Below are 92,107 nucleotides of genomic sequence, written 5' to 3' on the forward strand. Positions count from 1 at the left end.
CGAACATTAATGGAATCATTGGGAGAAATAACAGGGGAGAGCTATGGAAAGGAAGTTTGAGGAAGAGAAATTTGACAACTTAAAACAAGGATAAAATGAAAGCAATAAAATTTGAAGATGTGAACGTTGAGTTTGCAAAAGACCAAGAAGAATACACTTCGCTACCGGCATTACGGATAGGGGATGACCACGATACAATAGTCACCTGCTGGAAATTGACCTTATGGGAAAGGATAAAGTTGTTGTTCCAAGGTCATTTCTGGATGTCCGAAATGAATTTCAACAGGGCCTTGACCCCAAGATATTTCAGTGTGAACAGAAAAGATGTGTATACAAAACCAAGCGATAAAGATTAAGTTATGCAATCAGTAGACCACAATGGAATTTTAGGCCCGATAAGGGAGTTTGAAGCGGGAGAGCTTGAAAAGATGCTCAAGGACCCCAACATCGACCATGTAGATGTATTTGAGGGAACCCCGGAGAACCTTGAAAAGCGCAAAAAGATGATAGGTAAAAAGTATTCGATAAAACCAGCCTACAGGAAGGCACCCAAAATGAAAAAGAAAAAATGAGCCCAGAACTTAAACTAAAAACAGCGGCGGAGGAAATCAAGGATATTCTCAGAAAACATGACATAGCGGCATCGATTGTGCTTCATACACCAGGCCATGGTGAATACTTGAACCATATCCTCACAAGTTATTCATGCGCCTATCAATATCAGGATGATTCCATCCATTTCTACTCGAAAAAGAAGGATTTTAAATCTGTTGAGGAACAGGCCAAACAACAGGGTGAAACTGCAAATATGCTCCACATATTATCGAAGCTGACGGGAGAAAATTTCATGATGTTACATTCTATGTCTGAGAAATTTGACAGCATCACCAACGCGGAACATTTCAACCCCTAAAAACACCACTGGTATGGAAGAGACTATAATAATTCAAGCTGTTTTTATTAGAGAAACTCAAAACTCTTGGTTATTGGATTGTGAGGGAGATGAGGTTTGGTTTCCTAAATCCCAATGCACTTTTGTTAATGACAGAGAGGAATTGTCCGCTCCTAAGTGGTTGTTAATTGAAAAATTCCCTGGAGAACACTTTTAACTATGGCATTATTACTAACACTACTCCCTCAATTTGATAATGCTGGTAATTATAGTAATGATGTTCTTCAGATGGAACATGATGAGGTGTTCTTTGAGCAACTGATCGAATTGGAGCAAAAGGAAGGAAACGAGGTTACAATCCCATTTCAAAGCTTCATGGGTAATGGTGGGGCTACAATGAAATATATGCACGGAGAAACGTTGAAATCGGACTATGGGGATAACCTAAAATATGTTTCAGCTATAAAATTAAAATTATTGATGAGCAATTATCAACCTTTTAGCTGGCATAATAGAGCGGTAAGGGCTTTTGTATTGCAATTGCCAGATGATTTAAAAATATGGCTGTATTGGCATTGAGAAAACTTAAAACACTATACATGATAAAAGATTTCAAATTTCCATTTTTCTATAAAGAATGGCTGGTAAGCACCCAAGGGATGCCAGCTGATGTTCGAGGGTGGTACATAAACCTTTTATGTCACCAAGCGGATAAGGGTGATTTACCAAACGATATGGAAGAATTGGCTGAATTGGCCGGAGTGAAAATAAGCGAGTACCAACGGTTTATTGATGGGTTCAACCAATGGTTGAACCAACGGTTTATTGAAACTGATAACCAACGGTTGGTGAACTTAAAGATGAAATCTGTTTTGGAAGAGCGTTCGGACTATATAAACGGGCAAAGCCAACGCTCGTATTTAGCTGTATTTATTAGAGGGAAGCGAAAAATACATGAATTTACCGATGATGAATGGAAACATGTATCCAGTGAACTTTCAAATATTGATACAGCTTATAAAACCAAAAAAGAAACTTACAAAAAGTATGACGAGTGGTTTAACCAGTGGTTGAACCGTACGGTTCAACCCTTCAATATTGACAGTGACAGTGACAGTGAAGATATATATAATATAAAAGGGGGTATGGGGGAAAAAATAACCAATGGTCCTGATGATATTGTTGATTTAGGTTTAGTCAAGGAAGAAATAAAAAATGCCGTTAGTTGGAAAGAGGGAATTGTGCGAACTGCTAAATCCAAATACAACAAAAGTTTTTCTTTAACGGAGTTGGAAAAGTTAATCCAAGAGTTTGATGAACTAATCTGGAATGATGGGGAAACCGAAAAAAGCTTGAAGGATTATAAAAAGCACTTCAATAGATGGCTTGAACTCCGACTGCAAAGGAATCATATTTCAGATAAGAAAATTGAATCTAAGACTATCAAAAGACTTGAAAAATATGCAGAGTAATCACATATCCAGTTTAATGCCCAACGTTTTGGAATCGGTAAAAACAGAAATCATGGACTTTCCATTATCGAAAGAAGAGTACAAACGGTTTTTCGTTTGGCACGCCTACAAGGCAATGCAAAAAAGACCAATTCCAACTGAATATAAAATCAATTCTGTTATCAAAACCATATTGTTGTACTTCTTCAATGACCCGGACTTCAATAAATATGGCAAGGTTAAAAACAATGCAAGTTTAGCCAAGGGTATTTTGATAATTGGGGATAATGGGATTGGGAAATCTATGTTGTTTGAAATATTGGGAGAAATGGGAAGGGAGCTTATTAAGTGCTCAAACTATGGAAAGATGTCGTTTAAAGAGGTTTCTGCCATCAAATTTGTGTTGGATTTCATGGATAGTGCTAAGTCCCATAGGGAGGCAATAAAGAAGTTTGAATTAAGCGACTATTACGAATATCCATTGATGATTGATGATTTAGGACGTGAGGACAAAGCATTTAGTAGACATGAATTAATGGGAAACTTGCTTTTTGAAAGGCACCGTAGGCAATCCAAAACCTATGCTACCACCAATAAATCATTGGATGAGCTAACAATGAGATATGACGATCATATTGGGGACCGGATACCAGAGATGTTTAACATTATCTATTGGAGAGGAAAAAGCTTTAGAGACTAATTAATTTACCATGAAACATAGAGGCCAAGTGTTCAAATTAGACTTAAAACGAGCCATTATTTTAGAAGATGCTCGACGAATACAAGTCAGAGAGAAACCCATCAACAATCTGTTGCAGCTGTCACAGTTGATGTGTGACACATATGTAGATGATTATGAGGTAGATAGGCTGTATAAGTTGTTGTGGCGCGCACAGGGCAAGGGATACTCTACACATGGTCTCTCAACTGATTTTAAACCAATAATTGAGCATTTATGTGAGTTGTTGAGTATTGAAGAAGAGGATTTAATAATCGATGTAATAGATTAATAATCATGCAATTAAGGTACTGTAAAACTAAATCAAGCCCAGCGCAATACGTTGCGCACGGCGTTTTTCACGTACTTGACACATTTTTAAGAAGTGCAACACGGAGTGCAACAGAGGTTTTTGTTGCATGTTGCAAATTAGCCGTAAACCCAATAAAATAAGGTGCAACACGATGCTTTTAAGCCCTCAGGATTTTGCTATAGCCATAGGTGTTAAGTATGCCACTTTAAGGTCCCACATATCAAGAAAAAAAGTTTACAAGAGTGGCGAGTATATTGATACAGATTTTGAATTGAATAGGCTTTATATTCAGAATCAAACTAAGGGAAAGGGTCTAAACTTTGAAAATATTGGAAAAGAAACCCCCCAGGAAGAAACATCTACCCCAGACAACAAAGAAGAAGTAATAACAACAAAGAAGGTTCCCCCTCCAAAGGTTGAAGCTCCAAAATCTGATAAAGTTGACACCTCTCTTTCCAGGGAAGAATTGATACGAAGCAATTTTGATTTAAGAAAAAGACAGGCAGATGCCGAAAAAGCTGAAAGGGATAGCCAGTTAAAACAAATAGAGGTTGCAAAAAAGATGGGACAATTAATGCCCATTGATATGGTTGAAAAGATTCTAACAGTTTTTGTTAGAAGTATTATCAGAGAATCTGAAAGTGAATGGCAAAATATTGCATCAATCTATTGTGAGATATTAGGTGGGGATAGGTCCCATCTAAGCCAAATGGTTGAACAAATGAATAAAATAATGGATAAGATGATCAAAGAGGTGAAAATGAAATCCAGAGAGGAAATAAAACAAGTGATCAAGGACTATGCTGAAGTCAGAAGTCGTGGACAAAGGAAATAAAATAGAATTCATAGTTTGTCCAAAATGTTGTATCAAAGCCGGGAAACGAATAGGTAAGGATTTACCCAATACAACAAAAGGAGGGAACCCTTTGGAACTGTACTACTGTTGCAATTGCCGCCATCAATGGTTTAAATAAGATATACTATGTCAACCTTAGCTGAAATTATTCAAAACTCATTCGATGAAGTGCATGAGCGTATTTTTGACTTTGGAATGGAAAAATCCCTTCCATCTACCTGGACCGAAGAAAATGTATCTCTAGGGTCGGATGTGTCAAGGTATGTAGGTAAATTTAGTTATGACCGCTCCCCATATACACGCGAGATAATTGATTGTTTAAGTCCAAATAATCCAGTTCAAACAGTTGCAGTTATGAAGTGTGCCCAAAGCGGGTTGACTCAAGGGGTAATCATTCCTGGGATATGTTGGATTATTGCAGAAAACCCAGGACCCATATTGTTCATGGCCGGTGATAAGGAACTGGGAAAAAACTCAATTGAAACTCGACTGGATCCTATTATTGAATCAGCTGGGATTTCCCATTTAATTCGACCAAACGTTATCAGAAAAAGAAATCAACGAACCGGTGATACTTCAACAGGAAAAGAATTCGCTGGAGGACAGCTAATAATGCAAGGAACCAAAAATGCGGATAAGATGAGGCAGTTTTCCGTAAAATATATATTTGCGGATGATTGGGAGGCGGCCCCACGAGACGATAAAAAAGAGGGAAGTACAAGGGAATTGGTAGAAGGTAGGGCTACCTCCTACGGAGATGTTTCCAAACTTTTTTATATATCGACCCCCGCAGTAAAACAAACTTCCAATATTGAACCTATTTATGAAGAGGGAGATCAGCGGAAGTGGCATTGGAAGTGCCCCCACTGTGGACAATGGATAAGTCCAGAATGGAGAATAAGAAGAGAGGATGACACATATGGTGGGATAAAATATGAATTGAATAAATCCGGAGATCTCATAAGGGGAAGTGTGCATTATGAATGTGAACATTGTAGAGGTAGGATTGAATATAAAAACAAATACGAACTAAACTTGGGAGGTAAATGGATTCCAACTGCCAAGCCTTCTAGACCTGAGATAAGAAGTTATTATCTAAATGCACTGATAATTCCACCGGGATTCACAAGCTGGGAAGATTTGGTATACAAATGGCTTAAAGCAAAGCCACCAGGAGGGCAAACGGATGTTGGAAAACTCAAAACCTTTAAGAATATTCGATTGGGCCAGACTTGGATGGAAATGGGGAAAACCCCAAGGGTTAGTGAATTGATGAAAAATACAAGAAACTATCTACCTGGAACTGTTCCAGACCTAACAAGCATTGAGCAAGAAAATGGTGAAATTATAATGCTAACCCTTGCCTGTGATTTAGGTGGTGTAATGGAGTATAGGAATGAGGATGTCAGATTGGATTGGGAATTGGTGGCACATTCAAAATCAGGGGCAACATATAGTGTAGACCATGGGAGTATTGGAACCTTTAAAAGGCAAAGAGATAAAACCGAGGCCGAAAAAAAGCGTGATGGAGATCGAATAAAATGGACATACAATATGGGTTATCAAAATAGTGTCTGGCCTGTTTTTGAAGAACTGATTAGAAATCAATGGCCATGTGAAAGTGAGGGTAGAACAATGCCAGTAGCCATAACCATTGTTGATACAGGATTTTTCACCAACAAAGCATTCAATTTTATTAATAGCATAGACGATGCTTTTATTTATGGAATCAAGGGCGAAGGTGACATAAACTACAGAAAATTGATGAAGGATACCCAACCAGTAAAACTCTCAAGGGAAAAACCACGTCTGTACCTACTTGAAGTGAACCAATTAAAAGATGAGCTTAGTGGTAACATGGACCTTAAAGAAGGAACCGATGGATATCAACCTCCAGGGTTTATGAACTTTCCTGAATCTAGGGATGGTAAATATCAGATGAATTCATTCTTTGAACACTTTGAGGGAGAACGGAGGGTAGAGGAAATAAAGGATGGCAATGTGATTGGTTTTAAATGGGAAAAAAAGAACAACCAAGTACAGAACCACTTTTGGGACGTAAGGATATACAATTTAGCTGCTAAATATATATATCTAGATCAATTTGCTAAATCTGAAAAGCTTAGAAGTATTACATGGGCAGAATTTGCCGAACTATTTTAATTGAATTACGGATTTCCGCAATGAATTTAGTTTTTTACCTAATACTTTTGAACACATGAGTTACATGAAGGTTAATATCAGGTTTTACAAATGGCATTTTCAAGTTACACATAAAAATAAAATATGTTTATCCACCAACCCATATTATAAATTTAGGTTGGATCCATTATTCAAGGTTTTTGATTTTTATTAAATTTTTGATTGCACAGTGAGTTGTATTATCCCTTGGTTAGCTCCCAAGGGATTTTCTTTTTATGCATCCTATCATTTAATTCTAGGAATTTTTTTCAACTTTTTTACGGGTAGTTTTGGTCAATCGCAATAAGATGCGGTGTCCAAAATATGAATACAGCACTTGCCAGGGAAATTTACGGTGGTCAACCATGGTGCATGGATCAATTTAGCTATCGTGCTTATAATTCATTGCTCAATGACCTACGAAAAGGGGTTGTTCTTGAAATTCCAGAGATAAAATCCAATTCCCCATTTGTTTTGGTCCAAGGCAAGGATAAAAGAGTAATCAAGGATACTTATCAACTCCGGAATGACGATGATTTCAATGGTGTAGGATTGATACAATTGGATGGACCAATCACCAAAAAAGGAGGGATGTCCACCTATGGAATGGTTCAATTGACATCAATCATGAATAGAATGGCCAAGGATGACAGAATCAACTCCTTTATCATTTATGCTGATTCTGGAGGTGGATCGTCAGCTGCTGTTGATATATTATCGGATACCATTCTAGAAATCAACGAATCTAAACCAGTATATGGCCTGATTGAGAAGGGAGGTATGGCCGCATCCGCTGCATACGGTATACTTTCTGCTTGTCGTTCGATACATGCTATAAGCAAACTTAGTTTAGTGGGGAGTGTCGGCACTATGGTCCAATTTGAGGGTCGGGCAGCAAATTCTGAAGACCCTTACGGTAATAAGCATATACGTCTTTATGCGACAAAATCCATTAAGAAAAATGAGGATTTTGAAGAAGCACTGAATAAGGATAACTATGAAATTATTGTAAGTGAGCTCCTTGACCCAATCAACGAAGACTTCATTAAAAAGACATTAAAGAACCGCCCTCAATTGAAGGGAAGTGGGTTTGATAATGGCCACCATCTTTTCGCAAAAGATGCCGTTGGAACATTTATCGACGGTTTCAAAACATTTGATCAAATGGTTGAGGTGGGTTTCAAACAAAACAAATCGACCTCCGGGTCAAAATCTAATATTAATCCAAATTCTAATAAGATGACTGCAGAAGAATTAAAGCAGAAGCATCCGGAGACGTACAATAGTATTTTTAAAGCCGGAGTGTCTGCTGAATCTGACCGTGTTGGCGCTTGGTTAGCACATCATGGTACAAATCAAGAAACGGTACTTAATGGCATTAATTCAGGAAAAGCCATTACACAGACCGAAACTCAACAATTACTGGTTGAGGCAGCTTCCAAAAACCAATTACAACAATTGGAAAATGAAAGTGCAAAGCCGGTTAATACAAAAGAGACTCCCTTATCCAAAGATAAGGATGCTCCTGAAAATGCCGAAGAGGTCAAAAATTTCTACGATCAAGTTGATAACAAACTTAAAGTTGATTAGCCATGAACGAATTCACTCAAAGAGACAATAACCGTAACCAGAGCACTGCGGATATTTCACATAAGCATATTTTCCTTTTTGATAATAAATATTCGGAAGGGGTTTTTAATAATAACACTGGAGGTGATTATGATTTAGTGCCCGGGACAGTGGTTATTCGAGATACTGGAGACCCAACAAGAGTAATTCCTGCAATAGCCGGGGCAACACTTGTCAATATTGTGGGCGTGATAAGTACCAACGAAACCATTAGTGGGATAGCTACAGGAACAGATGTCAATGTTTCTTATTGCCATGGTGGTATGGTAGACCAAGATCTTTTAATCCTCCCAGGAGGCGTCACTTTGGATACAATTCCAACCAGTTCTTCAAAAACGGTCGGGGATATTCTAAGAGCTCTGGGCTTTGACCTTAAATCTTCAACAGAACACACAAAATTTGATAATTAAGCCATGATTACATTAAATCAACATAAATCGAATGTTTATTCAAGGATAATGAGAACCTTTAGTGATGATAGTGCACCGGTAAGTGCCTTTTCATCTTGGTTCCCCTCATTTACAACCCTTGATAGACTTGTTAGCATCCAAGTAAGACGTAACCGTCAATTAATTGCGGTGGATGTACGGAAGAACACAGGCGGTAATATCAACAAATTCAGTAACTACACTGAAAAAATGTATGAACCACCTGCTTATATTGAAAAGTTTGACTTTTCCACTGTACAATATCACGATGTGACGTTTGGAAATAATAACAATCCAAATGTAAGTCAAGCACATCGTATGATTGCTGAGGCAACAGACAACCTATTAACCTTGAAACATAAGGTTCAAAGAGCTATTGAAAAGCAGCGTTCGCAAGTCCTTCAAACTGGTGTTGTTACCTTAAAAAACGGTGATAATATTGACTTTAAAAGAAAAGCTGCATCCTTAGTAGCCAAAACAGGAACAGAAGTATGGTCGAACGCAGCCGGAAAACCATTGGATGATATTGCCACCGGAATCAAGTTTATCCGCCAAGAGGGCAAATCTGCCAGCCGAAGTTATGATTTGATCATGGGTGAAGCTGCATTTGCCAGTTTTATGGCAAATGTCCAAGTGAAAGAAGCTGCCGAATTTAGAAGAATTAATATTCTTGAAATTGGTACTACCAAATTCGATAATACAACTGGATTGAATTATCATGGTAGGATCAGTACGAAAAACGGCAATGTTGATTTATGGACTTATGATGACTTTTATGAAGATCCAGCCGATACCTACAATGAATATGTTGATCCAAAAAATGTGATTCTATTGCCTCGTGATTTTGTTGGGAATACTAGTTATGCTGGTATGCCTCAAATCATGAGAGATAAATCAAATGCGGAATTTCCCCAATATATACAACAACAAGAAGCTGAGTTCTTCATGAACAACTGGATAGATGCAAATGTCAAAGCGCATTGGTTTGAAATAGCTAGTAGCCCTTTAGCAGTTCCGACTTCGATTGACAGAGTTTGGACCGCTCAGGTTGAGGAATAATTTTTTCCATTTTCATATAGTGAAAAAGCCCCGTTTGATTATGGGCGGGGCTTTTTAAAAAGGCGGGGTAGAGCAGTTGGTAGCTCGCTGGGCTCATAACACAGAGGTCAATGGTTCGAATCCATTCTCCGTAACTAAGTTAAAATCAAGGAAAATGTATAAAATAGCATGTTTGGCACACGCCATAAAAGGAAACCGAGTTGCCCGTTATGGAGATATCGTTTCCGAAAAGGATTTAAACGGAAACAGTAAAGATTTGGTAGATCAGGGCTTCATCAAAAAGGCTACTCAAAAAGAAGTTGCAGAATTTAAAAAAGCAAAATCTAACTCTGCTGCTGAAGCCAAAGCCAAAGAAGAAGCAGAGGCCAAGGCTAAAAAAGAAGCGGAAGAAAAGGCAGCTGCTGAAGCCAAAGCCAAAGAAGAAGCAGAGGCCAAGGCTAAAAAAGAAGCGGAAGAAAAGGCAGCTGCTGAAGCCAAAGCCAAAGAAGAAGCAGAGGCCAAGGCTAAAAAAGAAGCGGAAGAAAAGGCAGCTGCTGAAGCCAAAGCCAAAGAAGAAGCAGAGGCCAAGGCTAAAAAAAATTAGGAAATGTCCGGTAATATCCTACAGGCCGCTAGAGCTGATGCAAAAAAAATATTGTCATCAAGTGGGTTTGAAGAAGATATTACCCTCACAACTCCTGATGGCCAGACGACAATCACAACTAAGGGACTGACAACCAAACACCATTTGGATTTTGATACGGAAGGTCCTGTAAATAGTAAGAAAGTTCATATATGTATTGATGAATCCGACCTTGAGGCAAAAGCCTATCCAGTCCGGAACAGTGTAAATGAAGTTGATTTGAGAGAGCATATAATCACTGTTTCTGATAGCACGGGGAATGCACGGGAATATTTGGTAAGCCAACTTTTTCCCAATGAGACCTTAGGTTTGATTGTTTGTGTCCTGGAAGATTATTCAAATTGAAAGTATGCCTATAATTACAGAGGAAATACCGAAACAAGGGTTCGAGATAGTTGGGGAACAGATAGGTGCAATCCTGACAATGGAATTGGCCTATCAAAGAACCCTAAAGTCATTATCCGATAATTTCGAATCATTCTACGAGCGCAAAACACCATATGATAAATCTGAAGGTGTTATGGTTAGTGTTTTATACGATAATACCAACTATGACAATCGAACCCAAAGTAATTCAAACGGACCTTCAACCTTCCATATCGATGTATACGGAAGTAGCCCATCAAAACCCAATGAAAGAGGTGATGGTTTGGCAGCTGCATTGGTAAAACAATATTTAGGGATGATCAGGTACATCCTTTCATCCACTAAATACAAGAGTCTTCTTTTACCCCCCAACACAATAGGGGGCACTTATGTTGACAGCATACAGATGTACGATACCGAAAATAACCAGGATGCAAAAAATATAAGGATGGGGAGAATTGCTTTTGTTGTCAAATTATATGAAACACAAGCGTTGTGGGAAGCCACGGTCCTTACGGGCAATGTTACCGGTGTGAAATTGGAAGATGCGGATTCAGGATATAAATACGAATTGACAAATTAAGACTAATAACAAAATTTAAATACAATGTCAACTATCTCAACTGCAGTGGGTCTAGAAAGAAGATCTAGAACATCAGGATACAAGATCAACAAGGGCTTTTTTAATAATGAGCCCCAGAACCTACCTCAGATCATTGCGGTTCTTGGGGAGGCTAACACCGCCAATCAAACAGGGTTGGATGTAACTCCTAAGGAAATCACCACCGCCAAGGAGGCTGCTGAAATTTATGGGGATGGAAGCCCGTTGCACCAAATGTTCAGGATTCTAAGACCAAATACAGGTGATGGTGTTGGAGGTATCCCAACAGTTGCATTCCCACAGGTCAGTGATGCCGGTGCATCGGCTACAGACCATGAATGGACTGTTACAGGTACCGCTACGGCCAATGCCACGCATACAATTAGGATTGCAGGTAGGAGTTCATTGGACTTCCAAGAGTATAAATTCAGTGTAGTCATTGGCGATACGGCCACAGCTGTTGCTACTAAGATTAAAGATGCCATTAACAGCGTTTTAGGGTCACCTGTGACAGCTAATAGTGCCCTTGGGGTTGTAACAATTACAACTAAATGGGAAGGACTTACTTCAGCAAGTCTTCAAACTGGGATTGAATTCTCAAATGCCGCAGGAATTTCTTACTCTAAATCAGGTGAAACTTTAGGTGCCGGCGCAGTTGATTTGGCGGCATCTTTAGACCTTTTCAATGATACATGGTACACATTGCTGATAAATCCATATGGAACAGCTACTTTGGATGCTCTTGAGGCATTTAATGGGGTGCCTGACCCAGATAACCCTACTGGTAGATATGATGGTCAGATTTTTAAACCATTCATGGCATTTTTTGGTAGTGTTTTGGATGATAAAGATGATATAGTTGCCATAACCGATGCCGCAGCTAGAAAGGACCAGGTAACCAATGTATTATGTCCTGCTCCAAAATCCGCCGGTTTTCCATGGGAGGCAGCTGCCAATGTAGTTGCATTGTTCGCAAGGATTGCCCAGGATACCCCCCATTTGGATATCAATAACAAATCATACCCTGATATGCCCGTCCCCACAGATGGGCAGATAGGGGATATGGCAAATTATGAGAACCGCGACTTTTTGGTAAAGAAGGGTTCATCTACAGTTACATTGAACAATGGCAAATATACAGTACAGGATTTGGTAACCACTTACCATCCGGATGGTGAAAGTCCATTGCAGTATGCCTACGCGAGGAATTTGAACCTTGATTTCAATGTAAGCGATAATTACCGAACTCTTGAGAACTTATTTGTTAAGGACCATGTTTTGGTTCAAGACGATCAGGTAACGGATGTTGCCAAGGCAATCAAACCAAAAGAATGGAAAGCGAGGGTACAGGAGCTTTTCATTGATTTGGCCGAAAAAGCATTGATCAATGATCCTGAATTTTCTAAGAACAGTTTGGTTGTACAGATTAGTACAATTAACCCGAACAGGTTTGAGACCTTCTTTAGGTACAAACGGACAGGAATTGCACGAATTGAATCTACCGATGTAGAGGCAGGCTTTTAATAATAATCTTTAAATCATAATATCATGCCAGTATATTCAGGAGGCGACGTTGAAGAAATAGTATGTAAGCATTCACTTGGTACTTTTCGTTTCCAAGCCAAATCAAATGAGGATTTCACTTTAAACCCTGGAGGTTTCAGGGCCAACGATGATGAGGATGCCATAACGGGTGGAGGTCAAATGATAGATCAGATAAATCGTAAAAGATGGTCATTGGAAGGACCAATTGGAGTTGATATGGATTCTGAAAATGAAAGTAAGAACCTTCCGTTGTTGGCCAAATCATCAGAGCTTGGGGTATGGACCATTAGTATGGCCAATGGTACCGTTTACAAAGGGAAAGGAAAGCCTGTTGGTGATTTGAACTTTGGCACTAATGAAGTGCAGATGACCTTGAAGGTATCCGGAAGCGGAATCTTGGAAAAAATTTAATATAAACCCACTTATTGAAAATTATATAGGCGGGGAATTCCCGCCTTTTAAATAAACACTAAAATGAAAGAAAATAAAGCCGCTATCAGTGAAGAAGTTGCATTAAATGAGTTCAAAGAGTTTCTGAAAAAATTCAAAAAGAGAGAATTCAGACGTGGAAAGATAACTGATGAAAAAATACTGGATGATTATCCAAATATTATTGATGCACTTATGGACGGACTTTTGGTTTTGGAGAACAAAGAAACCGGCAAGCCTGTATTTACATTGAGGTTTCCAATTGAAACCGAAGGTAAGAACGAGGCTTTAGCTGTTAAAACTGTGACTTTCAAAACAAGGACCAAACCTTCTGACATGGTAAGGTTGCTGGATGGAATCAACCCCCAGACCCAACAAGCCAAATATGTTATGCGGTATTTACAGCATGTTACCAATTTAGCTCAAGGCGAGATAGATAATTTGGATAAAGATGATTATGACACTATTAGTCAGCTTGCAACGGTTTTTCAGTAGGGTGGAGCCGTGAAGATGTAATGAGGATGATCATTACAGTGGTAAGGTATTACAAATGGCCACCACCCGTAATTGATGATATGTATGTTGATGATATTGATTATAAAGGGCTAGTTTTTTGGTACAATGATGCGGAGGCCCAAGATAAAAAGCATAAAGAACTGATGAAAAATAAAAATGGGCTTCGCTCTTAAAATACCTGCTCAATTTACCGCAATAGATAAGTTTTCCCATGTGCTTGGGAAAATGGGCAAAGCCACCAAAAACTTTTCAAAAATAGGTGTGGCCAGTGTGCAACGCTTTGATAAAAAAGTTACTGCAGTCTTCAATAAAATGGGCAGACTTACAAGATTGGTCCTTGGAATTGGGATAGGAACACTATTCCTAAATGCCACAGGAGACATAAAGACTTTTGAAACGAATCTTGTAGGTGTAGGTAAAACGACAGGCTTACAGGGAAAAGTCCTAAAACAACTAGGTCAGGATACCATTGCTGCATCCAACGCAATGAGAGGTATAAAAACCAATAAGTTGCTTGAACTTGGAGGTGTGGCGGGTCAATTGGGTATTTCAGGAAGTGAAGACATTTTGAGGTTTTCCTCGACAATGGCAAAATTGGAAAAGGCTTCTGATATCCAGGGGGAAGAAGGGGCTGCCTCAATTGCTAGATTATTGAACATTACCGGGGAAGGTCCAAAAGTTGTAGATAGGTTTTCAGCCTCTTTAGTTGGATTGGGCAACACTTCGGCAGCTACAGAAAGTGAAATATTGAGTGTAGCGAATGAAGTAGCTAGATCCACTGCCGCGTATAAGCTTAATTTGAAGGAAATATTGGGTATGTCAGCGGCATTGGCCAATATGGGTGTTTCCCCAGAAGCGGCAGGTAGTGCAATTGGAAAAACTTTTATAGGGATAGAAAAGGCTACTTTAAAAGGGGGTGAAAAACTAAGGAATTATGCAAAGGTAATGGGTATAACCTCAAAAGAGGTCAAAACGTTGTTTGCGAGTGACAAACAAGCAGCATTCAATAAACTTCTGGAGGGATTAAATAAAATTGGGAAAGAAGGGGGAAGCATTACCAAGGCTATGAATGATCTTGGAATAGCTGATACGAGGGTTCTCAAGGGAATTATCCCTCTGGCTACCAACTATAATACATTACAGGCTAAAATGAAATTGGCCAACAACGAATTCGAGAAAAACACCGCGCTCAACAATGAATTCAATACTGCATCAAAAACCGTCCAAACAGCCTTAGATGATATAGCAAAACGTTTCACCAATGTTCTTTTAAAAACTTCAACCACTGGAACTGGATTGGAAAGGGTCCAAAACATTCTATTTTTTGTGGCCGATAATATGGAAACCATTGTGGTTGTTGGGGCTTCATTGGTGGGAATGTTCGGGTTGATGAAAGCAATTGTTTGGGGTTCTCAAATTGCAATGGTTGCCTATAATGTAGCACTGGGAATCCATGGAGCCCTACAGGGAGCAGCATCTATCAATATTGGAAAAAGTGCTGTGGCCCTTGGGGCATATAAAGTAGCTATGGGGATTAGCACCGCAGTTACATGGTTGGCCACCACCGCCACCACCGCTTTTGGTGTGGCCTTGAACGTAGGACTTTGGCCAATACTGGCAATTATTGCCGCCATAGCCGCTTTAATAGCAGTCTTTTACTATTGGGACGATATAACCGCATGGTTTGGAAAGCAATGGAAAAGGTTCACAAATTGGATTGGAAATGCTTGGGACAGTGTTGTGAGCTGGTTCAAAGAATTCGATTTCAAAGCATTCTTTATGCAAATAGGCCAGAGTATTTTAAAGTTCCTATTGACCCCTATGCGGATGATGTTGAGGTTAGCGAGTAAAATTCCTGGAAAGATTGGTGATATGGCTAAAGGCGCCTTGGATAAACTGGGAAATTTGACCGGTGAAGGGGAAATCAAGGTAAAAGATGCCCGTGAACCATTGGATTCACCTGAACTCAACAACTCCAAGATAACCCATGAGACTATTCAAAAAAGTAGAGTTGATCTCACAGTGAGAGATGATGGCAACAATATTGAGAACATTGAAGCCTCTGGACCCAATGCACCGAATATAATAATCCCTCATACTCAAGGAGCATCATAAATGACAAAGGACCTTCAATTAACTGAATATGGAAGCGGCGGGGATATTACCCTAATGGCCGATGACCTGCTGTTGAATGAAGAGCTATTGCAAATGGCTTACTTGGCAATGTTCGGAGGGAACAAAGAAGCAAGCACCAAAGGAAACGAACTTGAAGATGAGGAAAGAGTGGATTGGTGGGGAAACACCCTTTTGTTCGGTGAGAAGACAAACAAACAAATGAACAGTACTACTGAGCGGATTTTGGATGATGTGGTTTTGAACAGTTCAGGAAGGTTGGAGATTAAAAGGGCGGTAGAAAAAGACCTTGAATTTTTAGCTCCAATTGCGGAAGTTACTGTTGCTGTATCAATTGAAACTAGCAATAGAGTAGAGATATTTATAAAACTTGAAAGATTGTCCAACCAACAGGAAAAAATATTACAACTCATTTTTGACAATGCTACAAAGGCGATTATAATTGATCAGGAAATATGATACAGGTACCTACTACAAAGAATATTGTTGAATCCGTTGAAAAGGACATCAAATCCAAATTGGACCTTCCAGAGGATGATCTTAGGAAAGTGCTATCTGTTGTTTCAGCTGTCATTGGGGGACAATTGAAGTTGGTCTATCTACGTTTGCTAGATGTCCAAAGAAACCTATATCCGGATACAGCGGATACAGCAGAGAATGGTGGGGAACTGGAGCGTTTGGGACAGATTTATCTTAACAGAAATCCCAATCCTGCCACATCTGGGGTTTATGCGGCCAGCGTCACCGGTGAACCAAACACCATAATCAGGGCCAACCTAACCTTCAAATCGAATGAGGACAGCAAAAGCCCAGGCAATCTATATGTTACCGATTCTGAAACAATACTAACCGGAAGTGGTGATACCATCGAAATAAGATCATTTGAAGGAGGAAAGGATTTTGAACTTCAGGTTGGCGACCAATTGACAATTACCGAGCCTGTAATAGGTGCAGAACAAGTTATAACGATTACGGCAATAACCACTGAACCAAAAGAGGCTGAAAGTGATGATGCCTATCGACAGGCTATATTGGATGCTATTCAATTGGAGCCACAAGGCGGCTCCCGTACCGATTATAGATTATGGGCATCGGATGCTCAAGGGGTAAGAAAGGTATATCCATATGTGAAGACGGGTGAAGCAGGTACCGTCCAGGTCTATGTTGAAGCTACCACCAATGATAGTACCGATGGTGAAGGAACCCCCTCACAGGCAATTTTGGATGATGTAGAAGCGGTAATCCTTCAAGACCCAGATGATACCAAACCCATCAATGAACGGGGCAGGATACCAATACAGACGATACTTGAGGTTTTACCGATTACGTTGATTCCGGTAGACGTTACGATTTCTGGGCTTTCTGTGGATACATCATCTATACGAACTGCCATAGAGGTTAACCTTAAAGCATATTTATTGGATGTCAGGCCATATATACCAGGAGCCGATCTTAGTCGTAACCAAAATGATAGATTGTATTCAGCAAGATTGCAAAGTGTGGTCACGGACGTTCTTGAAAGTGCCAATTTCTTCACTGATTTCCAAATGGAGGTAGATGGTGTGGTGTCCACATCAACTGAATTTTCCGGTGCGAACATTCCTTATTTGAGAAATGTAAACTATAGCTGATGTACGAGGTAACAGATAAGAGCACGGTATTTGGATTCAAGACCCCGCACGGGCATAAAACCCCGCACAAATATCCGTCCGATGGGGAAGATAGCCAGACAACCTCTTTCTTGGGGATGACAAAAAGCCTTTACCCTACGGGCAGGGCATTCAATCTTCCAGAAAAAGGAACGTTGGAAAATCTTCACAAGGGAATTAACATAGGTATCATAAGAGTTGTTGAGGATAGTAAGAATATTATTGAAACAGCGATACCTGATAATGAAAAGTTTACTGAAGAAGAAGCTTCATTTTTGGAATTTAAATTTGGATTGTTTGTCAATCCACTAACCACCTTGGAAAATAGAAAGAAGGCACTGTTGAGAAAGATGTCACATCCTTCCAATGTTCCAGCAAGACAGAACCCAACTTTTTTAGAGGACCAATTAAGATCGGCAGGATTTGATGTAAGGATTTATGAAAACAAATTCTTTGAAAATGGCCAGTGGGTTTATAAGACCCCGGAAGATATAACAGCAATGTCCCTTGTGGCAACACAACATGCAAACAACCTCCAACATGGAGGCGGCGTGCAGCACGGAAGCAGCGGTTTTTTGGTAATAGCGAATTCCGATAAGGGAGATGAATCATATAATGTCGGAGGGAACCTTTGGGCCACGTTCTTTATTTCTGGACCTGATATTTCAACATTGGCCAATATACCTGAGGAAAGGGAAAAAGAATTCAGGGAATTGGTGTTGAAGCTTAAACCGGCCCATACTGTGGCTTATTTACTTGTAAAATATATTTAGGATGGCACGCGATAAGAAAAACCAGCAAAATATTGACAACTCCAATCTTTCAGATTACCCAAATGGCAGGATAAGAGACAATTCTGGTGCAGGAAACGGGACCCCTGTTAATGAACAAGTATACGGTGATATCCATGAGGCTTTTGCCAAGTTAATGCGTTTAGCCGGCGTTGTTTATAACGATCTACCCGATAATGAGTCAAATGGACATCAACTTGTTGAAGCACTAGCTGCACTGCCCTCCAAAAATGATTTTGTTTTGGATATTGGGAGCGCAAACGGAAAGCTTACCATTACCACCAAGTTGGGCACACTAAAAGACAATGAGACCTTTTTGTGTAAGGCTACCATTGATTCAGGATCTGAAACGCAGATCAGAGGATCTGACAATACCGATAAGACCATAACCAAAGTTGGCAATTTTAAAAATGGGGAGTACGTGAACCTTATCAACACCGCTTCTTCCATCGTACTTGTTAGACAAGGGAATGCTGTAAGCCTTGATGCAATGGTCGGGGAGCTGTTATATCTCAAGGCCGCATCCAATGCACAAGAGTTGGCAGGATTACTGGACACGGTGGCCACAACCCCCTTGGGCAACGCCCTTGCATTTACCGAATGGGTAATTGGGACCCAAAGTGCTGCCAGTCTTGCGAATGCCCTACGGAACGGGCTTTATCCAAAAGAACACTTTGAAATAGTACAAAATATAGGATCCAGTCCTACGAGAAACATAGGGTTTATCTCAGGAATTGACGTTGGAGGAGGAGGTAGTATTGGAACCACATTTCCAGTTGGTGGAAATATTACCAATTGTAGTTTGGTATACAAAAATGGAGGAGCTGGAGGCTGGAGGCTGACCATGGACAACGCAATGGACAATACAAATTACTTTGTGAGGATGCATCCCCAGACTCAAGGTAGTGTTGATAATGATACCGAGGTACAGTCTTGGAATTTCAAACCAATATCGACCACCCAATTTGAAGTTTATGCTGAAGAAAACCTATCCGCAACCCAGAGTATAAAATTACACGTAGAAGTCGTTCAATTATAAGCTTATGAAAACCTTAAAAGGACTACCAGTTGAAATACCAAGGGATACGGATGAATCCAATTTTCCTTTCCACAATATACAGAACGAAACCGATACACTTCCCGGCACTCCAATTATTAGGGAAGTTTGGGGCGACATATTGATCAATCTCTATAAATTACTTATTGAGACCGGCATAACGCCTACAGAAACCGAAGACGGAGAGAACAGTCAATATCAGATTTTAGAGGCATTGAAAAAGTTGCCCAATGAACTTAATGACGTTGAGCAAGTCCTGACGTTGACAAATACAACTTGGTCAGTAAACATGGCCATTGATTTACTTCCTGATAAATATATCTTCATTGCACGGGCAACGGAAGATTACAATGATGCGGTAAACTACACTATCACTGGAACGGATACCAACAGCTATAACGTAAATTCACCCAACGGTTTTTCAGCAAGTGATGTAGTGTTGGTGGTTTTGGACCAATCAGGAGCTAGGATAATTGGTCTGACGAAATCCAATATTACAGTAGATGTATTTACTGTTTTTGGAACCCCAGTTGTGTTCAATGACAGTAACAAAATGTATTATGAAGAAGCAGGGGCCTTATTGACAGATACACCAAGTATTGACTACTTGGAATCTACAATACGTGTAGCCGAGGGAGATGGTACGTTGGTAGTGTACAATATGTTTGTGATGCAGGGGCACATACTTTGTTTCTGTTACCTACCATCTGCGCAAACCTATAAATTCTATCAATTCAATTTAACTGATCTGTCCACTGCAGTGTCAGTTGCTATCACCGGAATAACAATCCCGATAGGATCTAATAATGAACCCTACGTATTTACCAATGGCAACACAGTCTTTGTCACCAATCAGGCAGGGACAACCGTTAACGATTACGAATTGGCAGAATTGACATATGATGCTTCAAACCAATCATTGACATTATCTGTGAGTAGGGTTTTGGCCAACACGTTCCAAAAGACCACAAATGTGGTTATCCAGAACAATGATCTTGTAACATTCATTGCGGGATCATTGAAGAAATATGATTTGACTTCAGGTATTGAGACCCAATTGGACGATTACAATTCATATGTAGGGACCATATTCAGGTTCAATGGGGAGACTTATTACAGCAATGGTGAAGTTGCCAAAAAATGGACCGTATAAACGATGGGTGCATTCAACGTAAATATGGATGCTGCAATCGCCCTAACAGCGAAATTGGAACGGATAAACCGGTCCGCATTCCCCGTGGCTGTCAGACAGACTTTGAATGACGCCGCTTTCACCACAAAAAAGATGGTCCCTAAAGTAGCAGCCCAAAAATTCACTACCCGTCAAAAAAATTTCTTTAAAGCATTTACTATAGTCAATAAGGCTGAGGGTTATAATGTAAACAGAATGGTTGCCGAAACTGGCATTAATTCCAATAAGCCAAGAGGAACAAAGGTAGCCGTAGGGTTAGAGCAACAAGAAAAAGGGGGTACTGTAATGGGGAGAAAATTTGTACCTCATAATAAAGCCAGGGTTTCCGGAAGTTTTCATAAAAAAGTAAGCAAGCTAAATCTTCTAACAAGTTTAAAATACGGCACACCAAAAAGTCGAATTAAGGGTTCAAACATCATATTGATAAAAAAAGGATCTAAAGGAACTTTATTTAGGGTCCGGAACTTAAAGACGAAAACAAAACTTACACCATTGTACACTTATAGAAGAACCAAAAAAAGTAGGGTAGACAGTAGACCATTTGTATCACCATCAGCTACGTTCGCAAGATCAAAGATGTTGGAGTATTACAAAAAAAATGCAGAGTTTCAATTTAAAAGAGCTTTGAAATGAGTTGGGAAGATAGGCTGGAGAACATAAAGTTTACCATTGTTACTGGAGATGGTAAAAAATTTACACCACTCTGGATCAGTGGTGATACTTCTTTGGAGTTCAACGCTAAGAAATACAATTTTATCAATGTGGAGAAGTCCTATATTGATAGGAAAAAACCACGGAGTACCAAAATCCCTTTGATATTTTATTTTCAGGGAGAGGACAATATTGACCAATCCAGCGATTTTCTGAAAAGTGCGAAGGATTCACGCGTTTGGGAAGTTACCCACCCCTTTTATGGAACGATAATTGGACAACCAACCTCAATTTCAAGAGTTGATGGCTCGTATAATTCGACCCGTTTCGCAGTTGACTTTTGGGAAACGTTAACTGAGGATTACCCAAACTCACAGATTTCAACAAAGGATGTCATTCAAAAGAAAGTCGATGAGGTAAATATTTTTGGAATAGCCAACTATACAAAAGGAGCGCAGCCTACAAGTGCGGATATTTCCACAATAAAACAAAACAGTAACGATGTGGCCTCAAAGTTTGATAGGCTACATACTCCAGATACATTTACAGAATATAAAAACAAATTGTCCCAGGCGACAAAATCGGTTGATAACATAATTTCCAGACCAAGTGAGGTGATTGAAAACAACCAATCATTGCTATTGCTGCCAGGAACCTACCAGCTTCCAGTTTCCAAGCGAATCAACGCAATTTATTTAGCATATCTCCAAGTTAGGAGCATAGTCACGGGAAAAAATGACAAATACTATTTTGAGAGCTTGGCAGCTACTGCTATTGCCGCAATTTCAAATGCAGCGGTTAACCCGTTGGATGAAGATTATATCACAAGGGACCATGTAAATGCCAGCACATCACTTTTGTTGAACACTTACAACGACTATATTGAAACAATAGATAAAGCCCAAGTTTCAAGATATGATGTCGAAAACGAGTGGGCTCCCAATCCCCAATTACAGCAATCATTGAACAATCTTGTTATTGATACAGTTGCCAATCTTTATCAATTGGCATTCGGTGCAAAACAGGAAAGAATAGTTGAAGTTGAAGCTGATACCAACTTAATTGTTCTCACACACAGATATATGGGGTTGGATGAGGGAGATAAGAACATGGAAACTTTCCGGACCATCAACAACATCAAAAATGATGAGGTGTTCAGAATCAAGAAAGGAAGGAAAATAAAATATTTTGTTGGATGAAAATTAAGGTAAATGGGTCTGAGTTTAAATTCTTCAATGATATAACGATTTCATTGCAATTGGATACTGTTGCATCAGCATTTTCTTTCACCGCCCGTTTCAATCCACAAAATGAAAGCCACAGGGAATTGTTCAAACCCTTGTCTTATCAAGATGTCGAAATATTCAAAGACGATGGTACTCTTCTTTTAACAGGTACTGTTTTGAACCAATCACACAAAAGCGACAAGGATCCTAATTTGGTTTCTCTCTCTGGATATTCCAAGGGTGGTATTTTAGAGGATTGTACAATTCCCTTGGATTCATATCCTTTGGAAAGTTTGAATAGGTCTTTAAAGGAAATTACAGAAAAGCTTTTGAAAATATTTTGTTTAAACCTTAAAATTAGCTCAAATGTTTTAAACCAGGCCAATGCTGTATATTCCAAAACATCTGCTGAACCTTCTGATAGTGTTGCTGGTTACTTGAGTAAGTTGACAGCACAACGAAATATTGTACTTAGCCATAACGAAAAAGGGGATATTGTTTTTTTTAGACCTAATACTTCCGCTGCCCCAAAGTTGTTCATTACAAAAGAAAACAGTGTAAATATGGGGTGGAGTGTCAATGGACAATCCTTTCATAGCTCAGTTGAGGTCATCCGCCAACCTTCGGATGACAATGGTGGAGTATCATTGGCTGATAAGGCAATAAATCCTTTAGTTGGAAAATACCGCCCTACGGTTTCTGTATTGAGTTCAGGAAAGGAAACAGACACCAAATTGGCAGCTGACAATAAGATGGCCAGTGAATTGTCCAATTTAAAATTATCAGTAGGTTTTGAAAAATTCATTGAGGTAAGCCCTGGGGATATTGTAGAGGTGCAAAATGATGAGGTGTACCTTTACAATCGCACCCGTTTTATGGCTTCAACTGTTTCCATTTCCGAAAATGAAACAGGTTATAAGACTTCTTTGACCCTGGTTTTGCCAGAAACCTTTACAGGAGAACCACCAAAACCAATTTTCCAATGATAACCCTTTCAAAAATAAAATCATACGTACTTTCAAATGGAAGCAGAATTTTAAAGGTGCTGCAATATGGCCCAAGGACAGCTGTTGAGGTATCCCCTTTTGGAGTAGATTCAAATCCGTTAAAGGACATGACCGCAGTATATTCAAAGACTGCTGAAATGGGTGAACCGGTCATATTGGGCTACATCAATAAAAACCAAATTTCAAAACAGGGCGAAACCCGAATATATTCATTGGGTTCAGATGGTAATCTAGCCTTTTCGGTACACTTAAAAACAGACGGCACAATAGAGATAGGTGGGAATTCTGATTTCATGGTAAAATTCAATCCTCTTGATGCCGGGTTGAAAAATCAGGATACACAGATCAATACTGAATTGGGCAAGATTGCAACAGCAATCACTTCCTTGGGGGGATCCTATGTCCCAACACCGATTACTACCAACATCGACCAATCCAAATTAAGTAATGTTAAGACTTCATAGGCAATTCTAGGAATTTTTTTCAACTTTTTTACGGGTAGTTTTGGTCATTGCTTTGATGCTATGACGTACAGTACTATTTCCGCATATGTGGGCTCCAAATCCAGGGCCCGTGAACGAATTGAAGCAATTGAGCTATTGATTGATTCAATGATGTTACGGATTACTGAAGTAGCTGAGGGAACGGCTTCTACCGTGGATGAATATGAGCTCAATGATGGTCAGGTTAAAATCCGGACCAAGTATAGAAGCATTGAAGATGTTGAGAAGGGAATCAAATCCCTGTTAACACTTAAGCATTATTACATCAACAAATATAATGGCCGTCAAACCGTACTTCGGGACGTTAGGGGGCTACATTGATATTATGGGATTTAAACAACTCCTTTATGATGCTGGACAGTGGTTTACCAAGCCACCTATAAAAAAAGAAGACCCACAATCCAATTATGTGGATTCCCATGAATCATATAGAGGGAAATGGGTCCCAATTCGCTCAGGGAACTTCAATGGAGAAAAAACTCCCGGAGAACTGGGCAACGTCTACAATCTTACACCCAGTTACCGTCTACTAAGGCTTAGGGCATATGAAGCTGAACTTACCAATGATGTTATTTCTACCATATCAGGTAAATTTTTCAAATGGGTTGTTGGTTTTGGGCTTAAGATTCAAAGTGAGCCAAATGAAAAAGCCCTTAAGACTGAAAAGATAACTGACATCCCAGATGATTTTAGGGAGAACGTTGAATCAAGGTTTGAAATATTCGCAAATAGTACAAAATGTGATTACAAGGGAGAAGAAAACCTGCATGAATTGGCCTTACAAGCCTTTAAAGGTGCTTTCAATGGAGACGTACTTATAATATTGAGAGTAAAGGAAGGATGGCCAACCATACAATTGGTTGATGGTGACCACGTGAAAACACCTTTTTTGGATGATAAGAATGAATGGAACAAAAAAGCAAAAGAAGCTGGGAATATCATTAGAAATGGTATCGAAATGGATAAGTCCGGAACCCATGTTGCCTATTATGTGGCCACGCTTCGGGAAGGTGAAATTCTAGAGACCTACGAACGTATTCCAGCTAAAGGAAACAAGACAAACAGAAAGATGGCCTGGTTGTTCGGTCTGAAAAAGCATAGGATGGACAATGATAGGTACATCCCCATGACAACAGCGATCCTTGAGAAGCTGGCCAAGTTGGACAGATACACTGAGGCAACTGTTGGGACAGCTGAAGAAAGGGCCAAAATTCCATTTACTGTAGAGCATAGTTCGGACAGTACTGGAGAAAATCCTTTCAGAGCAACTATTGCTGCAGGCATGGGAAAAAATGCCGCCCCGGAGACTCAAGGATATGAGCTGGGTGAGAAAACCGCCTCAAATATTTCAGCCACAACCGGGAAGCAGGTATTCAATATGCCTAGGGGTGCCCAGTTAAAGGCTCTATATAGTCAGAATGAGATTCAATACGAAGCATTTTGGAAGGCCATTTTTAAGTCCCTTTGTGCAGCTGTTGAAATTCCTCCAGAAGTTGCTCTCCAAGAATACAACAGTAATTATAGTGCGTCCAGGGCAGCAATTGGAGGCTGGGAGTTTATAGCAAACTTTTATCGCGAAAAGTTTATACCAAAACTTTACCACCCATTCTATCAATTATGGTTACATACCGAAATTCTCAAGGGTAATATACAAGCCCCTGGATACCTGCAGAACTCAACCAATTTTATGGTTGTTGAGGCTTATTCCAAAGCCCGCTTCATTGGTCCAAAAATGCCACATATAGATCCCGTCAAAGAGGTCAAGGCCATTGTCCAAATGGTCAATGAAGGATTGATGAGTAATGAAATGGCAGCAGAGCGATTGAATTCTGGGGATTGGTTTGAAACACAGGGCAAACTGAAAAAAGAATCGAAGGTCAAAACCAATAACCAAAAGGAGGAAGAACCAAAAAAGGAGAAAGAACTGAAAGTCGTAGGCAATGAGAATTAAAACAAAAATTGAGAACAAGACTGCCACTTGGACTGCTCACTCAAGGCCCAGAGTTGGATCTGCCACAATCCATAATGGTTTTTACTGGACCAATGTCACGGGGATTAATTCTGAACCTGGAATAGGCTCCGATTGGATTAATACAGGTATAGTTATGAACGCCCCATTACAACCTGGCAGCCATGTAATCAATCTAATGGTAACAGATGTCAATGATGATTCACACATTATCGTTTCCGGAACCTATGTTTCTGGTGACCCCAAAAAGCTTGAAAGCTATTCAAACAACTCAATGACTAGAGCATTATGACAACAATTACCGGAACCATCATATTGGCAATCGTCCAAGCCCTTGTAATTATCTACTTGATATTGGAAAGAAAGAATAATGCGAGGTCAATTTCAACTAAACGGATAATCATGGGCAGGTTCCAAATCACAATAACTAATGGTCAAATCTCAATAGAACCCATAAAATGAAAAAGAGGATTTTACTAATTGTAACACTGCTTGTCACAAGCATGTCCATTGCACAAATAAGGGTAACCCCTGAAGGATACCCTTTAATGCCAAACAAACCATCAGAAGTCACTTTAATTAACACTGACACCATTTTGGTGCAAAAAGTCGATGGAATAGTTAGGGGCATCGAATTTGGCGATTTTAAAGCCTTGTTGCCCACTGCATCAGGGACCGATGACCAAACCGGGGATGAGGTGCCCTTAAATACTACAAACTTCAATGGAAATCTTTCGGCTTTAGATGATACGGTACAGAAAGCTTTTGAAACTTTAGATGAAATCTCATCTGGAGCGGGTACTGATGATCAAAATTTAACAGGGGCCTCCATCAATTTATCAAATGTACTACAAATTGATATTGAAAATGGAACTTCAGCAACAGTTGATTTGTCACAGCTAGCCAATTCAGGTACAGATAATCAACAAGTGAATGAATTTCAAATTGTTAATGATGAGTTGAGGTTGAGTATTGAAAATGACGGGAACCCAGCCTATACTGTAGATTTGTCGCCTTATGTTGGAGGTCCCACCGGAGGAATTTCCACTTCAGATATAGACACTTTCGCTGAACTCAACACCATTGTAGCCGACGAAACACTTTCGAAAGCCAGTGACATAGGAGTAACGATACAGCCCTATCACGCGAACACTGATACAGATTCAACGGATGATGTAGTGGTTACCGGACCGCAGAGTATTGGAGGGGTTAAGACATTTACCGAATCACATACCATTATTGACAATACCGTAGATGGACTAGCAACTGATGATTCCTATCTCATGATAAAAAACTCCACTTTGACGGGGCTGGGGGTCAGTGCAGGGTTTGGCGCATTGTATTTTTTGGATGACAAGATCAGGTTCTCTGTATCAGATGCGGTTTCGGGAAGTTCCAACAACTTCGGAATCGACCCTTCAGCATTGACCGCCTCGCAGGATCTGATAGTGACCGATACCGACATGACTTGGAACGGTATTAGTCTCTTGAGTGGAGTAAGTGCGGACAACCTAGGTAACCACATCGCAACCCAAGGTTTGAACATGAACGGGAATTGGATATCCAATGTAGATTATCTCCAGCCTAACCATTTACGTTTTATAGTTACCGATACTGAACCAACATCTACAGAAGGAACGATGTACTCGGACCTATCCGAAAGCAGATTGAAATATTACGACGGCACTTTATGGAGGGCTTTGGCCTATCAAGATGAAATCGTGGGTGGTTCTTCCCTACCTACAGACGACACCACACCTTTGGTACAGGACCCTGTTGATAATACAAAGCAAGGAGGAATAGATGTAGGGAATGTTCCAACGGGAACAAAAGCAACCCTGTCGTTATCAGCGGACAATACATTTTTTGGGAACCTGACTTCAACAGCTACAGTGCGGGGTCAGGATGTTCTTATAAATGGTGATAATTCTGGGGATTGGTGGCAGTTGAGTCCGGCAGTTGGTGACAATCCAAATTTAATTTTTACCGCCGTGGATAACAATGTTGCCACTGGAAGCGAATTTACATTCAATAGCACAACGGGCAACCTGACCGCCTCTGGAGGCTTTGTAAAACAAGGTGGTACAAATGATCAGATATTATTGGCCGATGGAACTACATCCTTGTTGTCGGAAAAGATAGGTTCAGATGCAACCGGTTATGGTGCTGGGGTTACAACAACGGACAATATTGTAGTCTGGGACTATGATGTCAACAATACAGAACCCACCGCTGGTCCCGGTGATACCGTAATCGGTGTCAATGTTCCGTTGGCAGGCACTTTTTCAGGAACTACCATTCCATTGGACAATTATGTTCAGAAAGACGACAGCACGACTGATACGGCAACATGGACTATAGACGCCACGCCAAAGAACGGTGCTGTGGCAGAAATTAAATTGAACTTAGCAGCTGAGCCAGCCCCTTTCTCAACAGATACAGGGGTCAGTCAATTGCCTGGAACAACCGATTTTTCAGCAAGCACAGACCAGCTTTTGACGGTAAAGGTCATTTTAGGGACTGTTTATTACTATTACACAAACCTATGATACGGATATTCTTTTTATTGATTCCTTTTTTGGGTTTCTCACAAGTGCCGGATTTATTGTTGGCAAGCCAACAACAGGCCAATTCCGGGCCATCAGATTCGCGGGATTTACCGGGACTCGTCTACTCGGTGGACGACCCGCCGACCGACCTTAACTTTTTAGGGGACAGACAGATCGATATCGGAAGTACAAATATCGATTTTACACCCGGAACAGATGAGTTCAGTATAGTTGTAAAGATGGGCGGCACCCATCCGACATCGTTTTCCAGCATCATCGCTAAGGGAACAAGTTCCTCTGTACAATATATGCTGGGCATACAGGATGGGAACAACCTTAACACCGCACTTGGGGGCGGCAATATAGTCCAGTCATCAAATACGTTCTACAGCGGTACGGACCTTTACATATGGACGGTCTCCACCACTACCCAGATTTTGAGGGACGATGGGACCGAAAGGCTCAATGCCGCATTTTCAGGAACGGCCACCAATGCAAGCAATGTTACCATAGGGGGCCGCTCGGACAGCACCTCACAGATGACGGGGAGCATTGCATGGATAAGGATTTATAACAGGGTATTGAGCGCAAGTGAGATATCAGCTATTGAAGCTGAATTCATGTACCTATGGTGGATAATATTGGTCGTTCCCTTCAACAATAGAAAAAGATTTGAAAAAACAAATGAAAAATGCGCGGCCTAACAACTTTAATATTGGTTTTCTTTTGGTTTGGACAAGGTGTCTCGCAGTCCACATTGACAGCTGTTGATAATCCATTATTGGCCTTTAAAGGTGCATATGGTGCGGGAGCCTTTACAAAGGATTGGGTCGGAAGACCGCTGTACTTTGTCGATAACTGTAATCCTTCCGGTGCAGGTAGTCTTTCCGCTGCGATTTCAGGTGTAAATTCCACTGGGGGTGTTGTAATCTTCAATGTTGCTTGCGAGAATGGGATTGAGAACACCTATAACGGCATGACCATTGACCAGGACGGTAATCCAAACGGCGGTTTTTACATTGCGGGCCAGACCGCCCCCGGCAAGATTGTGGTCACTGGCGGAAGATGGAGGGCAGAGGAGACCGACAATATCGTTATCAGGTATATTTCCCATCGCCCGAACTATAGCGGTGATGATGCATTTGAACTTATTTCTGTCGAGAATGTAATAATTGACCATGTATCGGCAGCTTGGGGGGGTGACGAGGGTTATAGCACTAGGGCGTATGGCGGCAATCCAAATCAGAACATCACCTTTCAGAACATGTTCATTTCTTCGTCAAAGACTGGGACTTTGTTAGGTGATTCCACGGACCCTTCGTTGGCGGGAAATCTTTCCGCGCACAGGAACCTTTATTTCAACATATCACATAGGGTCCCCAATATTAATTCCGATGGTAGGGCCGATGTGATAAACAATTTGACGTGGGATTGGCAGAGCAGGCTGACCTTTATCAACGGTGACACCCAATTGAACCACATTAACAACTATTATGAACCCGGAATAAGGACAACTATCGGTGACGCAAGGAACAAGGCCCAGCAAACGGATCTGCCCGTAATATTTACGGAAGGCAACGTTGTCGGTAAAGGCTTGTTTTTGGAGACGGACAATGACCGTGACCTTTGGGACGAATTTCGTTCTGGAGTTGGAGGTGTTGACCTTGGCCCTTCTTTTTTTGCATCGACACAATATACCCCATTGTTGGGCAATCCAGTTCCGGTCATTTCTGCTGATTCAACTTTTGTACATGTAACTCAGGAAGCGGGGAACAATAGACACATAGCCAATGATTTGAGCGTTGTAAAGGATTGGGATATGGTCGATGACCATTATCTATCGATAATATCGGGGGGCGAGGGTTCTCATCTGGTCTATGAGAACGATCCAGAGACATTTACTTCAGAACAGATATATATCGATTTCCACAACCTGTCCCATGGAACTATATCGGCTTCAAGACCTGTGGGATGGGATACTGACGCGGACGGTATGCCGGATGTTTGGGAATTGACTGAGTATGGAGATTTGACACAAGGTTCTTGGGGCGATTTTGATTCAGACGGTTGGACAAATTTGGAGGAGTATTTGGCCCTTGTGGATGTGACCGCGCAGAGTTCCCCTACACAGGGAAAGGTGATAAACTTTGGAAGGGCAAAAATAGGGGGAAGATTAGCTAAAGTAATAACGAATTGATATGACAAAGATCAAGGAAAAATGGGGTGACTACTCCCTTCGAGAAAAGATTGCGATTGTAATTGGTAGTGTACTGCTTACCATACAGGTTGTGAGGTATGCGACAAATACCTTATCGGAAAATCTCAATATTGAGAAATGGGTCTTTGTTGGGGCAGTACTTCTATTGTTTGCTCCAATTGTACTTGTGGAAATCATCAAAAAGAGAAAAGGAGGAAACAATGCCTGAAAAATTAAAGACATCCGTTGAAGTGGTTTTCGCTATTATGACATTGGTGAGCACAATGACTATACCATGGGGATTGTTGTTCCTTAAGGTTGTGGTAGGTTTTCTGACCTATTTTTTATCACGTATGGTCTATCGGTATTATAAAAAGGATATCGATGCATTTGTGGACAGTCTAAAAAGGAAGAAATGAAAAGATTGGTAAGATGGTTGACCACGAAGCGCCGATACAGTTTTAAGGCACCTAATTTCTTGATGGCCTTGTTCGTATGGTTTTTGGCTTGGATGTTCTTTAAATGTTTGTTTTAGATGTTTCCAGTAGGTGACATAGCGAGCTACGATATTACCGGAAAAGGTTTTGACAAAAAAATAGAGCAAAAGGTCCGGGTGTGCCACATGAACTACCTGGTCCATATAGACCGGCTGATGTTCAAGAAGCACGGAATCCATGTCTATGTAAGTCTTAAAAGCTCATGGAGGCCCAAGTGGTGGGAACTGATCAAAAAAAGAAGCGGACTTAGCCAGCATGTCTATTCTTATCTTGGTGCCACGGACATAACTTGTGATGACTTTGCGGAAAACTGGGAAATCCTGTTGGAGTATTTGATCAACCACACCTCGTATACCAGGTTGGCGGTCTACCATACGATTGACCCCAAAACCGGCAAGAAAAGTGGATTCATCCACGGGGACTACAAAAATGAATGTAATGATGCCTACGTGTACAAAATTGTTGGCGGGGCATGGAAACGAGACTATCCGATAGAGAGAAACAATTAGAATTAAATCATGAGATTGATCACCTATCTTTTATTGTTAATGCCCATTATGGTTTTTGGGCAACTTGAGAAGTCACAAAGCAACGCTATATCTTCTTTTAGTCTTTGGTCACCACTTTTTGAAAATATCGAGTCGATTGACAAGGTGGAACTAGAGGATGGGAAGTTGTTTGTGTATAGGACCATATATCCAAACTCAAACGATAGTTGTGCCGTCTATCACCCTGACGGGAAGTGTTCTTGGAGCGAGCCTAGAAAGGTCAGGGATGTTTATGAAGATAAAAATGGAAATATAGTTTTTGTTGGCACCGAATCCCCTAAATATAAGACTATTTTAAAGGAGGTTGAAACATTGGTTGAGACTTGGGAATGAAAAAATACTGGACCTACATATTGATTTTCTTACTCTTGGGCTGCAAGACAAAAAAGCAAGTCCTTAGAACTGAAATAAGGACTTCCGATACGTTGATCGTAAAATCAGAGATGATAAAGGCCCCGGTCCTGAACCAGGCATTGACCATTGAGCAGATATGTGATACTGTTACTGGTGAGGTTGTCAGGTTCAAAAAGGTTTTTGTGGTCGATGGAGATTCAATTGAAATTCTCACCAATGATAATAACCAGCTACAGGTTAAGATTTCCCAATTGGAAAAGTTGGTGAAACAAAAGGACAGCATTGCAAGTGTCAAGGAATCAGAGAACACAATGGTTTCAGAGAATACTATTTACAAAAAAGATTGGAGGTGGATTTTTAGTGCGTTGGCCATTGGTTTTTCCATAGGGATTATCAAACCTTGGAGATTTTTCATTTAGTCAATCCCTCATAACGCCCAACTTCTTCCCATACTTCAGACCATATTCCCTTCCCATCTTCACATAATCAGTGAGCATTATCTGTGCTTGGAGATAGTTCTCTGCATGGGAGCTTATATAGACCCTGTCCTCGATCTTCTGTCGCACATTGAACATCATGTTCTGTAGTTCCTTATGGGCCTTATAATTTGAATCCACAAAATGGGGGTCCCTCATGTTTTTTCTGAACAGCCTGTACTCCAGGCGAAGTACCTCCTGGCACACCCTTTCGAGTTCTATAAGATCCACTTTTTTTATTTCAGAACCCATTTTAATAACGTCCGGTTCTTTCGGGTTTTGGCCCTCTGTTGTCCAGGTTTCTTCTCAGGCCGAAAAGTTCCCATCCATCCTTTGGGATGTAGTATGCATTGATTTTCATCATCAAAGTGGGTTCCTGGGAGTCCTCTCCTTTAAAATAGAGAAAGAAGTTGCGCCTCATATCATATTCCATATAGAAGCCGTTCATGCTGCTGGGGAACAGCATGAATTCTTTACGGAAAGCTTCCCTTAACCTATATTCTCCAATCTCGACCAGGACTATGCGGAGGCTCTTCCGTGAATGGTTACGGAACACATATTCGGACATAATCCAAAAATATGGAACATTTCCAATTGTAAAAAGTTAAAGTTTTTGGTAATTTGGTAGCTCAACCTCAAAATGATGTGCTATTCAACCTCAAACAGGGAAAAGTCCCAGTCACAAATGGAGCGGGAACTGGAGGCCCAGTTGCGCCACTCCAACCAATATAGGTTCTACTTCTGGATGAACGGGTTTTCACATGGAGAGTTCAACGCCGTTACCCAAGAGGACCCAAAGCATATCGAAGTGATGAAATGGGGCATTGTGGAACCCAATACCCAGAATGTAGAGGAAAGATGGAAGATACTTAGAGGTAAATCCCTCAACACCCAAAGTGAACATGTTTTTGAGAATGCCAGAACAGAGGATGCCATCTTGGACCGGAGGTGCATAGTCCCGGTGACAGGTTATTTTGAACCTTATTATGTGAAGAAGGATTCTTACCCACATTTGGTCAAGCCTATACACGAGACATATTTAGGGCTGTTGGGAGTGTACAATGTTATCGATGGTGTCAGATATACCTCGATACTGACCACAGATGCCAATGGGTTCATGCTGCATGTACACAACCAGAAGAAGAGACAGCCCATAATGTTGGACCCGTATTACTGGGGTGATTGGTTGGATTCCTCCATAAACGAGGGACAGATCAGACAGTTGATGTTCCAATGTGATACGGAACAGGAAATGGAGGCATTTACAGTTTTAAGAACAGCTACGACAGGGAACAAGCCAAACAATGTTCCTGAGGTATTGGAACCCCTACACTTCCCGGAAGTGGTCGCACAACAAAAGTTCGACATCAAACAGATGGAGACCTATAACGATAACCTGGACAATCTTAATGCTGGGTTTGGAACCTCAACACTTTTTGGGTAATGGACATTGAAACCTTCAATAATCTCTCAAAAGAAGAGCGTCAGGAATACTTCTGGGATTTCGCCAATAGTCCAATCGATTCCCTGAAGACGCTGAATTTTGATTATTATCTATTCAGACAGGAAAATACTGGACTCCATTTTGAACTTAGGGTAGGAAAGATACCTAACCAAACAGATGTGAAATGCATTAGTGAGAACGTGGTCATTGAGCGTTACGGCAAAAAGCATCAAAATGTGGATGGCAACCCGTGGGATTAAAGTATTCTGTTGTTTGGCAGATTGCAACTATTTTTGCAAATTTTTTGCAAATTTTTTCTAGTTAACTATATAACACATTGATAAACAAATAATAGATATTAGCCTTCTAAGCAGACGGTCATAGGTTCGAATCCTATCGCGATCACACCCTCAAAGCCCCAGCTATGCTGGGGCTTTGTTGTTTATTGTTCACTAAAACTACATGTATCAAGAGTTAGTGCGCTTTAATCATGCTGAGGTGATGCACTTCATGACCAAAAATCGACTCTAATTACTGTGTTAAAGTAACTTCCAATTCTTGCATCAATCAACAGTAAAATTTTCTCTTGGGATATATTTTTAAATTGAAAAGCTGCTCAATTTTCTATCACATTTAATAATTACGATATTTATGGTCTTACAATCTATGTTGGAGTATGATGAGCTTTTTACAGGGAATAGCAGCGTTTAATTTTTTACTTTTTGCGGGGTTGATTTGGTACCATAGGAAAAAGTTGGACAATTCTATCCATATTTTTTCATTCTTCTTGCTAGGGAAAGGGTTAACCATACTGAGTAATTTACTGATGGACAACTTTAGGTTTGCTGATAATAGTTTGCTCTTGAGTAGTGGGATAATATTGAACTCTTTTCTATTTTTTTATGCTCCATTCCTCTACTTGTTTGTAATTAATATAACCAAAGGAGATGCTCCGTTCAAAAAGCATTTCCTACATTTTGTTCCATTCTTCATTTTCTTTCTGTTGAATGTCATCTTGGTTTCATCCCTCTATGCTGGAATCAGGAACGAATGGTTCAACTCGGTTCTTTACATAAGAAACACCTACCTCAATCTTTATTTTGTACAAATAATAAGCTACACTTTAATTTCTTTTTGGATGGTCTATACCGCGGAAAAAAGAAATACTGTACCCAAGAAGATTGTAAAATGGATCAAACAAGTACTCGCGGTTTTCCTAGCCATTTGGATACTGTTTTTGGTAAGTTCATTTCCCACAATTTCAATGATGCTTTCCACCGCATTGACCATTTCTGGAATGATACTGCTCATTGTGCTCTCCAATGTTTTATTGTTTTTAATGTTGAATAGCCCAGAGTTCTTCTATAACAATTTATCCGTTAAGTTGAAGAAGGAACCCAACAGCGACGTAATAAATAAGGAAAGCTACGGCCGATTGTGTGATTTAATGGTAAATGAAAAGCTGTACAAAAAAGCAGATTTAAAAATTGGGGACCTTTCCCAGGCCTTGGGCCAATCGGCACGTAATATTTCTATTCTGATCAATACCTTCTATAAAGGTAACTTCTATGATTTTGTTAATTTTTACCGTATTGAAGAGGCTAAAGCTCTACTAAAAAGCGGAGATGAAAATATGACCATATTGGCCATTCTGTACGAATCAGGATTTAACAACAAATCTGTTTTTAATGTTGTCTTCAAGAAAATGGTTGGAGAAACACCGTCTTCATTTAGAAAAAATCACATCGCTACCCTTTACGGATAAACAATTCTTCATTTTAAGTGGTAAGCGTTCCCATATCCCCGGTTCGCTGTTAAATGAGTCTTAAAAATAGGTTCTGATTTATGCATTTGCGTGTATTCAGACGACCCGAGACCGGCAATCAGGTATGTTTGCCACGGTTCTATGGACTTCTTTTTAGCTCCATTAAAACCTCTTTAACCACTCGCAAATTCAAAAACAATTCATGAGACATTTACTGCTGATAAGATTACTGGTTATTATTTCTATTGTTGGATGTACCAAAAGCTCCAAGGCGCAAGAACTCAAACGAAAAGCATCGTTGGGAATTATGATGCAGCCTTTGACAGATAGTTTGGCGACCGAGCTCAAACTGGAACCGGGTGCCGGACTATATATTTCGGAGGTGGTGACAGGCAGTACCGCGAACAATTTGGGCATGAAGAGCGGAGCGGTGCTTCAAAAAATCAATGGTAAACAAATGAGCTCTAATCGAGATGTCTTTGAAATACTTGCTGATTTTAGAGCGGAAGATGATATTACCCTAGAGTATATTTTGGATGGAACACGTGTTTCAAAAACTGGTAAAGGCATTGCCAGACCCAAAGAAAGCTATGAAAACGCGGAGGTAACCTACGGTACGGTTTCGTATGAGGGCAACATGCTGCGCTCTATATTATATACCCCAAGGAATCGGAGCAATACCCCGGTGGTATATTTTTTACAGGGCTATACTTGTGGCTCCATCGACCTATCATTTGCACCAGACCATCCTTATATGAAATTGATTCGTTCCTGGGTGGACGCTGGTTTCTCCGTATACCGCTTGGAAAAACCAGGAGTAGGTGAAAGTGAAAGTCAAAAAAACTGCTTCGAAATTAATTTTAACGAAGAACTGCAGGCTTTCCAAGAAGGTTACAAAGACTTAATGGCAATGGAAGAAATAGATACCGACAATATCTTTTTGTTCGGACACTCCATGGGTGGGGTAATTGCCCCTTTGTTGGGAGAAATAAAACAGCCCAAGGGAATCATGGCCTATGGAACCGTAGGCAAAAAATGGTACGATTATATGGTGGATTTATACACCATACAACCAAAACACTTTGGGATTTCCGAAGCTGAAATAAAAGAGAACAACAAAATCAATTTAAAGTTCAACGATGACATGTTGGTTCATAAATTATCTGGTGCAGAATTGGCAAAAAAGGAAAGTTATGGACAACTATTTGATCTCAATGAACTCAAAACAGAACAATATATAGGAAGACATATCACTTTTTGGCAAGGTTTGGCCGATATAGATATTCCTGAAGTATGGACAAGAACCAGAACCAATGTTTTTATTATGCATGGAGAGTTTGATATCCAGGCAATAAATGAAGAAGGCCCCAAAAGGATTGTGGACTTGGTAAACAAGAATGGAAGCAATGCAAAATTCAAAGTGATAGAAAATGCGGACCATGGATTTATAAATTTCACGTCCATGCAACAGAATTCAGAGACCTTGGGCAATGGTAGCTATAGCAGTCATGCAAGAGATAACTTTAACTTGGAGATTGGCAGGGAGAGTATAAAGTGGATGCAGGGTTTGCTTAATGGATAGTTTGACGAAAATGAGAATTTTATTGCTTTGTACGGTACTTGCTTTTGCATGTCATATAACAGCTCAAGAGGTCAACCTGGAGATTACATCAGATTTAAGTTCCCATGCCCAGATAGACTCTGTTTTGGTCAGTGATGTAAAATTTAAGAACCCAAAATTTGATAATCCACATGCCGGAAGCGGCTTCTTATTGGAACATAAAGGCAAGCTATATGCCTGCACGGCCAAACACGTGCTGTTTTTTGCAAAAACGGATAGCATGAAGACCATAAGTTTTGATGACGAACTCAAGTCTTGGGAGTTTGTTTCAAAAAAGAACAAAAAGAACAAGGTTTTGGCTGGCAAACTAATCAATGAGGACAAACAGGAAGCCATAGTAATGCCTCCAAAAGGAGATTGGTTGGTTTTTGAAGTCGAAGGAGAGATTCGGCAAGGCATTCAGATTTATTCCCTTAGGGAAGAACCTTTGAGTGAAGGAGAAAAGGTCAGGTTTTTAGGCTACCCCTACAATACAACAAGGCCTGTAAATGTAACAGGTTCATTTATCGGATACACCAAAGAAGGCAATTTAAGCTTGGATGTTCCTAAAGGAAACTACGGTGGATGCAGTGGCGGCCCTGTTTTGGACACGCAAGGCAGGGTGGTAGGATTAGTATCCATGGGGTACTTCAACCAGAAGGAAAACAAAATGGTTTTTGAACCTGCTTCGATCAAATATTTTCAAACAATCATCAATAACTAAATATTAAAACCCATAAATAAGATGAGAACATCAATAATTGTTTTACTGACAGTTTTTTTGACGCAGAACCTGGCTGCACAATTTCATACCTTGAATATGCCTCAAGGAAGCCCCAGGGTACAAGAGACCCAAAGATTGGGGATTACTGAGATTACATTGGATTATGGAAGTCCCGCAGTACGAAACCGAGATGTTTGGAACGATGTAATTCCACAGGGAGGAGACCCTATAGCATGGCGTGCAGGGGCCAATATGGCCACCACTATAGAGTTTTCCACTGATGTAAAAATAGAGGGAAAACCGTTACAGGCTGGAAAATATGGTCTACACATCATTCCACAAAATGATACCTACACTTTGCTTTTTGCCCATAATTATAATCAATGGGGAAGCTACTATTTAGATAGAGATAATGATATTACAATGGAGGTAACTGTTCAACCTGAAACCTGTACCACATCAGAACAGTTGGATTACGAGTTTTTGAACAGGACAGAAAACTCTTTGGTCATTGGTTTGGAATGGGGTGAGAAAAGAATTCCTTTCAAAATAGAAGTTGACCTGAATAAAACAGTGGTGGAAAGCTTGCGTAGCGAACTTAGGGGTATCAATACCTATCATTGGCAAGCCTGGAATGATGCCGCAAGATGGTGCCTGGATCATGATACCAATTTGGAAGAAGCCTACGAGTGGGTAAATCGCTCCATAAATGGAGGATACAATGGTTTTGCCGCCCATAGGGACATCCGGAATCTGGTGACCAAGGTCAATCTGATCGCCAAGTTGGGAAAAACTGAGGAGTTGCAACCAACCTTAGATCAAGCACAAGATTTGGTAACACAGGATTGGGAGGCCAACTATCTGACTCAAACATTGCTACGAGATGGTTTTTACGAGCAGGGCCTGAAATTGACCGACCAGAATCTTAAAACCTTTCCGAAAGCATGGTTTTTGCACTTGAACAAAAGCTTGGCGCATTATTTCCTTGGAGATAAGAAAAAAGCTTTGAACGGAGCCAATAAAGCCTTAGACCTGGCCCCAGAACCTAGAAAAGCCAGAATCAGGGAGATCATTTCCGAAATCAATGCAGGAAACTATCAATTTCCATCGTAGGTAGATTTTAATTTCTGAGCTAATTCAAGCACAAATGAAAAAACTGAACAAGAAATCATTTCTAGTGCTCTCTGCTGTGTTGATAATGGCATTGGGATCAAATATCCGAGCACAGGAAGACAGGAGTGTCAATGCTGACAAGAATTCGTTGAAAGCCTTTTTGTCTGATACAGGATATACAGAACTGGAAATGCAAAAACTGCCATCAGGTCACCTGCACTTAACAGGTGTTTTAAACGGAGTACAGGCCAAGTTCATTTTGGATACTGGGGCAAGCGGCACTTTGATGGACAGAAAGAACAAGGATAAATTTAAAATGGAATCGAAGGAGTCCGAGTTGCAAGCCGCTGGGGCAGGAACAAGCAATATGCAAATGCAAGCTTCCAGTAATAATCAATTGACTTTGGGTGACTTGAAGATCGACGACATGAATTTGATGTTGATTGATATGGACCACGTGAACAAGGCCTTTGAAAGATTTGGATTGGAACCGGTAGATGGAGTTATTGGTGCCGACCTCTTAACAAATTATAAGGCGATAATCGATTATGTTAACCTTTCACTATATGTGAAAAATTAGTGGATTAGTTGGGGATAAATCAATGTTTGCAATGAAATGAGCAAGCTTTTTAGGTTTTTTGAAGGACAATAGGTTGCACAAATACTGCTGAGATGTTTTCAGCAGTATGCAACCTCCCCAACGACCATAGAATAGGTTAGAAATTGCCATAAAAACCAGAAAACAAATGAAAAAAAGAGTATTCTATCTTTTGATGGCCGTTGCCTTTTTGTCCAGTTGCAAAAAGCAGCAGGATGTATTTCAACCCTATAGTAATACTACCGTTCCTGTTAAGTTGGGAGAGGGAACCTTATCTACGGATTCCATTCAGTGGAACAATGTTTATGTTGCTCAAACCCATGAACTTTTTTATACCAAGATGGGTAAATCGGCATCCGTTATAAACAAATTAGATTATTCGGATGGCACCTTTAAAGGTCTGGAGACCATACAATTTCCCGAAGGAATACCTCATACAGATATTTATCTGGATGAGAAAGGTGAATTCATGTTGTTTTCCTCATTGATGCCCGAATTTGAAGGTGACACCATTTCAGATTGGAATATCTGGAAATCGATAAGAAAAGGAGGAAAATGGCAGGACCCTGATCTTTTTTATGGAGGTGAGGTAGAGGAAAATCTGTTTTACCCTTGGCTAACGGCAAGCGGAAATCTCTATTTTTCCCTTACCCCACATGAATCCAGAAATAGTGATTTGTATGTTTCCAAGCTTATCAACGGAGAATACCAAAAACCTGAAGCTTTACCCAAATATATCAATTCACAAAAACTGGAAGGGGATGCATTTATAGCTCCCGATGAGTCCTACCTCATTTTTGCTGGTTTTGAAAGAGGACAAAATATAGGAAAGTCGGATTTGTACATCAGCTATAATATGGATGGAACTTGGTCGGCACCTGTGTGGTTGGGTGACAAAATCAATTCAGATGGCTATGATGGTAGCCCATTTGTAACCCAAGATGGTAAATATTTAATATTTACTAGCAGCAGGGACAGCACAGATGATGATACATTTTTCAACCATTATATTGTACCGTTTGATTCCGGAAAGTTTAAGGATACCTCGCTTAGACTTGAGAACTATCTTGTGAATGTTGGAGTAACGCCTATCAGGTTGGAGGTAGATAATCTAACCACTTCTGGGGTGGAGTACGGTGGAAGTCTATCTATGAAAAATGGTGAAATATTTTATACCAGGGCAACAGAGGATTTCTCAGAACGTCAAATTACCCGGAGCCGATTTGTAAATGGGATATTTTCGGAGCCGGAACGGGTAAAAATAGGAGGGGAGTACTACACGGACGCCAGCGATGTCCAGATTACGGAAAATGGAGACTATCTATACTTTAAAATGCGGGGCAATGTTCCGGATGATGTTTCTCGTCGAGACGGAAATATATGGAGAAGCAAATCAGAAAATGGAGTATGGTCCAAGGCTGAACTTCTACCAAGTGAAATTAATTCCGAATTAAGCGAGTACTACCCGATGATCACCAATAGCGGGAATCTCTATTTCAGTCGAGAGTATGAAGATACCAGCTATGACATCTATGTATCAAGATTTGAAGACGGAAAGTATCAGGAAGCCGAGAGGCTGCCAAACCATATCAATACTAATTTATTAGAGTCCGATGCTTACGTTTCACCTGACGAAACTTATATGGTTTTTGTCCGCATGTATGCGGAAGAAGGCCTCGGGGTATCAGATTTATACATATCTTTTCAAGAAGACAATGCATGGAGTCACCCTAAAAATATGCGCTCCTTAAACAGTAATGGCGTGGACGGGAGTCCATTTGTAACGGCCGATGGAAAATATTTGATTTTTACCTCGACCCGGGACTCGGAAAACCCCGAGGTATTTGATGGGCATTTGGACATCTACGCAGTACGATTTGATAAAAACAATTGGAAATAGATGAAAAGTCTACTACGAAAAGGGCTTGTGCCCATGATGTTTTGTTTTCAGTTCTTGTTTGCGCAAGACCCAAATTTTGAAAATCTACGTGCCGATTTCCTTAAGGGATATGCAAAGTTGGACATAACGTATATCAACATCAGCTATGTGCAAAATATGCAAGCTATCCAGGGAGCTGAAAGTATAAGGGAGCAAGAACTTTTTTTTAGGGATTTACAAAATAGACTAAAACACGTGGACCTTAAAAAAATGGATGAATACCAAAAATTGGATTATGACATTTTAATCTATGAAACGGCGCTTAATTTGGAGCGCCTAGCCTTGGAAAAAAAATGGAAAGGTTCAGATGAACTAGATGATTCCAAGAGTGTTTATCATATTGAAAATGGAAAAGAGTGGTATGCCTATCTGCTAAAAAAATGGGTGGATATCTCGATATCACCCAAAGAAATGTTCCAGTTTGGCCTGTTGGAAATTGAAAAGGTCAAAGCACAAATGAAAAGGCTTCAACAGGCATCTGGACTTTCTGAAACAGATTTTTATAGCGGATTGGACGATGAAAAGTTCTTTATTGAACGTGCAAGTGGGGTACAAGCGGAGTTTGAAAAAATCAAAAGTAATATTGGCGACATAGCCGTCAATCTCTTTCCATACATCAATGACATCCCTGAAGTCCATATTGCCAGGGGGACCAATCCTTCATTGGCGCATGCCCCCGCTTATTATGCCAATAATACCTTTTACTTCAACTTTTTTGATGAACCATTTAACCGAAGACAGCTTGGTTGGTTTTTTGCCCATGAGGCAATACCTGGGCACCATTATCAGTCATCTGTAAACCGTGTTGTAAAGAGAACAGAGATACAGGATTTGTTCTGGTATGCAGGCTTTGTGGAAGGATGGGGAGCTTATGTGGAACATTTGGGAGATGTTCTAGGGGTATATGAAACCATTTATGATGAATATGGAAAGTGGGAGTGGGATTTAATTCGTTCTGTTAGGGTTTCGCTAGATGTAGGTTTAAACTATTACGGTTGGTCGGATGAGGAAGCTATGACTTTTTGGAAAAAACACATCACAGACAAAGATGATATAGGAGTTCGTGAGATCAATAGAATGAAGCGTTGGCCAGCTCAGGTGATTTCATATAAATATGGAGCAAAGGTATTCTTAGGGCTTCTTGAAAATGCTAAAAAAGACCCCGACTTTGATTACAAAACGTTCCATGAAAAACTTTTGAAGCACGGCGATATTCCAATCAGTGTTTTAGAAAAAAGATTGGACAAAGGGGCAAATTAAAAGATTCATTTGCTCCTTTGCCTGTCCTGATTAATGCCTAGGATTCCAAACAGCCTGATCTTTACTGCCATTTGCTTTATAATAATCTACCGATTTGAGCTCGGTATCATTCAAATAGGTATATACCATGCGTGCTATTCCCCATGTGGAGTGGTCTGCCATTTTCCCCTGGATATCTAAAAACTGTCGCTCAATTAATCGTCCTTGGGAGTCATAGATCCATTTTTCAGTTGCATATCCAAGACTGGAATCATTCACCATACTGTCCGATAGATTATAAAAAGATCTACTGACCGGTTTATTATTGGTGTTGAAATCCGTTCGCACCTCATGAATTTCGGTTCCATTTATGTGGGTTGGAACATTGTTCATAGTAAAATATGCCCTATTGACTTGGTGCATGCCATCCGCGGTATATGTTGTTTTGATTAAACCTACTCCGTTATTGGCGTTTACTGGCTTTCCATCTATCCCATAAAAGCTTCGCGATGTTGCATTGCCATAATTATCGAAGGTATATTTAACAATATGGGCGCCCCAGTTGGTGGTCTGGGGTTTTCCATCGGCATCTACAAAAGTGGCCGATTCATGTTCGTAGAGTGGGGCAGGGGTATATTTGATCTCTGCAATATTGCTCATGCCCCTTTTCGGCTTACCGTTTTTGTCCAGATTGAGCCATTGCACAAAAAAGGCATTGTTGTCATAGCCAATTTTGGTGTGAGCTATTCCAGCGTCATCAGGCGTTATTTCCTTTCCTTCTTTACCCAAATTTGTCATTAAACGTAAAAGTCCGCGGTGGTCATAGGTAAACTTTGTAATGTAGTAACCAAAACCAGGCCTATTTCGTTGGATGTTTCCATCGATGTCAAATCGTTTTTCAACCACGGTGCCATCTAAGTTGGTTTTCCATTCGTAAGAAGCTATCCTAAAATCATTTTCAATAGGATTGCCATCAACTCCATAAAATTTCAACGAAGTTCTGTCACCGTTATCATCCGTGGTAAAAATGGATTTGTACACATCCCCAGATACCACGCAGCGTTGACCATGCTCATTATAAAATGTTCGGATTTCTTGATTGCCTTGGTATGTTATCTCTATATGGGACCCTCTTACAAAACGATCGGAGAATGGTTTGATTTTTCCATTTAATAGATGGCGCACACGGACCAATTTCCCTTCTTTGTCGTAATCAAACTGAAAATGATTGACCTTCTCCGCTTTTTCTTTTGGCAATGGTCGTGTACCCAAAATGTTGGCATATGGAGTTTCCCTAAAAGCTATTCCGGCATAGTATGCACTGCGAAACGTATTTTGATTATCAGGAAGCTTTATTTTTTGAATAAAGCCGGTCTTTGCAAAAGCCTCCGTGAAATACAATTCGTTGGATTCCTCATTGAAAAAGAGTCCATTTGGATTGGCCAACTTAGTTGACAGTGCGTTGCCAACACCTTGACCTTGCTCTCCAGTACCTGCCAATGTTTCCACCTTGCCAGCTAAGCTGACCCTGTAAATCCGATGATCCATGAGCGCGGTAATATAGATGGTATCGTCAATGATCTTAAGGTGCCCTGTGCGCCATTGTTTGTCTCCTGGTACTGTGGCTAATATGCTGGATTTTCCGGAAGGGTTTATTTTGACAATATTCGCATTGTTAAAATTGGATACGTAGAGATTTCCATTTGAATCAAAATCAATTCCTCCTGGGTTGATAAGTTTGTCGTCTTCTGAGAAAATTTCTACTTGCCCATCCAGAGTAATTTTGGAGATATTGCCCTTTCCATCATTGACATTGTGCGTGACATAAAGGTTGCCCAATGCGTCCTGAGTCATGGGACCAGGACCTGGCTTAACGGTGGCAAAATGATTTACGTTCCCCTTTGGGTCAATTTTGGATAGTTGGGCACCCTTCCATTCCGATACATAAAAGAAACCGTCTTTGCCCTTGGCAATATCTATAGGGCCCTTGAGACCAGAAGCGAATACTTTTATTTTTCCATTGGGATTGACCTCATAGATTTTATCCCCGTCCCAACCTTCGGTTGCGTAGATGGTGCCGTCTTTTTCAACGAATATCCCGTCTGTAAAAATAATTTGGTCGAGCTGAAGTTTGGTAATTTCTTGAGCACATAGGTTAATGCTAAAAAGAATTAGAAGAAATTGGGTCAACAGTTTCATTTTGTGTGTTTTATGATTGTTAAAAATTTGTGTGGAGTATTACTCGATTTAGGGGTAACCTAGGTTTTAGTACAGTTTGATATGATTTTTTCCAAGATTGTTGCCAATTGGTCAATTTCTGCCTCAGAAACTCCCTCCAGTGCGTGCGCCCTATTAAACTGGACAATTGATTTTAAACCTTTTTTGGTTTGAAGACCTTTTGGTGTGAGTGTAATCCTAAATTTTCTTCGATCTTCTTTATGAATATCCCGTTGCAGAAACCCATTCTTGATCATAAGGTCGATCATTCGTGTAACCGATGCATTATCCTTGAAGATTAAATTACCAATTTCTGATTGTGACAAGTTGGGATTATCCGCTATGAAGAATAGTATGAGGGCATGATCTACCGTGATGTCATGACTTAATTCATTAATGTTTTTCTGGGCAAATCTGCGATATTCCTTAATGGAGCGCTCAATAAGGTAGAATATGGTACGAGAGGGTAATCCTAGCATTAATTAAATATTTGATACAAATATAATTGATATATCAAATAAATAAAACCATATTAACTGTTAAAAGATTATTGATAAGGGAGCAAAACAAAAACGCCCTATTATAATAGGGCGTTTTTTTCACCAGAAACTTGTGGTGCTTTAAAAGATTTGTACAATCTACATTTTCAACCGCATAAAGAGTTCGTGGGTATTGTTATCCAATCCATCAATGGAATTTTGAATGGCCGTCTCATAGGCATATCCAAGGTTAAACCCATTGCTTATGCTGAATAAGAACAGTCCGCTTATACTTTCATCATGTCTGTAGGAAGCACCAAACTCAAATCGTTCCCCAAAATCCACAATACCTGTCAGTTCTAAAGAAACTGGAGAAGCATCCACGTATCTTAACATGGCCATTGTCTTAAGATCGGTTGTTTTTCCCAATATAAAACTGTACCCTCCGCTGAGGTAGGCATGCAACCTGTCTGCGCCTAAAAAAGCGTTACCGTCACGTTCTTGCAAACGATCTGGAGTGAGCAACTTTGGAACTGACAGGGATGCAAAATAACGGTCATGTTTTAGATAGGCCCCAGCCCCCACATTGGGGGTGAACCTACTTTCATAATCCATTAGGGTACCATCTTGTCCTATACCATAGGTGACCAATCCGTCTGTATTGGCGTCGTAGGAATTTGCGCTTCCCTTGATACCAAAGTACAGTTTGTGATCTTCATCCAATTGGATGAAATAGGAGATGTCAATAGCCATCCATGTCTGTTGCTCTATGAAGGTACGGTCATTGAGGATGGAAACCCCAAGTCCGACATTTTTACCCACTGGCATGCCAAAAATGGCACTTTGACTTTCTGGAGCTCCTTCAATCCCGGCCCATTGACTTCTTATGCCCAAGGTAAATTCCGCTCCTTCGGAACTACCTGCAAAAGCCGGGTTATAGATGTTCATATTATAACGATAGAAAGAATAGTTGGGGTCTTGTTGACCTATTGCTATGAAGGACAGCAAGAATATCGCTAGAAAAATATATAATTTACTTACTAGGTTCATGTTTTTGGTTTTGTCTTGTTTTTAATAGTTGATAAAAATCCATCCTTGTAGCGGAGCACTTCCGTCACCTAGGTCAATTACGTATAGATAGGAACCTGGAGGTAGCTTTTCGCTTCTACTTTTGTAGAATCCTTCCCAATCGTTCTGATAGGATCGTGTTGCAAAAACTTCATGCCCCCATCGGTTGAAGACCTTCACAACATTATTGGGATAGTTATCGATACCAGGAATAATCCATGCATCGTTGTTACCATCACCATTAGGGGTGAATGCCTGTGCCGGAACCAAAGAAGGTTCATCATTGTTCGGGAAGGCATCGGTTCCATCCGCTATTCCGTCATTATCATCATCGTCATCTATACTATCTGGAATACCATCTCCATCATTGTCATCAGGTACATCATTGGCATCTAGAGGATCTGTTCCTTCCGAGTCTTCAATTTCATCGGAATACCCATCTCCATCATCATCTGTATCGGAGTTGTCACCAATACCGTCATTATCAGTATCCAAACTTTCATTAGGGTCAGTTGGGAAGTCATCTTCAGAATCTGGGATACCATCATTGTCATCGTCTGTATCCATATTATCCCCAAGACCATCCCCATCGCTGTCCTGATCGGGCGTACCATCGTTGTCATCATCGTTGTCAGAATTGTCTCCAATTCCATCACCATCCGCATCCGAATCTTCATTTGGGTCAGTAGGGAATGCATCTTCATCATCTGGAGTGCCATCATTATCGGCATCATCATCGGCATTGTCCCCAGTTCCGTCGCCATCGGTATCGGTATCCTCATTTGGATCTAGCGGGAAGTGGTCCTCCGTGTCAGGGGTTCCATCCCCATCATCATCGGTATCCGCATTGTCCCCGGTTCCGTCCCCATCGGTGTCTGTATCCTCATTTGGATCTAGCGGGAAGTCGTCACCGGAATCAGGAGTACCATCCCCATCGTCATCGGTATCGGTGTTGTCCCCGGTTCCGTCTCCATCGGTATCTGTATCCTCATTTGGATCTAACGGGAAGTCATCCCCAGAGTCAGGAGTACCGTCATTGTCATCATCGGTATCGGCATTGTCCCCGGTTCCATCTCCATCGGTATCGGTATCCTCTGCTGGATCTAGAGGGAAATTATCCTCTGAGTCAGGGGTTCCATCCCCATCATCATCAGTATCTGCATTGTCCCCGGTTCCGTCCCCATCGGTATCGGTATCCTCCGTTGGATCTAACGGGAAGTCATCGCTGGTGTCCGGAGTACCATCACCATCATCATCGGTATCGGCATTGTCACCAGTACCATCACCGTCGGTATCTGTATCTTCAGTTGGATCTAATGGGAAGTCATCGCTGGTGTCCGGAGTACCATCACCATCATCATCGGTATCGGCATTGTCCCCAGTACCATCACCATCGGTATCGGTATCCTCCGTTGGATCTAACGGGAAGTCATCGCTGGTGTCCGGAGTACCATCACCATCATCATCGGTATCGGCATTGTCACCAGTACCATCACCGTCGGTATCTGTATCTTCAGTTGGATCTAATGGGAAGTCATCGCTGGTGTCCGGAGTACCATCACCATCATCATCGGTATCGGCATTGTCACCAGTACCATCACCGTCCGTATCTGTATCCTCCGTTGGATCTAACGGGAAGTCATCGCTGGTGTCCGGAGTACCATCACCATCGTCATCGGTATCGGCATTGTCCCCAGTACCATCACCGTCGGTATCGGTATCCTCTGTTGGATCTAATGGGAAGTCATCGTCCACGTCAGGAGTTCCGTCCCCATCGTCATCGGTATCAGCATTGTCACCAGTACCATCACCATCGGTATCTGTATCCTCCGTTGGATCTAACGGGAAGTCATCGCTGGTGTCCGGAGTTCCATCACCATCGTCATCGGTATCGGCATTGTCACCTGTTCCATCCCCGTCCGTATCGGTATCTTCAGTTGGATCTAATGGGAAGTCATCATCAACGTCCAAAGTTCCGTCTCCATCGTCGTCGTCGTCACATGCATTACCTTCGCCATCGTTATTAGTATCTAACTGATCGGCATTAGCCGTGTTCAGACAGTTATCGGTATCATCTTTAACTCCGTCGTCATCTGCATCAGTTTCTTTAGCAATGGTATCGGTAGCAGGATCTCCTTCGTTACCATTGGTGTCCGTGAGGGTGACCGACAAGGTTATGGTTCCATCTCCCAAACCACTTAGATCTATTCCTGAAATTTGATCAGTTGCACTACTAATTGTTCCAGTACCTGTAACATTGGTACCTCCTCCATCGCTACTGAAAGTGTAGTTGTAGGTGGCTCCTACTTCTGCTCCGGCAAAGGTGAAGCTAATTGCGGTTTCATTTGAGATGTCAATATCACTTTGATTGATGGATACAGTATACCCTGAAGGGGGTGTATCGTCCACATCTGTAACTTTTACAGTGATGGATTGATCTGTAGTTCCACCTGTATCAGTTGCTCTTAAGGTAATTTGATACTCGTTATCTCCGTTTCCATCGTCTGGACTCTCAAAATCTGGTGGAGTTTGAAAGGTAAGTTCACCAGTTGAACCATCGATGCTGAAGTAATCGTTATCTCCTCCTGTGGCCAATCCGTAATTAATGCCATCATCAGCTGATCCTCCGTCTCCGTCATTGGCATCGGCATCAACAACAACTATTGTGTCATTCTCGGCATATTCCACAACGGCAATCATGTTGAATTCAAAAACCTCTTCATGGGCACCCACAACATAGAATTTCGAACCATTGTCGTTAAAGGTCAAACCGTAAGGATTGTTTTCTTGGACATCTGTGTCATAATCTGATGCATTACCATCATAGCTTCCCGAAGAAATGTCAAACGGGGTTGAGAGCGTATAGGTTGATATTCCTCGATTAAACCCTAAAACAAACAATTTGGTACCATCAGCACTCAATTCAAAGTCATTGGGGCTGCTCTCCGCTGAAGGAGAAAAAGAATCGGTGTAAGTTGCTGAACCTATATCAAAATTGGTTGATAAGGCATATTCTCTTATCGTTGAACCATTGTAGTCAAGCAAATACATTTTACTACCATCGGAACTAAAGTCAATACCATCGTAATTGCTTCCTTCGCTTGGTGTAAACCTTTGGTTGTAGGTGGCCGTGGAGAGATCAAAAGGAGTGGAAATGACATACTCGTCAATTCCTGCGCCTGAGTTACCTGTATGGTAAAACTTTGTTCCATCGTTGTTGAACGCAATTCCTTGTGATCTTGAAGTTAATCCGAGACTAGTTACATGGGTAGCAGTAGATACTTGGTAGGGCGTGCTAAGGTTATAACTCTCAACCCTTCTATCATAGGTGCTGGCAAACATTTTGGTGCCATCATCATTGAAAGCAATCCCATAAAGTGAGCTCAATTGTCCTGTTACATCGAAGGAATTACCAGAGTATACCGCAGAAGATACATTATAAGCCGATGTGGGATGAGTGAAAATCGGCAGGTCATCTGCTGGAGTGATGGATATGGTTATGGTGGCAGTTACCACAGTTCCTGCATCGTCAAGTTCATAAGTAACTGTATCCGAACCATTTTCATTGCTATTTGGAATATAGATTACCTGATTGCTTCCATTTACCGAAGCAGTTCCCCTAGTTCCTTGAACAGTAATGGTAATTGTTGGAGTGTTATTGGTATCATAAACATCATTATACAACACATCTATTGGGTCTGAAGTGGTATCTTCCTGGACCACTGCTAAATCATTGTTGGCTGCTACTACCAAAGCAATATCAAACGGACCAAAAGTACTTGCCGCTGTATTTCCGGCATTGTCCTTTGCTTCAGCATGGATGTACCAACCGGTTCCTCCGCTTGAAAACGAAACACTCTTGGACTGACTATTGCTCCATGAACTCCAACTTGAATCCCCTGTTGCAGGAGGGTTTACATCTTGAACCAGCACATAACGCTGTACATCGAACCCACTGCCTGTACCTTCGTCTTGAAAGGCTAAAACAATGTTTGTATCGGTATCAATGCTTCCGCTGGAAGGTGTAGCGGAAATTGTTGGATCCGTTGTATCATGGGTTATGCCCAAGGTACGATAGAAAGGCTCCGACCAAACTCCGGTATCTGTCTGAACCCGAAGACTGATGATATAATCGGCAGAAAGTGTATTGTATGCCGAGAAATCTGTCATTGGGGTAGTGGAATTGTAGATTTCGGTGTCTGTTGGATTACCATCATTGTCGTAGGTACGTTGGGTAACGATCCATTCGTTAGTAGCAATCGTTCTACCGTAAGGGTCTATTGAATTGTCCTCAATATTGATGGACATATTTCCAGAATAGGTAAATAATTCATCAGGTTGTATGTTGAACTGGGCCACAGGTAAATCTGTACTACCCGCTGAACCGCTTCCGTCCAATTCAATAAACACACTTGTTGGGCTACTCCAAGTACCTTGATGATCTTGAACTGTGAGCATTACCAAATATTCACCATCAGGTACTGCGTTTTTATCAAAGACACCAACGGTCCAATCGTCGGTAGATGCGGCATCCACTGATTTCCATTTCCATTCATTCTGGTTAATACCGTTGTTAGCACCACCATCCAAATCGTATGAAGTATTGTTGAACACTCCTGTGGATGGGCTATAGGTGAAACTAGCTATTGGCTTTCTATGAAAGAACAAAATTGATGGCGCAGTGGGCATGTCTTCAAATGTGAAGGTATACTGTCCCGGTTTTTCGAAGAATTCAGGAACATCTTCTAGATAAAGCCCGTTCCACGAGACCTTTCCTTCGTTGTTGTCAAAGTAGGTTTCATCATGGGTAATCTTCCATCTACCACTTGGGTAACTGGCATTGGCCGTGTTGGTCTTCATCTCGGCAGGATCAACATCAATCTCAACCGAAGTCCCCGCAATGAAATAATCTCCAGCGGTCACTGTACCAAAGAGATATTGGTTGTAAATGTATTGGGCCATATCATCAATCCAGGTGGCCCAACTTCCGGCATCCCTGTTGATGAAGGTTCCCTGTGTATTGTTCTGTATAATAAAACGCTCAAACTGTGCCTGGTTGGCATTTGTTCCCCAACCTATATAGTGAATGTCTTCATTGATGGTACGCATCAATATTTCGGAAAGATCGGAGTCAACATCAAAATCGGCAACCTCAATATCATCCAAGTTGACGTTGAAACGTAATGCGCTGTTTCTCCATTGGGGCTCACGAAGTACATCTTTAAAAGCCCTCAATTCTAATTTTTCTATGGCAATATCCTTGAAGTATGCATTTTGTTGTTCGTGAACATAGAAGCCATAACTTCCGGAAGAATGTGTCGTATCAGTAATATTGAAGGATTCTATCCAATCTGTTCCGGCAGTACCTCCACCACCTCTTCTGGAAATTTTAATGTCATCGCCGCTCATTTCTATCCTAAAATCGATGGCTTGACCATTGTAAAAAGCACCAAACATGTCTGCTCTATTGGCATCCCATCCATAGGTAGCGGAACCCGTCGTTCCACTATTGGTATTAACCGCCAAAATGGTGGTAATCCCATTTTCTCTTTTTAAGATGGCCTCTGCAGGGTACCCATCTCCCGGAGCATAGCTCTGAAGATTACCACAATAAGTGTGGTTGTCTATAATGTATGCATAGAAATTATCGTTGTCTACCTTTCTAAAAATAAAGCCCACCTCTGCATGCACATAGGGGTCTCCCGAAAGTCCAAAAGTGGCAGAAATGGTTCCATCTGCTACATCCCCGGTTGGATCATACATAGCAACCCCGTAATTGCCCGAGTTTCTGGCAACAGGGTCCGCAATTATCTGGTTGGTATTGCTGTCAAACGAGAAGTAGGTACCACTATAGGCACCACCGCCGGCACTACTAAGATAATTGTGCGGATTTGGCGGTTCTGCTCCATTGAAATCCATTACGTTCCAGCTGTTAAAAATATCACTGGCATCGGCCTGATCGGAAGAAATGGTACTTCTCTGGAAGGCTTCCACCCTTAGTTTACCAAGGGGAATTCCTTTGTTGTACATGGCTTGTTCTAGATCGTTCTCAAAGGTGGAAAGGTCCACATTTGCCGATCCCACAGTAACCATCACATCTACATTAGGTCCCTGCTGAACGGTCATATCAACGGTTTGCGCTTGTACCGAACCCAGGAAAAGTATCAGAAGAAAGAATAAAAATCTGGTTAATAGAGGTTGTTTCATGGTAAGTTATCTATTGAAATATTGAATTTTTTATAGGTTGATTCAGGGTGGTATGATCAAATACCAAATCGTTGCCCATTACCGAACTGCAGTTGGTGGGAATGGCAATATTGAAGTAAGACCGCTCACTGATTTTCTTTAGGAGGGCAAGTCCCTCTGCATTTGAACCCAGGTTGCAATCATATATCAAGAGCTGCAGATTGGTTCCTTGATAGAGCCCCTCGAGCATCGATAGTTCAAATTCCTGATCGATTGCTTCGGAATCATAAAGATTGGATCCCAGGGCAATGGAATTGTAGTTTGCATTTGCAAATAAATGCAGGGCTTCAATCGATTGATTTTGCTCCAGATAGTTTCGAATTACTTTCCAGGCATTCTCCTCCGAGCCAATTTCCAAGACCATGGAACCTGCTGGTTTATTGTTTAAAACTTGTTGTTTTTGGGAATAGTTGGAGTCGATGATAATCAATTCATCTGACTGGGCTGTGGCCTTTATCATGAAAAGGATAAATAGCACAAAAAAGAAGGATGAAGATTTTCTGTTTACTTGATTTTTCATTGAATTATTGAATTTGGTTTTTTAGTTTCAGTATGATTTTTTAGTTCAATTATTCAGTTCAGAATGGACATAGCATGGTTTGGCCACCTGAACAGTAGCAACTCTACGGATAGCCCCAACTATTGATTTTTACAGGGACTCAGTGATAAATTCGGAGATTATTCCTTGGAAGTGTTAAGTAGATTTATTTCATAAAAAGGGAACTGTTTTTTAAGGTTTAAAGTTTACCCGATGGATATATTTTTCTTACATTTCGAGTTTTTAATTGTAAATATTTTCTTATCTACAACCTAAGAAACGGCAGTAAAAAAATCTTATTTCAAGAAATCCTTTGACAAATTGATATTTATCAATTTTAAAGCATTTTCTTACAATTATTAGAAGTAATTAAGTAGGAAAGAGTGTAAATTTTGGTGTTCTCCATCAGAGTAAAATGCTTTTTACACTTAGAAAAGGACCTTACTTATTTTATTTCCTTAAGAAGTCTGGAAAGGGTTTCTGGTCTCATAGCTAAAAAGGAAGCCAAGTATTTTTTTGGTATTCGCTTAGCAATTTGAGGCTTACATGTTTCAATAAAATAATTTAAACGTTTTCGGGCGTTTGGGATTCTTGCCAAATACACACGATGCTCTGCCAATATGTAATATTCCTCTAAGAAAATCCTATTGATTTGGCGCATCTCAGGAAAATTGTTCAAGCAGTATTTGTAGTCCTCATATTCCAAATAGTCGCAATGCGTATCTTCAAGAGCCTGAATATTTTCCATACTTTTTTTGTTTCTAAAAAAGCCGGTGATGGAAGTAAAGAGTTCGTTTTCGGTATCTATCCAAGTTGTAATTTCTTCGCCATCACTTACATAATAGCCTCTTACCATTCCTTTCTTGATCAAATACAATCTATTGCAGATTTCCCCCTCTTTGCTGATGATCTCATTTTTCTGGAAAGAACAGCTCTTTATATTTTCAATTAAATAGGATTTGAGCTTTGGACCAAGTGGGAAGATAGAGTTTAGGTAGAAAACGATAAATAGGTTCTTTTCTAGGTTGGGTTTGGCCTGCATATTTGGTTTTGGTTGTTTTGAGAGATTTTAACTTTCATCAAAAATAGCATTTTGAAGCAATTGAAAGAATAAGAATAGACCGAATATCAAAATTTTCCAAAGCCCCATTTCATAGAGGTTTTGAATCGCGGTTATGAACAGCTAATGGATTTATAAATCCATGAGAGTTTTGTTGAAATTCGATAGTGTTTGTTGCCTGGAAGAAGCATATTTACAACTTGTTAATTCTCAGAAATGTATGCAAACACAGGTGGCTTTAAAACGAATCGTATATCTCAATCTTATACTAGTATTCTGTTTTGGATGTACCCAAAAGGAATCATTGGGTGTATTTGAAAGTGAAGAGCTTAATTTTAGACTGGAGAAAATAACGGACAGTATTCGTGTTCCATTTGGCATGTGCTTTTTACCTAATGGTAAAATGTTGGTAACCAATCGGTTTTCAGGAGAAATACTTCAAATCAATGTAAAGTCGGGCAAGAAAAGAAGGCTAAAAGGTGTACCGAGATCGTATTGTCGCGGAGATGGAGGTGCCCTGGATATTTTACCTCATCCCGATTATGAAATTAATGGATGGTTATATTTTTCCCATTCCATTGGGGATTCCATAAGTAGTTCCATGGCAGTGGAGCGATTCAAACTCTTGGGGGATTCTATTGTAGAGTTACAGCGAATTTTTACCGCATCTCCTTTTTTTAAGTCTCCAAGTCATTATGGCTCCAGAATGGCGATAAAAGAGGGTTATCTATATTTTACGATGGGGGACCGGTATGATTTAATGGATTCGGCCCAGACCTTGAACAACCATTTGGGAAAGGTAATGCGCATCTTCGAGGATGGTCAAGTCCCCAAGGATAATCCATTTTATGAAGTTTCTGGAGCAAAACCTGAAGTCTGGAGCTATGGACACAGAAACCCGCAAGGCCTCACACTGCATCCCAAAACAGAAGAGCTTTGGCTACATGAACATGGCCCAAAGGGTGGGGATGAACTGAATCGCATTGAACCGGGAAAAAACTATGGGTGGCCTATAATCTGCCATGGAATTGATTATGATGATACCCCTATCGGAGATGGAATCACCCATATGGAGGGTATGGAACAGCCCATGTATCATTATACCCCTTCCATTGCTCCAAGTGGCATGGAATTTTACACTGGGGAGGAGTTTGCGGAATGGGAAGGGAATCTTTTTATTGGCGCCATGGCATTGACCCACCTAAACCGATTAGTTTTAAAAGATGGCAAAGTGATTCATGAAGAAAGGTTGTTGGAAGATTTTGGAAGGAGGGTACGCGTGGTTCGTGAAGGCCCAGATGGATTGCTATACCTTGGGGTGGATGGTGGCATGATATTAAGAATGGTTCCTTTATAAACTAAGAGAATAAACCATCAAAGTACAAGCAAACAATACCTATCGTTTGACGAGCTTATACGTTATCGGTTTGTTTGCTTCAATGACCACCACATAAATTCCTGGAGCAAGACTATTCACGGGTATCCGAATTTCCTCATTGGTCATCTTATAGGTTGAAGCATGTACGAGTTGACCATTCAATCCATAAATGGAAATTGGAAAGGTGCCGTTTATACCGGTTGTCCTGATGATGGCCTCCTCAGTATTTGGGTTAGAATGAAATACTAAAGCTTCCTTGTTACCTAGATCAATTAATTCTGAATAAGAGCCTTCGCACGGCACAGCCGAGGATATTTTTAGAAGATCACCTTCTTTCACGGAAACTTCAAACTCATTATTTTCAAATGTTCCTTTGGCTAGGTTGTTCACTTCTAAAAGATAGGGAGGGGAACCTGCTTTAACATTCACCGTGACCTTAACAGCACTACCTTCTCCGGTAATTGAAGTGGTAATGTCCGCAGGAAGTACTTCTTTCACCACGAGCTCATAGCATTGTTCAATAGTACTATTTCCATCCACACCAATACATAGCGAATAAGTTCCAGGAGCTAGGTCGGTAACTGTCAGCTCGGAATTAAATAAATATTCTTGACCGTTAACAGATGCTTTATAATTATAGTAGTCTCTTGCAACGATTGAAATTGCCCCATCATTATTGTCCACACAAGTTTCTCCATTGACTTCGATTAAAAAATTGTCATGGCTGAAACTAGCATAACCGTTATAGTAAGCGTTTGCCAATTCAAATGCTTCGCCTCCAATTTTCTCTCCCATGATTCTACCTGGAATATCATCGATTGGAGGATGTATTCCTCCCCAAATTCTGGAAAGGCTGGTCTGTTCGGAAGCATCTTGATAAGTGGCCCATTGAAGTGTCATGTTCTCACTTGGCCCTTGTTCAAATACTAGGAACTTATTTTGTTCTATATCAAAGACACCCATACCTCCCGGAAAGAAAGTATCTCCTGTAATCATAGTTAGAACTTTTGCAGCAGCTCTAGAAAAAGTGGAATGCCCTGAGACGTATCCAGCAAAAGGAGGTGTTACAAACGACGGCCTTTGGTATGGCCACCAATGCGTTCCAAGAATCCAACCAACACCTGCCACATCCTGGGTTGGGTCTGAAATAAAATCGGGACCACGCCAACCAAAGATTTTAATTTTTCCTACGTTCTCATCAGAAGGGCCGGCCAACGGATCTCCAATTTCAATTAATTCAATTTTTCCAGGAACCAATGGAATACCATGAGGGTGATAACTAGGCAAGTTTGTATCTGAACTTTGGCCGTTTGATGCCATATATCTTAAGGCGGATATTGGTCTGATATAATCATAGTAACCTTTAATGCCCCATGTATTTACGGCGGCATCGTGCATAGCGCCACCCAAGGCCAGATACGATTTTACATCCCATTCCAGATCATTCAACAAAGGCCCGTCACCAGTAAATTGTTTTACTAGATCTGGATGGTCCGAAACATAATTGAGAATAGTGAACCAATGCCCCGGTGGCGTTTCCGAATCTGGACCATCTGCCCAGAACTCTGCCAAAACTCGGGCATAATCCGCTCGCTTCACTATTTGGGGTTCGTATGGTTGTTGAGTAAACGGATTGATAGTATGCCCTGTTCCTATATCACCTCCTTCAAGAAAGTCGTAAAAGGACTTATATTCTTCAAAAGAAGACGGGTATTGACTTAAATCGATATTTCCAATGGCGCCAGGAGAAATATCGATAGAAGTTGGGTCACTGGGATCCAAATGTGATGACCACAAAGCTACGAGTGCAAAGTTCCATTTATAGGGGTCGTCTATTCCGTTGCCATTTTCAATATTTGGAGGAGCCCCCGGGTTGTTGTAGACATAGCTCTCAAATCCGTTATTAAGAACCTCCAGATCTGCTTCTTTTAAAGCAAAAGGAATTACCTCTCCCCACTCTGGACTCAAAAAATCGGGGGTGTCCCCAACAATCAAATTTCCACTTTGGTCTACAAAATTTTCAAATTTTAGAGGTTGCCAACGATTAGGGTCGTTTAGTGTATAGGCATCTTCGTAAACTTCCAATTCCAAAGGTTCATTAATTGAGGTATACTGTTGGTTTGAATATGCGTTTATCTCGTTTGAACCATCCTCCAAACCGAAAAGAATTAACTGCTCACTAATATAGTTGCCCAAGGCGGCGTAGGAGCCATTATTATAATCAACATCTGTAAAGTAAGGATCATAACCCAGATTATTGAAGAGACTGTTTATTGTCTGTATGGTGGCGGTTGAGCCCGGAGAGTTGGAAAATCTATGACTCAACAGGCGATACATGGCATAGCTCATAACTTCATTGATGGCCTCCTCAACATTTTCAGGGTCTTCAATTCCATTAAATTCACATGCGTAGCCTCCAAAACTTTTTCCCAAAAAAACGGTTTCAGCTTCATCTTGGAAAACGGCCCAAGCATCGTACATGGCAACAGAACTGTGGAAGAGGTTTCGGGCATGTACCGTAGGTCTTGCATAATCCCAACGGATGGCATTCAATAAAGCTTCGTTCCACAATCTTGCCACGGAATGATCAGATAGGTCAGGATTTGGATCATCTCCATTTCCACCGCCACTGTCTATGGGATTTGTGTTTTCTATCAACGTCAAGGCTTGATTGGCACTAATATTCTCAAAACGGTCCACAATTCCGCTTAGCCATGAGACCTCAATAAAGTCCACGGTCGTAGCAGGTCCCAGACCAAAAAATTCGTAACTGCTATTTTGGGACAAATAACCTTCTCCGCATAGAGTATATCGATAGTAAACCTGATTATCGATTCCAATTTTGATGAACGATCCTACCCCCATGCGATTGCTCTGGGTGCCTTGTAGTTTTATTTTGAGCCAATTGTTTGAGGTAGTTGTCTTGTTTTCCCATAGGTCGATGGGCTGATTGTCCATGTTGATTACCACCAAATCTGGAAGCCCATCATTTTGGATGTCCCCTAGGGCATTACCAAAGCTATTGGCGGTGTCTTCTTCGAATCCATTGGAACTTGGAATGGTATAATTCCCAAGTCCATCATTTTCAAGATAAACTGCTGATAGCCTTCCATCACTGCCATCAAGATGACTGCTCATGAAAAGATCCAGATTGGTATCGTTATTCCCATCCAAAAAGGCAGCCCCCCAAGCATAGCCATCAAATCTGGTCCCATTTTCCAGTGCAATATTGGAAAAGGTTCCATCCCTATTGTTGCGCATGAAGGCATTTCCCAATACACTTGTTGGATTATAGTGAGGATAAATGTTAGTAATGTAGGCATCAAGAAACCCATCATTGTCATAATCCTCAATTGTGGTGGACATTCCGTCAACAAGGAGGTCCATATTGGATAGAATACTTACATCCTGAAATGTTCCATCACCTTTATTACGATATAGGGTATTTGCGATAAGACCTTTGTCATTGGCCAATAAAATATCTTGGAACCCATCTCTATCAAAATCAAGATAAGATGCGCTCAAGGTCATTTTCCCGGTTAAATGGAGACCTGCAGCTTGGGTAACATCGGTAAATGTTCCATCTCCATTATTGTGGTATAACAAATTGTGGTTTCCATCAACGGGAGTTCTAACCATAATAAATGGATCCAAAAACCCATCATTGTCATAATCTCCCCAGCACGCTCCTAAAAATTCATAGGGTTGTTGGGAGATTTGCGAAGAATCTATAATATCAGTAAAAGTATTGCCGCCATCATTTCTATAGAGCCAGCATCTTCCCTCTGTGCTGGCAGCGAAGAAATCGTTGTCCCCGTCGTTATCAAAGTCAACCCAAATGACCTGCCTAGACTGAAGACCATTGCTGGTTATCGGTAAATTTTGTAATTCAAATGATCCACCTACGTTTCTTAAGAATTGAAAATCTCTGGTAGTGGAAGATGGCACGGTAATATCATCCCAGCCATCATTGTCATAATCCATAAAAGAAATCCCAGGCCCGAAGAATGCTCCCAAGTCTCCATAAGTTATTTCTTCTGCACCCAGTAAATCTGGACTTCTTTCGTAAAATGTCTGGCTATAACCTAATCCTATTGACATTATGGCGCCCAAAAAAAGAAACCATTGTAATCTACTTCCCATATAAAGCCTTACAATTTAATAACACAATAATAACAATTAGGGAGGGAATGTTCAAACTATGGGGTTTAATTCCCAATAATCAATGCTATGTGGAGGTAAAGCTTTTTATTTTGATGCAATGAAGTATTTCAAACCTTTGCAACTTGAAAATACCCTTGACAATTGTTTTTGACTTGTTTAGGGTTTCATATCTTAACCAAAAATATTTTCTATGACCATTTTTGTTGATATGGATGAGGTGATTGCGGATGCGTACAACGCCCATATTGAAATCTATAATTCCGAATATGAGGCCAAACTTTCTGCTGAAGAATGTCATGGGAAAGAAGTTTGGCAATGCGTGCCCAAAGAACACAAAGAGTCCATTATGGGACATGCTCATCGAGTGGGATTCTTTCAAAGCCTCAAGGTTATTTCCCAAAGTCAACAGATACTATCTGAATTGTGCAAAGCACACGAAGTATATATCGCCTCTGCGGCCATGGAATTTCCAAATTCCTTAAAGGAAAAATCAGATTGGTTGGATGAGTTTTTTCCTTTTATACCCTGGCAGAATAGGATATTATGTGGCAACAAATTTATTTTAAAAGGAGATGTCCTTATAGATGATAGAAGTCGTAATCTAACATCTTTTGAAGGGCGCTCAATCATGTTCACGTCCCCTCATAATGTAAACACCACGGATTTTGAAAGGGCCAATAGTTGGGAGGAAATAGCAGAAAAACTTTTATAAACCTCAGAATGTATAAGTCACTTCTCATTTTTAGATTGGTTTGGTTTGGAGGCATATTGCTCCTACAAGGCTGTGCCGCACAATCTCAATTGATTGAGAATGAATTACAGACCGTTACAAAAGAAAACCTTCGCTATTACCTCTATTATCCAAAAGGTTATGAAGCCAACGAGGACAGTGAGTATGGGATTTTACTCTTTTTACATGGTGGAGGAGAAGCAGGAGGAAATCTTGAGCAGATAAAGGAGAATGGACCACCCAAACTTTTGGTAGAAGGGAAACAGTTTCCTTTTTTGGTTCTGGCTCCACAAAATCCTCATGAAAAAAAGTGGTGGAACACCGAAGCGGTTGTCCAATTATTGGATTCAGTAATTGAAACCAATCGAGTGGATAAAAATCGTATCTATTTAACAGGACTCAGTAGGGGAGGAAATGCAGCATGGGAACTGGCCACCCAATATCCCGATAAATTTGCTGCCCTAGCCGTGGTGTGTGGTATGGCACCCTTGCCCTATGCACATTGGATTGACAAAGAAATGCCCATATGGGTTTTTCATGGTGCCAAAGACGATGTGATTCAGGTGAGTGAATCGGACGAAATGGTTGCAAAGCTAAAAAAGATGGGGTACCAGGTTAAATATACCCGTTATCCCAATGTAGGACACAATGCATGGGAAAAAGCATATACCACAGAATCCTTGTATACTTGGTTTGCCCAACAAAAACGTGTAAATTGATTTAGATGAAGTATTCCATATATATTCTAGTCTTACTTGTGTCAGTAATCGGCTGCCGCGAAAAACAACAGGAGGTACCTAAACAATTGGTTCCGGACCAACAGGTTCTCAGGGAAATTGAAGAACCAAATGTCCAAAAATCGAAATTGAGAAGTTTTGAAGGTTTGGCAGACACTACTTTTGTTCGTTTGGCGGATTTTAGCGAAGATTTTGTTTATGATCTCCGTTATGCCACTGAGAACAATTTCCTAAAGGCCAAGGTCTATGATTGTGCCGAATGTTACACCAGGGTGAAAACAGCCAAAGCCCTTATAAAGGCAAACCAAGATTTTATCACCCAAGGAGTCCGAATCAAATTTTTTGATTGTTATCGCCCTAATTCGGTGCAGTACAAGATGTGGGAGATAGTCCCCAATCCTCAATATGTGGCGAACCCGGTAAAAGGTTCTATCCATAACAAAGGGGGTGCGGTGGATATCACTTTGGTTGACATGGAAGGGAACGAACTGGACATGGGAACGGATTTCGACTTTTTTGGAAAAAGGGCCTATCACGATAACCTGGATTTGCCCGAAGAGGTTCTAGCCAATAGAAAGCTTTTGAAAGAAACCATGGAGGCTCATGGATTTTGGTCCATTAGAACAGAATGGTGGCATTATAATCTCTCCGCAGGCTCCAACGATAAAGTCGCAAATTTCAAATGGGATTGCAAAGACTGAACAAATTCAAAATAATGAACAAAATAAGACTTACACCTATTTTAATATGCCTAGTAACGCTTATGGGAACTAATCTTTCAGCCCAGGACGCTATCGTGTCCTTATGGCCCAATAAAATACCAAATCAAAGTCCATCAAAAGAAAAGGAAGAGGATGTAGTTGAAGATATCAGATGGATACGAAATGTCCAGAATCCAATTATTGAAGTCTATTTGCCTGGCAAGGGTAGCGCAAATGGCAGAGCAGTTTTGATTTTTCCAGGTGGGGGTTATCATGGGTTGGCCTATGATTGGGAAGGCTCGGACATAGCCAAAATGCTAAACTCCAAAGGAATTGCGGGAATTGTTGTGAAATATCGTTTACCGTTGTCAAAGTCCATCACTGAAAAAAAAGAGGTAGTGCCATTGCAGGATGCGCAACGCGCTATGCGTTTGGTAAGGAGTAGGGCAAAGGAATGGAATATAAATGAGGATGAGATAGGAGTAATCGGTTTTTCCGCGGGAGGTCATCTGGCATCTACCTTGGGAGTTTATTATGGGGAGCAGGTTTATGAAAAACAGGATGATGTAGATGATCTAAATGCGCGTCCAAATTTCATGGCCTTAATTTATCCGGTAATCTCAATGGAAGATGAAACCACCCATGTGGGGACTAGAGGAGCGCTTCTGGGTGAAAATCCTACCGATGAACTGATCAACCGTTTTTCTACCCATAAAAATATATCAGAAACCACCCCTCCAACATTTATATTGCATGCTGTGGATGATGAAGCAGTTCCTGTTGAGAACAGCGTGTTATTGTTTAGCTCATTGAAGAATAAGGGAGTTCCCGCGACCATGCACATTTATCCGACTGGCGGACATGGATTTTCATTGGCTTTACAGGACAAGCGATTGAAGGGTTGGGTAGGGCTGCTGTTTGATTGGATTGAAAATTTGGAATAAGCTCTACACCTTCTTACAACGCAACACCACCATAGTGTTGTTTTCAATTTTTGTGAAGAATAGATACGTTTCCCCACCATCCTTGATTTTATGTTTTTTTCGAAGTTCGGCTACCGAAAGAGGGAAGTTTCGTGTGGTTATGTTTGCCTTTAAGTTCTTTTGGGTCTTGAACAGGTTTTTTGAATAGGGAAGGATTTCCTCTACCTTGAATCGTCGTCCGGGAAAATCCTTCAATTCTGATGAAGTAAAAAGATGGGAATGCGGGTGAAGCTTTGTTAATTGAAACTCTCTACCAACACTTTTGAACCCTCCGGATTTTAATATAGCAGCGTTTGGTTCATAGAGATAACTTTCAGGATTACCGTAGTTGATGATTGCTTCGGATTCTCCGTGCAGCCAAAAATCAAAAATTTGATGGGTATCCTGAAGAAGATTGGCAGTTCTGATATGAATATCCCCTAAAAAACCATGCTGCAAAACAAATAGAAGCTCTTTTACTTCATTTTTAACTGCAACAACATGGATTTCCTTGACAAAATCCAATTCCTTTATTCCTTGTTTTATATCCAACAGGGGAGAAGTTTTCACTAAGATATTTTTAGTGCTTTGAAAAAGCAATGAAAGATTTTCGGGAAGATTTGGGATACAATCTTCCAACAAAAACACCTTTCCTTTATGGTCACTTCTTCGAGAAGGATCAACATATAACCAATCAAAAGTTTTGTCTATGGTTTTTAGATAATCAATTCCGTTTTTTGCAAGACAGTTTATATTATTTTGATTGAGTACCTGAAAATTATGTTGAGCTATTTCACTAAGGTTGGAATCTATCTCACAATGAACGACTTCATGGAACTTTTTTAAAAAAAAATAACTGTCCACTCCCAAACCACCCGTGAGATCAACAAGGGAATTTCCACTGATCATATCAGCTTTGTAGCTTGCTGTTTTCTCCGAACTGGTTTGCTCAATATTTAGTTTGTTGGGATAATAAATGTTTGGAGTACCAAACCATGTGGGGAGTTTGTCCTTGCATCTTTTCTTTGCTTCAAGCTGTTCTACCAACTCCTTTTGGGTAACATCTTGAAAAAGCTGTTTTTTTAATAAAACTGACATGGTGTCAGCATTCCATTTTTTATTTATAAAATCCTGTACACCAGTATTTAATATAGATTTATTCAAACTGTTACTACAGGTTTTTGGTCAACTTTTTCACAAATGAATATTCTGCGAGAAATTCCTTGAGAACCACTTTGATGGCGGTATAACCAGGTACGGCTACAACCATTCCAACAACACCGAAAACAAGTCCAGCAATTATAATGACCAAAAAGATTTCCAGCGGATGCGATTTTACACTTGTGGAAAAAATAAAGGGTTGTGAAAAGAAATTATCAATAAGCTGTCCTATGACCAAACCGATTAAAACGTACAATGCCTTGGGAAGAATCACGGTGCTGAAATCGGCTCCTAGAAAACTGGTCATGGTCAATGTTACCATAATAACACCTCCAATGATCGGTCCAATGTAGGGGATGATATTAAAGAGTGCACAGAGGAATGCAATCACGATGGCATTTTCCACACCTACAATCAAAAGGGCAATAAAATAGATTACGAACAAGATGAACAATTGCAATAAGATTCCGGCAAAATATCTAGACAGCAACCCGTTGATCTTCTCAATGGACTTTACCATATTGCTCTCTTTGTCATTTGGAATAAAAGTGAGGAGCCCGTTTTGGAACAACTTGCGATCTTTTAAAAAGAAAAAGGAAATAAAGAGTACAGAAAAAAGTCCTATACTGAAATTGCTAAGTACGTTGACAAAAGAGTTAAGGAAATTTGGGATAAAACCCAAGTCAAGTCCCTGAAGTACACTTTCTTCCAAATGGGAGTCTTGGATTAAATCCGAAACATTGCCGGTGGTGGCGCCAAAATAATCCAATATTTGAAGGTAGAGCGTATTGATATCAGCTTTTAGAGCTTCAATGTCAAGCAAAGAAAGGTTCCTACTTTGTTCAGATATCAATGGAATGAATAGAGCCAGAATTCCCACGAAGATGGACAGCATGAAAATCATAGTGGCAATTACCGCCAGAGTGTTCGGAAACTTTAGCCTTTTGCGCAAAAAAAGAACCACTGGCCTTCCCAATAGGGCAATTACCGTGGCTATGGCCAAATAGGCCAATACTGATCTTATTGCATATAAAAAATAGGACAAGAGGGCAATCCCCACCAATATTCCTGTGGCCCTCAAAATTCCGTTGGCTATTGTTCTCGAATTCATGAATCAGCTTTTAAAGACATATTCAATTATGTTTGCGCCCATTTGTAACGCCTTTAGTCTTACCTCTTCGGGGTCATTATGCACCGACGGGTCTTCCCAGCCATCACCTAGATCACTTTCATAAGTAAAGAGGAGAACTAACCTGCCACGGTCAAAAATGCCAAGGGCTTGGGGCCTTTGTCCATCATGTTCATGTATTTTGGGAAGGCCGTCCGGGAACGCATATTTTTGATTGAATATGGGATGATCTCCTCCCAATTCTTCAAGTTGTTTATCTGGAAAAACCTTTTGGAGTTCCCTCTTGATATAGGGCTCCATACCATAGTTGTCATCAATGTGAAGAAAGCCACCAGAGAGTAAATAAGTTCGGAGATTTTCAGCATCCTCATCCGAAAAGAAAACATTACCGTGCCCTGTCATATGAATGAACGGATACCTGAAAATTGAAACACTCCCAATTTCCACCGATTCTACATTGGCATTTAGTTTAGTATCAATATTGGCATTACAGAACTGTATCAAGTTGGGTAGGGCAGTTGGATTGGAATACCAGTCACCTCCGCCACCGTATTTGAGGACGGCAAGTTCTTGCGAAGCAAGGTTGATTGTCACAAAAAAAGTTAAAAAACACCCTAGTGTAGTAAGTAGCTTCATCAGATTGCGATTAACCAATTGACCAAAAGTACAGTATTCATGATTAAAAAAGTTATAATTTCATCGATGGCCTTTTTTGGGATGTCCTTGATGGCGCTTTATACCGCCCAGATGGAAGACCGAATTGAGGACGAAATTGAAAGTGCTAAAGATACATCTTTCGCACCTTTGGTGGTCTTGGAATTGTTTACTTCACAAGGTTGTTCCAGTTGTCCACCTGCGGATGAACTTTTGGAAAAGGTCAAAAACCAATATCCGAAGGAAGTCTTTGCGCTATCTTATCATGTGGACTATTGGAACTATATAGGCTGGAAAGATCCTTTTTCCAAATCAATTTATACCAAAAAGCAAAGCGATTACAATCGAAAGTTTGGTTACAGTGGCAACTATACCCCAGAGTTGGTAATCAATGGAAGGGAGCATTTGGTTGGGTCGAATCAATACAAGTTGTATTCAAAAATAGCCGCATACAAAGGTAAAAGAGCAGAAAACGATATTGATTTATCAAACATTGAATCCTTAGGGAACAGGGTTTCTTTTGAATATAAGATTGAGGGAAGTCTGGAAGGAAAACTAGCAAGAGTGGTTTTGGTATTGAACGATAAGACGACCAAAGTTACCCGTGGAGAAAATAGGAATCGGGTTCTGCGGAACAGCAATATAGTAGTTGCCGAAAAATATGTGGAGTCCGTGGATAAGAATGGGGCTACTACAATCAATATTCCGGCGACTGTTAATGCCGATGATAATTTGATCTTAATGGTGTTAATTGAGAACGATAACTTGGATATTACAGGGGCATCCAAGGCTTCTGTGGGTCGCTAACTATTGATCATGGCCACAATGGTACATGCCACGATTGCGGCCGTTTCAGTCCGCAGCCTGTGCTTTCCCAAAGCAATGGGGACATACCTATTTTTGCTGGCCAGATCAATTTCAGATTTTGAAAAATCCCCTTCAGGTCCAATCAGGATGGTTACATCCTTATCTGCGGCCACTCTTCGTTTAAGTTCCATTTTTTCTCCTTTGGCACAATGTGCAATGAATTTTAATCCTTTATTTTCTTGTTCCAGAAATTGTTGATATGATATCATCGGGTTGATCTTGGGCATAAAGGTCCTGAGTGATTGTTTCATAGCAGCCTGGACTATGCGTTCCATTCGCTCCAATTTTACAGTTTTGCGTTCAGAGTGGTCGCAGAGTATAGGAGTAATTTCATCGACCCCAATTTCTGTGGCCTTCTCCAGAAACCATTCGTAGCGATCGTTCATTTTTGTTGGGGCAACAACCAAATGCAACCTATATCTCTTGGGAACTGTTTTGTGCTCATTGACAATCTGGGCCTTACATTTTTTTTGGTCGGCGATTAAAATCTCGGCCTCATAAAGATATCCTCTGCCGTTGGTGATATGTACCACATCACCTTCCTTTTTCCTTAAAACACGGGTAATATGTTTACTTTCCTCTGGAGGAAAAAAGAACTGTTTGTAGCTATTGTCCAGTGAAGGATTATAAAATAATTGCATAAGTCAAAGTTTGCTTTTTGCGTGTTCCAGTCCAAGTTCTACCCACTTGTACAATTGTTCTTCGGTTGCAAACCCCTTAGGGGATACAAAAACAAATTCCTTCATGGGCTTTCCGGTAAAATCCATGGGACGGACGAACTCTTTTTCTAAGATTTCTTCCATTTTTTCATGTACAACCCGGACCATTAAATCGTCTTTAACAGGGCCTACGGTCATTTTTCCTTTGTACAGAAATGCAATACCTCCGAACATTTTTTTTTCTTCAAAGGTTTCAGGAAATAAGGCTAAGGATTTTCTTATCCTCAGTACGGTTTCTTCGTTATAGGCCATACTTTAAAAAATGGAAATGAAAGGTAGGGATAATATTGATAAAACTTCAACTTCCTATGGCGTATCTGGCCTTGGCCGCCACACTTTGATCAGTAAAGTTTTCTGCTTGGTATTTAAGATAGCCTACTATACCGATCATAGCCGCATTGTCTGTGCAATATTCAAATTTCGGGATATATGTTTTCCATCCTAAATCAGCTTCGGCCTGTTTGAGTTTGCCCCGGATTCCCGAATTGGCGGCTACGCCTCCCCCTATGGCTATTTGTTTTATTCCGGTCTGCTCAACGGCCATTTTGAGCTTCTCCATGAGTATTTCCAGAATTGTATGCTGCACAGAGGCACAAATATCATTGATGTTTTGAGAAACAAAATCAGGATTCTTTTCGGTTTCTCTTTTCAGAAAGTAGAGAATACTCGTCTTTAATCCACTAAAACTAAAATTAAGCCCATCTACTTTGGGTTTTGGAAATTTAAAAGCTTTGGCATTGCCTTGTTGGGCATATTTGTCCACCAAGGGACCACCGGGGTATGGAAGACCCATTAGCTTGGCACTTTTATCAAAAGCTTCGCCTACAGCATCATCCAAAGTTTCACCCAAAACCTGCATATTGAAATAATGGTCCACTTTGACTATCTGTGTGTGTCCTCCGCTTATGGTCAAGGCCAAAAAAGGAAAATCAGGAGCTTCTTTGCCTTCATCTTCAATGAAATGGGCAAGGATATGGGCTTCCATGTGGTTTACTTCAATCAAAGGTATGTTTAACCCTAGAGCCAATGATTTGGCAAATGAGGTGCCCACCAATAAAGATCCCATAAGCCCTGGGCCTCTTGTAAAAGCTATGGCGGATAGTTGTTTTTTGTCGATATTTGCTTTGGCCAAGGCTTGGTGTACCACCGGGACAATATTTTGTTGATGCGCCCTGGAAGCCAACTCAGGTACAACACCACCATATTGTTTATGGATTTCCTGGGTGGCCACCACATTGCTCAATACTTTTGTATTGCACATTACGGCTGCTGAAGTATCATCACAGGAAGATTCAATAGCAAGGATGTATCTTTTTTGGTCTACCACAAATTTTGGAACAAAAATTGGATGTCAAAGGTAAAACATAAAGCCCTATCAAAAAACTGAGGAAAATACTGCTTAGATCTGTATTGGCAATTTTGCTGATCATGGTCTTGGGTTCTTTGATATTGTCCATGCCTGCGGTACAGACCAGAATGGCAAAATATGCCATGGAATCCATCAACCAGGAATTTGGCACAAACATTTCCATAGACAGGGTAAGTCTATCCTTGTTCAATCTCAATACAGGACTCAAGGGCATTTACATTGAGGATTATAAAAAGGATACACTGGTGTATATTAGAAAATTATCTACATCGGTGCTCAACCTTCGAAACATGTCCAATGGTAAAATGGAGTTTGGGGATATCGACATTGACGGATTGTTCTTTAACCTAAAGACCTATGAAGGTGAAAGAGATACCAACTTAGATGTTTTTGTGGCAAAATTGGATGATGGTCAGCCAAGAGCACCAGGTACTCCTCCCTTTTTTATGTCTTCGGATGAAATACAGATTGAAAATGGAAGGTTTGTATTGATAGACGACAATTTGGAGAAGCCCAAAACTTTGGATTTTCACGATATGAAAGTTTTGGCGGAAGACTTCCAAATCTTAGGACCGGATGTAAGCCTGAAAATCCAAGATCTTTCTTTGTGGTCCAAACGGGGAATACAACTTCAACGACTTACTACGGATTTCAGCTATACCAAACAGGATATGCAATTCAAAGAATTGCAGATCAAGACCCCAGAGTCTGAAATCAATGGGCACCTTACTTTTAACTATAATCGGGAAGATTTTTCCGAATTTTTGGATAGGGTACAGATCAATGCCGAATTTAATGAATCCACTGTTGCATTGAATGAAGTCAATGCTTTTTACAATGAGTTTGGTAAGAATAAGGTCGTTTCGTTTGCCAGCAAGGTAAGTGGGGTGCTCAATAAGCTCAAAACAGAAGAACTTTTTGTGCAGACAGAGAATACGGGAATCCATGGTGATTTTGAATTTGATAATTTGTTTACCGATGATGCTCCCTTTATTATGCGAGCGGATATTGGCAACCTTACCTCAAGTTATTACCAGCTAAGAGCTCTTTTGCCCAACATTTTGGGAAAGAACATTCCTTCGTCCCTTCAAAAAATGGGTCAGTTTACCATTCGTGGGGATGCTGAGGTTACAGAGACTTCACTTGACGTTAAGATTAATCTGAACACGGCCATAGGCAGTAGTTATACCGACTTGCAAATGACCAATATTCAGACTATTGATGATGCTTCCTATATTGGATTTATCTCCTTGATAGATTTTGACCTTGGTAATTTTACGGAAACTGAAAATCTGGGCTTGACCTCTTTGGATGTGAACGTTGAAGGAAAAGGTTTTATAGCAGAATATTTGAATACCGAAATTATTGGCGAGGTCTATAAATTGGAATACAATGACTATGAGTATAACAATCTAAGGGTATCAGGTGTTTTAAAAGAACAGCTTTTTGATGGTTCGCTCCTGAGCAATGACCAGAACATAAAATTCAATTTTAAAGGACTAGCTGATTTTGGGGAAGATCAGGCCAAATTCAATTTTATAGCTTCTGTGGATTATGCAGATTTTAGGGAATTGAACTTTATCAATGATAGTGTTTCAATTTTTAAGGGAGACCTCAATATGGATATTGAGGGTAACTCTATGGATAATATTTTGGGGCAGGTCCGTTTCTCCAACACCACCTATCAAAACATAAACGACACATACTATTTTGAAGATTTTGTGGTTTCTTCCTCGTTTGATAAAGACACCATTAGAACGGTGGAGATCAATTCACCGGACATTATCACGGGTTATGCCAGAGGGAAGTTCAAGGTGGAGGAATTGGGAAGATTGGTTCAAAATTCCGTAGGAAGTATCTATACCAATTACAAACCTTACGAGATTTCAGACGACCAACAACTTAATTTCAATTTTAAGATTTACAATAAAATTGTGGATGTGTTCTTCCCAGAGGTTGCCTTTGGACCAAATACATTTATTAGGGGAAATATCATTGCGGATGAGGGGGATTTCAAGCTAACATTTAAATCACCTAACATTGAGGCTTTTGGTAACAGTTTTGAAGAGGTAGAGCTTAAAATCGATAATAAGAACCCACTTTTCAATACGTTTCTTTCCGTTGAAGATATGTCCACCGTCTATTACGATGTCAAGGACTTCAGTATGATCAATACTACCCTAAAGGATACCCTGTTCTTTAGAACAGAGTTTAAAGGCGGGAGCGAATACGATGACAGCTACAATCTAAACTTCTACCACACTTTTAATGAGGAAAACAAATCGGTGATTGGTTTAAAGAAATCCGACATCAATTTCAAAGGGAATAAATGGGTCCTCAACAAAGAAGGAAATAACAAGAACAAGGTAATTCTCAATAGAACTCTGGATAGTATTGTTGTGGAAGATGTGGTCATGGACAACAACGACCGGGAACAGATAAGATTGAGAGGGGAATTGGCCGACTCAACCTACAAGGACTTGGATTTACAATTTAAAATCGTTTCCCTAAACAAAATAACCCCAGCTATAGATAGCTTAAAATTGGATGGTGCGGTCGACGGATTCTTAAATATCCTTCAAAAGGATGGTAAATACTTGCCCACATCAAGTTTAAATGTCAAAGATTTTAGTGTCAATGATATGAGATTGGGTGATTTGGAAGTAGGAATTTTTGGCAATAATGACCTCACGCAATTTGGAGTAAGCACTTGGTTGAACCACAATGGTGTGGAAAAGATGAGCGTGAACGGTAAAGTGCTCAACCAGAACAATAAACAAGTATTGGACCTGTGGGCCAATTTCACGGACATGGAATTGGAGCCTTTCAGTCCGTTGGGCGAGGGAGTTATTTCCAACATTAGGGGAAATGTGAACGGAAGTGTCAAAATAGTGGGAGATGTAAATAATCCTTCCATAAATGGATCTTTAAGTCTTAACCAAGCGGGAATGGGTATTCCATATCTTAATGTGGACTATGATTTTGCGCCTTACTCCAGGGTCAGGTTGTTCGATCAGACCTTCTATTTTGAGAATGTTGGGCTATCCGATGTAGCAGAAGGCACGACGGCTACGCTGGATGGTACCATTAATCACACCGCCTTTGGCGATTGGTCCCTTGATCTTGATGTAGATACGAACAACGGACGTTTTTTAATATTGAATACTGAATTTGATGAAGAAGCTCTGTATTATGGTAGTGGATTTATCAATGGTACAGGAAGTATCTATGGCCCAACGGATGCGCTTACCATTGCGGTAGATGCCACAACGGCAAGAGGAACTTCCTTGAAGATACCTCTAAGTGATGTAACCAGTGTTGGAGATTATTCCTTTATCAATTTCATAGAAAAGGAAGGGGAAAAATCCTTTAAGGAAGAACGTGTCCTGCAAGATTACCAAGGCTTAGAGATGGCTTTTGATTTGGCTGTGACCCCAGATGCCGAAGTGGAGATCGTGGTAGATCAAAATACGGGGAGTTCCTTAAAAGGAACTGGAGAGGGAATATTGTTGATTGAGATCAACACCAATGGAAAGTTCAATATGTACGGTGAGTTTGTTGCTGTTACCGGCGAATACAATTTTAAATATGGAGGGGTAATAGATAAAAAATTCCAGGTACGTCCTGGTGGAACCATACTTTGGGAACGCGACCCCCTTGCAGCACAGTTGAACCTTGAAGCGGTCTATGCACTTAATGCAAACCCCGCACCTCTGTTGGATAACCCCGGATACACTGGTAGAATTCCCACCGAAGTAGTAGTCCGGTTGGATGGCGAACTGGAAAGCCCAAATATTAATTTTGATCTTGATTTTCCAGGGACCAATTCCGTGGTGCAATCTGAATTGGAATATAGACTACAAGACCCTACGGTAAAAGAACGGAATGCATTTTTCCTTTTGGCACAAGGCACCTTTGTAAATGACCAGACCGGAATAAATCAACAAGCGGTTACAGGAAATCTGATACAGACCGCCTCTGGGCTACTAAACCAGATTCTGGCTGGGAACAATGACAAGTTCAACTTGGGGGTTTCCTATGAGCAAGGCCTATTGGACCCAAATGCCGAGATTCAAACCGAAAACAGGATTGGGGTAACAGTTTCTACGCAGATATCAGATAGAATTTTGGTAAATGGTAGGGTAGGGGTTCCAGTTGGCGGAGTTTCAGAAACTGTTGTGGCAGGAGACGTGGAAGTACAGGTGCTGCTCAATGAAGAAGGAACTTTGAGCGCCAAGATTTTCAACAGGGAAAATCAGATACAACAGTTTTTAGCGGAACGGCAGGGGTACACCCAAGGTTTGGGTCTTTCCTACCAAGTGGACTTCAATAGTTTTAAGGAGTTGATGCAGAAAGTTTTTAAAAAGAAAGAGAAACGGTCTCAAATATCACCACAGCAAACGACCCAGGAGGTTATGGGCAGGGATAGCCTAATACGTTTCAAATCAAAAGACAACGTTGCCAAAAAAACGTCGAAACAAGATTGAATAATCTAAAAAAATCTTCTAAAATTATTACGAAAACGTTTGCGAAAACCCTTGAAAATAAATAAGTTAATAAGTCATTAATATTTTGAATAAAGTTTCCTAGTTTTGGTCTCTTAAAAAAAATTGAATGGCTTCAGAAATTAGAAAAATAGCAGTATTTACCTCTGGTGGAGACTCACCAGGTATGAATGCCGCAATTCGTTCTGTTGTGCGTACTTGTGCTTACCTTAAATTGGAGTGTGTTGGCATCTATCGTGGATACCAAGGTATGATTGAAGGAGATTTCAAGGTGTTGGATGCAAGAAGTGTGAACAATATCATCAATAAGGGTGGAACTATCTTAAAATCTGCCCGATGTGAAGAATTCCGAACCAAGGAAGGAAGAAAAAAAGCATACAATCAATTGAAGAAAGAAGGTATTGATGCTTTTGTTGTTATTGGTGGGAATGGAAGTTTCACCGGAGCCCAGTTATTTAATGAAGAATTTAACTTCCCTATAATGGGGATTCCAGGAACCATAGACAATGACATTCTTGGTTCCTCTTATACCATTGGCTTTGATACAGCTATAAACACGGTAGTTGAGGTTATTGATAAGATTCGCGACACCGCTAGCTCTCACAACAGATTGTTCTTTGTAGAGGTCATGGGCCGTGACGTAGGCCATATTGCATTGAACGCTGGTGTTGGTGCGGGAGCTGAAGAAATTTTGATTCCTGAACAAAATTTGGGCCTTGAGCGTTTGTTGGATTCCTTGAAGCGAAGTAAAAAATCGGGAAAATCATCCAGTATTGTAATTGTAGCTGAAGGTGATAAGATTGGAAAAAATGTATTTCAGCTTAAAGAATATGTTGAGGAACATTTACCGATTTATGACGTACGGGTTTCGGTGTTGGGACATATGCAAAGAGGAGGAAACCCAACGTGTTTTGACAGGGTCCTGGCCAGCAGAATGGGAGTTAAGGCGGTAGAGAGTTTATTGGAAGGCAAATCCAATTATATGGTCGGTATCAGAGATACCAAACTTATACTTACACCCATCGCGGAAGCCATTAAAGCACATACAGAAGTAGATGAGGAACTCATTAGGGTTTCAGATATCATGACAACATAATAAAAACCTAAATATATTAAAGATGTCAAAATTGAAAATAGGAATTAACGGATTCGGTAGAATTGGAAGGTTGGTCTTCAGGGCTACCATGCAAAGGGAGAATGTAGATGTAGTTGCCATCAATGATTTGTTGGATGTTGAGCATCTAGCTTACTTATTGGAGTATGATTCCGTACACGGCAAGTTCGATGGAACCATCGAGGTTAAAGATGGAAACTTGATCGTAAATGGAAAAACCGTTAGGATAACTGCTGAAAGAGATCCTAAAAACTTGAAATGGGACGAGGTAGGAGCTGAAATAGTTGCTGAATGTACCGGTATTTTCACAACTTTGGAAACAGCACAATACCACATTGACGGAGGAGCCAAAAAGGTTGTTATCTCTGCGCCATCTAAAGATGCGCCAATGTTTGTAATGGGAGTGAACCATCAAGATGTAAAGGCTTCTGACAATATTATATCGAATGCATCCTGTACAACCAACTGTCTAGCTCCTGTAGCCAAGGTACTAAATGACAAGTTTGGTATTGAAGAAGGTCTGATGACTACAGTTCATGCTACCACTGCAACCCAGTTGACCGTGGATGGACCATCAAGAAAAGATTACAGAGGAGGACGAAGTGCTCTATTGAACATTATCCCAGCTTCCACTGGAGCAGCCAAAGCTGTTACCAAAGTAATTCCAGCATTGGAAGGTAAGTTGACAGGTATGGCGTTTAGAGTGCCTACAGCGGATGTTTCTGTGGTTGATTTGACGGTAAGATTGGAAAAAGAAACCTCTTATGACGAAATCAAGAAAGCATTCCAGGAAGCTGCTGATGGACCACTATCCGGAATTTTGGGCTATACTGATGAGCCTGTTGTTTCCCAAGATTTTGTTAGCGATGCAAGAACCAGCATTTTTGATGCAGGGGCGGGTATGGAATTAAATTCCAAGTTTTTCAAAATAGTATCCTGGTACGACAATGAAACCGGATACTCACATAAACTTGTGGATTTGGCGGAGCATGCCTCGAACCTATAATTTATAGTTTAATAAACTTTTTCTGGAAAGGGCAAAAGCCCTTTCCAGATACCAACCTAAAAACCCTCACTATGATATTGATCGTGGATAGTGGCGCCACTAAATCAGATTGGATTGCTCTTGATAGCAAGGGCAAACAATTGTTCCTTACCCAAACCTTGGGGTTAAGTCCTGAAGTGCTTACAAGGGAAGTGATTGAAGACAGATTGGCAAACAATTTTGAACTTTCAAAAAACAAGGACGAGGTAAAGCAACTATACTTTTATGGTGCAGGGTGCGGTACTGATCGGATGAAAAATTTCCTAAAGGAAATTTTTAAGGACTTTTTCCCTAATGCTAAGGCAGAGGTAAGGGAAGATACCTATGCCGCAATTTATTCCACGACCAAAATAGGACATCAGGGTATCGTATGTATTTTGGGAACCGGTTCCAACTGCAGTTACTATGATGGACACCAGTTGTTCCAAAAAGTAACCTCTTTAGGATATATTTTGATGGATGATGGCAGCGGTAATTTCTTTGGTAGAAAATTATTACGGGATTACTACTTCCATAAGATGCCACAAGACCTGGGAATCAAGTTTGCAAAAGAATACAATTTGGAAGCGGATGTAATCAAGGAAAATTTATACAAACAACCCAATCCCAATACCTATTTGGCCACCTTTGCCCGTTTCATCATTGAAAATAAAGAGCATCCATACTGCAAAGGAGTAATAGAAAAGGGTTTACAGCAATTTGTAAACAATTACATAATGCAGTTTGAACTGGCCACTAAGGTTCCTATTAGCTTTGTAGGCAGCATAGCCCACTTTTTAAGAGAGGAACTGACCACGGTCTTAGAGCGAAACGACTTGATTCTTGGTGTAATCAGACAACGTCCAATAGAAGGTCTTGTTGAGTTTCACAAAGAAACTATTTGACCGCTACCATAGAAATCTCCACATTCACAAATTTCGGAAGATTAGCCACCTCTACTGTTTCTCTTGCTGGAGCGGTATCTGGATCAAAATAGACCCCATATGCCTCGTTTACTTCCGAAAACTGATGCATATCCTTTAGAAAAATAGAGGACTTCACAACATTTTCAAAAGTCATCCCAGCTTCTGCAAGAATGGCCTTAAGGTTTTCCATGGACTGCGTTGCTTCTTTTTTAATATCTCCTTCAACCAAGTTACCCGTTGAGGGATCAATAGGAATCTGACCAGAAATGTAAAGGGTGTCCTTAATCAATATCGCTTGGTTATAAGGCCCAATTGGAGCCGGAGCCTTAGGGGTATTTATGATAGTTTTCATGTGGGTTTTCTTTGAGGGATTGAAGATATAAAATATTCAATAATTACCTTCTACTACTAAAAGGCTGACTTCTATTTTCCCATTTCAGGTCACTAAGTATAGAACTCTTGATTCCAATAAAAAAGTACCATCGTTCAAACCTTCCAAAAGGGGTCCAGTCAAAGCTTAGCCTAAAACTGTCTAAATCTCTTTTAAAATTCAATCGGGTATCTGCGAACCCTTTGTTTTTAAAATCGTATCCAGAATTAAAGCCTACTTCCCATTTGGGAGTAAGTTTTACATTACCGGAAAACATCAGGGAGTGATTGGTGATTTCTTTTTCCCTGTTTCTATTGCTGTAGGTGGCAACGTAGGTGAAACGCATGTCCCACGGAAGTTTATTATTGTATAGTGGGGTATCTTTATCGCCATCCTCCTCTTCATCCTTAAAGAAAGGTTCACCATCCCGGGCGCCATCAAGCTCAAAAGGGTTGGCACCATAATCTGGGGTGCGGTCCCTTTCGCCTCCCTTCGTTTTGGCACCTCCTTTTTGGAACATTTCACTATTAAGTGAAAACCCTGTGTTCAATCTTGCAGAGGTCAGCCGTACCAGCCCTCCACCATTGCTTACATTAAAAGTGTTGATTCTACGTCCATTGTTGTCTATGGCATAGGGATCAAAAGTTGCCGAAAAGTTGATAGGTACATTTTTAATTATTTCGGTGGCACCTGTCATATTGATTGGGCTCAGTTTCAAAGAATCGGCCTCCAAGTTATAGTTGGCAGAAAACCTAAGATTGCTCAATATTTTAATCTTTTTGGGCTCTGTGGCAGTAGAATCCTTGTTCCTTACCTTGGCTTCGAGGGTATTTTGCAATGAGAAACTTATTGAGCTTCCTCGGTTCAACGATGGCCTACCATAAAGACTGGTCTCAAATGGGGTGTATTGTACCTCTTCGCCATCACCATCCGTGTAGGTTTCATAAAACTGTTCAAAAGATGGTGTATAACTATACCCAATGGATGGACTCATGACATGACGTATAGCTTGTATTTTTTTGTCCTCTCCAAAGTTGAAGGTTCCGTAGAGCGTAGTTCCGATGCTGGCCCCAAAATTATATCTGTTGAATCTATCAAACCCAGAAATGGTATCCGTGACAACGGTTTGTTCTTCCTCATCAAAACGTCTACGGATGGTTTCCAAGGTCCACACATCTTCATAACTACCGTTGAAACCTACGCTGAGATATTTGGCAACCTTAAAATTCGTGTTTATCGGAATCCTATGTCGCGCTCCTACGCGGGCACCATCAAACATTTCACTGGTAAAGAAATCCTCTTCCGTTGTAGTGATACTATTTTGAGCATTAACATCATATTGGATGTTTGTGTTCTGTATAATTCCCTTTTTGATGCCATCTCTTTTTGCAAAAGGAAAAATACGTTCCATACTGGCCTGTAAAGTAGGTAGAGACATGTTTACGGACTGCGTCCTGGAATTTTGGGTATGGCTAAGGGTAATACTGGTATTCACCGAAGGATATTCAGGAAAAGTCTTGGAATAACTTATAGATGATGCAAAAGTGTTCGTCTGACTGTTATTTCTGTTAACCTGATTGAGCGAGTTCGTGAAAAACTGACTACTTCCCAGGTTTACCGAAGCAGAAAATCTGGAATTGGGACTGGCTTTTGGGTCTTGATTGTGCTGTATTCGGATGTTGTAGTTACTAGTTCTGCTAAAGTCATCAAAGCCTTTTTGACTTCTAATAAGGTTTTCATAACTGACATTTATGCTTCCCCTGAATTTGTACCGCTTTACATATTGTGAAACTCCCCTGAAACCATAACTGCCATTGGTATAAAAATCACCGGTTAGCGTAAAATCAACATATTCTCCTATGGGAAGGTAATACCCCCCGTTTTGAAGAAAATATCCCCTTTGGGGATCATTTCCGAACGTGGGGAATTTTAGCCCGGCCGTTCTTCCTTGGGAAAGAGGAAAATAGGCAAATGGGAGGGCAATTGGCGTTGGCACATCAACAATATACATATTGCTGAAACCGGCAATGATCTTCTTCTTCGGAACAAATTTGGCCTTGCGTACCCTTATATAATAATCAGGGTCGACGGTATCTTTTGAGGTAGTCAGCTTACCTTCACTTAAAAAGTAAACGGAATCGTTCTCTTTCTTAGTGACTTGGGCATACACTTTCATGGCATCACTCCCTAATTGCCCAAGTCCGGCCTGCTGTTCCGTCCTCGAATTCCAGATTAGCGCCTTCTGGGTATCAAAATTGAAGCGTATGGAATCTGGTCTTACCTCGTTGGTTCCCTGTTTAAAATAGGGTAATTGGGAATAGGTCCCGGTTGAATCCTTTAACCGTCCCGCGTACACTTCGTTCTTTATGTAGTCCATGACGATTACGCCTGCCTTAAGCTCGGTATCCTGATAATAGATTTCAGCTTCGTTGTAGAGGTAAATCTTGTTGTCCTTTTGACTCAACCGTACATAATCCTTGGCTTTATACTTTATTTTATCCAACAAAAGTGGAGGCTTTCCAGAAGTAGAATCGACCTTTGAAGAGTCTACGGCAATAGAATCGTTAAGGGTGTTGAAAGTCAGCAATGGAGCAGTAATGCTATCCTTGACTGCCTTAATGGGCAAAGGTTTAATTGGGTCTTCCTGAGCCACTAAGGAAATACTGCTACAAAGGAGGGCAAATAGGAAAACTAAAAAGTGTTTATTTGATTGCAACGTGATAAATCCTATTTTTGTGCTAGTTTGGCCCAGTTTTTGGCATCAAACTTACATATATTTTTTGTTCTGGTTATTGGTGATTACAATATTTTTAACCATTGCAGGACGTACTAATCCATCAGTTCTTATGAATAAAAGTTTGTTGACATTTTTTGTTTTTCTATTCATAGCCCCCGCATTGATTTCTTTTACCAAAAATGATACCGAAGACCCACCCAAGGATAAATTTGTGGTGGTTCTTGATGCTGGACATGGTGGACATGATCCCGGCAATCTGGGAAATGGATATCTAGAGAAGAGTATTGCCCTGGCCATTGTGCTTGAAGCAGGAAAGGAATTGGAGAAAAATCCTGATATAAAGGTGGTTTATACCCGAAAAGATGATTCATTTGTGGATTTGTTTCGCCGTGGTGAGATAGCCAACCAGGCCAATGCCGATCTTTTTGTTTCTGTGCACTGCGATTCCCATAGTTCTGATGCGCATGGTGCAGGCACATTTGTTTTGGGACTACATGCCAATCGCCAGAATTTTGAGGTGGCAAAAAAGGAAAACTCGGTAATCTATTTAGAGGATGATTACGAACAACGCTATGCGGAGTACGATATCAATTCGCCAGAATCTATTATTGGCCTGACCATAATGCAGGAGGAATTCTTGGACCAAAGTATTCAATTGGGAAAAAACCTTCAGGATAACTTCACTAAAAAATTAAGTAGAAAGGACAGGAAAGTGAAACAAGCTGGTTTTATTGTTTTGCACCAGACTTTTATGCCCAGTGTATTGGTAGAAACGGGTTTTTTGACCAATAAAAACGAAGGGAGCTATCTCAATTCCAAAAAAGGACAACAACAAATGGGCAAAGCCATTGCAGATGCCATAATCGCCTATAAAAATGATGTTTCCAAAGGAATTGAAACCAGTGATTCGGTTGTTGAAGAAACAAAAACCAATGTTGAAACAGCTTCCAATACCACGAAGGTTGATACTCCAGAGAAGAAACAACAACCAGTAGAGAAGGTTGCGGATAAAACCAATCCGGTATCGACTTCATCAAATAAAGGTGTGGTTTTCAAGGTACAGTTGTTGGCCAGTGCAAAGAATATTTCTTTAAAGGCTGAAAACTTTAAGGGGTTAAAAGAGCTCTCAAAAGAGCCTTTCAAGAACCTTTATCGATATATGTACGGAAACGCCTCCACCATGGATGGTGCTAAACGACTTAAGGCACAGGCAGATGCAAAAGGGTACACTTCTTCCTATATAGTGGCCTATAAAAACGGAAAAAGAGTTTCTATATCCGAAGCTTTAAAATAGCCGTAAGGTAGAGAAGCGCTTGTCAAAAATATTTCTAATTTTGTTTCCAACCATAAACAGAATCTCTTGAAACTAACCAGGGAAGTAAAAACTGGGATTATAGTACTCGCAGGTATTTTGGCCCTCATTTTTGGGTTGAGCTATCTAAAATCCTCTCCCTTTTTCGAAAACAACAAGACCTTCTACGCCGTGTATGATCATGTGGGGGGACTGCAACCTGGTACACAGGTTTCTATTAATGGCCTTACTGTAGGCAATGTGCAGAGCATCCGATTTAAGGATAGATCCGGGAAACTGGTAGTTACTTTCACGGTAAGCAACGATTTTGAATTTTCTAAGAACAGTGTGGCCGAACTCTATGATACAGGAATCATTGGAGGTAAGGGCATACAGATTAACCCCGTGTTTGACAATGCTTTGAACGCCCAATCAGGTGACACCTTGGTTTCAAACATAAAGCCAGGGATTACAGAATTGGTGCAACAAAAGCTCACCCCGCTTCAAATGAAAGTTGAAGGAGCCGTATCCCATGCAGATACGTTGTTGATGAACGTCAATGAAATCTTGGATGATCCAACCAAAAGAGAGTTTAAACAGACCATAGTTGCACTGAATCATATGGTGCAGTCCTTCAAGGAAAGTGGGGACAAGCTTAACACCTTGTTGGAAAATAACAAGGAACAGTTGGATAGTTCCCTTAAAAATGTGGACAATATCACCTCAAACTTCTCAAAGCTTTCAGATTCTTTAGCAAACGCGGGATTGGCGGAAACGGTTTCCAATTTCAAGACTACGGTTGAACGATTGAACACGGTACTTTCCAAAATTGAAAAAGGTGAAGGTTCCTTAGGAAAATTGGCACAGGATGATGAGCTATATAAAAACCTGACCTCGGCTTCACGGGAATTAGATCTTTTACTTCAGGATTTTAGATTAAACCCCAAACGCTATGTGAATGTTTCTGTGTTTGGAAAGAAACAAAAAGAGTACGAGCTGCCAGAAAACGATCCAGCTGCCGAAAAACAAGATTAAAATATGGACTATCTACCCAATATCCTTTTTGTAATTGTTCTAATATTCGGAATAGGTTTTTTTGCTAGAAACGTCAAAAAATTGTCCCGAAACATCAAATTGGGCAAAGATGTGGACGTAAGCGACAATAAATCGCAGCGTTGGAAAAACATGGCAAGAATAGCCCTGGGTCAGTCAAAAATGGTAGTACGTCCTATTGCAGGGTTATTGCATATTTTGGTGTATGTCGGCTTTGTCATCATCAATATTGAGGTATTGGAGATCATTTTGGACGGAATCCTGGGGACACACAGATTGTTTGCACCCCTGGGAGCTGTCTATAACTTTCTCATTGGGTCTTTTGAGATTTTGGCGTTGTTGGTAATTGTTGCTGTGGTTCTTTTTTGGATCAGAAGAAACATCATCAAGTTGCAGAGGTTCATCAAACCTGAGATGAAAGGGTGGCCAGAAAAAGATGGTAACATGATTTTGTACATCGAATTTGTACTGATGCTACTGTTTTTGACGATGAATGCTTCGGATTTTCAACTACAACAATTGGGAGCTGATCATTATACCAAAGCTGGAGCGTTTCCAGTAAGCCAGTTTATTGTTCCCTTGATTGATGGACTTTCGCAATCTACTTTGATATTAATTGAAAGAACCGCGTGGTGGTTGCATATTTTGGGCATACTGGCTTTTTTGAACTATCTATACTATTCCAAGCATTTGCACATTCTGTTGGCATTCCCCAATACATACTACGGAAAATTGAAACCTCAAGGGGAGTTCAATAATTTGGAAGCTGTTACCAACGAGGTCAAATTAATGATGGACCCATCGGCCGACCCTTTTGCTGCTCCAGCGGAAGATGTAGCTGAACCAGAAAAATTCGGAGCTTCAGATGTCATGGACCTTAACTGGGTGCAATTGTTGAATGCCTATACTTGTACGGAATGTGGTCGATGCACCTCAGAGTGTCCGGCCAACCAAACCGGTAAAAAACTTTCTCCACGAAAAATCATGATGGACACCCGGGACCGTCTAGAGGAAGTTGGAAAGATAATGGATGCCAATAAGGGAGAGTTTGTCCCTGATGGAAAGCAATTGCTGGATGACTACATCAGCAGAGAGGAACTTTGGGCCTGTACTACGTGCAATGCATGTGTCCAAGCCTGCCCTGTTAGTATAGACCCTCTTTCCATTATTATGGAAATGCGGAGGTTCTTGGTGATGGAACAATCTGCGGCCCCTACAGAATTGAACAACATGATGTCCAATATTGAAAACAATGGTGCCCCTTGGCCTTACAATCAAATGGACCGTCTAAATTGGGTAAACGAATAATCTAGAGCTATGAGTGAACAGATTACAGTAAAAACCATGGCAGAGTTTACTGCTGAAGGCAAACAGCCAGAGATATTGTTCTGGGTAGGTTCTGCCGGTAGTTATGATGATAGGGCCAAAAAGATTTCTAGAGCTTTCGTGAAAATATTGAACAAGGCCAATGTGGAATTTGCCGTTTTGGGATCAGAAGAAAGTTGTACGGGTGATGTTGCAAAACGTGCGGGCAATGAATTTTTGTTTCAGATGCAGGCTATGATGAACATAGAAGTTCTAAACGGCTACGAGATAAAGCGTATTGTTACTTGCGACCCCCATTCTTTCAACACATTGAAGAATGAATACCCAGGATTGGGTGGCAACTATGACGTTGTCCATCACACCCAATACATAAAAGAATTGCTTGATGGCGGACGTTTATCTCTTGAAGGCCAGGTCTACAAAGAAAAACGAATAACATTCCATGACCCTTGTTATTTGGGAAGGGCCAACTCTGTATTCGATGCACCCCGTGAAGTTCTCAAAAAAACCAATGCCAATATTTTAGAAATGAAACGGCACAAAAAAGATGCATTGTGTTGTGGTGCCGGAGGTGCGCAAATGTTCAAGGAGCCGGAAAAAGGGGATATGGACATAAACGTGCTGCGAACAAAAGATGCTTTGGAAACCAATCCCAACATTATTGCCACGGGCTGCCCGTATTGCAATACTATGATGACGGATGGAATTAAGGCTCATGAAAAGGAGGAAAGTGTTACGGTTTTAGATGTAGCGGAACTAATCGCAAATTCTATTTAAATGTTAGCAGATTTTAATTCTTTACCAGATACTTCAAGAATCTGGATATATCAATCCAATAGAAGTTTTACTGATGAAGAGCTTCAGAAAATAGAAGCAGGGTTGTCAACTTTTTTACAACAATGGACGGTCCATGGTAGTGATTTGCTCGCTGGTTTTGAGATAAAATATAAACGATTTATCATAATAGGATTGGATCAGTCCAATGCAAGTGCTTCAGGCTGTTCCATTGATGCCTCGGTACACTTTATACAAACCTTGGAGCAAAAATATGATGTGATTCTTTTGGATAGAATGAACGTTTCCTTTAAACAGGGAGATTACATCGCTTACAAACCACTTAAGGATTTTAAGAAGATGGCCAAGGAAAAGGCGATTTCAAAAAACACCGTAGTCTTTAATAATTTGGTAGCCAGTAAATTGGAATATCTGGAGAACTGGGAAGTTCCTGCAAGTGAAAGCTGGCACGCCAGATTTGTCTGACAAAATCCTTAAAATATCCTAATTTCAGTGCTTTCTTCGACGAAATACAATATTTTTATCAGCTGTAAGTTCATGTCCTAGACAGATATTTATGCGGATAAACTTCTACATTTCCCTATTCTTATTGTTTTTTTCAAGTGTCAATGGTCAGAATAATCCCTTGATAACCAAAGACTCATTGGCGCAAGCTACTTGGATAGAGAATGCGTATTCCCAGATGTCTTTGGAAGAAAAGATAGGGCAACTGTTCATGGTAAATGTTGCTTCAAGCCAAAATAAGAACGCTACAGATAATATTAAGAAACTTATTAAAGAACATGGCATTGGAGGGGTCATATTTTCAAAAGGAGGCCCCGTACGGCAGGCTAATCTTACCAATGAATATCAGTCCAGTTCTAAAATACCACTATTGATCGGCATGGATGCCGAGTGGGGATTGTCTATGCGATTGGACTCAACCCATGCTTTTCCATGGAATATGACCTTGGGAGCAATTCAGGATAACGATGTTGTAGAACGAGTTGGACATCAAATTGGAAAGCATGCCAAAAGATTGGGTGTCCATATCAATTTTGCTCCGGATATTGATGTGAACAACAACCCCAAAAACCCCATAATTGGAAATCGTTCCTTTGGAGAAGATCCAAATAACGTGGCCCAAAAGGGAATAGCCTTTGCCCAGGGTATGGAAAAAGCTGGTGTATTGTCTTGCGGAAAACATTTTCCAGGACATGGAGATACCGCCACAGACTCGCATAAATCCTTGCCCATCATCAACTCATCCATACAACGATTAGACTCAATTGAGTTGCTTCCCTTTAGGGAATTGATAAAGGAAGGCCTGAGCTCGGTAATGGTCGCCCATTTAGATATCCCTAGCTTGGAAAGTAGGGAAGGGCATCCATCTACCCTTTCAAGAAAAGTGGTTTCTGGAGTATTGCAGGGAGATTTGGACTTTAAAGGGTTGATTTTTACGGATGCTCTTAACATGAAAGCCGTTTCCCAATTTGCAGAAGAAGGCATGGTTGAAGTGGAAGCTTTTTTAGCTGGAAATGATATGCTCTTAATGCCAGAAAATGTGATGAGGGCCAAGGAAAAGCTAATAGAAGCCTATAACATGGGTATTATTCCGGAACAACGCCTTGCCTATTCGGTAAAGAAAATATTGATGGCTAAGTACAAAGTTGGACTTCATGATTATGAACCCGTTGAACTGGAAGGATTGTATGATGATTTGAACGGTGTGGACAATGTTGTTATCCATGAAGAGGCCGTGGAGCACTCTATTACGGTGGTCAAGAACAATTTTTCATTGTTGCCCATCAAAAAACTGGAAAACAAAAAAATAGCCTACGTGCAATTTGGAGATGATTCTGGGTCGACATTTCTTCAAACTTTGAACAATTATGCCAACATAACACATATCAAGGCCAAAGATGCAGCGGGATACCGCAGTGGTTTGGCCGATTATAATCTGGTCATTGTTGGATTGCACAAAAACAATGAAAGCCCCTGGAAGGGATACAAGTTCTCTAAGAACGAACTTTTTTGGCTTCAGGAGATAGGGAGGCTACGGAGCAGCAATACCATTTTGGCTTTGTTCGCAAAACCCTACGGCCTTTTGGATGTATTGAGTTTCAATAGCTTGGATGCCGTTGTCGTTGGATATCAAAACAGCGAAATGGCCCAAGAAAAGACGGCTGAAGTAATTTTTGGGGCCATAGGAGCAAATGGAAAAATTCCGGTTTCGGCCCATCCAGATTTTCCGGTGAACACAGGAGTAACTTTAAAACCTTTACAGCGTTTGGGGTATAGTATTCCAGAACGTGTAGGGCTGAGTTCAACAAAATTGTCTCAAGTAGATAGTCTTATGCAGGTTGGACTGGATTCCTTGATGTTCCCAGGAGCACAAGTGCTTATTGCAAAGCAAGGGAAAGTGGTCTATCGTAAGAATTTTGGAAGACCAACATATACGTCAGATCAAGAAATAGGTGGAGACCATATCTACGATTTGGCTTCATTGACCAAAATTCTCTCCACACTGCCGCTCATCATGAAAATGGAAGAGGAAGGAAAGATTGCCCTGAACAATACATTCAAAGAATTGGTGCCGGAATATGAAGATACCGAGCTGAAAGATGTAACAGTGCTTAAAGCGCTTTCACACTATGGACGATTGCCCGCTTGGATTGCATTTTATATTGATACGCTGACAAAAAACCGGAAACCGTCCCCAGATTTTTATCGTACTGCACCAACCGAAGGCTTTTCCTATAAGGTAGCGGATAATCTTTACCTGACTGATGCCTATAAGGATTCCATATACAATAGGATCGGGAGACAGGAGTTAAAATCAAACCGATATCGCTATAGCGATGTGGCCTATTATATTTTCAAAAAGTATATAGAGGACACCTACGGTGAAAGCATTGATGGACTCATCAATGAATTTTTGTATGCACCGATGGGGTTGCAACATACTACCTTTAATCCTTTAGATCGATTTCCAAAACAAGAAATTGTGCCTTCAGAGGAAGATGAGTATTTCCGTTATCAGACCGTTCAAGGATACGTTCATGATATGGGAGCGGCCATGCAAGGTGGAGTAGGAGGGCATGCCGGTCTGTTCAGTAATGCCAACGATGTTGCAAAGATCATGCAGATGTACCTTCAAGGCGGAATTTACGGGGGAAAACGCTTTTTGGATGAACGGACCATTAGAAAATTCAATACCTGCTATTTCTGCAATAAAAATGTTAGAAGAGGTGTAGGCTTTGATAAACCACAATTAGAGGAAAAGGGACCCACCTGTGGCTGCGTCTCCCGCAAGAGCTTTGGCCACAGTGGTTTTACGGGAACCTATACTTGGGCCGACCCTGAAGAGGAGATTGTGTACGTGTTTCTTTCCAACCGAACCTACCCCTCTGCCACCAATACCTTGTTGATCAAATCGGGTCTTAGGACACGGATTCAACAAGCTATTTATGATTCCATTATAAATTAGACAGCAAATATTGCTTTAGATTTGCCTTATGAAGATAGCGATTGTATGTTACCCCACCTTTGGTGGAAGTGGTGTTGTAGCCACTGAATTGGGAATAGCCTTGGCCGAAAGAGGACATGAAGTCCATTTCATTACCTATAAGCAACCCGTGCGTTTGGAGCTTTTGGGCAATAACATCCATTTTCATGAAGTACATGTGCCTGAATATCCATTGTTTCACTATCAACCTTATGAATTGGCGCTGTCTAGTAAATTGGTAGATACCGTAAAATTGTATGGAATTGACTTGCTGCACGTGCATTATGCTATTCCCCATGCGTATGCCGGGTATATGGCCAAAAAAATGCTTCAGGAAGAAGGTATTTTCATTCCAATGATTACAACACTTCACGGCACGGATATCACTCTTGTTGGGAAGCACCCATTTTACAAGCCGGCCGTTAATTTTAGCATCAATAAATCAGATGTGGTCACTTCAGTTTCGGACGCCTTAAAAAAGAGCACACTGGATATTTTTGATATCGAAAAAGAAATTGAGGTAATTCCCAATTTCATAGATACATCAAAATATAGCCTGGAATATACCGATTGTCAGCGTTCCCTAATGGCGCAGGATGATGAACGGATCATAACGCACATCAGTAATTTTAGAAAGGTAAAGCGCATTCCCGATGTAATCAAAATTTTTAATAAAGTACAAAAGGAAATTCCTGCAAAACTGATTATGGTCGGCGAAGGTCCTGAAAAAGAATATGCAGAGCAGCTTTGTGACGACCTTGGACTTAAGGAAAAGGTACTGTTCTTGGGAAATAGCACGGAAATCGATAGAATATTGTGTTTTTCCGACTTGTTTTTACTGCCTTCGGAATCAGAAAGTTTTGGACTGGCGGCCTTGGAGGCCATGATCAATAAAGTAGCTGTTATTTCAAGTGATGTAGGAGGTATCCCAGAAGTAAATAAATCCGGTATTTCCGGATTTTTATCAAAAGTTGGTGATGTGGACGAGATGGCTTCAAATGCTTTGAAGATTCTTAGAGAAGAAGCCGTTTTGGAAAAATTCAAGGAGAATGCCTTCAAAATAGCATCAAAGTTTGATATTGTTCATATCTTACCACTATACGAAGAGGTATATGAAAAGGCATACAAATACCGATTCAAGAATACGTATTGATCATGAAAAATGTTTTGTTCATCGCACTGGCATGTTTGCTTTCTTGCAAAGCCCAAAAGGAGAACCTGTCCTCCTCCGGAAATGAAATGGAAGATTTGGAGCTTATAGCGCAAGATGGATACAGTGGTATTTTGGAGTACGATGCACAGATTATCAGAGATACGAAATCTTTGAATAAATTCTACGGACAGATCAACAAAACCAGAAAGCCAGGTCTTCCAGTTCCGAAAATAGATTTTTCCAAAGAAATGGTCTTGGTTTTATGTCTTGGCGAACAGAAAGGGGACAGAGCTCCTTTATTGTCAAAAGCCGAAGAATCTGAAAGCAGTATGACAATACTAGTTGGATTAGCTGATCAAAAAGACCAAAAAGACCAAAAAGACCAAAACCTGCAGGTGGTCTCCTATCCATTTTACCTGTATAAAATGCCCCTGAACCCAAAAGCGATCAATTTCAGCAAATCTGGGTGGTAACTTATTTTTTGATTTTTGTACCGATTATCGAATATTGGGGTACTTGAAGGTGTAATATTCTACTTTAAGCAATGTTGACATAGCTTTGCCTTTGCAAACCTCAAATCTTGCATATGAAAACTTCAAGACCGTTCGTAATGGCAATGGTTTTGCTTTTTGCAGCAACCATTTCTGCCCAGGAAATTGAACTCACAAAGAAAGACAGTATTGTCCAAAGTTATTGGTTGGTGACCTTGGGAACCAACATGGTGGATGATTCTGGAGACGAATTTGGTGAATTATTTGACTTTAGTGAAGGCTGGAACATGGTTCCATATCCATCCCGTATAAGTATTGGTCGTTATTTTAAAAGTGGTCTTGGACTAGAGGCCATAGGGACCTATAACAGGTATAAGGAAGGTAAAATTGTTGATAATGTAGTGAACACGGAAGATGTGGATTATCTGGGTCTTGACTTTAGAGTAAGCTATGACCTAAATATGATTCTTGGCGAGACCGGCTTTTTTGACCCGTATATTGGTATTGGCGCAGGTTATACAGATGCCAATAATCAAGGTAGAGGTACTTACAATGCCATTGTTGGGTTTAGAACTTGGTTTTCCGACCATTGGGGATTGGATTTCAATTCTACTGGAAAATGGACCATGAACACGGAAAATTCAACCAACCATATACAGCATGCTGTTGGGGTGGCTTATCGATTTGAGGTAGAAAAAGGTCTTTCCAGAAAAGGGGAAGAAAAGCTCGCTTTGTTGCAAGAAATGGAAAAAGAGCAGCAAAGAGTGCAGGATTCTATCGCTGCAAAGCAGAAAGCTGATGAAGAGGCAAGATTACTTGCAGAGCGACTTAAGCGAGAGAAGGAAGCTGCTGAATTGGCTGCTGCAGAAAAAGCCAAAAGAGAAGCCGAGGAAGCTCGTAGAGCTGCGATTAAGACGCAACTTAATGATTTGGGCAATGTATACTTTAAGCTGAATTCTTCATACCTTACTTCAAGAGATAAGGAGTTATTGGACAAATTGGTTGCCATTTTTGAAAGTGAACCTACATTAAGAATCAAGGTTAACGCCCATACGGACTCTAGAGGCACCAACAAATACAATCAGTGGTTATCTGAACGCAGAGGAGAACGAACAGTGGAGTACGTAATTTCCAAAGGGGTTGATAGCGATAGAATAAGTTATGATGCCCATGGAGAATTGAAGCTGATTAATGAATGCGATGACAATACCAGATGTTCGGAAGAAAAACATGCGAAGAACAGAAGATCGGAGTTCGTTATAATAAGTGAATAGTTTTGTTGTACCGTATCGATTAAATTTTAATTTTGACGATATTCTGAACAAGTCAGGGTGAATAGACTCTATTTTCATCCCTTAGGATGATTGTTCCCCAATTAATTTATCACGTTACCAATGGTCATATTAGGGTTAAACTACTATTTTCATGACTCGTCCTCATGTATTGTAAAAGATGGACAATTAATCACCGCAATCGAGGAAGAACGTCTTAATCGACAAAAACATACAAGGGAGTTTCCCATACTTTCAGCTGCAAGATGCTTGAAAATAGCCGGACTCAACTATTCAGATGTGGACCACATAGCTGTTTCTATAAAACCTAAACATAATTGGGGCAAGAAGCTTTTATTTCTACTTTTTAACATTGCTGGAATGTTAAAATCTGGAAATCTGATGCGCTTTGTAGCTTATCATCTTGGACATACGTATTTGATGCAGCGTAATTTTTGGGCATGGTACAGAGAGCATTGGGGAAGTGTAAGTAAAGGACCTAAAGTTCATTTTATAGAACATCACCTTACTCATGTAGCAGGTTCTTTCTTTGTATCCCCTTACAAGGAAGCTGCCCTGCTTGGGATAGATGGAGCAGGGGAGTGGGCAACTACTTGGGTTGGACATGGTAAGGACAATAATATAACCAGAATAAGCGAGAACTTTTTTCCACATTCGTTAGGTTCGTTTTATGAAGCAGTGACACAGTTCTGTGGATTCAAACCTAACTATGATGAAGGCAAGACCATGGGATTGGCCCCTATGGGAAATGCCGATGTTTACAAAGAGCAAGTTGAAAAAATAATTTCGGTTGATAAAGAAGGACGGTTTAAATTGGATTTGAGCTACTTCAACTTTCAATATTTGGCCAATAAACGATTTTCTGACAAGTTTGTGAAAACTTTCGGTCAGCCTAGGAAACCAAACGAACCTTTCCAAAACAGGCATCAAGACGTTGCAGCTGCCTTTCAGAAGGTTCTTGAAGATAAAGTTTTGGAAATTTGCAACATCCTTTACAATAAAACAAAAGCGGATTATTTAGTGATTGCCGGGGGAGTTTCTCTAAATAGCGTGATGAATGGCCGTATCATTAGGGAAAGTCCTTTTAAGGACGTTTATGTAATGCCTGCGGCGGGGGATAATGGTACCGCCTTGGGAGCTGCTTACTATCTTTACAATGGTATTCTGAAAAAAGAGAGAACTTACACCCATGACAATCCTTATTTGGGAACAGAATATTCCAATGACGAAATTAAGAAGGTTTTGGATGGGGCAAAACTGTCGTATTCATATGAAGAAGATGTTTGTGGCAAAGCTTCTGATTTGTTGGAAAAAGGTAAGATTATAGGATGGTTTCAAGGTCCAATGGAGGTTGGTCCACGTGCCCTGGGAAGCCGAAGTATTCTTGCAAACCCAGCTTTTCCAGATATGAAGGATAAAATCAATGCGGAGGTGAAATTTCGAGAAGCTTACCGGCCCTTTGCTCCTTCAGCTGTTGTTGAGGCTAAAAGAGAGTTCTTTGATTTGGACGAAGATGTAGAAGCTCCTTTTATGCTCA

At 40.6% G+C, this 92,107-nt stretch carries 87 protein-coding genes and 1 tRNA gene; 71 read left to right on the forward strand and 17 right to left on the reverse strand.

Going from position 1 to position 92,107, the window contains the following annotated elements; translation table 11 throughout:
• The first annotated feature begins 95 nt into the window (after window positions 1–95).
• The 42 genes from DX873_RS17490 (at window position 96) to DX873_RS17690 (ending at window position 32,348) form a co-directional block, all read left to right on the forward strand.
• Window positions 96–356, forward strand: coding sequence for a hypothetical protein (locus DX873_RS17490; protein WP_116185794.1), 261 nt, complete (start codon window positions 96–98; stop codon window positions 354–356).
• Between the two features lie 3 nt (window positions 357–359).
• Complete coding sequence (locus DX873_RS17495) at window positions 360–572, forward strand: hypothetical protein (RefSeq protein ID WP_116185795.1); 213 nt, start codon at window positions 360–362, stop codon at window positions 570–572.
• Window positions 569–913: a hypothetical protein gene (locus tag DX873_RS17500; RefSeq protein WP_116185796.1), complete on the forward strand. Its 345-nt coding sequence runs from the start codon at window positions 569–571 to the stop codon at window positions 911–913. The genes DX873_RS17495 and DX873_RS17500 overlap by 4 nt, the downstream gene beginning before the upstream one ends.
• Window positions 914–926: 13 nt before the next feature.
• Window positions 927–1,109 carry a hypothetical protein gene (locus DX873_RS17505; RefSeq protein ID WP_116185797.1) on the forward strand — a complete coding sequence of 61 codons (183 nt, stop codon included), beginning with the start codon at window positions 927–929 and terminating at the stop codon, window positions 1,107–1,109.
• Window positions 1,110–1,111: 2 nt separating this feature from the next.
• Window positions 1,112–1,471, forward strand: a complete 360-nt coding sequence (locus tag DX873_RS17510; protein WP_116185798.1) for a hypothetical protein — start codon at window positions 1,112–1,114, stop codon at window positions 1,469–1,471.
• A gap of 20 nt (window positions 1,472–1,491) precedes the next feature.
• The gene (locus DX873_RS17515) at window positions 1,492–2,364 is read left to right on the forward strand and encodes a DUF7833 domain-containing protein (RefSeq protein WP_181899554.1); all 873 of its coding nucleotides are present in this window, start codon (window positions 1,492–1,494) and stop codon (window positions 2,362–2,364) included.
• A complete protein-coding gene (locus tag DX873_RS17520) occupies window positions 2,354–3,043 on the forward strand; it encodes a P-loop NTPase family protein (RefSeq protein ID WP_116185800.1) in 690 nt (229 codons plus the stop codon). Before DX873_RS17515 ends, DX873_RS17520 begins: the two co-directional genes overlap by 11 nt.
• A 130-nt stretch (window positions 3,044–3,173) precedes the next feature.
• A complete protein-coding gene (locus DX873_RS18770; RefSeq protein WP_147296687.1) occupies window positions 3,174–3,353 on the forward strand; it encodes a hypothetical protein in 180 nt (59 codons plus the stop codon).
• 172 nt (window positions 3,354–3,525) lie between these two features.
• On the forward strand, window positions 3,526–4,209 hold the full coding sequence (locus DX873_RS17530; protein WP_147296688.1) for a hypothetical protein: 684 nt from the start codon (window positions 3,526–3,528) through the stop codon (window positions 4,207–4,209).
• A 147-nt stretch (window positions 4,210–4,356) separates the two neighbouring features.
• Window positions 4,357–6,393 (forward strand): terminase gpA endonuclease subunit, encoded by a 2,037-nt coding sequence (locus DX873_RS17535; RefSeq protein ID WP_116185803.1) that lies wholly within the window; start codon window positions 4,357–4,359, stop codon window positions 6,391–6,393.
• Window positions 6,394–6,735: 342 nt separating this feature from the next.
• The gene (locus tag DX873_RS17540) at window positions 6,736–8,001 is read left to right on the forward strand and encodes a Clp protease/crotonase-like domain-containing protein (protein ID WP_116185804.1); all 1,266 of its coding nucleotides are present in this window, start codon (window positions 6,736–6,738) and stop codon (window positions 7,999–8,001) included.
• A 2-nt stretch (window positions 8,002–8,003) separates the two neighbouring features.
• Window positions 8,004–8,450, forward strand: coding sequence for a hypothetical protein (locus DX873_RS17545; protein ID WP_116185805.1), 447 nt, complete (start codon window positions 8,004–8,006; stop codon window positions 8,448–8,450).
• Between the two features lie 3 nt (window positions 8,451–8,453).
• The gene (locus tag DX873_RS17550) at window positions 8,454–9,527 is read left to right on the forward strand and encodes a major capsid protein (RefSeq protein ID WP_116185806.1); all 1,074 of its coding nucleotides are present in this window, start codon (window positions 8,454–8,456) and stop codon (window positions 9,525–9,527) included.
• A 61-nt stretch (window positions 9,528–9,588) separates the two neighbouring features.
• A tRNA-Met gene (locus DX873_RS17555) sits at window positions 9,589–9,661 on the forward strand.
• Between the two features lie 20 nt (window positions 9,662–9,681).
• The gene (locus DX873_RS18775) at window positions 9,682–10,110 is read left to right on the forward strand and encodes a hypothetical protein (RefSeq protein WP_147296689.1); all 429 of its coding nucleotides are present in this window, start codon (window positions 9,682–9,684) and stop codon (window positions 10,108–10,110) included.
• Between the two features lie 3 nt (window positions 10,111–10,113).
• Window positions 10,114–10,494 (forward strand): hypothetical protein, encoded by a 381-nt coding sequence (locus tag DX873_RS17565; RefSeq protein WP_116185807.1) that lies wholly within the window; start codon window positions 10,114–10,116, stop codon window positions 10,492–10,494.
• Between the two features lie 4 nt (window positions 10,495–10,498).
• Entirely contained in the window at window positions 10,499–11,098 is a 600-nt protein-coding gene (locus DX873_RS17570) for a hypothetical protein (protein WP_147296690.1), read from the forward strand.
• A 24-nt stretch (window positions 11,099–11,122) separates the two neighbouring features.
• Entirely contained in the window at window positions 11,123–12,640 is a 1,518-nt protein-coding gene (locus DX873_RS17575) for a hypothetical protein (protein ID WP_116185809.1), read from the forward strand.
• A gap of 24 nt (window positions 12,641–12,664) precedes the next feature.
• Window positions 12,665–13,072, forward strand: coding sequence for a hypothetical protein (locus DX873_RS17580; RefSeq protein WP_116185810.1), 408 nt, complete (start codon window positions 12,665–12,667; stop codon window positions 13,070–13,072).
• A 63-nt stretch (window positions 13,073–13,135) separates the two neighbouring features.
• Window positions 13,136–13,585, forward strand: coding sequence for a hypothetical protein (locus DX873_RS17585; protein WP_116185811.1), 450 nt, complete (start codon window positions 13,136–13,138; stop codon window positions 13,583–13,585).
• A 26-nt stretch (window positions 13,586–13,611) separates the two neighbouring features.
• A complete protein-coding gene (locus DX873_RS18985) occupies window positions 13,612–13,779 on the forward strand; it encodes a hypothetical protein (protein ID WP_181899555.1) in 168 nt (55 codons plus the stop codon).
• Window positions 13,763–15,721 carry a phage tail tape measure protein gene (locus tag DX873_RS17590; RefSeq protein WP_116185812.1) on the forward strand — a complete coding sequence of 653 codons (1,959 nt, stop codon included), beginning with the start codon at window positions 13,763–13,765 and terminating at the stop codon, window positions 15,719–15,721. Before DX873_RS18985 ends, DX873_RS17590 begins: the two co-directional genes overlap by 17 nt.
• Entirely contained in the window at window positions 15,722–16,198 is a 477-nt protein-coding gene (locus DX873_RS17595; RefSeq protein ID WP_116185813.1) for a hypothetical protein, read from the forward strand.
• Window positions 16,195–17,370, forward strand: a complete 1,176-nt coding sequence (locus DX873_RS17600) for a baseplate J/gp47 family protein (RefSeq protein WP_116185814.1) — start codon at window positions 16,195–16,197, stop codon at window positions 17,368–17,370. The genes DX873_RS17595 and DX873_RS17600 overlap by 4 nt, the downstream gene beginning before the upstream one ends.
• Complete coding sequence (locus DX873_RS17605) at window positions 17,370–18,161, forward strand: hypothetical protein (protein WP_116185815.1); 792 nt, start codon at window positions 17,370–17,372, stop codon at window positions 18,159–18,161. The genes DX873_RS17600 and DX873_RS17605 overlap by 1 nt, the downstream gene beginning before the upstream one ends.
• A 1-nt stretch (window position 18,162) precedes the next feature.
• Window positions 18,163–19,218 carry a hypothetical protein gene (locus tag DX873_RS17610; RefSeq protein ID WP_116185816.1) on the forward strand — a complete coding sequence of 352 codons (1,056 nt, stop codon included), beginning with the start codon at window positions 18,163–18,165 and terminating at the stop codon, window positions 19,216–19,218.
• A gap of 4 nt (window positions 19,219–19,222) precedes the next feature.
• Complete coding sequence (locus DX873_RS17615) at window positions 19,223–20,389, forward strand: hypothetical protein (RefSeq protein WP_116185817.1); 1,167 nt, start codon at window positions 19,223–19,225, stop codon at window positions 20,387–20,389.
• A 3-nt stretch (window positions 20,390–20,392) separates the two neighbouring features.
• Complete coding sequence (locus DX873_RS18990; protein ID WP_181899556.1) at window positions 20,393–21,061, forward strand: hypothetical protein; 669 nt, start codon at window positions 20,393–20,395, stop codon at window positions 21,059–21,061.
• Window positions 21,058–22,278: a hypothetical protein gene (locus tag DX873_RS17625; RefSeq protein ID WP_116185818.1), complete on the forward strand. Its 1,221-nt coding sequence runs from the start codon at window positions 21,058–21,060 to the stop codon at window positions 22,276–22,278. Before DX873_RS18990 ends, DX873_RS17625 begins: the two co-directional genes overlap by 4 nt.
• Window positions 22,275–23,291 carry a hypothetical protein gene (locus DX873_RS17630; protein ID WP_116185819.1) on the forward strand — a complete coding sequence of 339 codons (1,017 nt, stop codon included), beginning with the start codon at window positions 22,275–22,277 and terminating at the stop codon, window positions 23,289–23,291. Before DX873_RS17625 ends, DX873_RS17630 begins: the two co-directional genes overlap by 4 nt.
• Window positions 23,288–23,776, forward strand: coding sequence for a hypothetical protein (locus tag DX873_RS17635; protein WP_116185820.1), 489 nt, complete (start codon window positions 23,288–23,290; stop codon window positions 23,774–23,776). Before DX873_RS17630 ends, DX873_RS17635 begins: the two co-directional genes overlap by 4 nt.
• A 60-nt stretch (window positions 23,777–23,836) precedes the next feature.
• Window positions 23,837–24,136, forward strand: coding sequence for a hypothetical protein (locus tag DX873_RS17640; protein ID WP_116185821.1), 300 nt, complete (start codon window positions 23,837–23,839; stop codon window positions 24,134–24,136).
• Window positions 24,137–24,140: 4 nt separating this feature from the next.
• Window positions 24,141–25,766 (forward strand): phage portal protein, encoded by a 1,626-nt coding sequence (locus DX873_RS17645; protein WP_181899557.1) that lies wholly within the window; start codon window positions 24,141–24,143, stop codon window positions 25,764–25,766.
• Window positions 25,756–26,076, forward strand: a complete 321-nt coding sequence (locus tag DX873_RS17650; RefSeq protein ID WP_116185823.1) for a hypothetical protein — start codon at window positions 25,756–25,758, stop codon at window positions 26,074–26,076. The genes DX873_RS17645 and DX873_RS17650 overlap by 11 nt, the downstream gene beginning before the upstream one ends.
• A 166-nt stretch (window positions 26,077–26,242) precedes the next feature.
• Complete coding sequence (locus DX873_RS17655) at window positions 26,243–28,333, forward strand: hypothetical protein (RefSeq protein ID WP_147296691.1); 2,091 nt, start codon at window positions 26,243–26,245, stop codon at window positions 28,331–28,333.
• Complete coding sequence (locus tag DX873_RS17660; RefSeq protein WP_116185825.1) at window positions 28,330–29,037, forward strand: LamG-like jellyroll fold domain-containing protein; 708 nt, start codon at window positions 28,330–28,332, stop codon at window positions 29,035–29,037. The genes DX873_RS17655 and DX873_RS17660 overlap by 4 nt, the downstream gene beginning before the upstream one ends.
• On the forward strand, window positions 29,025–30,530 hold the full coding sequence (locus DX873_RS17665; protein ID WP_116185826.1) for a hypothetical protein: 1,506 nt from the start codon (window positions 29,025–29,027) through the stop codon (window positions 30,528–30,530). Before DX873_RS17660 ends, DX873_RS17665 begins: the two co-directional genes overlap by 13 nt.
• Before the next feature lies 1 nt (window position 30,531).
• Window positions 30,532–30,759 carry a hypothetical protein gene (locus DX873_RS17670; protein ID WP_116185827.1) on the forward strand — a complete coding sequence of 76 codons (228 nt, stop codon included), beginning with the start codon at window positions 30,532–30,534 and terminating at the stop codon, window positions 30,757–30,759.
• Entirely contained in the window at window positions 30,752–30,949 is a 198-nt protein-coding gene (locus DX873_RS17675) for a hypothetical protein (RefSeq protein ID WP_116185828.1), read from the forward strand. The genes DX873_RS17670 and DX873_RS17675 overlap by 8 nt, the downstream gene beginning before the upstream one ends.
• A 116-nt stretch (window positions 30,950–31,065) precedes the next feature.
• Window positions 31,066–31,536 carry a hypothetical protein gene (locus DX873_RS17680; RefSeq protein ID WP_116185829.1) on the forward strand — a complete coding sequence of 157 codons (471 nt, stop codon included), beginning with the start codon at window positions 31,066–31,068 and terminating at the stop codon, window positions 31,534–31,536.
• A gap of 9 nt (window positions 31,537–31,545) precedes the next feature.
• Entirely contained in the window at window positions 31,546–31,908 is a 363-nt protein-coding gene (locus tag DX873_RS17685) for a hypothetical protein (protein ID WP_147296692.1), read from the forward strand.
• Window positions 31,905–32,348: a hypothetical protein gene (locus tag DX873_RS17690; RefSeq protein WP_116185831.1), complete on the forward strand. Its 444-nt coding sequence runs from the start codon at window positions 31,905–31,907 to the stop codon at window positions 32,346–32,348. Before DX873_RS17685 ends, DX873_RS17690 begins: the two co-directional genes overlap by 4 nt.
• On the opposite strand, the gene DX873_RS17695 is transcribed toward DX873_RS17690, so the two are convergent.
• Window positions 32,349–32,657 carry a hypothetical protein gene (locus DX873_RS17695; RefSeq protein ID WP_116185832.1) on the reverse strand — a complete coding sequence of 103 codons (309 nt, stop codon included), beginning with the start codon at window positions 32,655–32,657 and terminating at the stop codon, window positions 32,349–32,351.
• A 1-nt stretch (window position 32,658) separates the two neighbouring features.
• Window positions 32,659–32,973 carry a hypothetical protein gene (locus DX873_RS17700; RefSeq protein ID WP_116185833.1) on the reverse strand — a complete coding sequence of 105 codons (315 nt, stop codon included), beginning with the start codon at window positions 32,971–32,973 and terminating at the stop codon, window positions 32,659–32,661.
• A 72-nt stretch (window positions 32,974–33,045) separates the two neighbouring features.
• Between DX873_RS17700 and DX873_RS17705 the strand changes: the two genes are divergently transcribed.
• The 9 genes from DX873_RS17705 (at window position 33,046) to DX873_RS17745 (ending at window position 42,848) form a co-directional block, all read left to right on the forward strand.
• Window positions 33,046–33,849, forward strand: a complete 804-nt coding sequence (locus DX873_RS17705) for an SOS response-associated peptidase (protein ID WP_116185834.1) — start codon at window positions 33,046–33,048, stop codon at window positions 33,847–33,849.
• Window positions 33,849–34,109, forward strand: a complete 261-nt coding sequence (locus tag DX873_RS17710) for a hypothetical protein (protein WP_116185835.1) — start codon at window positions 33,849–33,851, stop codon at window positions 34,107–34,109. The genes DX873_RS17705 and DX873_RS17710 overlap by 1 nt, the downstream gene beginning before the upstream one ends.
• Before the next feature lie 416 nt (window positions 34,110–34,525).
• Entirely contained in the window at window positions 34,526–35,614 is a 1,089-nt protein-coding gene (locus tag DX873_RS17715; protein ID WP_116185836.1) for a helix-turn-helix domain-containing protein, read from the forward strand.
• Window positions 35,615–35,816: 202 nt separating this feature from the next.
• Complete coding sequence (locus DX873_RS17720) at window positions 35,817–37,196, forward strand: alpha/beta fold hydrolase (protein ID WP_116185837.1); 1,380 nt, start codon at window positions 35,817–35,819, stop codon at window positions 37,194–37,196.
• A gap of 10 nt (window positions 37,197–37,206) precedes the next feature.
• Entirely contained in the window at window positions 37,207–37,938 is a 732-nt protein-coding gene (locus tag DX873_RS17725) for a S1 family peptidase (protein ID WP_181899558.1), read from the forward strand.
• 21 nt (window positions 37,939–37,959) lie between these two features.
• Window positions 37,960–39,051 carry a DUF2911 domain-containing protein gene (locus DX873_RS17730; protein WP_116185839.1) on the forward strand — a complete coding sequence of 364 codons (1,092 nt, stop codon included), beginning with the start codon at window positions 37,960–37,962 and terminating at the stop codon, window positions 39,049–39,051.
• A gap of 34 nt (window positions 39,052–39,085) precedes the next feature.
• Window positions 39,086–39,631 (forward strand): retropepsin-like aspartic protease, encoded by a 546-nt coding sequence (locus tag DX873_RS17735; protein ID WP_116185840.1) that lies wholly within the window; start codon window positions 39,086–39,088, stop codon window positions 39,629–39,631.
• Window positions 39,632–39,797: 166 nt separating this feature from the next.
• Window positions 39,798–41,549 (forward strand): TolB family protein, encoded by a 1,752-nt coding sequence (locus DX873_RS17740; protein WP_116185841.1) that lies wholly within the window; start codon window positions 39,798–39,800, stop codon window positions 41,547–41,549.
• Complete coding sequence (locus DX873_RS17745; RefSeq protein ID WP_116185842.1) at window positions 41,550–42,848, forward strand: DUF885 domain-containing protein; 1,299 nt, start codon at window positions 41,550–41,552, stop codon at window positions 42,846–42,848.
• A 30-nt stretch (window positions 42,849–42,878) separates the two neighbouring features.
• Here DX873_RS17745 and DX873_RS17750 read toward each other — a convergent pair whose 3' ends face one another.
• From DX873_RS17750 to DX873_RS17775, 6 genes are all read right to left on the reverse strand, one after another.
• A complete protein-coding gene (locus DX873_RS17750) occupies window positions 42,879–45,026 on the reverse strand; it encodes a virginiamycin B lyase family protein (protein ID WP_116185843.1) in 2,148 nt (715 codons plus the stop codon).
• Window positions 45,027–45,085: 59 nt separating this feature from the next.
• A complete protein-coding gene (locus tag DX873_RS17755; protein ID WP_116185844.1) occupies window positions 45,086–45,523 on the reverse strand; it encodes a MarR family winged helix-turn-helix transcriptional regulator in 438 nt (145 codons plus the stop codon).
• Window positions 45,524–45,682: 159 nt separating this feature from the next.
• On the reverse strand, window positions 45,683–46,573 hold the full coding sequence (locus tag DX873_RS17760) for a PorP/SprF family type IX secretion system membrane protein (protein ID WP_116185845.1): 891 nt from the start codon (window positions 46,571–46,573) through the stop codon (window positions 45,683–45,685).
• Window positions 46,574–46,594: 21 nt separating this feature from the next.
• Window positions 46,595–52,717: a T9SS type B sorting domain-containing protein gene (locus DX873_RS17765; protein WP_181899559.1), complete on the reverse strand. Its 6,123-nt coding sequence runs from the start codon at window positions 52,715–52,717 to the stop codon at window positions 46,595–46,597.
• A gap of 91 nt (window positions 52,718–52,808) precedes the next feature.
• On the reverse strand, window positions 52,809–53,357 hold the full coding sequence (locus DX873_RS17770) for a DUF4347 domain-containing protein (RefSeq protein WP_116185847.1): 549 nt from the start codon (window positions 53,355–53,357) through the stop codon (window positions 52,809–52,811).
• 463 nt (window positions 53,358–53,820) lie between these two features.
• Window positions 53,821–54,417, reverse strand: coding sequence for a Crp/Fnr family transcriptional regulator (locus tag DX873_RS17775; protein WP_116185848.1), 597 nt, complete (start codon window positions 54,415–54,417; stop codon window positions 53,821–53,823).
• Between the two features lie 238 nt (window positions 54,418–54,655).
• Here DX873_RS17775 and DX873_RS17780 point away from each other — a divergent pair, with 238 nt between their 5' ends.
• The gene (locus DX873_RS17780) at window positions 54,656–55,792 is read left to right on the forward strand and encodes a PQQ-dependent sugar dehydrogenase (RefSeq protein WP_181899560.1); all 1,137 of its coding nucleotides are present in this window, start codon (window positions 54,656–54,658) and stop codon (window positions 55,790–55,792) included.
• A 39-nt stretch (window positions 55,793–55,831) separates the two neighbouring features.
• Here DX873_RS17780 and DX873_RS17785 read toward each other — a convergent pair whose 3' ends face one another.
• Window positions 55,832–59,956 (reverse strand): FG-GAP-like repeat-containing protein, encoded by a 4,125-nt coding sequence (locus tag DX873_RS17785; protein ID WP_116185850.1) that lies wholly within the window; start codon window positions 59,954–59,956, stop codon window positions 55,832–55,834.
• A gap of 211 nt (window positions 59,957–60,167) precedes the next feature.
• Between DX873_RS17785 and DX873_RS17790 the strand changes: the two genes are divergently transcribed.
• From DX873_RS17790 to DX873_RS17805, 4 genes are read left to right on the forward strand one after another with little or no spacing between them, the layout of a single operon-like run.
• Complete coding sequence (locus DX873_RS17790) at window positions 60,168–60,689, forward strand: 5' nucleotidase, NT5C type (RefSeq protein WP_116185851.1); 522 nt, start codon at window positions 60,168–60,170, stop codon at window positions 60,687–60,689.
• 8 nt (window positions 60,690–60,697) lie between these two features.
• Window positions 60,698–61,426, forward strand: coding sequence for a carboxylesterase family protein (locus DX873_RS17795; RefSeq protein WP_116185873.1), 729 nt, complete (start codon window positions 60,698–60,700; stop codon window positions 61,424–61,426).
• Between the two features lie 5 nt (window positions 61,427–61,431).
• Entirely contained in the window at window positions 61,432–62,145 is a 714-nt protein-coding gene (locus tag DX873_RS17800) for a M15 family metallopeptidase (RefSeq protein WP_116185852.1), read from the forward strand.
• 14 nt (window positions 62,146–62,159) lie between these two features.
• Window positions 62,160–63,089 (forward strand): alpha/beta hydrolase, encoded by a 930-nt coding sequence (locus DX873_RS17805; protein WP_116185874.1) that lies wholly within the window; start codon window positions 62,160–62,162, stop codon window positions 63,087–63,089.
• Between the two features lie 3 nt (window positions 63,090–63,092).
• Here DX873_RS17805 and DX873_RS17810 read toward each other — a convergent pair whose 3' ends face one another.
• The 3 genes from DX873_RS17810 to DX873_RS17820 all read right to left on the reverse strand — a co-directional run bounded on the left by DX873_RS17810 (window position 63,093) and on the right by DX873_RS17820 (window position 66,033).
• Window positions 63,093–64,205: a THUMP-like domain-containing protein gene (locus tag DX873_RS17810; RefSeq protein WP_313777752.1), complete on the reverse strand. Its 1,113-nt coding sequence runs from the start codon at window positions 64,203–64,205 to the stop codon at window positions 63,093–63,095.
• Window positions 64,206–64,278: 73 nt separating this feature from the next.
• A complete protein-coding gene (locus DX873_RS17815) occupies window positions 64,279–65,379 on the reverse strand; it encodes an AI-2E family transporter (RefSeq protein ID WP_116185854.1) in 1,101 nt (366 codons plus the stop codon).
• A gap of 3 nt (window positions 65,380–65,382) precedes the next feature.
• Window positions 65,383–66,033 carry a DUF4159 domain-containing protein gene (locus DX873_RS17820; protein ID WP_116185855.1) on the reverse strand — a complete coding sequence of 217 codons (651 nt, stop codon included), beginning with the start codon at window positions 66,031–66,033 and terminating at the stop codon, window positions 65,383–65,385.
• A gap of 39 nt (window positions 66,034–66,072) precedes the next feature.
• On the opposite strand from DX873_RS17820, the gene DX873_RS17825 reads away from it, so the two are divergent.
• Window positions 66,073–66,858, forward strand: a complete 786-nt coding sequence (locus DX873_RS17825) for a DUF1223 domain-containing protein (RefSeq protein ID WP_116185856.1) — start codon at window positions 66,073–66,075, stop codon at window positions 66,856–66,858.
• On the opposite strand, the gene DX873_RS17830 is transcribed toward DX873_RS17825, so the two are convergent.
• The 3 genes from DX873_RS17830 to tsaD are packed head-to-tail and all read right to left on the reverse strand — an operon-like array spanning window position 66,855 to window position 68,964.
• Window positions 66,855–67,559 (reverse strand): 16S rRNA (uracil(1498)-N(3))-methyltransferase, encoded by a 705-nt coding sequence (locus DX873_RS17830; protein ID WP_116185857.1) that lies wholly within the window; start codon window positions 67,557–67,559, stop codon window positions 66,855–66,857. The two genes, DX873_RS17825 and DX873_RS17830, sit on opposite strands and share 4 nt — an antisense overlap.
• A 3-nt stretch (window positions 67,560–67,562) precedes the next feature.
• Window positions 67,563–67,889, reverse strand: coding sequence for a TfoX/Sxy family protein (locus DX873_RS17835; protein WP_116185858.1), 327 nt, complete (start codon window positions 67,887–67,889; stop codon window positions 67,563–67,565).
• A gap of 46 nt (window positions 67,890–67,935) precedes the next feature.
• Window positions 67,936–68,964, reverse strand: a complete 1,029-nt coding sequence (gene tsaD, locus DX873_RS17840; RefSeq protein WP_116185859.1) for a tRNA (adenosine(37)-N6)-threonylcarbamoyltransferase complex transferase subunit TsaD — start codon at window positions 68,962–68,964, stop codon at window positions 67,936–67,938.
• A gap of 128 nt (window positions 68,965–69,092) precedes the next feature.
• On the opposite strand from tsaD, the gene DX873_RS17845 reads away from it, so the two are divergent.
• The 4 genes from DX873_RS17845 to DX873_RS17860 all read left to right on the forward strand — a co-directional run bounded on the left by DX873_RS17845 (window position 69,093) and on the right by DX873_RS17860 (window position 76,554).
• Window positions 69,093–73,493 carry a translocation/assembly module TamB domain-containing protein gene (locus DX873_RS17845; protein ID WP_116185860.1) on the forward strand — a complete coding sequence of 1,467 codons (4,401 nt, stop codon included), beginning with the start codon at window positions 69,093–69,095 and terminating at the stop codon, window positions 73,491–73,493.
• A 127-nt stretch (window positions 73,494–73,620) separates the two neighbouring features.
• A complete protein-coding gene (pfkA, locus tag DX873_RS17850) occupies window positions 73,621–74,607 on the forward strand; it encodes a 6-phosphofructokinase (RefSeq protein WP_116185861.1) in 987 nt (328 codons plus the stop codon).
• Between the two features lie 22 nt (window positions 74,608–74,629).
• Window positions 74,630–75,631, forward strand: coding sequence for a type I glyceraldehyde-3-phosphate dehydrogenase (gene gap, locus DX873_RS17855; RefSeq protein WP_116185862.1), 1,002 nt, complete (start codon window positions 74,630–74,632; stop codon window positions 75,629–75,631).
• Window positions 75,632–75,702: 71 nt separating this feature from the next.
• Window positions 75,703–76,554 carry an N-acetylglucosamine kinase gene (locus DX873_RS17860; protein WP_116185863.1) on the forward strand — a complete coding sequence of 284 codons (852 nt, stop codon included), beginning with the start codon at window positions 75,703–75,705 and terminating at the stop codon, window positions 76,552–76,554.
• On the opposite strand, the gene DX873_RS17865 is transcribed toward DX873_RS17860, so the two are convergent.
• Together DX873_RS17865 and DX873_RS17870 are read right to left on the reverse strand one after the other, a co-directional pair.
• Window positions 76,547–76,927 carry a RidA family protein gene (locus DX873_RS17865; RefSeq protein ID WP_116185864.1) on the reverse strand — a complete coding sequence of 127 codons (381 nt, stop codon included), beginning with the start codon at window positions 76,925–76,927 and terminating at the stop codon, window positions 76,547–76,549. The genes DX873_RS17860 and DX873_RS17865 overlap by 8 nt on opposite strands.
• Before the next feature lie 43 nt (window positions 76,928–76,970).
• Window positions 76,971–79,661, reverse strand: a complete 2,691-nt coding sequence (locus DX873_RS17870) for a putative LPS assembly protein LptD (protein WP_116185865.1) — start codon at window positions 79,659–79,661, stop codon at window positions 76,971–76,973.
• A 130-nt stretch (window positions 79,662–79,791) separates the two neighbouring features.
• On the opposite strand from DX873_RS17870, the gene DX873_RS17875 reads away from it, so the two are divergent.
• The 10 genes from DX873_RS17875 to DX873_RS17920 form a co-directional block, all read left to right on the forward strand.
• Complete coding sequence (locus DX873_RS17875) at window positions 79,792–80,976, forward strand: N-acetylmuramoyl-L-alanine amidase family protein (protein ID WP_116185875.1); 1,185 nt, start codon at window positions 79,792–79,794, stop codon at window positions 80,974–80,976.
• A gap of 66 nt (window positions 80,977–81,042) precedes the next feature.
• Complete coding sequence (locus tag DX873_RS17880) at window positions 81,043–82,008, forward strand: MlaD family protein (protein ID WP_116185866.1); 966 nt, start codon at window positions 81,043–81,045, stop codon at window positions 82,006–82,008.
• A 3-nt stretch (window positions 82,009–82,011) separates the two neighbouring features.
• Window positions 82,012–83,334, forward strand: a complete 1,323-nt coding sequence (locus DX873_RS17885) for a 4Fe-4S dicluster domain-containing protein (RefSeq protein ID WP_116185867.1) — start codon at window positions 82,012–82,014, stop codon at window positions 83,332–83,334.
• A gap of 9 nt (window positions 83,335–83,343) precedes the next feature.
• On the forward strand, window positions 83,344–84,129 hold the full coding sequence (locus tag DX873_RS17890; protein WP_181899561.1) for a (Fe-S)-binding protein: 786 nt from the start codon (window positions 83,344–83,346) through the stop codon (window positions 84,127–84,129).
• Entirely contained in the window at window positions 84,130–84,612 is a 483-nt protein-coding gene (locus tag DX873_RS17895; protein ID WP_116185868.1) for an ABC transporter ATPase, read from the forward strand.
• A 91-nt stretch (window positions 84,613–84,703) separates the two neighbouring features.
• Window positions 84,704–87,616 (forward strand): glycoside hydrolase family 3 N-terminal domain-containing protein, encoded by a 2,913-nt coding sequence (locus tag DX873_RS17900; protein ID WP_116185869.1) that lies wholly within the window; start codon window positions 84,704–84,706, stop codon window positions 87,614–87,616.
• 28 nt (window positions 87,617–87,644) lie between these two features.
• Complete coding sequence (gene bshA, locus DX873_RS17905) at window positions 87,645–88,787, forward strand: N-acetyl-alpha-D-glucosaminyl L-malate synthase BshA (protein WP_116185870.1); 1,143 nt, start codon at window positions 87,645–87,647, stop codon at window positions 88,785–88,787.
• 2 nt (window positions 88,788–88,789) lie between these two features.
• Window positions 88,790–89,260 (forward strand): hypothetical protein, encoded by a 471-nt coding sequence (locus DX873_RS17910; RefSeq protein WP_116185871.1) that lies wholly within the window; start codon window positions 88,790–88,792, stop codon window positions 89,258–89,260.
• 113 nt (window positions 89,261–89,373) lie between these two features.
• Window positions 89,374–90,552, forward strand: a complete 1,179-nt coding sequence (locus DX873_RS17915) for an OmpA family protein (protein ID WP_232520977.1) — start codon at window positions 89,374–89,376, stop codon at window positions 90,550–90,552.
• 120 nt (window positions 90,553–90,672) lie between these two features.
• Window positions 90,673–92,107, forward strand: a 1,435-nt coding sequence (locus DX873_RS17920) for a carbamoyltransferase family protein (protein WP_116185872.1), incomplete at its 3' end; no start/stop codon positions are given.

Origin of the sequence: Flagellimonas nanhaiensis, from assembly GCF_003382275.1 — a bacterium.
Lineage (GTDB): Bacteria > Bacteroidota > Bacteroidia > Flavobacteriales > Flavobacteriaceae > Flagellimonas > Flagellimonas nanhaiensis.

Excerpts from the sequence above, each read along its gene's own strand:
- DX873_RS17490 (WP_116185794.1), top strand. The coding sequence starts at position 96 with ATGAAAGCAATAAAATTTGAAGATGTGAACGTTGAGTTTGCAAAAGAC.
- DX873_RS17495 (WP_116185795.1), top strand. The coding sequence starts at position 360 with ATGCAATCAGTAGACCACAATGGAATTTTAGGCCCGATAAGGGAGTTT.
- DX873_RS17500 (WP_116185796.1), top strand. The coding sequence starts at position 569 with ATGAGCCCAGAACTTAAACTAAAAACAGCGGCGGAGGAAATCAAGGAT.
- DX873_RS17505 (WP_116185797.1), top strand. The coding sequence starts at position 927 with ATGGAAGAGACTATAATAATTCAAGCTGTTTTTATTAGAGAAACTCAA.
- DX873_RS17510 (WP_116185798.1), top strand. The coding sequence starts at position 1,112 with ATGGCATTATTACTAACACTACTCCCTCAATTTGATAATGCTGGTAAT.
- DX873_RS17515 (WP_181899554.1), top strand. The coding sequence starts at position 1,492 with ATGATAAAAGATTTCAAATTTCCATTTTTCTATAAAGAATGGCTGGTA.
- DX873_RS17520 (WP_116185800.1), top strand. The coding sequence starts at position 2,354 with ATGCAGAGTAATCACATATCCAGTTTAATGCCCAACGTTTTGGAATCG.
- DX873_RS18770 (WP_147296687.1), top strand. The coding sequence starts at position 3,174 with ATGTGTGACACATATGTAGATGATTATGAGGTAGATAGGCTGTATAAG.
- DX873_RS17530 (WP_147296688.1), top strand. The coding sequence starts at position 3,526 with ATGCTTTTAAGCCCTCAGGATTTTGCTATAGCCATAGGTGTTAAGTAT.
- DX873_RS17535 (WP_116185803.1), top strand. The coding sequence starts at position 4,357 with ATGTCAACCTTAGCTGAAATTATTCAAAACTCATTCGATGAAGTGCAT.
- DX873_RS17540 (WP_116185804.1), top strand. The coding sequence starts at position 6,736 with ATGAATACAGCACTTGCCAGGGAAATTTACGGTGGTCAACCATGGTGC.
- DX873_RS17545 (WP_116185805.1), top strand. The coding sequence starts at position 8,004 with ATGAACGAATTCACTCAAAGAGACAATAACCGTAACCAGAGCACTGCG.
- DX873_RS17550 (WP_116185806.1), top strand. The coding sequence starts at position 8,454 with ATGATTACATTAAATCAACATAAATCGAATGTTTATTCAAGGATAATG.
- DX873_RS18775 (WP_147296689.1), top strand. The coding sequence starts at position 9,682 with ATGTATAAAATAGCATGTTTGGCACACGCCATAAAAGGAAACCGAGTT.
- DX873_RS17565 (WP_116185807.1), top strand. The coding sequence starts at position 10,114 with ATGTCCGGTAATATCCTACAGGCCGCTAGAGCTGATGCAAAAAAAATA.
- DX873_RS17570 (WP_147296690.1), top strand. The coding sequence starts at position 10,499 with ATGCCTATAATTACAGAGGAAATACCGAAACAAGGGTTCGAGATAGTT.
- DX873_RS17575 (WP_116185809.1), top strand. The coding sequence starts at position 11,123 with ATGTCAACTATCTCAACTGCAGTGGGTCTAGAAAGAAGATCTAGAACA.
- DX873_RS17580 (WP_116185810.1), top strand. The coding sequence starts at position 12,665 with ATGCCAGTATATTCAGGAGGCGACGTTGAAGAAATAGTATGTAAGCAT.
- DX873_RS17585 (WP_116185811.1), top strand. The coding sequence starts at position 13,136 with ATGAAAGAAAATAAAGCCGCTATCAGTGAAGAAGTTGCATTAAATGAG.
- DX873_RS18985 (WP_181899555.1), top strand. The coding sequence starts at position 13,612 with ATGATCATTACAGTGGTAAGGTATTACAAATGGCCACCACCCGTAATT.
- DX873_RS17590 (WP_116185812.1), top strand. The coding sequence starts at position 13,763 with ATGGGCTTCGCTCTTAAAATACCTGCTCAATTTACCGCAATAGATAAG.
- DX873_RS17595 (WP_116185813.1), top strand. The coding sequence starts at position 15,722 with ATGACAAAGGACCTTCAATTAACTGAATATGGAAGCGGCGGGGATATT.
- DX873_RS17600 (WP_116185814.1), top strand. The coding sequence starts at position 16,195 with ATGATACAGGTACCTACTACAAAGAATATTGTTGAATCCGTTGAAAAG.
- DX873_RS17605 (WP_116185815.1), top strand. The coding sequence starts at position 17,370 with ATGTACGAGGTAACAGATAAGAGCACGGTATTTGGATTCAAGACCCCG.
- DX873_RS17610 (WP_116185816.1), top strand. The coding sequence starts at position 18,163 with ATGGCACGCGATAAGAAAAACCAGCAAAATATTGACAACTCCAATCTT.
- DX873_RS17615 (WP_116185817.1), top strand. The coding sequence starts at position 19,223 with ATGAAAACCTTAAAAGGACTACCAGTTGAAATACCAAGGGATACGGAT.
- DX873_RS18990 (WP_181899556.1), top strand. The coding sequence starts at position 20,393 with ATGGGTGCATTCAACGTAAATATGGATGCTGCAATCGCCCTAACAGCG.
- DX873_RS17625 (WP_116185818.1), top strand. The coding sequence starts at position 21,058 with ATGAGTTGGGAAGATAGGCTGGAGAACATAAAGTTTACCATTGTTACT.
- DX873_RS17630 (WP_116185819.1), top strand. The coding sequence starts at position 22,275 with ATGAAAATTAAGGTAAATGGGTCTGAGTTTAAATTCTTCAATGATATA.
- DX873_RS17635 (WP_116185820.1), top strand. The coding sequence starts at position 23,288 with ATGATAACCCTTTCAAAAATAAAATCATACGTACTTTCAAATGGAAGC.
- DX873_RS17640 (WP_116185821.1), top strand. The coding sequence starts at position 23,837 with ATGACGTACAGTACTATTTCCGCATATGTGGGCTCCAAATCCAGGGCC.
- DX873_RS17645 (WP_181899557.1), top strand. The coding sequence starts at position 24,141 with ATGGGATTTAAACAACTCCTTTATGATGCTGGACAGTGGTTTACCAAG.
- DX873_RS17650 (WP_116185823.1), top strand. The coding sequence starts at position 25,756 with ATGAGAATTAAAACAAAAATTGAGAACAAGACTGCCACTTGGACTGCT.
- DX873_RS17655 (WP_147296691.1), top strand. The coding sequence starts at position 26,243 with ATGAAAAAGAGGATTTTACTAATTGTAACACTGCTTGTCACAAGCATG.
- DX873_RS17660 (WP_116185825.1), top strand. The coding sequence starts at position 28,330 with ATGATACGGATATTCTTTTTATTGATTCCTTTTTTGGGTTTCTCACAA.
- DX873_RS17665 (WP_116185826.1), top strand. The coding sequence starts at position 29,025 with ATGCGCGGCCTAACAACTTTAATATTGGTTTTCTTTTGGTTTGGACAA.
- DX873_RS17670 (WP_116185827.1), top strand. The coding sequence starts at position 30,532 with ATGACAAAGATCAAGGAAAAATGGGGTGACTACTCCCTTCGAGAAAAG.
- DX873_RS17675 (WP_116185828.1), top strand. The coding sequence starts at position 30,752 with ATGCCTGAAAAATTAAAGACATCCGTTGAAGTGGTTTTCGCTATTATG.
- DX873_RS17680 (WP_116185829.1), top strand. The coding sequence starts at position 31,066 with ATGTTTCCAGTAGGTGACATAGCGAGCTACGATATTACCGGAAAAGGT.
- DX873_RS17685 (WP_147296692.1), top strand. The coding sequence starts at position 31,546 with ATGAGATTGATCACCTATCTTTTATTGTTAATGCCCATTATGGTTTTT.
- DX873_RS17690 (WP_116185831.1), top strand. The coding sequence starts at position 31,905 with ATGAAAAAATACTGGACCTACATATTGATTTTCTTACTCTTGGGCTGC.
- DX873_RS17695 (WP_116185832.1), bottom strand. The coding sequence starts at position 32,657 with ATGGGTTCTGAAATAAAAAAAGTGGATCTTATAGAACTCGAAAGGGTG.
- DX873_RS17700 (WP_116185833.1), bottom strand. The coding sequence starts at position 32,973 with ATGTCCGAATATGTGTTCCGTAACCATTCACGGAAGAGCCTCCGCATA.
- DX873_RS17705 (WP_116185834.1), top strand. The coding sequence starts at position 33,046 with ATGATGTGCTATTCAACCTCAAACAGGGAAAAGTCCCAGTCACAAATG.
- DX873_RS17710 (WP_116185835.1), top strand. The coding sequence starts at position 33,849 with ATGGACATTGAAACCTTCAATAATCTCTCAAAAGAAGAGCGTCAGGAA.
- DX873_RS17715 (WP_116185836.1), top strand. The coding sequence starts at position 34,526 with ATGATGAGCTTTTTACAGGGAATAGCAGCGTTTAATTTTTTACTTTTT.
- DX873_RS17720 (WP_116185837.1), top strand. The coding sequence starts at position 35,817 with ATGAGACATTTACTGCTGATAAGATTACTGGTTATTATTTCTATTGTT.
- DX873_RS17725 (WP_181899558.1), top strand. The coding sequence starts at position 37,207 with ATGAGAATTTTATTGCTTTGTACGGTACTTGCTTTTGCATGTCATATA.
- DX873_RS17730 (WP_116185839.1), top strand. The coding sequence starts at position 37,960 with ATGAGAACATCAATAATTGTTTTACTGACAGTTTTTTTGACGCAGAAC.
- DX873_RS17735 (WP_116185840.1), top strand. The coding sequence starts at position 39,086 with ATGAAAAAACTGAACAAGAAATCATTTCTAGTGCTCTCTGCTGTGTTG.
- DX873_RS17740 (WP_116185841.1), top strand. The coding sequence starts at position 39,798 with ATGAAAAAAAGAGTATTCTATCTTTTGATGGCCGTTGCCTTTTTGTCC.
- DX873_RS17745 (WP_116185842.1), top strand. The coding sequence starts at position 41,550 with ATGAAAAGTCTACTACGAAAAGGGCTTGTGCCCATGATGTTTTGTTTT.
- DX873_RS17750 (WP_116185843.1), bottom strand. The coding sequence starts at position 45,026 with ATGAAACTGTTGACCCAATTTCTTCTAATTCTTTTTAGCATTAACCTA.
- DX873_RS17755 (WP_116185844.1), bottom strand. The coding sequence starts at position 45,523 with ATGCTAGGATTACCCTCTCGTACCATATTCTACCTTATTGAGCGCTCC.
- DX873_RS17760 (WP_116185845.1), bottom strand. The coding sequence starts at position 46,573 with ATGAACCTAGTAAGTAAATTATATATTTTTCTAGCGATATTCTTGCTG.
- DX873_RS17765 (WP_181899559.1), bottom strand. The coding sequence starts at position 52,717 with ATGACCGTTCAGCAGGGACCTAATGTAGATGTGATGGTTACTGTGGGA.
- DX873_RS17770 (WP_116185847.1), bottom strand. The coding sequence starts at position 53,357 with ATGAAAAATCAAGTAAACAGAAAATCTTCATCCTTCTTTTTTGTGCTA.
- DX873_RS17775 (WP_116185848.1), bottom strand. The coding sequence starts at position 54,417 with ATGCAGGCCAAACCCAACCTAGAAAAGAACCTATTTATCGTTTTCTAC.
- DX873_RS17780 (WP_181899560.1), top strand. The coding sequence starts at position 54,656 with ATGCAAACACAGGTGGCTTTAAAACGAATCGTATATCTCAATCTTATA.
- DX873_RS17785 (WP_116185850.1), bottom strand. The coding sequence starts at position 59,956 with ATGGGAAGTAGATTACAATGGTTTCTTTTTTTGGGCGCCATAATGTCA.
- DX873_RS17790 (WP_116185851.1), top strand. The coding sequence starts at position 60,168 with ATGACCATTTTTGTTGATATGGATGAGGTGATTGCGGATGCGTACAAC.
- DX873_RS17795 (WP_116185873.1), top strand. The coding sequence starts at position 60,698 with ATGTATAAGTCACTTCTCATTTTTAGATTGGTTTGGTTTGGAGGCATA.
- DX873_RS17800 (WP_116185852.1), top strand. The coding sequence starts at position 61,432 with ATGAAGTATTCCATATATATTCTAGTCTTACTTGTGTCAGTAATCGGC.
- DX873_RS17805 (WP_116185874.1), top strand. The coding sequence starts at position 62,160 with ATGAACAAAATAAGACTTACACCTATTTTAATATGCCTAGTAACGCTT.
- DX873_RS17810 (WP_313777752.1), bottom strand. The coding sequence starts at position 64,205 with ATGTCAGTTTTATTAAAAAAACAGCTTTTTCAAGATGTTACCCAAAAG.
- DX873_RS17815 (WP_116185854.1), bottom strand. The coding sequence starts at position 65,379 with ATGAATTCGAGAACAATAGCCAACGGAATTTTGAGGGCCACAGGAATA.
- DX873_RS17820 (WP_116185855.1), bottom strand. The coding sequence starts at position 66,033 with ATGAAGCTACTTACTACACTAGGGTGTTTTTTAACTTTTTTTGTGACA.
- DX873_RS17825 (WP_116185856.1), top strand. The coding sequence starts at position 66,073 with ATGATTAAAAAAGTTATAATTTCATCGATGGCCTTTTTTGGGATGTCC.
- DX873_RS17830 (WP_116185857.1), bottom strand. The coding sequence starts at position 67,559 with ATGCAATTATTTTATAATCCTTCACTGGACAATAGCTACAAACAGTTC.
- DX873_RS17835 (WP_116185858.1), bottom strand. The coding sequence starts at position 67,889 with ATGGCCTATAACGAAGAAACCGTACTGAGGATAAGAAAATCCTTAGCC.
- DX873_RS17845 (WP_116185860.1), top strand. The coding sequence starts at position 69,093 with ATGCCTGCGGTACAGACCAGAATGGCAAAATATGCCATGGAATCCATC.
- pfkA (WP_116185861.1), top strand. The coding sequence starts at position 73,621 with ATGGCTTCAGAAATTAGAAAAATAGCAGTATTTACCTCTGGTGGAGAC.
- gap (WP_116185862.1), top strand. The coding sequence starts at position 74,630 with ATGTCAAAATTGAAAATAGGAATTAACGGATTCGGTAGAATTGGAAGG.
- DX873_RS17860 (WP_116185863.1), top strand. The coding sequence starts at position 75,703 with ATGATATTGATCGTGGATAGTGGCGCCACTAAATCAGATTGGATTGCT.
- DX873_RS17865 (WP_116185864.1), bottom strand. The coding sequence starts at position 76,927 with ATGAAAACTATCATAAATACCCCTAAGGCTCCGGCTCCAATTGGGCCT.
- DX873_RS17875 (WP_116185875.1), top strand. The coding sequence starts at position 79,792 with ATGAATAAAAGTTTGTTGACATTTTTTGTTTTTCTATTCATAGCCCCC.
- DX873_RS17885 (WP_116185867.1), top strand. The coding sequence starts at position 82,012 with ATGGACTATCTACCCAATATCCTTTTTGTAATTGTTCTAATATTCGGA.
- DX873_RS17890 (WP_181899561.1), top strand. The coding sequence starts at position 83,344 with ATGAGTGAACAGATTACAGTAAAAACCATGGCAGAGTTTACTGCTGAA.
- DX873_RS17895 (WP_116185868.1), top strand. The coding sequence starts at position 84,130 with ATGTTAGCAGATTTTAATTCTTTACCAGATACTTCAAGAATCTGGATA.
- DX873_RS17900 (WP_116185869.1), top strand. The coding sequence starts at position 84,704 with ATGCGGATAAACTTCTACATTTCCCTATTCTTATTGTTTTTTTCAAGT.
- bshA (WP_116185870.1), top strand. The coding sequence starts at position 87,645 with ATGAAGATAGCGATTGTATGTTACCCCACCTTTGGTGGAAGTGGTGTT.
- DX873_RS17910 (WP_116185871.1), top strand. The coding sequence starts at position 88,790 with ATGAAAAATGTTTTGTTCATCGCACTGGCATGTTTGCTTTCTTGCAAA.
- DX873_RS17915 (WP_232520977.1), top strand. The coding sequence starts at position 89,374 with ATGAAAACTTCAAGACCGTTCGTAATGGCAATGGTTTTGCTTTTTGCA.